Source organism: Enterococcus sp. DIV1726a (assembly GCF_051710985.1).
In the GTDB taxonomy this organism is placed as follows: Bacteria; Bacillota; Bacilli; order Lactobacillales; family Enterococcaceae; genus Enterococcus_B; species Enterococcus_B hirae.
The window spans coordinates 115,344-230,686 of record NZ_JBIOLS010000001.1 but is presented as its reverse complement, the minus strand read 5'-3'; the positions used below and the strand labels follow the sequence as shown (position 1 = coordinate 230,686).

Genomic DNA, 115,343 nt, shown 5'->3' with positions numbered 1-115,343 from the left:
ATCTGCACCGGTTTGTTTGATTTCATCTTCTGTAGAATAAATAGGAGTACCTGAAGGATCGACAACCGAAACGCCATCTCGATAAAAAGTCACTCTCAGATTTAAAATTTCTCCAATTTTTAAGACAATCGTTTTTAATTGCTCAATCACTGGACGTGGTAAAGCTTTGATCAGATTTTTTAGTGAATGGATCGAACGAACATCGACATTTTGTGAATTATCTAAGATCAATTGACGTGCTTCTCTTAAGTAATTTGCTACCTTTAACGCATTTTCATCTGACACCTGATGGACCTTCAGATAATTTTCTGCTTTTGTGATATCTGTAATATCAAAATCATATTTTTTCCCTTTCACCGTTACACCGGTATAAAGCTCATTTAAAATATCTCTTTCTGCGTTGGTGATTGCCCCTTGTGTTTCAGCATGAACTGCTGTCGGCAACAATAAACAGATAACTGACACCAATGTAAACAATATCCCTTTAAAATTTTTCATGATCTCTCCGCCTTTCATTAATAAATCCTGTAAATTTAGGATTAACTATGTCTTTTATTCTACTGAGAACCCTCACTTGATTTTTTTTGTTTTTTTAGCCTTCAAACAAATTACTTAAAAAAATAAAAAATGATTTGTATACATAAAAAGAGTTTGAGACAAAAAATTTTTGTCTCAAACTCTTTCATAATTATAAAAGGAAATAAATGAGAGACCTCAGTGTCAGCCTCTTACGACAAATGATTTTTTTCAAAACTTAGGGTCTTCTTTGAAAAAGTTCTTTTGTTTTGTCATTCGTGTACTTTGATGCTTTTCTCTTTAGCAAAGAGTTTCATTTGGAACATGATAGCAGGTCACGATCCATAGTAGTAATAGCCTTGATTTTCATCCTCTTTAGAAGCATTGTAAACTACTCCTAAAATATTGGCATTTACTAATTCCAGTAGATGTTTAGCTATTCGAAAATTCGCTTTTTTTGTTAACTTTTCACTGACTACCATAATCGTTCCATCCACTTTTGAAGACAATATTTGTGCATCTGTCACGGCAGTCAAGGGAGGGGTATCGAATATGATCATGTCATAGGTTGCTTCCAACTCCTCAATCACTTCTTCTAAGCGAGAAGAACCTAACAATTCAGCCGGATTAGGAGGTTTCGGTCCACTTGTCATAACAGAAAGATTTTTTTCAAAGCTTTCTTGTATACACTCTTTAGCCTTGATGTTTGTACCTAATAATGTGCTAAGACCTACATGTTTCTCTAAAGAAAAAATTTTGTCTAGGGTTGGCTTCCGCATATCTGCATCTATGATCAATACTTTTTGCCCTAGATTTGCGTAAACCACTGCTAAATTAGCTGCTGTAGTTGATTTACCTTCACCTACACCTGGCGAAGTAACCACTAATGTTTGCACTTTTTTACCATAAGGAAAACTATATTGGATATTGGTCCGAATCGTTCGATAGCGTTCTGTAATCGGTGAAGTTTTATCCATGATTGTAATTAAATTTTTTCTGACTGTGGCATTTCTTCCTCTTCTTGTCTTTCTCATTGATTACACCCTTACTTCTTTTTTCGATTTTTTTTCTCATTGTCATCCATATAAGGGATACTTCCCAGTACCACCATATTAAATTCATTTTGAATCGTCTCACTATCACTGATTGTTCGATCCATGAATTCTAATATCATAATGATCATCAAACCAATAAATAAACCAATAAGCAATCCTTTGGCCAAAACTATTTTTTTATGTGGCTCTGTTGGTGTTGCACTAAGCGTAGCTTTTGAAATAATCGAAATGCGATCTACATTGAGTAATTTTTTTGCATTCTTCTGAAATTTTTCGGCTGTAACGTTAGCAATGTATTGGGCAAGTTTTGGATCAGGATCCGTTGCGACAATCGAAAACATTTGAGAATTTTCCTTTTGTTTGATACTTATAAGGTTTCGTAATTGCTCAATTGTTAAATGGACACCAAAATTTTTCGCTAAGTCTTGAGACACCTCATCCATTATCAAGTCTCCAGTAATAATGTCTTTATAGGTGGTAATCATTTGCAAGTTGCTGTTGACATCATTAATGTCTGCCGTTTCGTTTTTAGGTAAAGTAACGATTAATTGGGCTTGTGATTCATACTTTGGGACTAAGACAAATGCAATCAAAAGCATGGACATAATTAAACCTAATAAAGCAGAAATCACAATCGCAAATTTTCTTTTTTTTATGATACGCCAAAATTTCTCTATGTTTACTGTTTGCTCCATCCTTATCTCTGATTCTCCTAAATAAAATTATTTATAAACTATTTTTGCTCGTTAATTGACGATGTTCACTTTGAAAGAAAATAATACTTTTTTTATCTTTCTTAGTTGCTATCAATTATCTAAGGGATACTACAGTCAACTATTGACTTAATCAATCTTACTGAAATTAGTTTTTTCATTATCCGTTACATATTTGATGACTGTATATTGCTTGAATGAATCTGGTTTTTCAAATGAAATCACTAGATCAAAATCAGATTCTTTACCTTCATAACTATATTTCCCATAAATTTCTTTGACATTTTTATATTCTTGGCCTTTTCCTTTAACTGTCTTTAAATCAGCTGTTGATAATGTTTCTTTAATAAACTTCAATTTTTTTGGGTCCAATTTATTATTTTGGGTAATCGTTTTTTCAGCAATTTTTGTTAATTGCTTTACTTCTATATCTTGCTTATCGGCCCATGTCATTTCACTACTTGTCTGCGTTGGTTGACTGGAAGAAGCTGTACTATCAGTGCTAGTTGTATTAGTAGTTTTAGTTGATTTACCTGCCGAGCAGCCTGCCAATGCGAAGACAACCATACTTGCTAAAATTATTTTTTTCATTTGTTCATCTCTCCTTAAAATCATTTATCTCATTCTTCCTAAATTAGTACAAAAAAATTTAGTTGCTATATTAGTATAGTATTTTCGTTCATAATACTTTCCTAATTTTTTTATAGAACCCCACAAAAAAATTAATAATAAAAAAAATCCCTTTTAAAATTGCTTATAGAATAACTATAGTTACCTTTATTTATATTGGTTCCCCCAAAATTTAACGAACAAAAAATGGATATTTTGCGTTATAAAGTGATATTTACCAAGCGAAGGAAACTTCAAATGGAAGAGAATCAAATCTGTTTAGGAGAATTTAAAATGATTGAAGATTATATAGAAAAAGACATTATTAGAAAAGTAAAGTTAGTTGAATTTTTATTTGAATTAAAAGAACTGAACGTAAGCGAAACTGCAGAAAGATTGGGTGTGACATTCAACACAATCAAAGCGGATTTCCAAAAATTAGTCATTCGACTCGAAGATGATATCGACTATTATAAAATGACTAGTAGTCATCTACTGATATTTTTCAAACCATCTATTAGGCGCTATGATCTCATCAAACAAATTTACCAAGATTCTAATTTTTTAAGAGTTTGTTCCCGATATATCATGGGAGAAAATGATTATTTAACACTTGTGGATGAAGAGTTTTTATCTGTGACAAAAGTATTCAAAATAAAAAAAGATGTAGAGAACTATTTTGCAGAAGCACTCACCCCACTTACGAAGGAACCCGAAGAATCGCATGAGTTACAGTATCGCTTTTTGATCCTTTCAGTTTGGATGCGGTGTGACTATTTAGATACACAAATTGATCCCATAACAATGGAAAAAGCTGAAAAATATGCAGACAAACTACTTCATATCCTGTCTAATCGTTTAAATAAAACTCAATATACTTTCTTCAAATCCGCCATCTATCTTTCATTGGAACGGCGAAAAAGCAATCCAATTGTCTTTCCAAACGACACTATGAACATTTTTAAAGATGGTATCATTTTCAATATGTTTAGAGAGATTTTCATACAAATCGAGGAACCTTTAACAGATGAAGAGATAGCCTATCTAGCCCTTATTTACCGTACACTTCCTTACAATTCACCAAATTATTTCATGATCGAGATCGATTATCATTATGTAAGAAATCGCTTGATCACCAAGTTTAAAGAAATCGATTTATTGATCGAAATGTTTGAAAAAGAATTTGGTGTGAATTTATTTGGCAATATTTTGTTTGAAGTCCCCCTCTTTAACCTGCTATACACGTGTGCTTTGAACGTTGGTAATTTCTTAGTTACCAAACATATTTTCTTAAGTGCAGAGCAACTAGATTTATTAAATAAAGTCAAGTTTATTTTAAATAAATGGATTGAAGAACTTGATACTCCTATTCATCATATTCCTTATTTTCATCTGCAAGAATTTTGTCAGTTGACCTTTTTCATCTTGACCCATGGGAACCAATCAAAAATAGGTGTGGTCATCGTAGCAGAAAGTGAAACTTCGCATATCGTATTTCGGAATTCATTAGAAAAGAAAATGTCTACAAGTGATTTATTGATTGACACTACCCTTTATTATTCCATGGACGATGTGCCTAAATATATCAAAAAAACCGGTCATCTAATTATTTGTGAGCGAACGCTTTTGAATAAGGAAACCTTTAACACCGAGAATATTTTCCCAATCTCATTGAATTCCATCTCTAAGGATATCAATAAGATTGCGACACGTATCATGAACTTTGATTGATCTTCACTTGATACTGAAAAGAATTAGCAAGCAAGATCCAATTTGCTTGCTAATTCTTTTTTCTTTTCTATCACTAATAAAAAAGCTAGTTCAGTACCAATGATTTCACTCTGTTTGTTCGAATAAGCAATATTTCTTTTTTCCACTCAGTAAACTAGTTTGAACAAACTAAGAGCAAGGATGGGACAAAGATTATTTCTCTTCAAATCGCTACTATATAATCTTTATAATCTTTTGCTAATTCTTCTTCTGGCTCTTCGATGATATATCCTTGTTCCTTCAGCACTTTCTTAGTAACAACATAGTGTTTGACACCTGCTTCTACAATAACGACATTCGTTAAAATATTACTAATCTTCCCTGTAGCTAATTCCCCAGAGACAGCACAGGCCGAAACAGTGATTCCACGTTCTAATTTCATGATCATTTCTCCTAACTTCCTAAAATTACTTACTGTTATCATTATAAAAATTTACTTCTGCTCATTTTACAATTATTTTGGTAAAAATTTCTTCTAAGTTACTAAAAATGAAAAACATTCGTTCAAAGACCTTAAAGAATACTTTTTGCAATGAACTAGCAGAAAAAGAGAGCCGCTTTCCTCTTTTCTTAATTTATATTTTAGCAAAACATACAGATAACATTTTTTTATCTATTTCACCTCAGCCTATTTTTTTATCAATAAAATTAACTATCCATTTTTTTTCATTTTTAAACATACTGCTATATTCATACTAAAAACTTAAATGAATCTAGTTGAAAGATAGGATAGAAATAATACATTTCTTTAGCTTCCTTCGGTCAATGACTCTATTTAGTTGCACAAAGTATTAATTTTAACTATTTCTTCCTTTTTTTTAGAACAGCCTCAATAATTGAAAAAAAATCAAAGTCAGTTGGAATTTTTTACTTTTATATCAAAAAGACGAACTTTAACAAAAAAACGCTCAAAGCGTTCTCTATGCTTTGAGCGTCTTTCATACCTTTTATTTAACAGGTACATTTACAGAAACAAGTTGTTTTCCATCGAAACTTAGACTTTCAATTGTAAAACTATTTGCTGAAGCTGGAATCTTATTACCAATATAAACTTCAAATTGGTTGCCTTCTTTTAATTTAAAGCCTGGTTTGTATTCCTTATTATCAACAGTTAATTTGATAGAACGGATATCTCCTTTGTAAGTCCCTGTTAGATACTCTGAATTACGTGTATATTCATTTGGAACTAATTCTGGTTGGGAAACTGAAACTTCTTGACTTACTAAGACATTTCCAGATTTATCTAGACCTTCTAATTTTATAGATTTTGAATCAGCCGTGATTTTATTACCAATATAAACTTCAAATTGGTTTTCACCAGTGATTTTAAAACCAGGATTGCTTTCTTGTCCATCTACTACTAATTTGAATTTCTTAATGCCGTCACCGTTGAATGTACCTCTCATATATTCATCGCCACGGACATATTCATTGATACTTAAAGTTGGGGATTGCACAGTGATTTCTTTTGAAGCCAATTGTTGTCCTGATTTATCTAATCCAATCAGCGTAAATGTCGTTGTTCCTACTGGTACTTTGTTACCAATATATACTTCAAATTTATTACCTTCAGTGATTTTAAATCCTGGGTAATTTTCTTGTCCATTAACTACTAATTTGAATTTTTTAATTGCTTGACCTGTGAACGTCCCTGTTACATACTCATTGCCAGCTAGGTATTCATTTGGTTGTAACTCAGGATTTTGTACATTCACATCTTGAGAAACAATTTCTTGACCTGTTTTATCTATTCCCACTACTTTAATAGAATTAACATTTGCTGGTACTTTATTACCAACGTAAATCTCAAATTTACCGTCAGTTAATTTGAATCCTGGGAAGCTTTCTTGTCCATTAATAATCAATTTGAATTTTTTAACGCCTTCCCCTGCAACAGTACCTGTTAAGTATTCATTACCACGAATGTACTCATTAATTGTCAATTGCGGTGCTTCTACTGTTACATTTTGTTCGACAATTGTTTTACCGGCTTTATCTAATGCTTCAAGCTTAATAACTTTTGAACTTCCAGTAATTTTACTTCCGATATAAACTTCAAATTTACCATTTTCTAATTTAAAGCCTGGTTCATATACTTTACCATCAACAGTTAGTCGGAATTTATTAATGCTGTTGCCTTGGTAAGAGCCTGTCATGTATTCACTACCTAAAACAAATTTATCGACAGACAATGATGGTGCTTGAACTTGTACTGTTTGAGAAGCAACTTGTGTGCCTGCTGGGTTAAATGCTTTTAATGTAAACTCAGTTGTTCCTTCTGGGACACGATTTCCTACATATACTTCAAGTTTTCCATTTTTTAATTTAAAACCAGGTTCATAGGTTTGTCCATTGACAATCAATTGGAATTTTTTGATGTTCCCAGTAATTGTACCCGTTACATATTGATCTCCTAATGTATATGGATTAAGTGTTAATGTTTGTTTCGATTTTTCTTCAAGTGCTTCTTGTGCTTTTTGGATTTTGGCTAATAATTCTGTTTTTGTTTCGCTTGCTTTTAAAGCATCCACTTTTGCTTTGGCTGCATTGATTTGCTCTTGCGTATTTTCTGGTTTTGGTGTATCTCCATTGAATAACGCATTTACTGCTTCTGTGGCTGCTTGTACTTTCGCAGCTTCTTCAGTTGCTTCATCCAATGCTTGTTGTGCAGCAGTGATTTTTGCTAGTAAAGCTGTTTTTACTGTCTCATTTGTTAATGCATCTACTTTTGCTTTGGCTGCGTTAATTTGTTCTTGTGTATTTTCTGGTTTTGGTGTATCACCATTAAATAACGCATTTACTGCTTCTGTGGCTGCATTTTCTTTTTCTACTTCTGCATTTAAAGCATTTTGAGCTGTCGTAATTTTTGCTAATAAAGCTGTTTTTGCATCACTATTTGCTAATGCATCCACTTTAGCTTTAGCTGCATCAATTTGTTCTTGTGTATTTTCTGGTTTTGGTGTATCTCCATTGAATAACGCATTTACTGCTTCTGTGGCTGCATTTACTTGTATTTCGTCTAAAGCATTCTGAGCTTTTGCAACCTTTGCAAGCAAGTCTTCTTTTGCTTGACTATATGGCAGAGCATTTACTAATGCTTTGGCAGCGTTAACCTGTTCACTTGTATTATTAGGTTTAGGTACTTGATTATCATTGAATAAGTTATTCACTGCTACCGTAGCTTTATTTATTTGATCTACTTCAGCGGATGCTTTATCTAGAAACGGTGTAAGGAAATTAGCCCAGTATGCTGAGATATAGCTACTACTAATATCTCTTGGAATATAATTATTCATTTCTTGACGAACATTATCAATTCTACTTTGAGTAACACCTGGAGCTAAGACACCACTCGTTGAATAAATTGAGTCAAGCAATGTACTGATTCTGTTTCTACTTGTGATTGCACTTTGTGGGACATCGGTGAATTTACGATAGTTACTTGTATTCCAACGAGCAATATCTCCCTTACCAGTAGCCACATTAATAGAAAAATTAGTTGATGTTCCTTCAGCTTGGAATGTCACTTGAACATTTATTGTATTTGAATATTGCGAAGTAGAAAACTTCACATTTTTCCCTTGAACATTAACCTTTATGTCATTCGCTGTTAATGTGGAACTAGGTTGTTTGAAGATTGAAAAAGTAATTTGAAAAGTAGCTCCTCGCACAGTATTTGGTAGTGTCCCAGAATAATTATTCGTCGGTGTTGATGGTAATACTTCTCCAATATTCCAATCAAAATTGGAAGGATTCACTGTTTTTCTTTCTGTAGCTGTTAGATTTTGTTTTTGAGTCAACGTGTTCTCGTTTGAAATAGCCTCCGAATTTTTTGTATTTTTTTCAGCAGTAGTTGCTGTTTGATTTTTTTCTGCTGCATAAACCAATGAGGTTCCTGCACTAGCTGCACTTGAAACAAGCACTAAGCCTGCAGCTGACGCAGCAAGTAGTTGTTTTCTAAGTTTTTTGCTTTTTGATAGATTTTTCTTTCCCATTTTACATTAAAACCTCCTATTAAATTGTCAATAAATTTTTATTGATAGACAAATTATAGGCGACCTCCAAAAAAAAATTTTTCACGTTTTTTCAATTTCAAGAATACTTATGTTAAAAAATAAAAATCTCCAATCGAATAAACGTCTATCCTTTTTCCAATAAAAAATGATTGCTCTCCTAAAGTTATCCACATCAAATATTGTTATATCAATGTCTTAACCTATTTCTAGCAAAATAAATTTCTTCTATCTTTTTTGAAATATAAAAAAAAATTATCTGAGCCACTAATAATATGCTTAGGTCCTAAACAGAAATCTTTATTTGGATAGGAGAAAGGATGAAATACAATGAAAAAGAAAATAATTGTTACTTCAGCTACTGGTATCATGCTATTTTCAAATTTACTTTTACCAAGTGCCCAAGTACTAGCTACCCAAGAAAATCTCTCATCAACTAATACTCAAGTTATTCCTAAAGCCTCAACGCAAAGTTTTACATTAAAAGGCTACGATAATACAACTTTTGCTCAAATCAGTGTTGCTAACAGTAACCTTCACTTGCAAACCTTCGCTGTTCAACCACATTGGGGCTTCTATGGAGATACTTACGCAAGTTTACAAATTAAGCGTGGAACACAAGACGTCTACAAAAAAAGCTTTGTCGGCAACCAAAAATTGACAGCTGAACAAAAAGATATTCCTTTGCAGGATGGAGATATCGTAACAATCACTCATCGTGAAGCGAATGATACTCGTTTTGCTGTCAATGACCCATCATTAAAAGGTAATACTTCTGGCGATTACACTTATGTCGTTAAAAATGGCAAATTAAGCAATATTACTTTACAACTAGCAGAAGCGACAAAAGCAGTCAATGATTTATTCAATGGCGACACACCTAAACTGGGCATCACCCAAGAACAAGCAGATGCAGCAGCGGCTAAACTTAACGCACTACCAAATTACCTGCCCCAACTTGGTCAATTATGGAATAAGCTAGAAAAAGCTTACAATGCTATCAGTGTCCATGCTGAGACACAAGGTTTCACCCTAAAAGGTTACTATGATCGAACATTTGCTCAAATTAGTGTAGTGAATAGTACTCTTCACTTACAAACAATGGCCGTTGAACCACACTCAAGATTTTATAGTGATATTTACGCAAGTTTACAAGTTAAACGTAGAACACAAGTGGTTTATCAAAAGGACTTTGTCGGCAATCAAAAATTGACAGCTGAACAAAAAGATATTCCTTTGCAGGATGGAGATATCGTAACGATCACTCATCGTGAAGCGAATGATACTCGTTTTGTTGCTACAGATCCTTCTTTAAAGGGCAATACTGCCGGCAATTACACCTATTTTGTTAAAAATGGCAAATTAGAAAACATCACTTTGCAACTGGCAGAAGCAACGAAAGCTGTCAACGAGTTGTTCAATGGCGACACACCTAAACTGGGCATTACCCAAGAGCAAGCAGATGCAGCAGCAGCTAAACTTAATGCACTACCGGATTATCTAACTCAACGCGATCAGTTATGGAATAAGCTGGAAAAGGCCTACAATGCCATCAGTGTTCAAGCTGAAACACAAGGATTTACCTTAAAAGGTTATGATAATACAACCTTTGCTCAAATCAGTGTTGCTAGAAGTAACCTCCACTTACAAACCCTCGCTGTCCAACCACATTGGGGCTTCTATGGAGATACTTACGCAAGTTTACAAATTAAACGTGGGACACAAGTGGTTTATCAAAAAAACTTTGTCGGCAACCAAAAATTGACAGCCGAACAAAAAGATATTCCTTTACAAAATGGGGATATCGTAACGATCACACATCGTGAAGCGAATGATACTCGTTTTGTTGCTACAGATCCTTCTTTAAAGGGCAATACTGCCGGCAATTACACCTATCTTGTTAAAAATGGCAAATTAGAAAACCTCACTTCGCAACTGGCAGAAGCGACGAAAGCCGTCAATGATTTATTCGATGGCGAAACACCTAAAGCTGAAAATACACAAGAACAATTAAACACAGCTTTAGAAAAAATCAATGCTTTACCTAACGGATTAGCTGAACGAACAGCTTTACAAAAAAAATATGACCAAGCTTATCTTGCATTAAAAACCTATAAAAAAACGATGTTCACCACAGCATATCCAGGAAATACTGCTGCTGCAGGAATTTTAATGGGGAAAGATCATGATCGTCAAGATTTAGGTATCCAATTAACAAAAGGTGCAAAAATTACCATTAGACAAACGAATCCAAAATTCACTTCAAAAATGACGTTGCGTTTATTAACCAATAATTCAAGTACTGAATCTGCTATTGATTTCACAACAAACAATGTCACACTAACTGCTAAAGCTTTAGCAGTACCATTTGTTTATACGCCATATAATCAAGAAAATGGGGAAAAACCACAATTAGAATTTACTGTAGAAGGACAAAAAATCCTATTACCAGTCTTTAGTAAAAATGGGGATATCGAAGCATTTAAAGATACTTGGAATCAAACAAAAGGTTATGGATTGATCAAAGGAAAGAGATTTCAAACTTTCTTACCTGAACAAAATCGCAATCAAGCTTTAAAAGTGGACCTCAACCGTCTAATTGATAAATATGATAATGATATTATCGGATCCTATAATGAATTATTAGGTTTATCTGACAATGACCCAAATCCATTGAACCGTTCTTCAGAACGTAGATATTTCTATAAAGCAGATGCTTCAGGTGCGGGTGCTCTTTATTATGGTGGCCTTTGGGCAGCACAAACTAGTACGTCTGGCGACGCTTGGTTAGGCGATGGTTGGGGAGTGCTTCATGAAACTGGTCACGGCTATCAAGGAAGCTTTATGAACAAAGGAATGGATGTCGGTGAAGTTTGGAATAATCTATATGGTGTAATTTATAATTACAAACACATGGGTAAAACTGCTGCCGATAAAAATTCTTGGCTTTATGATTATGGACACAAACAATCCATTGAAAATGCATTAAAGAATACAATCAATAGTGCTGATCCAAAATTCAATAGTCAAGATTTACGTAAAAAATTAGTCATTCTTTCAAACATCGTTGATAAAGCAGGAAATGAAGGCTTTACAAATTTCTATACAAACTACCGAAAATTTGCTAGTCAGTCAGGATTCAATGCCAATAACTATCCATTACCAGATTTGATCACAACTGAAATGGGTGCACCGAAGAAAGTGGACTTTTCTGCTGTCTTAAACGCTTGGGGCTTATCAGTATCAGAAAAAGCGAAAAAAGCAGCCGCAGATAATGGCTACCAACAAGTGGCTCATTTGGCACAAGTGGTTCCTGATAATCGATTAGATGCAGCGATTCAACAATTGACACAAAATAATCGTCTAAGTTCCGTTTTATCTTTAGTTACAAATGAAGAATTAAAACCATTGAATCTAACAAGCAACGTTACATTGAAGTTTAAAGATGGCAACTTGTTCGAAGGTATGAAATTGCGTATTTTAGATGGAAATAAACTTTATAAAGAAATTACTTTAGGTAGCGATCCAGTTACGATCAACAACATGCCAAATGGTGTATACTCTCTTGAATTGGGAACAGACACTGGTTATATCCAAAAACCATATCTTTTTGTGAAAGACAATGGTACAGTAACTATTTCATTAAATAACTATCTCAAAGAAGCCACAGAAGCTGTTGACCACTTATTCCAAGACAATGATCATTCGAAAATCAAGACAAATCTGATGCAAAAAGATATTGATCAAGCCAAGAAAAAAGTAACGGCTTTACCAAACAGTAGCCAAAAAGATAACTTATTGACACGATTAAATAATGCTTTTGATCAATTGCAAGAGTTTACTTTCAAAGGATTAGGAAACTTCCATTTTGCTTCCTTTGACGTAGCAAATGGCGTAGCAACCGTACGTACAATAGCTGGTACTCCGCATAGTTACTTCAATGATCGCTATGCAAGTATCACTATTTCACGTAATAATGAAACGCTCTATCAAAAAGAATACATTGGAGATCGTCATTATGATGCTAAAACGGATACGATCAATTTGAAGGAAGGCGACACAGTTACTGTGACACACCGAGAAGCAAATGCAACTCGTTTAGCCATCAATCATGAGAACTTGAAACACAATACAAGAGGAACATACCATTACGATGTACGTAACGGACAATTAGTTCTAAGAAAGTAAAAAATGTTATTAAAAATTCTATACTAACTATTTAACTGAAGCTGGAGCAACGATTGCGGCTCTTTGTCAATCATGAAGAGACTGGGACAAAACTTGTCTCAGTCTCTTCTAGTATTTCTAAATACGAATAAACGGTGAGATAAAACTAGTATCTTCGGAAAATTTGAGGAGCACCAAGCAGGTAACAATCAACATCAAAAACTAGTGTTTGTATTTCTTGTCAATTTTCGGAAATTCTTTCTTATTTCTTGATACTGAACAATTTTGTCTCAATCTCAAATTATAGAGTCACTATTGCCCCAGCCACTTTATTAAGGATGATTATTTTATGAAACGATCACGCAATCAAAAAATTGATCACTTGAGAGCATTAGCAATTTTGTGTATCATTCTTGCTCATACTGGATTACAAGGAATCCTGTTCAATTTGCGTTGTTTTGATGTGCCATTAATGGCCTTTTGTTTAGCTATTTCTTATTACTATAGCAGCAAGAATCTCTCCTATATTTCCTATGTCAAAAAAAGATTCACTCGTTTAATGGTTCCAACTTATATATTTCTGGCGTTATTATTTACATCACTTTTTTTCATTGCTCAGATTACCGATACTCCTTATCAATTTAATATTTTTTATATTTTGCACGCTTTTTTCATGGATACAGGTTATGGTTATGCTTGGATTATGCGAACGTTTTTTCTTGTATCTTTACTCATGCCCTTCCTGTATAAATTGAGCAAAAAATATCAGCACTTTGTGGAAATACTTGGTATTTTCACTTTATTATTAATCCTCCAAATCTTTTTAGTTTATTTGATTCCTTATGTTCCAAGCTCATGGCAAATCCTTTATACTCAACTCGTTCCTTTAGCTTTTGGCTATTGTCCGATTGCTTTACTAGGATTACTTGTTTTTCAATTAGACCGAAAAAAACTATTACACTTATCAATTGTTATCTTATGTTACTTAAGCATTAGTTTCTATCTCTACGGACTCCATGGATTAACTTACTTTAAATACCCACCACAGTTGCCTTTTATTTTATATGGCTGTTTCTGTGGCTGTTTCTTATGGTATATGTTAGCTAAATATGAAGGGAATTTCTTCGCCCCTATCAGTAATTATCTTTCTCTTCATTCACAAGAACTTTATTTTATTCATATTTTCTATATTTATATTTATGAGTTTTATTTACCAAAGGAAGGAAGTCTGTTAAACAATTGGTTCTTTAATTTTATCTATTTACTTTCTATGTCATTACTTACGTTGTTTTTGATCAATCAAGGCAAAAAGAAAGTAAAACAAATTAAGAACAAAACACGCCAAGTAGAATGTGACGAGTAACCGCAGAAGCAGGAAAGAGAAATCTCTCGCATCAACTTTCCCTACTGAAAGTCAGCTGTTTAAACGTCTTTTAGCCATTTTTTACATGCGAAAGAGCTTGGGCTGTTCGTTTTTGTCCCAAGCTCTTTTGATTTATTCTTCTTCTGCTTCAGGCAATTGATGAAATTTGATCAACTCATTCACAGCCACAGGTACGACTGATAAAAAGCCTACTAACAACCAATGGTTTAAGCTAACATGCACTAAGCCAAAGAGTTCTTGGGTAAACGGTAAAAGTGCAATGACAGTAGTGATGACCAATGAAAGTACCGCCATTTCCAATAACGATTTATTCGTTGCTAAGTTCACTTTGAAAATTGACTGACTGCTACGCACATTGAATACATGGAGGATTGACGAGTATGCTAACACTAAAAAGGCAACTGTCTGTCCAACTTCTTGTCCTGCATCGACCCAAGGGCTAATGGTATCGACATAGCTTCCCAAATAATAACCAAACAAAGTCACGATCGTAAATATAGTCGCATTGATCGCAATTTTTTGTAGTAATCCTCGAGCAAAAATCCCTTCATTCTTAGGAATCGGTGCTTCGTCCATGATCCCTTTTTCTGCTGGTTCACGCCCCAAAGCAAATCCAGGCAACCCATCAGCAACCACGTTGACAAACAACAATTGAACTGCTGTAAACGGTGCTCCCCAGCCCACTAGCATCGCAATCAACACAATAAAAATTTCTGAGACATTACAACTCAACAAAAAGTTGATCGCTTTACGAATGTTTTGATAGACGGAACGTCCTTGACTAACCGCATCGACGATCGTTGCAAAGTTGTCATCGGTCAAGATCATATCTGATGCACTCTGTGCCACGTCAGTTCCAGTGATTCCCATTGCACACCCCACGTCACTTGCCTTCAAAGCGGGTGCATCGTTGACACCATCTCCAGTCATAGCAACTACTGCACCAGTTCGTTGCCATGATTTAACGATCCGGATCTTGTCTTCCGGCGTAACACGAGCATAGACAGAAAGGTCTTTGACACGTTCGTCTAATTCATCATCAGATAGTGCTTGTAGTTCTGAGCCCGACAGTGCTTCGGCTGGATTCGTTAAAATACCTAATTCTTTGGCTATGGCACTAGCCGTAACAACATGATCTCCGGTGATCATCACTGTTTTGATTCCTGCTTTTTTCGCTCGTTTGATTGCTCCTTTACTTTCAGGACGAGGCGGATCAATCATACCGATCAAACCAATCAAACGTAAATCTTTTTCTAATGCTTCTGAAGTGATTTCTTGCGGTTCTTCTTCATAGGTAGCATAACCTACCGCAATGACCCTTAAAGCTTTTTTCCCAAAGCTATCATTGACGATCGTGGCCTGTTCAATGTCTCCTGAAGTAAAACGCGAAGCTAGGACGTCAAAAGCGCCTTTCGTAATTGAAATATATTTTTCACCCATTTGATGAACCGTTGTCATCATCTTACGGTCTGAATCAAAGGGTAGTTCTGCCACTCTCGGGTACTTTTCTTCTAATTCCTCTTTTGTGTGATAATTTTCTTCAACCGCTCTTACGATCGCGGCTTCTGTAGGGTTTCCTTTGACAATCAATTCATCATTTTCTTTTTCGACCGTCACATCGGTACAAAGAGCAGCCATCTTCAAGATTTCCATCGCACTGTTGGTCATTGAGTCCTCTACATCAGTCACTTCATCTTCTTTGCTCCAAACTCGGCGGACACGCATTTTATTTTGTGTCAGCGTTCCCGTTTTATCTGAACAAATCACATTGGCTGTTCCTAAAGTCTCAACTGCGGGGAGCTGACGAATAATGGCATGTTTCTTCGCCATTTTTTGGACACCATATGCTAAAGTCAATGTAACGATAACTGTCAATGTTTCTGGCACCGCAGCGACGGCTAAAGAAATGGATGTCATAAACATTTCCAGTAAGGGTTCTCCTTGGAGTTCACCAATAATAAACACTAACGCTGCAGCAGCTAATGCGATAAAACTGATGCGTTTACCTAGTTGATTCAATCGAATTTGTAATGGTGTTTTTTGAGCAGTGTTGTCATTTAATAGTCCAGCGATCTTACCCATCTCGGTTTTCATCCCGATAGCGGTCACAATCGCTTTCCCACGACCAGCTGCGACTGTACACCCTTTAAACACCATATTGATTTGATCACCTAAGGCATCATCTTCTTGACTCACATAATCTGCATCTTTTTCGACCGCTTCACTTTCACCAGTCAGTGCCGATTCCTCTACTCTTAATTGCGAGGTTTCAACTAATCGAGCATCCGCCGCAATGGCTGAGCCAGATTCCAAGACCAGAACATCTCCCACAACTAGGTGTTCAGCATCCACTTTTTCAACTTTGCCATCTCGGATGACTGTGGCAGTTTGCTTGTTCATATCCTGAAGAGATTCCAACGCTTTTTCGGCATTTCCTTCTTGTACGATAGCTAATACTGAATTAATGATTACGATCGCAATGATCAACAGTCCTTCAAATAAATCCCCATGTTCGGTGGCAAAGGCAGTATAAAAAGAAATGACTGCTGCTACAAGTAAAATAATCGTAGTAAAATCAGATAAACTTCGTAAAAACTTTTTTGCCAATGACTCTTTAGGCGCTTCCTCAAATTTGTTTTTCCCTTGTTCTTGACTTCTTTTTTCTGCTTCTTGGGTCGTTAACCCCTGTTCAATTGTTGTTTTTGTTTCACTCTCCACTTCTTTCACTGTTTTCTTAAAATCATCCATCCTATTCCTCCTTTATTTTAAGCACACAAAAAAGGTACTTATTTTACTATACCATTGTTAAATTGCCTTATTCAACTATACCGCTTGTTGCTTCTCTAAAATAAGCATATCTCGTGAGCTTCTTTTTTGCAACCGCTAACAAAGTGTGCTATATTATAAGTGTAAGGAAGGAGGATACCATCAAATAAACAAAAGAATTTCTCGATAGATTAGTATAAGCAAACAAAGTTGTTAAAAGGTACAGGTTTCACCAATGAGGTCATATGAAGTATAATCTTTTACAAATAGTGAATGCGTATGAGGCGTTAGATCATGCAGTATCTAAACCAGAAGTAACATGATACGTAAAAAAGAAGAACATGAATATCTGAAAACTGAATAGAATCAAGAGATGTTTCAACTGTTGAAGATGTAACAAAAACAAGATTTTTTGTTTATCAAGAAGAAATTCAACACGGTACTTTGCATGGGTCATGGAAAGTTACACTTATTTTGTTTATTTGATTCCTTCCGCATACGAAGAGCTGGGCTTATCGAGAGCCCAGCTTTTTTTGTCGCCTGAGTTTATTTATCTTCTGCAATAAACGAATCCATGTCTCCTACACTTTTTAATTCCAACTAAAACAAAGAATAGAAAAAAATCAGTCAAAGAACCCATTTTTCTAGTTGAGGATTCTTTGACTGATAATTTATAATGGGCAATTACTGCCATTTTGTTTAATTGTATTGAAACAGCTTTTTTATCTTTATTTGACAAACATTGCATCGCCGAAACTAAAGAAGCGATAACGTTCATCAATAGCATGTTGGTAAGCTGCTAATGTTAATTCTCGTCCAGCAAAGGCACTCACTAACATGACTAACGTTGATTTTGGTAAATGGAAGTTTGTTGAAAAGGCCTCTACTACTTTAAACTGATAACCTGGTGTGATAAAAATATCTGTCCAACCACTATCTGCTTTGATTTCACCATCAAATTTGGTTCCAATCGTTTCAAGTGTACGGATCGAAGTCGTTCCTACGGCGATGATCTTGCCACCATTTTGACGGACTTGATTTAAGCGACTTGCTGCTTCTTCTGTTAGACGATAAAATTCACTGTGCATATGGTGTTCTTCAATCTTGTCCACACTGACCGGCCGGAATGTTCCTAACCCTACGTGAAGTGTCAAATAAACGAGTTCTACCCCTTTTGCTTCGATTTCTGCTAACAATTCTTTGGTAAAATGTAATCCAGCTGTAGGAGCTGCTGCTGACCCGTTTTCTTTTGCATAAACAGTTTGGTAACGATCTGGATCCTCTAAACGTTCTTTGATATAAGGAGGTAAAGGCATTTCGCCCAATGATTCCAACGTTTCAAGAAAAATACCTTCGTATTCAAATTCAATGATTCTTCCGCCATGTTCTAATTCTTCTTTGACAACTGCTTGTAAGCGACCATCACCAAAGGTAATCCGCGTGCCTACTTTTGCTCGTTTTGCCGGTTTGATCAACGTTTCCCAAGTATCTCCTTCTGTATTTGTCAAAAGTAATACTTCGAGGTGTGCACCTGTTTCAATTTTTTCACCATATAAACGAGCTGGCAACACACGTGTATTATTCATCACTAGCGCATCTCCTGGATGCAATTCTTCTAAGATGTCATGGAAATGTTTATCCGACATTTCCCCAGTTGTACGATCTAAAACTAGTAACCGAGAATGGTCACGGTCTTTTAGGGGTGTTTGAGCGATCAACTCTTCTGGTAAATCAAAGTCAAAATCTTCTGTTGTTAACATATCGTCACTCACTTTCTATCTTCTGCCTTGTCATTCTAACATTTTTACTGTTGCCTTGGCAAAACCCGCACTCGAAAAAAGAAGAAAGAGAAACGAACGAACAAACCGATTTCTTGCAAGTGATCGTTTTATTTTTTTATAGATTTGATTGCCTCATTGATATGATTGAGTTCAAAACGTTTAATTGTGCCTCCAAACTCCACAGTGATTAAGTCATTCAATTTCTTTGCATCCATTTCTTTGACAATCGCTAAGACCCCTTCTTGTCCTTCTGGGATACAGTTAGCAATATAATGAAAAACATTTTTAGATTTTTTCTCTGCATGATGCGCTTGCCCAAAACCAATGACATCGCCAATTGCCCAGCCAAAAATCGCCCCTAATGGACCACCGATAAAGCCAATGATAATACCTAAAATACTATCACGCCACTCATTCTTTTCGCCTGAAAGATTCTCAAAATCCATCACTGTGAATCCTCTTTCGTCAAACGCGCGTTGAGCTAACATCACTTGTTGAACCTCAACATCTGGTTTTAGATCATTTCTTTTAAGTTTATTGAACACTTCTAAGCAGTGAACATCTTCCGCCATGTTGATCACTATTAGTGTATTTTCCGGCTCTACTTCGATGTTTGGATCCAGAGCTAGATCTTCCATTTCATAAAAAGAAGAATAATCATTTAGATCACCTGAAGCAATTTTAGCCATCAACATTTCTGACTTATTGAGTTGATCGTCAGATACTTTTTGAAAGTTGCCCATTTGATCCTTGATTTCTTTATATTGATCTTCCGTCAAGACTTTTCCATTTTCAGTATTTCTATAATATTGTGCCATTGTCTTTTCAGCTCCTTCAAATAAATTGGATAAACATGTTCTACTAAAAAAATACATCAATTGAGTGACACTTTTTTATTTATTTTTTTTGTAATTAGAAAATAAATAAATAAAAAAATGCCTGAGTTTCTCACTCAAGCATTTTCTGGTCTTTAACATTTATTTCTTCAAATGATAACTATACGTACTTATCACGATATTTTCTCGCCAAGATAAACGAAGTCTTAATCGTAAACTTGTTTGATTGTGTAAGATATTTTGCCAACGACGGTTTGGTACAAACTGTGGAATCAATACTGTCGTCGTATAGTTTTGTTTTGCGGCATTTTTACTTACCAGATCAACGTAGCGGATAATTGGATTTTCAATGGAACGATAAGAAGAATGGACAACTGAAAAACGGACATCAGGAAAATGTTTCTTAAAGTCTGCTTCAATTTCTTTTTCTTTTGCTATATCTTCATCCAATGACACGTGCATGGCCACCACATAATCCCCGATCGAACGAGCATAATTGATCGCACCGATATTAACACGTGTGACATTTCCTACTAAAACCAGCACGGTATTTCCATCATAGTCATGTAACTTGGCGTCCGTTTCCAGTCTCAGCTGTTCTGCTACCTTTTTGTAGTGATCATGAATGCGATAGAAAATATACATCACAATTGGCATGATGATAAAGAATGGCCAAATATCACCTAAGCGGTAAACGAACAAAATCGCAATGATCGCATAAGAGATAAACGCACCTGTGATATTTGCAATAGATTTTCCTAACCAGTTCTTTCCTTCTTTTTTCCATTTAACGACCATTCCTGTTTGCGATAGCGCAAAAGGAATAAATACACCGATCGAGTATAACGGAATCAAGCGTTCCGTTGAACCATGGAAAATAAATAAGAGAATGATCGAACCAAAAGCTAATGTCATGATCCCATTTGAGTACCCTAAACGATCGCCACGATCTTGATACATATGTGGCATGAACTTATCTTTTGCCAAATTGTATGCTAATACTGGGAATGCAGAGAATCCAGTATTGGCAGCAACCGCCAAGATCAAAGCGGTAGCAAATTGTAATACATAATACAATACGCCATGGCCAAAGACAGCTTTCCCGATCTGAGACAATACAGTAACTTCTTTTTCAGGTACGATCCCATACCAATAGTTGATGAACGTGATACCGACAAAGAAGAAGCCTAAGATCAAAGCCATCATTGTTAAAGTTGCTGCTGCATTTTTTGCTCGAGGTTTCTTGAAAAATGGTACGGCATTACTAATTGCTTCAACCCCTGTTAAAGAAGAAGAACCTGAAGAGAATGCTCGCAAAATCAATGCGATCGACACCCCTGGGATTGCAGCTCCAGGTAAGGCTGTTGCATGTAATGGTACGGCACCAGTAATGATATTAAACAGTCCGACCGCAATTAGCAACGTAATCACAATGATGAACGTGTAAACAGGGAATAGCAAGAAAGAAGCCGATTCCCTTAACCCGCGTAAATTCAGCATCATCAAGAGCAATACGATTGCAACTGAGATTGCTACTTGGTGACCATACAATGCGGGAATTGCCGAGGTAATCGCTTCGGCACCAGCTGACACGGAAACAGCTACCGTCAACATATAGTCGATCAACAAGGAACCTCCAGCGATCAACCCGGCATTTTTCCCAAGGTTTTCACTGCTGACGACGTAAGCTCCTCCGCCTTGAGGATACGCGTGAATGATTTGACGGTAAGAGAGAGTTAATGAAATCAATAGAATAATAACAAATGCTGCAATTGGCAGCGAATACCAAATGGCTGCAGTTGACAAGGCAACTAAAACAACCACAATCTGCTCTGTACCGTAAGCAATGGATGATAGGGCATCCGATGACAGCAATGCTAACGCGGCAAAACGAGTTAATTTATGCTCGTCGTTTTCAGCAGATTTCAACGGCTTACCTACTAACAACCTTTTTAAGTAGTCCAATTTTTTTACTCCTTTACACACATATTTACTTCAAAATTATTATTGTCAAAATTAAAAAAAATTTATCTTAAACAAGATGTTATAGTACGCTCCCATAATATAAAAGTCAATAAACTTTCATAAAATTAATTGAAAAAAATTAGAAAAAAAACAGTATTTTTTTCAATCGTACGTTAAATTAGCAAATGCCTTACATTTCAACGACTTTTTTCCTTTTCTGTCAAAAAATGTAACATCTCACTCATCGAGATTTTTCTTTCCTATTCAATAAAAACTTTTACTTTTCGTAGAACTTGAACAACCAGCACTTTCCAAAAAATAAGTAAACGGACTGTGATTTTTTCTAGCAATCATCAATCATTGTGGAATCAGCCATAACACACTTTACTTTTCTATTTTCAATTTTTTCAATTAAACTCGTTGTTTCTACAAAAAGAAAAAAATAGCTCCTCTGATCACCTAAGCTCTGTTAATAAAATAAAGGCCTTGTCAGACGAAAATACATGACTATTTCTGTCTAACAAGGTCTTCTTTTTTCAAACTGGTTATTGCTTTAACTACTAGTGGAAAATATGACTCTGATGTGCTGCTTCTTTGAATTTGACCATTTTTTCTTGGACATAAGGCGCAACTGCCGTTCCAATAACACCAAAGCTAACGAATAGACCAATCATGATCCAAATCGCATTTGCAGCATTTGGCCAATAGATTCCTCCTGCTGATTCTCGTAATAGATTAACCGCATGAGTGAATGGCAAGAATGGATTGATCATTTGGAAGAACTTCCCTGATACTTGGATAGGATAGTTCCCACCTCCACCAGAAATCGATAGCACGAGGATAATGATCGCAAGTCCCTTTCCAACATTATCAAATAGCGCCGCTAAAACATACACGATCATCATAAAGGCTAGCGAGATCAAAACGGCAAAGGACACGCTGTAAACTGGATTATGGACATCTACACCTAATAAAAAGATATTTCCTAAAGTAACGATCAAACTTTGTGCGATAGCCATCGTTAAGAACGTGAGCATTCGAGCAACAAATTGTTCTCGTTTTGTAAAATTGTTTCTTTCTTTTTTACCGAGATAATAATCGGTTGTCGCTACACTTGAGAGTAAGACAGCTCCCACCCACAAGCAAAGTGCTGTATAAAATGGCGTACTTGCCGATCCGTTGTTTGCAATTGGATACATCGTATTGGTTTTTAATTCTACTGGTTGCGTAAAGAAGTCACTCTCTTTCGTGGCATCTAGTTTCAATAATTTGATCACTTCTCCTAGATCAACTTCTTTTTCTCCTTTACGAATAGCATCTGCTGCTTTTTGGATACCTGTCTTGATGTTTGGCCAATCATTATTGATCAAATCAGCTGCTGCATTTACTGCCGTTTCAACTTGTGGCATTTTTTCATTCGCTGTTGTCATCGTACTTGTGATTTCATTTTTGATCGTTGGCCAGTCATTTTGGATAAAGTTAGCAGCTGTACTCAATTTGTTGGCTAACACTGGCAAATCATTATTATACAGATCGGCTCCTTTATTGATCCCATTGACGATCGTTTCCATATTACCATTCAACATGGTGTTTGCATCATGGATCTCTTGTCCGATCGCTGGCATTTCTTTTTGGTACTTCTCTAATATCGCCACTGCATTGGTCACTGTTGCTTTTGTTGAATTTAACAGCGAATCAAAATCGATTTGGTCAGCCTTGCTTAACGCACCTTGAGCTGTTTCAATCGTACTGATGACTTGATTTAATAGTGAATCCACAGTTGAACTGACTTGGTTCACATCGATTCCAGCAATCAAGTTATTGACATTTTTAGCAGCAGTTTGAATTTGCCCTAAGATATTTCTTACGTTATCGATATTGCCTTCTTGAATGGCTTGTTTCAACGCAGGCAGACGATTTTGTAAGCCGCTTAGAACTGGCTTGATACTATTCAATGTATCGATTAGTTTTTGGAGCTTGGTATTACCCGTTTGATTCTGTAACTGTGTCAAAAAGGTAATCAACTGATCAATCGCTTGTTGCTGTGCTGGTAAACTATTGTAGAGATTATCCAATAATTTGAGTAAGTTTCCCTTCTCTTCTTCCGTCAATTGATTATCTGCAATTGCCTGATCGACACTCGCTGTGAATGAATCAATAGACGTTGCTACCTGACTAATCGATTGTATCGTTGTATTCACACTTGTTGTGATACCTGGTAATGCGTCTTTTAATTGCTCTGCACCTGATTTTGTTTGAGTAGCTAGGTCGTTTGCTTGTGTTTCTAATTTCTTCACGTCAGGTAAGATTTCTTGGACTTGTTGAATGATCGACAACCCTTGTTTCGCTTCAGTGATTCCTTGATCCATCGTTTCTTGGATCGATGAAAAATCCTGATCGATCTCAGCAATTTGTCGACCTGCATTTTGGATTTCCGGTATTTTTTGTTGTAAATCTAAAATGATTTTCGCTTGCTCTTGGAGCTGTGGCATTTTATCATTCAGTGCAACCACTTTTTGTCCCATTTCATCGACTTGTGGGAGATAGTCCACAAATTCATTGGCTTTGTTTAACTTTTCTTTAATAGAAGGTAGTTGTTTTTGTAAATCGAGTACTTGTTGCGTATAACCGTCGATCGTATCAAGGTTCTCATCCGTTGAAAGTATCATTGATTTGACCTTATTGATACTTACTAGATTCGAATCAATGTCATAACCGATCTCGTTAAAGACCTTCAATAACGTTGAACTAGCTGTCTTGATAAATTCATCTGTAATTTGGGTTTGGATCGCAGAAGCTCCTTTATCGGTGATCTTAGGAGCAATCGCATTGATTTTCTCATTCACCGTGTATTCGATTTTTGGCTTTCTGATCTCTCCACTCGTAAAACTTAACAAGTCTTCTGAGAAATCCTTCGGTAAGTAGATTCCTGCATAATATTTCCCAGAACGAACCCCTTGTTCCAGTTCTGCTTTTGAGTCAACGAATTGCCATCCGAGTTGTTTATTGTCATGAAGTGATTTGATCACTTCTTTCCCAATTGCGACTTCTTTCCCTCGAAATTCTGCCGGTTGATCTGCACTGTAAACCGCAATAGGCAATTCACCGGTATTTCCGTAAGGATCCCATAACGCTTTGATGTTGAACCACGCATATAATGAAGGGATAATCATAATTGCAATGATCAAAAGTGTAGCAATTGGATTTTTAAAAATTCTTTTCCAGTCAAGTAGATATAATTTTAATGTGTTTTTGATTGACCGCATAAATATCCCCTTCTTCTTTTTTCAGCTGCATTACTTTACCATGTAAATCATGTAATTTTCAATTCCCTTTTTTCAAAAAGCTCGATAATTTAGACATAATAGTCAAACTGTCCGATTGTCTGACCATAGAATTGAAGAAATAGTTAAATTTTACATGTACCACTTTACCATTAAATAAAGCAGAAAGAAATTTTCATGCTAAAAATCAGAAGAAGAAAACGCATCCAGAAAAAGTTTGCTCCTTTTACCAGCCCAGCTCTAATCATAAGTTAATACGATTTTACCTGCAGAGGGGTGTCCTTCAAGTTGATGGTGCGCCCAGATTAAATGATCAAGAGTTGCAGCTAATTCTTCTGCTACAAAAATATGGTAATTTCCTGTTTTATATGCAGCAATTAAATGAGTCAAAGCTTCTTGATCTGAGTATTCTTTTCTAGGAACAAAAGTCTCATAAAACCCATTTTTTTTCTGACGAGATGCAAGGGAAGGCAATTCGTTCAACGCAACATAATGACCTTCTTCTTTCATAATTTTGATAGCCATGTCTCCCGCGATGCTTCCTTTCGTCGCATCGATCACAATATCTGCTTGATTACTGAATACTTCTCCAGGATTTTCTTGATCATAAGAAGAAAAATGAGTAACGCCTAAACTTCGGACTAATTCTTCATTTGTCTTTGATGCACTAGCTAACGTCCGAATCCCTTTTTGATGAAGTAATTGGATCAAACTAGTTCCTACGCCTCCTGAAGCTCCGGTCACCATTACCGTATCAGTTGGTTGGATCGTTAGCAGATGATTAATCACATTGTAAGCAGTGATCCCCGTCGTTACCATTGCAGCTGCTTCTCCCCAACTCATTTCATCTGGTATTTTAGCCACTTTACTTGCTGGTAAGACGATTTCTTCACCGTAAGCACCTGACACAGGATGAACGACTACACGGTCCCCCACAGCAAATGAATCGACGTCACTTGCTACTTCCGTCACGATTCCAGCACCATCATTCCCTAATACGTAAGGGAATGTTAAGGTTCGGACTTCCTTCATCTTTCCTGAACGCAAAGCGACATCATAAGGATTGATACTAAACGCTTTCAATTCCACACGAAGATGATTTGGCGTGACCTTCCTTGGTGTGTCTACTATTTCTTTAAACACCTTTTCAGCTGGCCCATAACCACTAATAGCAAACCTACGCATCTCTACCCCCTCCTTTTCTTCTAGTTTACGTGTAACACCACTATTTGACAAAAAAACTGTTTTAATCGCATCGGTGGCCTTTCTCTTTCATAGAGAACAAGAGAAGGACTAAACATTTTTAGAAACAAAATAATTGTTTTATTTCTCACACTATGTTAAGGTATCTACACTAAACCGTAATTTTTACGATTTGAAAAATTAAAGAGATTATTGGAGGAAAATATGGCAAAAAAATCAAAAATTGCAAAAGCTAGAAAACAACAAGAAATGATTGCCCGCTATGCTGATTTACGACAAGAGTTAAAAGCGAATAAAGATTATGAAGCCTTACGTCAATTACCTTTAGATGCACGCCCTGAGCGTTTGAAAAACCGTGACTTGATCGATGGACGTCCTCGCGGATATATGCGAAAATTCGGCATGTCTCGTGTGAAATTTCGCGAACTAGCTCATCAAGGACTGATCCCTGGTGTCAAAAAAGCTAGTTGGTAATTAGTATTAGACAGACGAAAGATATTCTGGCAAAATAGCAGTCACTCTCTGAATAAGATAAACTAATCAAACACATATAAAAAAAGCCGTAAGGACTAAAGATAGGAAAACTATTTTTGGTCCTTACGGCTTTTTTATAAGTTGAACAATGCTGACTCAACTTTTTTCTTATCATTATCCAGCATTTTTTATTAAGAGTCAGAAATGACCGTATAGCGATTGACATCATTAACGCTCAGATCCAACGATTTCTCTTATAACCTTTGTTGATTGACATTCAAGATAATTAGCTTGTTCCTTTTATATGTAAAGGCATAATGTGCTTATTTAGCGACAGGGGTCAATGCTTCGATACCTACACTGATTTTAAGTGCATGATCGACTTCTGACATAATTCCTCGATCTAAATGACAAACTTTTTCTTTTAATCTTGATTTATCAATTGTTCTGATCTGTTCAAGTAAAATGACAGAGTCACGTTCGATTCCAGTACCAGTTGCTTTTATTCCAATATGCGTAGGCAATTTAGGTTTGGCCATTTTGGCAGTAATGGCCGCCACAATAATCGTTGGACTAAAATGATTCCCTAAATTATTTTGAATAACTAAGACAGGTCGTGTCCCGCCTTGTTCTGAACCCACGACTGGAGAAAGGTCAGCAAAATAAATGTCTCCTCTTTTTACCATAGGATTCTCCTTACTCTTCATATTCTCTAGGAATGCGCGTTCCTAGTACACAGGCTACCTCATAGTGGATCGTACCTAATTGATCCGCTACTGCTTGCATCGATATCTCTTTTTCCTGATTTTTACCAATCAAAGTAACCTTTGTTCCCAGTGGAACTTCCTGAGGTAAACGGATCATAATTTGATCCATACACACACGTCCGACAATTTCACATAAATTTCCATCCACTAGGACGGAAAAGCCTTGCATGTTTCGTAACCAGCCATCCGCATAGCCAATCGGGATCGTCCCGATCCACTCTGGTTGATCGGTAATATAGGTTTCCCCGTAGCCGATGCCTTCACCTTTAGCCAAACGTTTCACTTGGATCAACTCGGAAACTAACTCTAGTGCGGGTTCCAATGGATACGGTTCTGGCAGTGCATGCCCTGAAGGATTTAGCCCATACATTGCTACACCAAAACGAATCATGTTACCAATTTTTTCATCATGCCATAAAGCAGTAGCACTATTACTTACATGAACATACTTAGGTAAAGCAGGCAATGCATCGATTGTCTCTATAAAACGTTGATGTTGCTGTTGCCAATACGTTTCATCCGCTTGATCAGCCGTTGAGAAATGGGTGAAGATCCCTTCCCATTCCAATACAGCACTTTCTTGAATAAATGAAACTGCCTCTACAACTTCTTCAGGTGTCAAAAAACCAATCCGTCCCATGCCGGTATCAACTTTCAAATGAAGTGCTAACGCATGTTTCAGCTTTCTTTCTTGCAGATATTCAACAGCCTGTTCTAACCATTCTTTGTTTCCTACAGTGATCGATAAATCATGGACAACCGCTAAAGTCAATGCGTCAATGGGAATCATATTCAACACTAAAATAGGTTGTGTGAATCCCGCTTCCCGCAATTCAATCCCTTCGTCTAGATTAGACACACAAAATCCAGTAGCACCTCCAGCCAGTGCAGCTTCTGCTGTCTGGACTGCTCCGTGCCCGTAACCATTTGCTTTGACTACAGCAAATAGCTCTTTTCCTTTTGGTAATCTAGCTAATTCTTTTTTGACATTTTCAGTAATAGCTTTTGTATGTATAATGACTCTTGTAGGTCGGTGCCAAGCGACAACCATGATTTTTCCTTCTTTCTAATCTTCTAAAATAATTTGTGCAAACGCTAATTCATCCGTATGCGTGATACTAACAAAACAAGTACCTGAATGAGGTGATTTTGTGACTACAGGTTGTCCTGCATCATTTTTTAAAATTTCAATTTCTTGAAACGTCACCTTACCAATACCAGTTCCCCACGCTTTTGAAAAAGCTTCTTTGCAAGCGTAACGCCCTCCGAGAAATTCTACTTGTCGGTGAAAAGGCAGGATTTGAAATTGCTCGATTTCATTTGGCGTCAACACTCGGTCGATAAAATTTTGTTTTTCTTTGATGATCTTTGCAATCCTTGGTAACTCAACTGCATCAATCCCAATTCCTTTAATCATAGACTCTACTCTTTTCAAAAATTTTAGAACACTCTCATTCTACCAAATTCTCGGTATTTTACCACCAATATGTCCATAAATAACTAAAAAGAAAGCTCCTCTTAAAAAAGAGAAGCTTATCATTTATTATTAATCGTTATTTGTACGGATCACAAATCCACGTTTTTTATCGTTTTGACGCTTACCGCCATCTTTTTGATGGTTATTATTTTTACTGTAGCCACCTTTTGATTTGTTGCCACGGTAGTTGTTATTATCGCGTCGATTACGGTTATTTCCGCCGCCACGTTTGCCATTTTTATTATAGCCTTTTTTCTGCATTGGCAATGGACGTTCTGGAGTGATTTTAACTGGTATTGCATCAGAAGGATCCTTCGCAGTCGTTTTTAGTAACAAAGCTACTAAATCTTGTGCAGAATACTCTTCAAGCAATTTATCTGCTGTTTGCAAATACTTGTCTAAGCCGTTTTCTTCAAGCTTAGCTTCAATTTGTTCCACTGCAGCACCTAGTTGTCCCTTGAATGCTTCTTTTTCAGTTGGTGGACGTAGAGTAGCCATCCGTTTTTTCGTTAAGTTCTCAATAACATGTAGGTAGCTCATTTCGTTTGGCGTAACGAATGTCACTGACATCCCGCCTTTACCCGCACGACCTGTACGTCCGATACGGTGAACATAACTTTCTGGATCTTGTGGAATGTCATAGTTGTAGACGTGAGTCACGCCTGAAATATCCAAACCACGTGCAGCTACATCCGTAGCAACTAAAATATCTAAATGACCATTTTTAAATGAACGTAAAACACTCATTCGTTTTTGTTGTGAAAGGTCCCCATGGATTCCTTCTGCACGATAACCGCGAGCTTCTAATCCACGTGCCAATTCATCAACACGTCGTTTTGTACGACCAAAAACAATCGTAAGTTCTGGTGTTTGGACATCGAACAAACGTGTCATGATATCGAATTTTTCATATTCTTTTGCTCGAACATAATACTGATCGATTAAGTCAGCTGTCATTTCTTTCGCTTTGATCTTCACGTGTGTTGGTGATTTCATGAATTTCACGCCGATATTTTTGATTGCAGGTGGCATTGTTGCTGAGAATAATAATGTTTGGCGTTCTTCAGGTACTTTTGAAATAATACTTTCAATATCTTCCAAAAAGCCCATGTTCAACATTTCATCTGCTTCATCTAGAACTAATGTTTCCACTGTTCCTAATTTCAATGTGTGGCGGTTGATGTGATCCAGCATACGTCCAGGTGTTCCTACGACAATATGTGGACGATCTTTCAATCCACGGATTTGGCGACCGATATCAGCGCCTCCGTAAACAGCTTGTACACGTACTCTTTTATCACGACCAAGACGATAAAGCTCTTCTTGTGTTTGGATCGCTAATTCACGTGTCGGTGCAATGACTAACCCTTGCAATTCGTGGCGATTAGTGTCGATTTTTTCTAACATCGGCAAACCAAAAGCAGCCGTCTTACCAGTCCCTGTTTGTGCTTGTCCAATCACATCTTTTCCAGACAATGCTAAAGGGATTGTTTCTGACTGGATCGGTGTTGCTTCTTCAAAACCAGCACGCTCTACTGATTTCAATAATTCTGGTGATAATTCTAATTCTTTAAATTTCAAATGAATCCTCCTATATGGTTGTTAACTGAGGATGTAGCTTAATTTTTGCTACCCCGTCGATTGTTCGGTCAAAGTGTTTGGTTCTTTTTGACAGTGGCCACGTACGTTTTTACTCATTCTTAGCCCCTGTGGCACCACCGAAAAATCACTTTGCGAAGTTTAGGCATTAGAAAAGCCAAACGGGTCGCGTTCAGCTTTATCATTGTTATGACATCTGGCTCTAGCAATTTACATAAACGAAAGAACCAGTCCAATTTCTCTTCATCTTTCGGCAATAGGTTATTCTAGCATAATTTCTTATTTTCTGCAAGTTTGCAGTTTATTATTTCATTCCTTGCAATTGTTTAACGACATCAATCAATCCCATTCCATTGCTTCCTTTTAAAACGATGCTATCTTCCGGACGTATTTCTTCTTTCACCGTTGCAATGAGTTGTTCTTTATCTGTTTCAAAATATTGTACGTATAAATCTGGATACTTTTCGTTCAACTTTTCATATAATGCTTTCATTTGGGGCCCATATAAATAGACTCCCGCAAAATCAGCTGGATCAAGATGTTCAGCCATACTTGCGTGCATCTTCAAAGCATCTGGTCCTAATTCCAGCATGTCCGCAAGTACAGCAAGTCTTCTCCCTTTTGTTGGTAAGTTGGCAAAAGTATCTAAGACCAATCCCATTGCTGTAGGATTCGCATTATAGACATCACTTAGAATCCCCGCACCATTTCCAGCACTTAGCCACTCCGTACGATTTTGCGTCACTGTGACACTTGCTAAACCTAGACGGATGGCTTCCGTTGGCAGACCAAAAAATTGCCCAACAGCATAAGCAATCAACGCATTGGTGACATTATAACTTCCAGGAAGAGGAATCATGAACGATTCATCATTGACGATAAAATGTGTGGCTGTTTTCTCTTCACTCGTTACCTCCGCCTGTAGCTGCCCTGTATTTAATCCAAACGTTTCAATTTTTTGAGTCAAACTTTCAGTCAAAGGTTTCAATAATGGTTCTTCTTCTGGGATAATCAACAGCCCATCTTCTCTCAAACCATCAACAATTTCCATTTTTGCTTGCGCGATTCCTGCTCGTGAGCCAAGGTTTTCAATATGTGCTTCACCAATCATCGTAATAGCCGCTACTTTAGGTCGGGCAATCAAAGAAAGCTCAGTGATCTCTCTGGCATGATCCATCCCCATTTCTAAAACGATTTTTTCGGTATCCATCGGCATGTGCAAAATCGTATAAGGCAATCCAATATTATTGTTGTAATTTCCTTGTGTTTTATAGGTTTTGTACTTTTGAGCTAAAACTGAAGCAGTCAAATCTTTTGTCGTTGTTTTCCCATTACTTCCCGTAATTGCCACCACTTCAGCCCCAACTTTCGCTAGGTAGTACTTCGCCAGATCTTGCATTGCTTTTAGTGGATCATCCACAAGAATCACTCGAATCCCGCTAGGTGCTTTGGACGCTTCCAGACTCCAAAAAGTAGCAACCGCTCCATTATCCATGGCTTGTTGAATAAATTCGTGTCCATCTCTTGCTCCTTTTAGCGGCACGAACAACCCACCTTTTTCAATCTTGCGACTATCGAACTCCACACCTGTGATTTCCGTTAAATCATTCATTACGCTTCCTACAGCTTGAGCGATTTCTTGTACTGTTAGTTTCATAAAAAACCCGCCTTTTCGCATTTAGAAGCCGGAACAAATGTGAATGACATTCGCTCCAGCTTCTATTTTTAATTGTCTATTCGTTTGCTTCAAAAAAACCTTGTCGTTGATTAAAACGATTGATTCCTAATTGAATCAATTCTTCGATCAAATCGCCATACTTCAAGCCCATGTTTTCCCACAATAATGGATACATGCTAAATTGCGTGAATCCAGGCATTGTATTTAACTCATTTAGGAATAGTTCATTTTTATTCGTCAAGAAGAAATCACAACGGCTCAAGCCACTCCCACCTAGCATTGTATACGCAATTTTTGCATATTCCTGCGCTTTTTGATAGACCTCTTCCGGTACTTCAGCTGGGATTTGCATTTCAATCTTATTGTTGATGTATTTCGCATCATAATCATAGAATGCAACATCTTTGACTACTTCACCAGGTAACGTGGTACGCACGTCTTCATTCCCTAAAACAGCTACTTCAATTTCACGTGCTTCGATCCCTTGCTCAACGATCGCACGAGAATCATATTGATAAGCTAATGCAAGCGCATTTTGCAGTTCTTCACGGTTCTCCGCTTTAGAGATCCCTACACTTGAACCCATATTTGCTGGTTTGACAAACATTGGGTAAAGCAAAGACCCTTCACATTGATCAAAGATTTTTTTAGGATTTTCTTTCCATTGATTTTTCAAAACAGGGACATAAGGAACTTGTGGCACCCCTGCCGCTTGCAAAATGTATTTGGTCATGATCTTATCCATTGCACAAGCACTTGTTAAAACGCCAGCGCCGACATATGGCAAGTTCAATGTTTCCAAAAATCCTTGAATCGTTCCATCTTCACCATTAGGTCCGTGTAAGACAGGGAAAACAATCGTTCCTTCTTCTTTGATTTCTCCAGGATTGATCACTCTTCCCGTAAAGCCATCTGTCACTTTTCCGCTTGGGTCCCATGTCAAATGTAAGTCTTCTTTGCTCGCTGGTTTCTCTGTTAACAAAGGGCCTTTCACCCATTGACCTTCTTTGCTGATAAATATCAGTTGAACTTGATAGTACGTATAATAAATAGCATTTAAGACTGAAAACGCTGAAAGAACTGAAACATCATGTTCTGCACTGCGTCCACCATATAGTAAAGTAATCTTCAAAAGATTGTCCTCCCGTATCCAATATCTTTCACTTTTACTTCATATTTTAGCACAAAATCAAAAGAATCAAACAGCTTATTTTTCAAAAAGTCGATAAACTTATTTGTTAAATCAAGAAAAAAGGCACGGCATCGCTGCCTGCGCCTCTTTTTCGATTGTTGTTTTTCATCTATTCCATCTTTCGTTCATCAGGGACAATCCCTTGATTTAACAACCATTTATGGAAGAACCATTCTCCTATGCCAATTAATAAAGCAGGAATCAAAACTTTCATCCAGATGTTCGTCGTATCATTCATAAAATAAAGATATACCCACAAAATGACTGCGGAAGAACCGGCATCTGCGATCGTCGCCGCAATATTCCCCACCTTTCGCAAAATGAGTAAATCACCTAATACATAAATCATCACAACGACAATGACCCCAACAATTGTCGAATCCATGAAGCTAACTCCGTATAATCCTGTTAATACGATCCATAAAATCGCCCAAATCATGATTGCTTTTACAATTAATGCTTTTACATGTTTCATTTTCCACTCTCTCCCCTCAGATTAGAAAAAAATTAGATAATAAAATATCTTTAATTATTTTATCATTTTAAAGACAATACAAGCAAAGATATCGTACTAATTGAGGGGAAAACAAACCTATTGTCGCTACTCATTGTTTGAAGATAACTTGACTTGTTCAAGTGCTTGAATTAATGCCTGTCTAAAGTTTTGATGATCTTGAGTGGTAAAAGGTTTAGGTCCTCTAGTCCGCAGACCTGCTTTGCGCAACCTTCCACTTTGGTAACGTTGTTCTAACAAGGAGTCAATCGTTGTTGCACTAAATTCTTTACCCGTTTGATGAAACACTCGTACCCTCTTTGGTAAAACTAAAGAAGCTAACCCATAATCTTGTGTGATTAGAATATCTCCTTTGCGAATCAATCCTACAATGCGGTAATCTGCGCTATCTGCGCCTTGATCAACGTACACAAAATGAACATACGCTGGATATTCTTTATGGGTGTAATGAGCCACGCTCGTCACGATCATGACTTCCACTTGATACAAACCAGCAATTTCAATTACATCTTCCTTAACCGGCGAACCATCTCCATCAATCAGTATTCGCATGATGCCGCACCTCTCGTTTCCATAATAGATAAACACCCAGCACACCAAGGAGTAACCAGCTGATGTTCCCCCACTTAGCGTATTCCATTAATTGCACACTGATCGTAGGAACTCTTAACTTGTCAGTCAACTGCAACAGCACTGCAACGGGTAGCTCTAGCCAACGGGTAAGAACTAATAATAGCCCCATCAAGAGAAATTGATGGACCACACTCCCTTTGTTTTGTGTCGTAAATTTAATGATGACTCGTTGATCCATGGGAATATCCGTATCAGTGTCATAACACACACGATTTAACCAACCGCTGATCACAGCATGACAAAAACTTAAGAAAAACAATCCAATCACAAACGCAGTCGGGATCAATAAAATCAATAAAGAGAGAGATAGCCCGATCAACTGGACGATCACTGGAGGATAGGGGAAACTACGTAAGATACGATTACCAATCAGCTTAGCGACGACCATTCCAGCTATATAAGGTAGATACATATAAGTGGCTAAATGATCAAATCCATACAAAACTCCTACATAAAATGTACTAAACAAAAAGAGAAAGTTCCCCACCATTCCACTCAAAAAATTCATGAGATTGAGCCAACTTGGAAACTGCCAATTTTTTTTGCCTCGCCCTAAATAAAAAGCGGCTAAAACAAATAAAAAGAGAAAAACATAAATTGTAAGATCAAACAGTTCTGGCTCAACGAGCAAGCGTGCATTTCGAAGCAAAAACAATAAGACAAAAAACACAATAAACAGCACAAATTCTTTCGTGACAAAAATCGTTGTTTTCATCTCTTTAAAATCCAATTCATACCTAGGATAATGGCTGATGGTGTGATAAGCCATGCTATAAAACAATGTATACAGCCCTAACGTCACAACGATTTGGGTCGTACCTGACAACTCGATCGAGCGAAAAAGCAAAACCAATAATAGTAGCGCAAAGATATATTTTTTGCCTGTCATATTCGTAAAACCCTGTCGCTTTTCATGGTAATTAACAGTCACATTTGCTGGAAGTAGCCAAGCTGCACTAAATCCCAATAAAATACTAGACAAATAAAACAAAGGGAAATAGAGCACGCCAAAGATCCCTAATAACGAACCCGCACCTCCCATCAAAAGAGCAATCATCAGTAATGTATAACTATCTAGACCTAAACGAATACTGCGGATCAAAAACAATCCCGTCATACGGAAAGTATAAAATAAGGTAAACGGTAAAATCGAAGCCCAGTTAGCCCCATCGCTCAAATTCAGAAATAAAAGATAAGGAATAAATATAACCGTATTAGCTAAAATAAAAGGTGTTGATTGCGTAAAATTACGACCAAATTGTTTGATTTTCTCGAACATAAAAAAACTCCTTAGCGAGTAATTACAAAACTTATTTTTCATTCATTCTAGCATTAATCATAAGTAGAAACCAATTTTAGCCGATACTATCAACTAAGAATTCCGACTTATAACGAGCGATAACCTATTGCGACACGTCTTCTTGTCAGTAATAGTAACGCTCAAGCCAAAACAAACCACGAAAGATTGCCCATAAAAAATAGGACATTACCCAGAATCTCTTCTGACTAATGTCCTATCTTACTGGTACTTGAGTTTTTGTGAACTCAAGCAGACAAGCCCTTCTCCACAAAAGTCTTGCCCGACACCCTTGCATTCCGGCAAGTGATCACATCATGATCTTGTGTCTCCAAAATCAATTAGGCGCATCTGTAAACCAGAGGCCTTCTCGACCCGTCGCATGTCGTTACTTTAACACATATCCCAAAGTTATGCGAGTCTTTTTTTCATTTGATAATCGACCATTTGAAATCCTTGACCAATATCCGAGATCAGTTCACCAGCCATTTCAAAACCTTGATGAAGGTAAACGGCGATGGCTTGAGCATTGCCTTGATTGACACGTAGAAAAATCTCTTTGATTCCTTGTTCTCTAGCGATAGTTTCGTACCACTGAAAAAGAGCCGACGTCAATCCCTTCCCTCTGAATTGATTCATTAAGTATAACTTACTCAAATATATTTTGGATGCTATTACCTCATAGGCGGTATATCCGACCGTTTGCCCTTGCTCTTTTAAGAGAAAATACTGCACACCTTCCGCCACTTCTTTTTCAATCTGTTGTTTTGATTGATAGGTAGCCAGCATATAGTCCACTTGTGCTTGCCCAATGATCGGAACAAATGCTTCTGGCCAAACTTCCTTGATCACTGATACCAACTCGTCAATTTCAGTTGAGGTTACCTTGACTTTTTCTAACATTCTTTTTCTTTCCTCTCTTACTGCTAAAAATTTCCTTGTGCTTTCTGGAACAGATACAACATAATCAAACTATACGCACCGACAGACCAAGGTTTCAATAATAGGACAATTTGGATATATTCCTTAAAAGATATTTTAGTTAACCCTGCGACCAGACAAACCAAGTCATCAGGCGCAAAAGGAATCAACATGGTCAAACACAGTACTTTTTTGATATCCTTCGTTTTCTGTGTCAGTAATTGGTCGAATTTTTGGTACTTTTTGGGCGATAAAATAAGTTGTACAAAACTAACGCCATAATAACGAACCAATAAAAAACCAATGGCTTCACCGATAATCAATCCAATACAGCTATAAAGTAATCCCCAGCCATTCCCAAACATCAACAAGCCTGCCACTGAAGAAATTCCTCCAGGTAGTATTGGGATGATCACTTGAATGATCTGCAGGAGAATAAAAATCACTACTGCATACTCCCCAAATTGTTGGATAAAGCGTTGCAAAGAAGTGGTTGATCGAAAGATCCCATGTTGATAAGCATAAATGATTAACACCAAAAAGAACAATAAGCCAATAATCGGGATTATTCGGATATATTTATGTAAATGATTGTGATCGTTCATTTTCAGTCTCTCCACCTTTTAGCGCTACTTTTCATTAAGAATCGTTGCAAAAGTAAACGTTTCACTTGATAAATAAGTCGAAGAATCGAAAATAGCTTCTCCTATTTTCATGATTCTTCGACTTATCCTATTGGTTTCTTTGTTTTATTTATGATCCAAAAAACTAGCAACTTTCGTCGTAATCAAATCGATCGCTACGTGATTTTCGCCACCTTCTGGCACGATGATATCGGCGTAACGCTTAGTTGGTTCGATGAATTGATGATACATCGGTTTAACCACAGTCAAATATTGTTCGATCACGGAATCCAACGTTCTGCCACGTTCTTCCATATCTCGTTTGATTCTGCGGATGATACGGATATCATCGTCTGTATCTACATATACTTTGATATCCATCAAGTCACGTAGATTTTCATCTTCTAGAATCAAAATGCCTTCTAATATAATTACTTCTTTAGGCTCTTGGATGATTGTTGCTTGACTTCTTGTATGTGCAACATAATCATAAACTGGTTTTTCAATGGCGTTATAGTTCAGTAGTTCTTTCACGTGCTGAATCAGCAGATCATTATCAAAGGCAAAGGGATGATCATAATTCGTATTCAATCGTTCTTCAAAGCTCAAATGGCTTTGATCTTTATAATAAGAATCTTGTTCAAGCATCATGATGGAATGGTCTGGGAAATTATTGAAAATGGCACGACTTACGCTTGTTTTACCGCTTCCTGATCCACCCGTCACACCAATGATAATTGGCTTGCTTTTTGTCATTGACTAAAACCTCTTTCATATCCGTTTTTACATTCTTATCTATTATAGCGAAAATACACGAAAATGCTATATTTTTCTGAAAATTAATGCTTCTCGATTTCCAAAAGAGGATAAAGTTCTGCTAACGAATCAATCCGATAAGTCGGTACGATTTCTGGAATTTCCGGCAACCGATTTTTGTTAAACCAAATCGTATCAATTCCTGCCAAGTTCCCTCCTTTAATATCTGAGGTCAATGAATCGCCAATAATAACTGTTTTTTCTTTTTCAAATTGAGGAATCTGTGAAAAGACATGATCAAAAAATTCTTTCATTGGTTTTTGGGCGCCCACATCTTCTGAAACAAAAATTTTTTTGAAATAGCCCAACATTTTCGCATCAGTCAAACGTTGATATTGCGTTTTCGATACCCCGTTTGTCACAATATAAAGATCCGCTTGTGAAGATAACGTCTGAAGCAGTTCATGACTTCCCTCAATCAAATCATGCCCCTGATTCAAGTAATGTCTGTATCTTTTCTCCATAGCTAAACTATCAACTGTTTTACCAAATTGTTGAAATAGTAGTCCAAAACGACTCCCGGTAACCTCTTCTCTCGTCATATTCCCTTTTTCAAATTCACGCCATAAGTGATGATTTAATGCCTTATAACTTGTTTTCACTTCTGGTGTCAATTCAATTCCTTGCTCTGCAAATAATTCATTTAATGCTTTTGCTTCTGTCATCTGAAAATCAAGTAACGTATCGTCTACATCGAATAATAAAGTATGATAATTCATTTTTTTCTCTCCTATTTAAAATATATTTTCAATTGCTTTAATTCGGTTAATGTCAGTGAACGATAGGCACCTTCAGCAAGTTGCTCATCTAACTGCAAAGGTCCCATCATTAGTCGCTTTAGCTTTGTCACTTTTTTACCACGTGCAAGGAACATCTTTTTTACCTGATGAAATTTTCCTTCTTGTATCGTTACTCGTACTCGACTGCTGTTTTTGGATGTTTCCATGATTGTTAATTGTGCAGGTAAACAACGATAGCCACCCTCAAAAACAATTCCTGCTTGAAAAGCTTCGATATCTGAAGCTGTCACTTGTTCATTGATCTGCGCCTCATAAGTTTTGAAGACTTTTTTATCAGGCAGCAACATTTCATATCCCAACTGACCATTTGATGTCAGTAATAGTAGTCCTGTGGTATCACGATCCAAGCGTCCGACAGGATAGAGCGGCTTCGTTCGATCCGCTGAAGCAATCAAGTCTAACACGGTCATTTTTGTTTGGTCTTTAACTGCAGTCACAGCACCACTCGGTTTATTCAATAAGTAATAGACTTCGTTTGTCGTTAAACGCTTACCTGAGACTTCGATCTCATGGATCAAACTATCCACATTTCGGTTTTGGCAAAATTCGACACAACCATCAATTTTCACTTGTTTTGATGCAAATAAACGCTTCATCTCTTTTCGAGTCGTTTGTAAAGTTTCTTCAATTAATTTATCTAAACGCATGGTGCTTTCCTTTCTTAGCCTAACAAGCATTATAACCCGAAAGAGAGTAGATGCAAATAAGAAAGCCATTGTTATTCCTTGACTTAAATTCAGATTCGCGCTACGGTTAAAGAGTAAAGTGAATTGGATTTCTCATACACAGCGTAATGACCTGGTGGAGAAAAGTTGAATCCTGACTTTCTAAAGGTAGATGCGCGCATCTACCTTTTTGCGTTTTTTAAGCGCCCTAGCCAATAATGTGCACGAGAATAGCCGTCGAAAGTTCACTTAAATAAAATCTGTTGGTCTACGTTGCCGACAGTCACATTTTAAGGAGGAATTTTGGTTATGTCAGTATCATTAGAAGTAAGTAAGAGAGAAGTACGTCCCCGTTCATTGAGAAATAAATTGCGTCATGAAGGTAAAGTTCCAGCTATTGTTTATGGGTACAATGTTGAAAGTACTCCGATTGCTATTGATGGACAAATATTCAGTAAATTATTACGTGAAAATGGCGCAAATACAGTAATCACAATGACGATTGATGGAAAAAAAGTCAACACGTTGGTTCATAAAGTCCAAACGAATACCTTTACCAACCATTTTGAACATGTGGAATTTCTATCTGTGAACATGTCAGAAGAAACTGAAGTCGAAACTGAAATCGTTCTTGTTGGCGAAGCTGCAGGTGTGAAAGCTGGTGGTGTCTTAGCACAAAACCTTTACACTGTGATCGTCTCTGCTACACCAAGCAACTTACCAGAACGTATCGAAGTTGATGTAACAAACCTAAATCTAGGCGATGCAATCACAGTAGCCGATCTACCTGAAAACAACGATTATAAAGTCGTTTCTGATGGTGAAGAACAAATTGCTGCAGTAGCAGCTCCAACTGAGGAAGCTGAAACTACTGATGAAGAAAGCGAACCAGAAGTTATTGGTTCAACGGAAGAATAACAAGTGACTTGTTCGTGTCAAAAGCGTTGGCAACCTTCGCTTTTGGCACGTTTTTTTCTCTCCTTAAAAAAAACTTATACTTTGAAAAAAAGTACACGATTTTTGTTGCATTTTTAAAAAAAGTCTATTAGAATGAACCATCGTTACAGTAAATCGTTTATCCTAAATGAAGAAATAAAACATGTCTATTCGATAAAACGAAGGAGGTTAAACAGATGTTTGAAAGTTTTGACAGTAGTCGTAACCGGTATGCCTCTGTAGGTGTTGTATCAAGTATACCAGATGAACTGATTGATAGTATCTGGTTTATTATTGACCTAGACCTTAAGGGAGTCATCCCCTTAGATAATATGTTAGCCTTTGATTTAATCGACAATAATGGAAAAGTAACTATGCATTTTTCGCAAGCTGGTAGTGATGTTGAGATGGGAATCGATTTACCGTTTCACTATTCATCAAGTTTTCCAAGCCAAGTATATGCTTATGATGATGGTACTAGAGAAACCATTCTTTTACCCAGCGAGATAAGACAGTATTAAGGTTCACAACCATTCGTTGTCCCTTTTGATTTGTACGCCCAGGCCAAGTAGTTGATCCTTTGAATTTATTCTTTGCGTTTCATTCTTTGAATTTATTCAGCGATTCAATTCTTGGCTTGTTTTATGATGCACATCATTGAAAATATCTTTGAAAATGAATCTGCAATACATTGAAAGTTATCAAAATTATTTCATTTTTACCTAGTAATCTCAGGATAAACACTATATACTACTAACTAAATTTTATAGACAATAAGGAGTTTAAAAAATGCGCGATTTAACAAAAGGAAGTCCAGCTAAACTAATCTTAATGTTCACCGTTCCTTTACTTATTGGTAATGTCTTTCAGCAATTTTACAACATGGTCGACATGATCATCGTTGGTCAAACATTAGGGAAAAATGCGCTGGCTGCTGTTGGTGCAACCGGAAGCTTGACCTTTTTAATCCTTGGCTTCGCTCAAGGTCTTACTGCTGGATTAGCGATCATTACAGCTCAGCGTTATGGTGCAAAAGATTATCGTGGTCTTAAGAAAAGTTTTGCTGCAAGTGTTGTTATCAGTTTGGTTGTCACTATTGCATTAACCGTCCTTAGTTTAGTATTTATTCGTCCGATGCTGCAATTGATGCAAACGCCCGTTGAGATTATTGACCAAGCACAAACGTTCATTTCAATCATCTTACTAGGGATTTTCGCATCTATGAGTTTTAACTTGCTTTCAAATGTTATTCGCGCGCTTGGAGATAGCCGGACACCACTTTTCTTTTTGATTATTGCAGTGGTTGTCAACGTTGTGCTTGATTTGATTTTCATCATTTCTTTTGGAATGGGTGTCGAAGGCGCAGCAATTGCAACGGTTATTGCCCAAGTTTGCTCAAGCCTACTATGTTTAGTTTATATCAAGAAAAAAATTCCTTTGTTGCAATTACGTAAAAAAGATTTTCACTTTGATAAAGAAGAGATTCGTGTTCATTTAAACGCTGCTCTTCCAATGGCTTTTCAATCATCCATCATCGCCATTGGCGCCATCGTCCTTCAAGCTGCGTTGAACAGTTTAGGAACAGATGTCGTAGCCGCTCAAGCAGCAGCCAGCAGAATTGACCAATTTGCTAACCAACCAATGATGTCCTTCGGGATTGCTATTGCAACATTTACTGCTCAAAATTATGGTGCAAAAGAATATGGTCGAATTTTAAAAGGTGTTAAGCAAACACTTATGATGAGTATTGGCTTTAGTGTTGTTGCAGGTGCGATCGTGATTTTCTTCGGTCATTCACTTATGCAGTTGTTTGTTTCACCGACAGAGACTCGTGTCTTTGAATTAGCTCAAACTTACTTCAATATCAATGGTTCCTTATATTGGATCTTAGCGATTTTATTTATCTTACGTTACACACTACAAGGACTTGGTCAAAGTAAGATTCCAACACTCGCAGGAATGATGGAATTAGTCATGCGTTCATTTGCAGCAATCATTTTAACTGGTTTACTTGGTTATACGGGTGCTGCAGCTGCTTCACCACTTGCTTGGGCAGGATCTGTCGCTGTTCTACTATACTCTTACTTGCGTTCAATGAAACAACTTAAATCTTTCGAGAATGAACAACAATACGCTATGGATGATCCTGAGATCCAATACAATAGTATCCAATAAAAGAAAAAAGACATTTCTCTCATCGATCAGATAAGCAGAAATGTCTTTTTTATTAGCAATTTACATGATGTTCCGTTCAAAAAACGAAGGAGTCTGGTTAGATGATTTTAGCGATCAATTATTATATATGATCATTTTTACGAGTATTTTCATCCGTATCTTCTACTCGAACGTCTCCTTTTGTATCAATATCCAACTCTTCACGACTTACTTCTTCCGTCACTTGTTTCATATCTTCATGCTCTTTTTTGTGAATACCTACCTCTTCACGTACTACTGTATGTTTATTGACATCAATTTGTTCCTCTTTAAGAGGAATTGTAATCGTTTCGTCTTCCAAAGAATCATCTGAAATATTATCGCTTGCTTCAGCATTTACTGGTTTTCTTTCGATAACGATTTCTTCACGCTTCACAGGGACTTCCACTGTTTTAGTATCATTAACAACGTGTTTATGGATATCAACTTCCCCAGTTGTCACATCATGGGTATTGACATCTAACTGTTCTTCTTTGAGTTGAATATTTTCATTATCTGTATTTAATGTATCCGTTGGATCGGGCATACTTTGAGTCCGATCGTTTTCAACAACTGCTTCATTTGGCGCTTTGTAATCTTTAACCGTAATCACTATTTTCCCAGCGGCAATATCCTCTTTGTATGAATACAATGGATCATCGTTAACAGAATCATCCGCTTTTTCTGTATACGAATCTTCCTCATAGGTGTTAGAAGTGAACGTATCTTTGATCCGTTCCCATAGCGAGCGTTCTTCATGCGTGCCTTCAACCTCATCCACATTCGTTTCTACATCAATTCCTGATAAACCAGAAAAACCAAAATTTTGAGCAGCATCTTTTGTCGTATAGATAATGATATCGTCTCGATCGTATCCTTCATCACGCAATTGTTCGATCACTGATAAAGCTTCTTCCCTCGTACTGTAACTACCAATAACTGTTAGATTTCTTTCATTCATGTGAATCCCTCCTGTTAATAGTATGTCTGTATTTAGTGATTCCGCTTACAGATCTATTCTATCGGATATTTTTTTTTAGAACAAATATATGGTTTACAAAGTAAAAAAGATGCCAATCCATTCAGCTAAGTCGAATGGATTGGCATCAGTTCTATCGTTTAAAATCTTATGATCAAGAGATCCGTCCACCAAAATGAGTAGGAAGCTTCCGACTAAGGGACAAAAAGAAAGTATAAACATCGGTTTATTCGTTTTTGGTAGTGGTTAGAATGTTTTGTCTTACTTCTCTCATTTTTTTTGATCGTGAAATGTAGGATTTTGTTTATCCCAGATTCTTCATTCTGTTTTATTCGAATCGATACTGTTTTCTGCTATTTCTTGTTTTTTGATTTTAAAATAGTCCACATGTGTATGGTTATATTCTAACACCGTAAATTGAAAAGAATCAATTTGGATCACTGTACCTGTCTTGATGTTTTTTTCATGGTTCGACATAAATCCAGATAGTGTGATAAAAGTAGACTCTTCAAATTCAGGGATCGTAACGTGGAAATAACGACCAAAATCATCTAACGTCAATTTTCCTGAAACAATATAGCTCCCATCTGCTTGTTTCGCTATCAATGCTTCATCCAAATCCGTTTCATCCCGAATTTCCCCCACGATTTCTTCTAAAATATCTTCAATCGTCACTAAACCACTCGTTCCTCCGTACTCATCTTTTAAAATAGCAATATGCTTTCCTTTTTTACGCATGATCGTCAATAATTTTTTGATGGGGATCGTTTCTGAAGTAACGATTGGTTCTTCCACCAACTCATCCACTGTTAATTGATCGTCTTTAAACGACTGCTTAATCAAATCTGGTAAAGTAACATAACCAAGGACGTGATCCTTTGACCCAGAAATAACGGGGTAGCGGGTATGACCTCTTTGAATAGAAGCTTGAATCGCATCTTTCACTGTCTCACCAGCTTCAAAAACCTGCATAGAGGTTCGATCCACTTGGATATCTTTTGCCAACGTATCATCAAATTCAAAGACATTTTCTAAATAATAGTACTCTTCTTTCGTCAACTCTCCTTTTTCATAAGAATTCATAGCCACTAACGTCAATTCTTCTTGAGATAATGTCTCTTCTCCTTCTGAAACTAATTTCACACCTAATACTTTTCCTAAAGCCGCAGCAGAATGATTCAATACCCAAATAAAAGGAAACATTGCTTTATAAAAATAATGCAACGGACGTACAACAAATAAGACCACTTGCTCTGTATTCACGATACTATAACTTTTAGGTAAAAGTTCTCCGATCACCACATCGATATATGTCACTAAGATAAACCCTAACGCGACAGAAATCGTTCCGCTCAATGCTGAGCTAAACGGCAATCGACCGATCCAAGGCTCTAGTAACGCCGCCACTGAGCCTTCGCCAACCCAACCAATGATCAACCCAGTCAAGGTAATTCCTAATTGACTAGCCGACAAGTAGTTATCTAAATGATGCGTGACATGTAATGCTAATTTGGCATTCTTTACATTTTCTCTTTCTAATTGTTCTAAACGTGAACGTCTGATTTTAACTAATGCAAATTCACTAGCTACAAAAAAAGAAGTCACCGCAATCATCAAAAATAATATGGCAAAATTAAGTACCATAACTTCCCACCTCTCTTCTCTCCCCTATTGTACCTCTTTTCGAAAAATAATTTAAATCAACGATCCACGATTGCATTGAGTTTCTTTAGAAAGTATCTTGACCCACAAAACTCTTTTAACTTAGCAAGCTTTGTCAAGCTTTTATCCAAAACTAAAATTTCATATAGCCGAAAAAAGAAGACTCTTTGTCTGATCGATTCCTTTACAATAGTTCTAGTAAAAAAATCAAAAGGAGATTATCTTATGCCCCTTAGTCAAGTTCTGAAAGAACACAAGTTAATGAAAGTATCAGAAAATAGTATTCACTTGTGGAATCGAATGTTGAAAATTCACGGCTTAAGCCAAACCTTAGCCTATTTAACTACATTTAATTATGAAACTGAAAGTATCAAAAATATTATAAACAACCTTCATTTGCCAGCAGGAACAGATAAAGAACAGATTGAAACCTTGTTAAATGTTCTGGGCAAAACGGTGGTGGAATCAGGTTTTTCATCTGATCAGGAGTTACTAACCACAATTGACCAGTGGAACGCAATGCTTAAACTAAACGGTGCTGATGAAACCTTCGCTTTTCTAGCTACCTGTAACTATAATGATTCAATGATCAAATTTATCATAGCGAATCTTTACTTACCAGAAACGATAAATCCAGTCATTGAATCAGATAAAATCATTACGGCAGAGCGATCAACTATCACTTCAGATTTTCAATCCAACCAAGAACTACTAAATACGATTGACCAGTGGAACACGAGGTGTAAAGAACGTGGCCCAAACGAATGCTTAGCATCTTTGTCTAAATTAAACTATAAAGCCAGAAGTATTAAATTTATTATGGCTAACCTCCAGTTACCAAAAACAATGGACCGATTAGCCAACACACAAAAAATAGTTGAAGCAAACAAAATGAATATAATATCGGATTTCAATCAAAAAATAAAAATAATCGCAAAAAAAAAAAAAACGTTACACAGCCTAAACCACATCATTAATAACCTTGAATTACCAAAGTTGGATGCTGAAATACTAAGAAAAAAAATCATTCTAAAAACTCAAAAAGTAATCGAAATTGGTGTTAAAAAACACCTCGCTAAGATGAATTTCGCATATAAAAAGACGCAAACCCAAGTTTACATAAAGCAAATGCAACAAGAACCAAATGAAATTGGCATCTACCTAGGAAAATCTCACCTAAAAGATTTAAAAAGAAAAGCAATCAATAGTATTTCAAATAAACATCTAAGCGAGCCTAAAAAAGCTAAACTCTCTTTGCAACGCTAAATAGCCCAAAAACAATGGGAGAAACATTCCAAGAAATGTCTCTCCCATTGAATACTTTATTCGCTAAAGTTTAATTTTTCCGTTCTTTTAACCACGTTTTTCTTGTTACACCAATTAGTAACGGTACTGTTTCATGCTTTACTTCACTATACTCTAAACCAAACCAAGTTTCTGGCGTGGTCGCAATTTTTTTAATTGCAAGTTTTGCTTGCATGATTTGTCGTTCCCATTTGCTGAGAGTCGTCACATTTGAGATCACTTCATCAATCAAGATAAATTGGAAATCACCGACTTCTCTTCCCGGAGTTAACGAGTAAGTCTGCGGTTGTTTTGGTAATCTTCCTTGTTTCATCAAATCGTGAATGATTTGACGAACATAGACATTGATTTCTTGCTGTACTCTGAATCCTAAGAAGAGATTCACTTGTACGACAAAATCAGTATCCATCATATCGATTTGGTATTCTTTCGTATAAGGTTCATCCGTCACTTCCACATGTACGAACCAATATACACGTGCTCTTTTTGGTCGTTTGTCCAGAATCGAGTAGACAAATTGTCTACCAACTTTTCCTTCGGCCATATCTGGTACTAAGAACACCACATTAGTTTGATAAAGTGGCAATGAGTGATCATCTCTTAATTCCGCTAATTGTGGAATGTAATCTTTTAATGCCACATCTTCCGCAGCAGACTCACGGATGATATTTCCTTGTTCCCAAATAAACATAACAGCTAAAATAATGATCGCCATCAAGACCGCAACAAACCCTCCGTGGAAAAACTTCACGATACTTGAGATGAAAAAGATGATCTCGATCGCACCAAAAAAGAAAGACACAATCCAGGCGAACCATTTGGAATAGTTGCTTTGGATCAAATAGAAATAAAGAAGTACCGTCGTCATCAACATCGTGACAGTAATTGAAAGTCCATAGGCTGCTTCCATATGATGTGATGTTCGGAAAGTAACCACGATCAACGAACAAGCCAACCATAAAATCAAATTAACCGCGGGAATATACATCTGACCGATACTGTTTCCTGGGTACATGATTTTCAAGCGTGGTAAGAGTTTTAACTTAATCGCCTCTGATACCAATGTAAATGATCCAGTAATCAAAGCCTGTGAAGCAATGACCGCAGCGATCGTAGCAAACCCAACGCCAATAATCAACCAACCTTTAGGTAACATTTGGAAAAATGGATTGAGATTATTGATTTGTTGCACCTCTTGATTTTGATAAATATTCAGTAACCAAGCCGCTTGTCCGAAGTAATTCAATACTAAGCAAAGTTTAACGTAAGGCCAACTTAAACGGATATTTAATTTCCCTACATGCCCCAAGTCAGAATACAATGCTTCCGCCCCTGTCGTAGCCAGAAAGATGTTTCCTAAAATAAAGAGACCTAATCGATTGTCTGGACTAAAAAGTAGGCGAATCGCGTAGTAGGGGTTCAACGCTCGGATCACCGTCCAGTCTTGGCTGAAATTTATTAAACCCATCACACCTAAAAAAGTAAACCATAAAAACATGATCGGACCAAACGCTTTTCCTACTATTTCGGTACCGAATCGTTGAACCATAAATAATACGAAAATGATGACTAATGTAATAATGACAATAATATTTTGATTGTTACCGAATCGATCAAAAAATTGTGGGATACCTCTTAACCCCTCGATTGCTGTCGTGACAGTCACGGCTGGGGTCAATACTCCATCAGCAAGTAGAGCAGCTCCACCGATCATTGCTGGTACGATCAAGTATTTACTCCCTTTCCTGACTAGTGTATATAAAGAAAAAATCCCACCCTCACCGTGGTTATCGGCATTTAACGCAATCACCACATACTTGATTGTGGTAAGTAATGTTAGTGTCCAAAAAATCAATGACACCGAACCAAGGACAAATTCAGGATTGATACCTCGTAGTCCTCCGTTATCTTCTACGATGGCCTTCATTACATATAGTGGACTCGTTCCAATATCTCCGTAAACTACGCCCATCGCAACTAATAGACCAGCCATTGAAATTTTTTTAGTGTTGTGTTTTGTTGTCAATTGTCCCCCTCTTTTCTACTTTCGTTCACTATCGTATTTTCTTCACAAATCATTGATCTTTTATTTCATGTGATTTACTTAACTAGAGACCCCTATGAAGTGTCAAATCATTATACAAGATTTCATTTAGTAATGTCGACGGATATAGTCTGCTAAAAATGAATACACACCGAGACAAAAAAGAGCTCCTAGCAATGAAGGGATGAGGTAGAATCCTTTGATCGAGGGACCTAATTCACCAAGAACAAATTCTCCTAACCAACTTCCTAAAAAGCCGATCACTACATTTCCAGTGACACCGCCAGGTACATCCTCATTTAAGATCAATCCAGCGAACAGACCTAAAACGCCACCAACGATCAAAGTCAGAAAAAAATAAAGCATCTCGTTCCCTCCTTAAAAAATACATCTTTATTTTACGTTATTTTGAAAATTAGACCAAAGATTATGAATAGCTTTTATCCAAGTAAACTTTCCATAGGGATTTTAGCTATAAAAAGAAGGAGTAAGACATTGTCTCACTCCTTCTTTTTCAATGTAGCAAAAACAAGTATTTTTCACTGGCGTAGGCATTTCACCCTTCAGATTACTCTTTTTGCTATTTTATCGCTTAAACGATTATTTTGTTTCTTTTTCAGAACCATCTTCTGTTAACATCGCTTTTCTAGAAAGATTTACGCGACCTTGTTTGTCAATCTCAGTTACTTTGACAAGGACTTCATCACCCAATTTGACTACATCTTCTACTTTATTGACACGGTCATTTGAAAGTTGAGAGATGTGAACCAATCCGTCTTTTCCTTTGATCAAGTTAACGAAAGCACCAAATTTTTCAATACGAACTACTTTTCCTAGATAAACCTCACCGACTTTTACTTCTTTAGTTAAGTCTTCAATGATCTTGATTGCTTTTTGGATCATTTCTTTATCAGATGAAGCAATACTTACTTTACCATCTTGATCGATATCGATTTTCACACCAGTTTCTTCAATGATACCATTGATTGTGTCGCCACCTTTACCGATCACATCTTTGATCTTCGCAGGGTCGATTTGGATCATTTCGATTTTCGGTGCATATGGGCTTAATTCTTCACGAGGTGCTGCAATCGTTGAAGTCAATTCTTCTAAGATTTCCATACGTGCTTGTTTTGCTTGGGCTAGCGCTTCTTTTAGGATTTGTTCCGTAATCCCTTGGATCTTAATATCCATTTGTAGAGCAGTTATCCCGTCTTTAGTTCCAGCCACTTTAAAGTCCATATCTCCCAGATGATCTTCTAATCCTTGGATATCTGTTAAAATCGTATAGTTTTCGCCATCTGAAACAAGTCCCATTGCAATCCCTGCAACTGGTGCTTTGATTGGTACACCGGCATCCATCAATGCTAATGTCCCCGCACAGATACTTGCTTGTGAAGAAGAACCATTTGATTCTAAAACTTCTGCCACTAAACGGATTGTATAAGGGAAATCTTCTTCTGAAGGAATCACTTGTGCTAGCGCACGTTCGCCTAAAGCACCATGTCCGATTTCACGACGACCAGGTGATCCCGCACGCCCTGTTGAACCAACAGAAAATTGTGGGAAGTTGTAATGGTGGATGAATCGTTTGCTAACTTCTACTCCCAGTCCATCAATAATTTGGTGTTCACCTAGTGGCGCAAGCGTACAAGCAGATAATGCTTGAGTTTGTCCTCGAGTAAACAAACCTGAACCATGCACCCGTGGCAACAAGCTTACTTCTGAAGCTAGTGGACGGATTTCGTCCAATTTACGCCCATCAGGACGAATCTTGTCGATCGTGATCAATTCACGAACTACATCTTTTTCTAAGTCCTCAGTAATTTGTTTTACTTCTTTTAGTAATTGATCTTCCTCTTCATGCCCGATAAATTTTTCGGCATAAGCTTCACGAATATCGATTTTTACTTGTTCGATATTGTCTTCACGAGCTAGTTTTTCTTCTGTCATAACAGCCGTTTTCATCGTTGCATAAGAAGCATCAAAGATTTCTTTTTTCAAATCTGCATCTACTTGTAACAAAGAAACTTCCATTTTCTCTTTGCCGACAGCTTGGACGATTTCTTCTTGGAAAGCAACTAATTCTTTGATTGCATCAAAACCAAATAGTAATGCTCCAAGCATATCTTCTTCAGAAACTTCTTTCGCACCACTTTCAACCATGTTGATTGCTTGTTTTGTACCTGCAACACTTAGTTCAATATCTGTTTGTTCCGCTTGTTCAACTGTTGGATTCAAGACATATTCGCCATTCACACGGCCGACTTCGACACCAGCAATTGGTCCATCAAATGGAATATCTGAAATTGATAATGCTAAAGAAGAACCTAGCATTGCAGCCATCGCAGGTGAACAATCTGTTTCAACACTCATCACGATGTTGGTTACTTGAACTTCGTTACGGAAGCCATCCGCAAACATTGGGCGGATCGGACGGTCGATCAAGCGAGCCGTTAAAGTTGCTTCTGTACTTGGACGACCTTCACGCTTGATAAATCCTCCAGGAATTTTACCGGCAGCATACATCTTTTCTTCATAGTTGATCGTCAACGGGAAGAAGTCAGTATCTTTTGCTTCTTTTGAAGCAACTGCCGCACTTAAAACTACAGTATCTCCATAGCGAACTAAAACTGCTCCGTTCGCTTGTTTTGCTAATTGACCGACTTCGATTTGTAAGGGACGGCCTCCCCATGTCGTTTTGAATATTTGTTTTTCTGACATAATTACTCCTTTTCTTTCTCGTGAAAGCAAGACGCTACTAAACAAATGAAAACCGCCAAACGTCGCTTATCCAGCTTTCATTTGGTTAGTAGGAGTCTATCATGCTTTTTTCGAGAATGGTTGTATTAGGTATTACAGTAAAAAAAGTGAGATTCATTTGAACCCCACTCTTTTTGTCAAAATTAACGGCGTAGACCTAAGCGTTTGATCAATTCGCGGTAACGTTGTACATCGGTCTTACGTAGGTAAGCTAACAAGTTACGACGGTGACCAACTTTTTTCATTAGGCCACGGTATGAATGATGATCTTTTTTATGCATACGTGCATGTTCATTCAAGTGGTTGATTTCTTCCGTTAATACAGCGATTTGTACTTCTGGAGAACCAGTATCCCCTTCATGGCGTGCATAGTCTTTGATGATTTCATTTTTACGTTCTTTTGAAATTGCCATTTCTTTCACCTCTTTCGATTATTCCCCTGTGACTGAGTAAAACGTTGGTGATTCGCTTAACCAAGTAACAGGCGATATGCCTTACGCATACAGCTATACTTTACCTGAATCTACGGGAGAAATCAAGTGAAGAATCATTAAGAAAATTTAGTTTTTAAACAAACTTTCTCCTACTTTTTAAATTTTATGTTAAACTATAATGCGAAAATAGACGTATAACTGTCTAAAAAGAAAGGGGTACATATTCCATGATCACAATGGATAATATCATCCGTGAAGGAAATCCTACTTTGCGGGAAGTAGCTGAAGAAGTTGCTCTCCCATTAAGCAAAGAAAATATCGACCTAGGAAAAGAAATGCTCGAATTCCTGAAAAATAGCCAAGATCCAATCAAAGCGGAAGAATTAAACTTACGTGGAGGGGTTGGTTTAGCTGCTCCTCAATTAGATATTTCTAAACGCATCATTGCTGTACACGTGCCAAGCCCTGATCCAGAAGTAACAGAACCCACGCTAAGTACGGTAATGTATAATCCAAAAATCCTTAGTCACTCAGTTCAAGATGCTTGCCTTGGCGAAGGAGAAGGCTGTTTATCTGTTGACCGAGAAGTACCTGGCTACGTAGTCCGCCACGCTAAGATCACGGTTTCTTATACAGATATGAATGGCGAGAAACATAAAATCCGCTTGAAAAATTATGAGGCAATCGTTGTCCAACACGAAATTGATCATATCAACGGCGTGATGTTCTACGACCATATCAACGAAAAGAATCCATTTGCCCTTAAAGAAGGCGTATTGGTGATTGAATAAAAATGATTGAAAGTTGTATTTCAATCTAAATGATTCGTAAGAAATTGAACTAAAAAGCAACATCTTCGGAAATCGCTACTCATTTTTTCGAAGATGTTGCTTTTTGATGTGGGGAGCCCCACTCCTTTTTTATATTACTAAGAATCAGCGATGTGTTCGTTGTCCATTAAACTGGTTTCTGTCTTTACTATGTCTATTTTCTCCCAACTTTTCTTCTTGTCGTTCAAGTTTACCTCCCGCTCTAGTTGTGCCTTCTACTATCTTTTTCTGCCCTAGATTCTCTGGAGATGGGCTTAACGTCAGATTCTTTTCCAACTCCAATAGGTCTATCTTGTTTGTTTTTGCCCAACGTTTTATTTCACCAATCATTTCCATCCATTTGTCTAACTGTTGTTCTCCGTTCTGTTGCGCATAGCATTGATTCTCTCGCTGAGCACGAAGTTGCTGAGTCAAGATTTTTAATTGATCTTTGCGTTCTCCTATTAGCTCATCTTTTTGCATTAATTGATTTTTAGTAATTTCTGTCTCTAATTCAGAATTTGATACTTTTAATTTATTGATCCCAACTTTAATTTTTTCAATTTGACCTTCTATTTTTTTTAATATATGTACTATTTCTGGAGTATTTTTGCATTTTATATTTTCAATTATTGTTTCTGCTTCAGATCGTAACGCAAGATCTTTCTCGCATCTTTTTCTAGCCATCAAATTAAAGAGCGTGGCATTATTACTCGGCAATTGTTTTATTTTATCCTCAACTGTATTTTTATCATATAGATAAGGTTGTATCAGAACAGCCTGCGACTTGTATATTTCCACCACGAAACCTTTCCACTTCTCTAATTCTTTTTTTGCAGAATCTAGGTCCCGCCAGTCAAATTCAGAAGAGTTTAATTCGATTTCTTGTAGTTTTGTTTGTATTTTAACTATTCGTTCTGCCACTGCTCTTAAAAATGCATTTATTTCTGAAACAGGTCGCTTATTCACCTCATCTTGTAATTTATCTGCTTGTGCTCTAAATTCTAGATCCTCTTGACAAATGGTAAGATTCTTTTTTAAGAGAGCCTTTGTGCGCCCACTTCTATCGAAATCCGATCCCCAGTTTTCATCGAACCAACTGATCGTTTGTTCAACGGTGCTTTGTTCGTATAAAAAGGGGAATTCTATTATATTTCTTTTCCGCTTTTCCAACATTTCAATACTCTTTAATTCAGATAGCAACTTTATTGTACCCCTTCCAAAAACTAGCTTGTTGTTCCAGTACTTTATCTCCAGAATTCTTTGTCTTTCATTCGATGATTCGCTGTTCTGCTATATTTGCATATTCAGCAAGCTTTTCTTTCGATAGATAACTAATATCTTTCTGTGCATAATTTTTCATAGACAAGCGTTGAGATTGTTCTTTTATTAGCTTAGATTGAGCATCCTCCCCTTTATTTAGGAGGCTTATTTCAGTCTGATTTTTATTTGAACATGCATTGAATGTTGCTATTCGTAAGTTAGCTTGCTTTAAATTTACGCTAATTTCATCATCCAAAAAGCGAATCACATCTTCAAACTGACAGATCCATCCTATCATGCGCTTCAACTCCTATATTTTATTTATGTCACGAATACTTCTGTAAAAAAGCAGAATCAAAAAATAAATTCAGCTGCAAAACTTCCTATTGTCCCATTTTACTTAAAAAATGAAACTAGTTTCTTCCTTCTTTTTCCCAAAAATAAAATAACTGGTACGATTCGTAAATGGATAAATCATACCAGTTATTTATTATTTAATGTTCTTATATATTCAGCCCAGGCAACTCTTTTCCTCGCTAAGCCGTTCTTTGTTTCATTAGTTTCAAGTACGTAAACTCTTGTACTACAATATTATTCTCTTAGTGTAACGATCTTACCTTAACCATTTCAGATATCATGACCGACTTTGATCCGGTTGGCCTACTTGTTGCATTATCTTGGACTTCTTTGGATCTGGTTCTGCTTTTTGTGGTGAAGAGTTTGCCCTTTTAGATAAAGGATTTTGTCTTGTATTTTTTACCTGTTGTACCTCTTCCATGCTTTTTAATGTCTGTTGTGGTTGTTTTTTTAATTCGTTGATTTTTCCAATAGTTTCCTCAATAGCATACTTCTTATTTTTTAATAACTTAATCGATAGTACCATTGCGGAAGTATGTGTGCTTACATCTTTTTCGTATTTTTGAACGAATTGATTCGCCTCAAAATTTTCTTCTAATTTTTGATTGATTAAAGACGAAACGGGGTTTTCGATTCCACTTGCCTTGTCTGATTCATTGAATTCTTTGCTCATTTCCTCAATAAGCTGATTCTTCTGATTTTTTACGTACTCATTCACTTTTTTTCCTGATTCTGTCAGTTCCTTTCCTTGAGTTTCTCGAATCACTTCGTCAAATATGAAAATTTCTCCTATCTTTTGTTTGAGTAAAGACGTATTTTCAATTCCACTTGGTTCTATTGGATTATTTGGGGAATTTACTTCTTTTTTGTCCTTATTTTTTGACCTTCTCATTAGTTTATTGAACATTACCTTTAGCAATGAAGGCTTTTTATTTGTATTTCTTACCTTTTTCATTTCTTTCATGTTACTTGATGCCTGTTGTGTTTGTTCTTTTTTTGATTCGTTGAGGTTTCTGCTATTTTCCTTAATATACTGTTCCTTTCGATTTATTAAGATCGCAATCAGTGATTCTCCTGATCTTATCAGTTCCTTTGTTCTTACCATTTCTTGAGTTTCTCGAATCACTTCGTCAAATATAAAAATTCCTTCTATGTTTTCTTGGATGTTTGCTGTGACTTTAGCCTTTTCACTATCTCCTTGAACTGTTTCGCTAGTTGATTTATCCATTTGTTTTAGCTCCTTTACTTTAGTATGTAGAAAAATAGTACCTGAATAATTCATATTCAATGTTATTGCAACTTATATTACTATCTTGACTTCTTTTGATCTGGTTCTGCTTTTTGTGGTGAAGAGTTTGCCCTTTTAGATAAAGGATTTTGACTTGTGTTTTTTACCTTTTGTATTTCTTTCATGCTTCTTAATGTCTGTTTTGATTGTTCTTTTGTTAATTTGTTGAATTCTTCGCTAACTTCCTTAATTAATTGATCCATAAGCTTATCCTTCGAATTTTCTAAGTTCTCAATCATTGATTTCTTTGACTTACTATCTATTTCTGTTGTGTCATGTATTTCCAGAATACGCTTGTTCAATAGGAAAGTTTCTTCTAACTTTTGATTGATGAAAGTCGGAATTGGATTGACTATTCCACTTGTTTTGTTTAACTCGTTGAATTTGTTACTAATTTCCTCAATATTCTGATTCTGATTTTTTTTACAGAGGCTAATGAAGCTTTGTTTTGCTGCTAATTCTTGTTCTAATTCTTGTTCTAATTTTTGTTCTACTTCTTGAATTCCCCATTGTAAAGTGAAAATTTCTTCTATTTTTTGCTGGATAAAAGGCATATTGGAATTTACTTCTTTTTGGTCTTTCACTTCTGCGTTTTCTTGGATGTTTGCTGTGACTTTAGCCTTTTCCCCATTTCCTTGTACTGTTTTGCTAGTGAATTTATCCATTTGGTTTAACTCCTTTACTTTAATATGTATTAAAAATATCTATTGCTAAACTTGGTTCCCACTATTTTTTTATTATGTAGAAGAATAGTGCTTGAATTATTCATATTCCGTATTATTGTAATTTATAAATAAAATAGTCGAACGCTTATTTTTTCAAAAAAATAAAATAACTGGTACGATTCATAAATGGACAAATCATACCAGTTATTCACTATTTAATGTTCTTATATATTCATCCCAGACTACTCTGCTCTTCATTAGCCTTCATAGAGAATTCCTGCTTTTATCAACTGTTGCTTAATCGTTCTCAACACATTAGTATCTGGATAACGGATGGTATGCAGATGAATCCCATCGGTCAGCTCAGATAACAACGTAGCATTACTTTTTTTATAGCGTTTCATAAACAATTCAATTTCTTGAGTTGTTTGGATATGAAGCATGCCTGTCAACTCACCATATAAGGGATGTTCTACAATGACATCTAAAACTTCGCCACCAGCTTCAACGATCAAGCGCAACTCTTCTTCTGTTTGCTCACGACCATGTTGGACAGCAATCTTGCTCACTAAGCCGTTCTGTGTTTCATTGGTTTCAAGAACGTAACCTCTTGCCGTTGCAATAATAGTCGCACCTGATGCCCTCAACAACGCAATATCTCCGACAATGATTTGACGGCTCACTTGAAAACGTGAAGCGAATTTGCTGGCACTGACCGGTTTTTCTTCATTTGCCAGGGTATGCAGAATCTCTTTGCGCCGTGCTTCTCCATCAATCATCCACTTTCTCCCCATTCAATTCATTTTGATAATCACGAGAATGTTTCATAAGATCGATATATGTCGCTGTGATCGTTTCTTTATATTTCGTATTTTCTAACCGACTAGCGATTTTTTCTAATACTTCTTGCTCCCTTTTTTCGTCATAGACTGCTTTTTTCGATGCTTGTTTGGTTTCGCCAATTTTCGTTACCGTGTCCATACGTTTTTCTAGTAATTTGACGATTTGTTGATCAATCTGATCGATTGTTTGACGTAAGTCTTCAAGTTTTTCTGGTTGTTGATCTTCTAATATTTTTTTGATTACTCGAGCAGGATTACCTGCAATCACTACATTATCAGGAAAAGATTTAGTTACAACAGAACCCGCTCCAACTACGACATTGTTTCCTAACGTAACACCTGGCGTAACAATCACACCACCACCAAGCCAGACATTATGACCAATTTTGATTGGTTTCGCATATTCTAAGCCACTATTTCTTTTCACTGGATGAAGTGGATGAGTGGCTGTATAAAGTTGAACATTTGGAGCAAACATGCAATTGTCGCCGATTTCGATCGTACTTACATCTAAAAATGTACAGTTGTAGTTCGCATAGAAGTTTTCACCTACACGAATATTGTAACCATAATCAAAATTGATCGTTGGCTCCATGTAGATTTTTTCTCCCGTTTTTCCAAAGGTTTCTTTTAGTAATTGAGAACGTAGCTCTGCTGTTTCTGCTTGGTTGATGATCGTACTTTGGCTTCTTGCGTATTGACGATCCGCTACTAATTCCGGATCATTAGCAAAATATAATTCGCCAGCAATCATTTTTTCTTTTTCTGTTCTAATGGTCATAATTTGCTCCTTTTGATAATTTTTCAAATACTATAGCACCGTCCGTTTGCAGAAAATCATATTCTTGGTCTAACTGGATTGGCTCTTGGTTGATTACTAAGATTTGAGACTTCGTATTACGAAATTGGATTAAGTCACAAAACGGGTGTACTTGAAAACTCGTTCCGACGATGACGATCAACTCTGCTTGTTGAACAGCCGATGTTGCTCGCTCTATGACTTCATCATTAAATCCCTCCCCATACAACACGATATCTGGTCGAATTTGTCCCCCACATGTTGCATGTTGATCTGTTTGTAAATAGGTTTCCCAAGAAACGGTGTTCCCACATTTCCTACAATAGCAATGATAAAGATTTCCGTGAAAATTCACAAGTTTTGGACTTCCCGCTTTTTCATGTAATCCATCGATATTTTGGGAAACTACCCAAACTTGCTTTTTTGAGGCTAACTTTGCCATTTCTAAGTGAATAATATTTGGTCTTGCTGTTGGATGATAGATTTTTTTCACAAATGAATAAAATTTTTGTGGCTCATTGTTCATTGCTTCATGACTTAGAAGGTATTCGGGTTGTTCCAATCCATGATAGATTCCTTTTAACGATCGATAGTCGGGAATACCAGAAGGCGTTGATACCCCAGCGCCAGTTAGGAAAGTGATTTTTGAACTAGTGGCTATTGTTGCTACCGCTTCTTCAACGGTTACTTTTTTCATTTCCTTTCACCTCTCTCTTATTATACATCTATCTTTCGTTTATTGATTGATCGTACTTTTTATTCAAACGATTTCATTTTTTGAGAAACATCTCACAATATAGACTGACAAACCAATGAAAACGTGCTACAATACTGCTAGATTCTTCGGTATGATCATCACTATTGCTATCTAATAGTACGATAAACCAAGCATATAGAACAAAAGTGAGGTGAGTTGGTATGGTACCATCCATTATTTACTGGGGCGTGATTTTAGCTTGTATCGCCTGGTTAGCATTAAGTATTTATTTTTCAATTTTTTACCTTGCTCGTAAAGAAAATGGAAATCTTTGGGCATTTGCATTTTTCAATGTACTTGTTGCGATCGTTTTAGCGATTACCTTAGTTATTTTCCGAACATGGGGTTGGGGAATCACTCAATATTCAAGTCTGATTTATTTAATATTGGCTATTTATGGCGTAACGATTATTCTTCAAGCAATCTTAGGTCGTGAAAAAAAAGTAGTTAGTAAAACAGCATAATAAACAGAAAGCCAGGATCGAAAATGATTGATTGGATCAGCTATTGCTAAGCAGCTCATCTTTTCGACTGCTTTACTTTATATTTATATAATAAGTAGGAATTAGGACACTTAAATAGATTCGTGTCCTAATTTTTATTTATTTAATGAATAATTATTCTTTTACAACTTTCGCTCTTTTTGAATATCATTTTTCTTATTTTTTGTATAATTATAGAAATTTTCTATAGCTATCAATACTTCACAAGAAAACTTCTGTTATAGATTGACAAAGTGCTTTGTCTATCGTAAACTATTTTTTGTATAAATAACTGAATACGAGATACCTCAATCAATGAGGTAGAGGTCGCGAGAATCATTAACCCTGTGGAGTGAAGCAAACACCGTGAAGCAGGACTAGGGAAGATCGCCGAAATGTACTCTTCTTTGCTTGAAGTTTACGTTGGGACACAAGTTAAGAGCTTGTGGACTGTCTTAGCAGTGATGCTAAGTTGCGCTATGTTTTGTGAGAGGTTTATCACTTTTGTGAAATGTTAGCGACCCTTTTATATTCTTGAAGCGGTCGTTTTTTATTTCTCCTGATAAGCTACTGCAACGCATTTGTTTAACCGCTCGTAAAAAAATTATGCGTAAACAGTTAATTTGATAAGTACGTCTATCTGACAGTAAAATTAAGTTAGCTGAAGCGGAACTTCGCCCGTTTCATTCCTGATGAAATCGTCGAGCCGTATGTGTAAAAAGAAAAGGAGAAAGATTATGAAAAAAAGTTCAGTTACACTTACCCTATTGATGGCATTTATTTTTTCATTCTTCCCTGTAGGAAGTTTCGTGAATGCCGATGAGAAAACACCAACAGATGAGTTCCGTGTAGGTATGGAAGCGGGGTATGCCCCTTTCAACTGGTCACAGCAAACAGATGCCAACAACGCTGTACCGATCCAAGGTCAAAAAAGCTATGCTGGTGGTTATGATGTCCAAATTGCCAAAAAAGTTGCGGATGGATTAGGGAAAAAATTAGTCATCATGCAAACCAAATGGGATGGATTAGCCCCTGCGTTACAATCTGGCAAAATCGATGCGATCATTGCTGGGATGAGCCCCACAGCAGAACGTAAAAAAGAAATTGATTTTACCGATCCTTATTATGAATCACAACTTGTTGTAGTCGTCAAAAAAGATAGTAAATATGCCAATGCAAAAAGTTTGGCGGATCTATCAAATGCTAAGATTACTGCTCAATTAAATACTTTCCATTATAATGTCATCGATCAAATTCCTGATGTGCAAAAGCAACAAGCAATGGATAACTTCTCTGCGATGCGTACCGCTCTTGCTTCAGGTATGATTGATGGTTATGTCAGCGAACGACCTGAAGGGGTAACAGCAACTAGCGTCAATAAAGATTTAAAAATGTTAGAATTTACTGGTCAGAATGGTTTTCAAACAAATCCTGAAGATGTCCAAATCGCTATTGGAATGCGTAAAGGTGACCCAGATATCCAAAAAGTTAACCAAATTCTTAGCGGTATCTCTCAAAAAGAACGTACAGAAATCATGGATCAAGCAATCAAAGATCAACCCGCTTCAACAAATACAGAGGGAGAAAAAGCTGGTTTGTTCACTGATTTCAAAACGATTTGGGATCAATATGGGAATATGTTCCTTCGTGGTGCAGGACTTACGTTATTTATTGCATTGATTGGGACAGTTATTGGAACTACCTTAGGCTTGTTGATCGGTGTTTTCCGTTCTATTCCTGAGTCTGACAATGCCGTGACACGTTTCTTCCAAAAGTTAGCAAATTTACTACTATCGATTTATATTGAAATATTCCGTGGAACACCAATGATGGTTCAAGCTATGGTCGTCTTTTACGGATTAGCATTAGCCTTTGGAATCTCCCTTGATCGTACAATTGCTGCCTTATTCATTGTATCGATCAATACCGGTGCTTATATGACTGAAATCGTCCGTGGTGGTATTTTCGCTGTCGATGAAGGACAATTTGAAGCAGCGCAAGCAATTGGTATGACACATGGACAAACAATGCGAAAAGTAGTTGTTCCTCAGGTCTTACGTAACATCTTACCTGCGACCGGGAATGAATTTGTTATCAATATCAAAGATACAGCAGTCTTAAGTGTTATTGGTGTAGCTGATCTATTCTTCCAAGGGAACTCTGCTGCAGGAGCAAACTTCCAATTCTTCCAAACATTTACAATCGTAGGTATCATCTACTTGGTTATGACCTTTACGATTACCAGAATCTTGCGTGTAGTGGAGAAAAAAATCGATGGTCCTTCAGCCTATACAAAAATTGAAGAAGTTGACAACGCCAACTTGCAGGAATAAGGAGGAAGAATCATGAGTGAAGAAATCATTAAAATCAATCATTTAAGAAAAAGCTTTGGTGAAAATGAAGTATTAAAAGACATCAGCATGGATATCCATAAAGGTGAAGTTGTAACCATCATTGGTTCTTCTGGCTCTGGTAAATCAACTTTCTTACGCTGCATCAACCTTTTAGAAAAACCTACTGGTGGCGAAATTATGTATAATGGCGAAAATATTCTTGCGCCAAAATATAACTTGCCTAAATATCGAACAAATGTCGGAATGGTATTCCAATCGTTCAATCTTTTCAATAACATGAATGTCTTAGAAAACTGTATGTCTGGTCAGACGACTGTCTTAAAAAGAAACAAAGACGAAGCTCGTAAAGTCGCTCTTGAAAATCTAGAAAAAGTTGGAATGGAACGTTATATTGAAGCCAAACCTTCTCAATTATCAGGTGGTCAAAAACAACGTGTGGCAATCGCTAGAGCCCTCTCAATGGACCCAGATGTAATGTTATTTGATGAACCAACCTCAGCACTTGATCCTGAGATGGTCGGAGAAGTATTGAATACCATTCAAGACCTAGCTCACACTGGTTTAACGATGATTATCGTGACACATGAAATGGAATTTGCAAAAGATGTTTCTGATCGTGTCATCTTCATGGATAAAGGTGTTGTTGCTGAAGAAGGAACCTCTGATGATATTTTTGTTCATCCAAAAGAAGAACGTACCAAAGAGTTTTTATCACGTATCTTAAAAAAATAGAAGAAAGCCTTTATCCGAAACGACAGGTTCGTTTTGATAAAGGCTTTTCCTTTTTTGGGAAATGATTCACTATTTTCTCATGTTTATCTGCAATCTATTTGAACACCATTCATTAATTCATCAGTCGATCAGTCCTCTCTTCTTAGATTGATTGGTCTGATTGCATTTGTTTGAAAATGAATTTTTGAATATTTTCTGAATTAAGTTGTAATTTTTAGAAAATTCTATTAATATAGAAATTATCAAATTTTTTAGTTAGGATGATTAAACAATGGTTGAAGAGCAACAAGAACTACAGCGTGGACTTAAGAATAGACACGTTCAATTGATTTCGATTGGTGGTGCGATCGGAACAGGTCTTTTCTTAGGAGCAGGAAAAACGATTCAATTAGCTGGTCCCTCTATTTTACTGGCTTATCTTATTACCGGGTGCGTTTGCTTCTTTATTATGCGTGCCTTAGGTGAACTTTTATTATCTAATACAAATAATCATTCATTTCTTGATTTTGTTGCAGAATATCTTGGAAAAAAAGTTGCTTTCGTAACAGGTTGGACTTATTGGTTTTGTTGGGTTGCGATCGCCATGGCGGATTTGACAGCGATCGGGATGTATGTCCGTTACTGGGTTCCAGGAGTCCCACAATGGCTTCCTGAATTGATCGCTCTGATTTTACTGCTTGGTTTAAACATGGTGGCTGTTTCATTATTTGGTGAATTAGAATTTTGGTTTGCTTTGATCAAAGTCGTTTCCATTATTGCATTTATTATCGTTGGTATTTACATGATTCTTACCCATTACAAAACAAGTGCTGGACCTGCTAGTATCACCAATCTCTGGTCACATGGCGGCTTTTTCCCAACTGGTACGAAAGGATTCATTCTTTCCTTTCAGATGGTCACATTTGCCTTTACAGGAATCGAATTAGTCGGTTTGGTTGCTGGTGAGACCAAAAACCCTGAGAAAGTCTTACCCGAAGCTATCAATAATATTCCTATTCGAATCATTCTTTTTTACCTTGGTTCTTTGTTCGTTATCATGTCTATCTATCCTTGGAATAGCTTAGATGCGAACAACAGCCCATTTGTCGAAGTGTTTTCAGAAATTGGGATCACCGTAGCCGCTTCTTTGATTAATTTAGTCGTATTGAGTGCTGCGGCTTCTGCTTGTAACAGCGCGATCTACAGTACAGGACGTATGTTACGCTCTCTTTCACAAGAAGGTAGCGCGCCTAAAAAATTCCGTCAGTTGACTTCTCACCGTGTACCAGGAAATGCGTTAGTTTTTTCAACTATTGTGATTTTTATTTCCGTTATCCTAAATTATGTGATGCCTAGTGAAGTATTTACACTCGTCAGCAGTATTGCGACTACTTGCTTTTTATTTATCTGGGGAATACTCGTTTACACTCACTTAAAATATCGTAAAAGTATGTTAGGTAAAAAAGAGCATACGTTCAAAATGCCTTTTTATCCTTATAGTAATTTTCTTGTTTTTGCCTACATGATTTTCATTTGTCTAGTTTTATTTCTTGGCAAAGACACACGTATTGCCTTACTCTTAACTCCTGTTTGGTTTATTGGGTTATTGATCATTTATCGAATGAAATACGAAAAACAATCACTTTGAAATACTGACAACAATCCATACTAAAAAAAAATAGATTGATAAAAGTATGTTAGGACTCTCTTTTTTATAAGCCGCAAAAAATCTTTAGAATATGAGATTGAGACAAAAGTGTTTCGCATCAAGAATAAGAAGGAATTTCCGAAGATGCCACTTTTGTCTCACCATTTATTCGGTTTTAGAGCTTCTAGAAGCGACTGAGGCAAGTTTTGGCTCAGCCTCCAGATTTTTTGGTCAATTACTTATAGAACATCTCCCCTTCAATTACTCTCTCACAGAACCACTCAGGATATAATGATTATTTCAACTCAAGATCAATACTTTATACTCATTATTTGATTAGAAAAACATTGCTAAACTACGTTATTTTTGTTACTTTAAAAAAAGTATAAATAAGTAAAGGAGAAATCTATGACAAAAAAATTGACGTTCAAAGAAAGTATGTTTATCGGTTCAATGTTATTCGGTTTATTTTTTGGTGCTGGTAATTTGATTTTTCCCGTTCACATGGGACAAGAATCTGGCTCTGCCGTTTTCTGGGCCAATCTTGGCTTCTTAGTAACTGGGATCGGACTACCTTTTTTAGGTGTAATTGCCATCGGTGTTTCAAAAACATCAGGGGTTTATGAATTAGCAGAACGGATTGGCAAAAAATATGCTTTGGTTTTTACTGTTTTGCTTTACCTCGTCATCGGACCGTTTTTCGCCTTACCAAGATTAGCAACTACCTCTTTTGAAATTGGTTTAGCTCCATTTATCCAAGCCAAGCAACAACATGTATTTTTAGTTATTTTTAGTATTTTATTTTTCTTCACTGCTTGGTGGTTATCCAGACGGCCTACTAAAATCCTTGATTATGTAGGAAAATTCCTTAATCCTGCCTTTTTGATTTTACTAGGAATCTTGTTGGTACTTGCTTTTATTCATCCATTGGGTGCAATCGATCAAGCTACTGTCCAACCTAGTTATCAAGAACATGCTTTCTTTACTGGTTTTACTCAAGGATATAATACGTTAGATGCACTTGCTGCCTTAGCATTTGGTATCCTTATCGTTACTACGATTCGCAATATGGGCGTAACAAAGCCTTCTGAGATTGCTAAGGATACGATCAAATCTGGTGCAATCAGTATCGTTTTGATGGGAATCATCTACACATTACTTGCTTATGTGGGGACAATGAGTCTCGGTGGATTTGCTTTAAGTTCAAATGGCGGGATCGCACTAGCGCAAATCGCAGATCATTATTTAGGAACTTATGGCAGTATCTTGCTCGCTCTTATTGTGATCCTTGCTTGCTTAAAAACAGGGATTGGACTAATCACTGCTTTTGCAGAAACCTTTACTGATCTTTTTCCTAAAAGAAATTACATTGTATTTGTGACACTAGCTAGTGCACTTGCTTGTTTGGTCGCTACTGTGGGATTGACAAATATCATCCAAATTTCACTACCTGTCTTGATGTTTATTTATCCTTTAGCAATGACCTTGATCTTACTCGTTCTTGTGGGTCCATTGTTTAAACAACGTCCTGCTGTTTACCGCATGACCACTTATTTTACACTAATTGCTTCAATTTTAGACGGTTTAAATGCTTGCCCAGACGGAATCAAGCAAACCAGCTTTGTCAAAACGTTGTTAGACTTCGCAACGAATTATCTGCCATTCTTTAAATTAGGAATGGGTTGGATCGTCCCAGCATTGATTGGTTTAGTAATTGGCTTGATTTGGAGTATGGTTAAAAAAGAAACACCTGTTGTAGAGTAACGGCATCTAGGACGATCATTCTTCTAAAAGAAGGAACGGTGTGCTATCATCACTTCTGTGAAATGAACAGAGCATATTTGAAGTAACTTTCCATTATTAGATTGCATCTAACAGTGGAAAAGTGCTTCAAATATGCTCTTTTTATATATACAAGAAGGAACCTGTGTATTTTACTTCTATTTTCGGCTCTGGTTTTTTTACTAAGTCATTAGAATCAACAGATAACTGACAAAATTACTTTTTGAATGAATCCATTGGATGTACTTAACTATTTAGTCAAATGGCTAGCAGAAATATATTTTCCTAAAAAAATTACCAACTTCCAAAAACTTTCGTCACAAAAAATTCACAACTCCTGAGTAATATATAAGCATACCAACAAACAACCCTAACAACACTTTTTCATTTTTAACTCCTTATCCTGCTAGCTCCCCGGCTAGCAGGACTTTTTTATTGAACTAGAAATGGCTGAGACAAGCCTGAAAAATAGTTTTGTCTCAACCATTTTGTGTTTTAGTTTATCTATCACCAACTAGCCAGCTTTTGTCATTCCTAATAGTCTTACCAATTTTTCAAAGTATCATTCTTGGTTTTCGTTTTATCGTATCAAAAAAAATGCCAATTCATCCAAGTAGGATTATGAAAACCTGTAAAGTAATAGAGGCAGAAATAAATTACCCAAACACTGCCAACTAAGACATCGATTCGTTTTCCAACTTTAGATTTTACTGATTCTCCCAAGCCAACAAACACCATCATCAGACCAATCAAAAATAAATTTAATGCGTTTGTATAATAGTTATCCAAATCTGGAAATAGGACGAACACTATATTTAAAGAAACAACGATTGCAGCTGCAGAAAGGAATAAAGAATCAAATATATTCCATCCGGCTATCTTCCAATTTTTGGTCATATAATTAATCAAACGATTCTTTGGCACCCATAACACCTCTCTATTGATTGATAAAATCCATCTATCCTCATGACTTAATTATGTACTGCTCTAGTATTGATTTTAAGTTTTCTCTTCGCCAACATCATATGAAAAAAAGCAAAAAGCGACGGAAAATGAAGAATCTATTCCATCGCTTTTTTTGCTTCTATTTAGATAACCGCTCTTGATCTCCTGCTGGAGAAAGACTGGTGATTTTTTCGATTTGATCAATTGGAACCATTCGTATTTGTTGTTCCTTGTTTTGTAGGCGAATCATGACTACTTCTTTTTCAACATTTTTTGTAGCTACCCAGCCTGAAATCGTTTCGTACTTATTACTTTTTCGATTGGCTCTTACTTGTAAAATCACTAAACTATGTTGAGTAGCTGCTTTTTGCAACTCTAAAACAAACTTTCCTTGCAAACGTACATTCTCTGCTATTTTTTCAGTGTCATTTACAAAAGAATCAAAAAGCTGATACGACGTATGCGTGACTAACTTGGTCAATTTCTTCATTGGTGATACTGTTTCTTCGTTCATTGAATGCACTCCTCCTTTAGCTAAGAAAGTGTTACTTAATTAACTATATTCTACCTAAGATTTAACGAAATAACAAGAATATTATCTATACTGAGCAACAAAAAGAAAGCGTTACCTATATAGATATATCGTTATTTTATTTATCTTTTTTCCATTCTTGCATCCAATACTTGAGCCCTTCAGTCAATAATTGGTAAGTTTCGTCAAAGTTATCGGTATAGTATGGATCAGGAACATTTTGTGTTTCTTTTCCAGGAACCCGACTTAAAAATAAATGGATCTTATGTTGTGCGTCGGTCGGTGCCATCCGTTGTAAATCCTCTACGTTAGATTGATCCATGCCAATGATCCAATCAAATCGTTGAAAATCTTCTTCTGTGATTTGGCGTGCAATCATTTGACTCGTATCCACGTTCTCATTTTCTAAAATTTTCTTTGTTCCTTTATGAGGTGAACGCCCCACTTCATAAGTGCTTGTCGCTGCAGAATCAATCAAAAATCGATCAGATTGTCCGTCTTCAGCTACCATTTTCTTCAACAAACCTTCTGCCATTGGTGAACGGCAAATATTTCCTAGACATACAAATAAAACTTTCGTCATGTTTGCTCTCCTTCTAATCATTTGTTTCCAGCTCTTCTTTTGCATACAACCGATAGGAATATAATTCTGTATCTTTGGCTAAGCGGAACAATTGGACGGCGATTTCTAGAGGCGTCTCTTCGTAATCATGTGTAATCCAATTGATTAGAACCCCACTACATCCATAAGAAAAAAAACGAGCATAAAACAATTTGTCCGCTTTTGATAACTGCTTTTCTTCATCCATTTGATCAAAAATCTTAATAAATGATTGCTGGATAACAGCAGTAAACTCTTTTTGTAGTATTTCTTGGTCAGATGTAACAGTGTTCGCATAAAATTCTTTTTGTGCAGCAATTGCCTTCAACATTTTTAATGCTTGCTCTTCCCAATTGTCTAAAGAAAGGGAATGAGGATCTAAATAGCATAAACAATCTTCGTAATACACCCATCGCAACAAATCGTATTTATCTGTAAAATGGTAGTAAAATGTTTGGCGATTGATACCTGCCTCATGAGCGATTTTCTGTACACTGATCTTTTGAAAAGACTGCTTTTGACATAAATCAATCAATACGTTTTTAATCAATTGCTTAGTATGCGGTGTATCGCCCATCTCATCATCTCCTATCTTCTTTACAAAAACTTCTCATTCTACGATTTTCTTGAAAAAGTATTTATATGGACAGTCGATTCAAGTATCCTTTTTTATACTTGATAATCATATCCAAAATGTTCATAGGCATATGGTGTGGCGATCCTTCCACGAGGTGTCCGTTTCAAGAAACCTTTTTGGATCAAAAAAGGTTCATACATATCTTCAACAGTTTCTCTTTCTTCACCAATATTGACAGATAACGTACTCAATCCAACCGGTCCGCCACCATATAATTCGATCATCGTACGTAATAGTTTCTGATCGACATAATCCAAACCTGCCTGATCGACTTGTAACAACGTTAATGCTTGATCGGCAATGGTTTGATTGATCTTGCCATCTCCCTGTACTTGTGCAAAATCACGTACCCTTTTTAATAAGCGGTTAGCGATCCGTGGTGTTCCTCTTGAACGTCTAGCAATTTCCAGTGCACCTTCTTCAATGATCTCTGTTTGAAAAATATCAGCAGAACGAATCACGATTTCTCTTAAATCAGCTTCTTCATAATATTCCATATGAGAAATGATCCCAAATCGATCACGAAGTGGCGCTGAAAGCATACCTGCACGAGTTGTTGCGCCAATTAATGTAAAAGGTGGTAAAGGAAAATGAACAGGATGAGCAGTTGGTCCTTGTCCAACCATTATATCAACGTAAAAATCTTCCATGGCAGAATAAAGCATCTCTTCTGCTACACGAGGTAATCGATGAATTTCGTCAATAAATAAAACATCGCCAGCTTCTAACTCATTTAAAATAGCAACCAGATCTCCTGGTCGCTCGATTGCGGGACCACTAGTTGTTCGTATATTGACTGCCATTTCATTCGCAATCACCATTGCCATTGTCGTTTTCCCTAATCCCGGCGGACCATATAACAAAACGTGATCCAATGGTTCTTCCCTGTGACGGGCAGCTTCAATATATATTTTGAGTTCCTGTTTCACTTTCTTTTGACCAATATATTGGGAAAGTAACCGTGGACGGAGGGTCTTTTCTAAACTTAATTCATTCTCGCCCGTTTCAGGGGATAATAACTGTTCATCGGTCATCGTTTTCCCTCCTTATTTTTTCATCATTAATTTTAAAGCTTGGCGTAAATATTCATCTGTTGTGAGATTTTCTACTTCTTTTAGTTGTTTTTCGACCCGTTTGACCTCTTTATCACTATATCCAAGTGCCGATAAAGCTTCCATTGCTTCTGATAATGCCGTCGCGTCTTGTGCTGTACTTTCATCAAATAAATTGAAGGGCGTATCGATACTTAATTCGCCAAATTTTCCTTTTAAATCTAAAATCATTTGTTGAGCTGTTTTTTTACCCACACCAGGGAATTTGGTCAGATAAGTCACATCCCCTGTTTCAACCGCTTGAATCAATCCTGAATGATCATCACTAGCCATAATCGCTAAGGCACTTTTTGGTCCAATTCCTGAAACACTAACTAACCTTAAAAATAATTGTTTTTCTTCTAAAGAATCAAATCCGTACAGAAGATGTGCATCTTCTCGAATGACCTGATGGACGTAAAGTTTGATTTCTTTGTTTAGCTTACTACTATAACGATAGGGATTGCCTAATGCAATTTGATAACCGATCCCATTTGTTTCGATTACTAAATAATAAGGATTGATAAAGGTTACTACACCTGTAAGATATTCATACATCTGTTATCCTCTTTCTTTCACACACATATGTTCGCATATTTTCTTCCATTGTAGCATACTTTTTCTTTTGAAAAAAGAGAACAGAAGATCGAGCTACGCTTCTCCTTTTTAACGTAAGTTTATCAAGGTTTTTAGGATAAACATTTTTTGCAAGAGATTTTAATTTGAATGATCAGAGTTTCAGCACTTTCCTCAAAACAAAGGATCAATATTCAGGAAACAACGCTTCAATAAAGATAAATAAGAAAAAAACTTGAAACAATCAAAAATTGTCTCAAGATTTTTTACCCAAAAATAAAGCTCTTCCTTATTCAACTTGTGATAGATATTCTCCATATCCTTGTTCTTCCATTTCTTCATATGGAATAAACTTTAAAGCCGCAGAATTGATGCAATAACGTAGTCCGCCTTTTTCAGCAGGACCATCATTGAATACATGCCCTAAATGAGAATCTGCTTGACTGCTTCGCACTTCCACTCGGTGCATACCATGAGAAAAGTCGGCCTTTTCTTTAATATCTTTTCTAGTGATTGGTTTACTGAACGCCGGCCAGCCACATCCCGCATCGTATTTTTCGACTGAGCTAAACAATGGCTCCCCACTGACAATATCGACATAGATCCCTTTTTCATAGAAATCATCATATTTCCCACTAAATGGTCTTTCTGTTGCGTTTTCTTGCGTCACAGCATATGAAATTGGAGATAATTCCTCTTTTAAATCACGCTCATTTTTCTTGAAATCGCCCACTAAAAACGCCTCCTTTTTCTTTTAATCATAACGACAAAAGTATCAGAAGCAAACATTCTGCTCATAGTAATAATTGCTTAGACTTTACGACGTCTAGCAAACTCGACGAAACGAAATTTATCTAAACGGTGAATTGATTCTGTATACTCGAAACACCTTGTATCTTCGAGGTGAACCAGTCCTCTTACTACCACGACATAGCGATCTCCATGTAGATCCATCATCTCTTCGATTTCAGGAGTTACTTCTTCAACGGTAATTTCTTTCTGGGCGTAAGCAATCGTTAGTTGCAATTCATTTTCAAAGTATTCGTAGATCGAGCCAGCAGCTTGTGTTGCTGTTAAAGTTGGTACCACATTTTTTAATAAATAATCACGATCTAATATGACCACTTCTCCATTGATTTTCCTTTGACGAATCAAATGCCAAACCGGCGTTTTTTTCTTCCAGCCTGTTATTTCACTCAATGATTGGTCCACTTCTGTTTCTTCGATTAATTGAACGATGGTTTCACTTGGGATTCGTTGTGTTTCCTGTAATTCTTTGTAGCTTGTTAATCCTGCAATTGGAAAATCAAATCGATTGCGGTCTAAAACAATCGAACCCTTTCCTTGTTTCTTTTGGATATAACCTTCAGTCGTTAACAGGTTAAGCGCTTTTCGAATTGTTTCTCGTGAAACACCATAAATTTGAATCAGCTGATTTTCACTAGGGAGCAAAGTATGCGGAGGGTATTGTTGATCCAAAATTTTTTGCTCTAAATCTAAAAAAATTTCATTAAATTTATTCATTACATTTCCTCCACTTAATATTCAATTTCTTTTATTCGCATATAAACTATACTACAGCTTTTTTGTTATTTCAATCGCCCCCTCTTTTCACATATCCCTACACTAAGCCAAGTGTAACGATTACATTTTTTCATTTTTCGCTTGTAAAACGCTTGCAATAGTAGGAAGAAACAAGTATAGTATGGATAAGATAACTTGTGTATACAAGTTTAAAAAGAAAGGGGTTTATTCCTATGGCAAAGTACCAAGCAGATGCTGAGAAACTGTTAAAGGAAATTGGTGGAAAGGAAAATATTGCTGCAGTTAGTCATTGTGCCACTCGGATGCGCTTTGTCTTAAATGATCCAAAAAAAGCCAATGAAGAAGCAATCGAAGATATTCCTAGTGTGAAAGGGATGTTTACCAATGCTGGGCAATTCCAAGTCATTATTGGTAACGATGTTTCAACCTTTTACAACGACTTCGTTGCTGTATCAGGTGTTGAAGGCGTATCCAAGGAGCAAAGTAAAGTTGCTGCTAAACAAAATCTCCACCCTGTCCAACGAGCAATCGCTGTTTTGGCAGAAATTTTTACACCATTGATTCCAGCCATTATCGTAGGGGGACTGATTTTAGGTTTCCGGAACGTATTAGAAGGAATCCAATTTGAAAGTCTTGGTGGAACAATTGTTGAACACTCTCAATTTTGGAACGGCGTAAACGGCTTTTTATGGCTACCTGGCGAAGCAATTTTCCATTTCTTACCAGTTGGTATCACTTGGAGTATCGCGAAAAAAATGGGCACTACACAAATATTAGGAATTGTTTTAGGGATTACGTTAGTTTCACCGCAATTATTAAATGCCTATAGTGTCGCATCAACAGCTGCGGCTGATATTCCATTTTGGGATTTTGGTTTTGCTCAAGTTGATATGATTGGTTATCAGGCACAAGTCATTCCAGCAATGCTTGCTGGATTTATGTTAGCTTATCTTGAAATTTTCTTCCGTAAATATATTCCACAGTCGATTTCTATGATATTTGTTCCATTGTTCTCTCTACTCCCAACAGTCTTAGCTGCCCATGTCATCTTAGGACCTGTGGGTTGGACAATCGGTAGTTGGATCTCAAATATTGTTAATACTGGCTTGACTTCTTCAATCAGTTGGTTATTTAGTGCCGTCTTTGGTTTCTTATATGCACCTTTAGTAATCACCGGCTTACACCATATGACGAATGCCATTGATATGCAATTGATTGCCGATTTCGGCTCTACGAATCTTTGGCCAATGATTGCTTTATCAAATATCGCACAAGGTTCGGCAGTTCTTGCGATCATCTTCTTACATCGCGGAAATAAAAAAGAAGAACAAATCTCGATTCCAGCAATGATTTCTTGTTATCTAGGGGTAACTGAACCTGCAATGTTTGGGATCAATCTAAAATATGTTTACCCATTTGTTGCCGCAATGGTTGGTTCAGGTTTAGCTGGAATGTTTGCCAACTTGATGAATGTACGTGCTAATGCAATTGGTGTTGGTGGACTACCTGGTATTCTAGCCATCCAAGCAGAAACTTGGGTTCCGTTCATCATTTCTATGATCATTGCAGTTATTGTTCCATTTGGTTTAACCGTAATCTTCAGACGTCAAGGGATCTTAAATAAAATCGATCCTGCTGTACCCGTAGAAGACACAACTGGCTTACAACTACAAACAGCTGATGGAAACAACGTTTCACCACAAAAATTTGAAGCTGCCAATGCAACAGCAGTTTCTGCTCCGACAGAAGAGTTATTCGCTGTAGCAGATGGACAAATCAAGGAAATCACCGAAGTAGCAGATCCTGTTTTTGCTCAAAAAATGATGGGTGAAGGTTATGCTGTACTACCTTCCAACGAAAAAGTTTATGCTCCAGTCGCTGGTAAAGTAACAAATATTTTTGATACACAACATGCGATTGGCCTTTTAACTAATGAAGGTCTGGAAGTTCTCGTTCATATGGGTCTAGATACTGTCGAATTGAATGGGCTACCTTTTACGATCCATGTAAAAGAAGGCGATTCAGTCACGCCAAAAACACAACTAGCCGACATGGACCTCACAGCAATTGAGCAGGCTGGGAAGAAAACGGACATCTTAGTTGTATTAACAAATAATGAAAAAGTTGCTGCCTTAACATTAGATCAAACAGGTCTCGTTCGTCATAGCGAACAAATTGGAAAAGCGCAACTAAAATAAAAAATACTACTGTATAAAAATAACCTGAAAAAATTCTTCTAGTGAATTTTTTCAGGTTATTTTTCACTCTTTAAGCGTTGGTACTTTCATCAACGCTTTAGTCAGTTTGATCGTCACTATGCTTAAAAACGACAAAAAGAAATAGCCGTCACTTTAGCAGAGTATGGCTATTTCTAAACCAAAATAAAACTGTGCCACCGTCTTTCGCGGTGCTGTCTAGAGGAGTTGTTAGCGCAACTCCTCTTTCATTTTCATTATACCAATTCCTTCAGGTATCTACAACTTTCGCAAAGATAGAATTCCTCTTAAAAACCTTAACTAAAAATAACACGTTTATGTTTTAAAAAACACGTTTCTCGTGGCGCCAATATGCTACAATAAATTCGACAGTAAAGTGGATCGACGGTGGCAACTTCTCACAAAGGTGGTGGTGCTTATGGGAATAAGTACTAAAATCTATGAAAGGAGTTCACTTTTTGTCCGCATATGAGATCGTTCAAACCATACTTGGCTTTGGTACGTTCACCATCGCTTTAGTCAGTTTGATCGTCACTATGCTTAAAAACGACAAAAAGAAATAGCCGTCACTTTAACCGAAGTCTGGCTATTTCTCTTTGAAATATCTGATTAAACGGTCACCGTCTTTCGCGGTGCTGTCCAGGGGAGTTGTTGGTCGCAACTCCTCTTTCGTTTTTATTATACCAGTTACTTTAGGTATTTACAACGTTCTTAAAGATAGAATTCCTCTTAAAAAACCCTAAATAAAAATAACGTTTTTATGTTTTAAAAAACACATTTCTCGTGGCGATAATATGCTACAATAAACTCGACAGTAAAGTGGATCGACGGTGGCAACTTCTCACAAAGGTGGTGGTGCTTATGGGAATAAGTACTAAAATCTATGAAAGGAGTTCGCTTTTTGTCCGCATATGAGATCGTTCAAACCATGCTTGGCTTTGGTACTTTCACCATCGCTTTAGTCAGTTTGATCGTTACTATGCTTAAAAACGACAAAAAATAGCCGTCACTTTAGCAGGAGACTGGCTATTTTTTGTAAAATAAAAATTCGCCACCGCCTTTTGCGGTGCTGTCCAGGGGAGTTGTTGGACGCAACTCCTCTTTCGTTTTTATTATACCAATTACTTCAGGTATTTACAACTTTCGTAAAGATAGAATCCCTCTTAAAAACCCTAAATAAAAATAACGTTTTTATGTTTTAAAAAGTACGTTTTTCGTGGCGACAATGTGCTACAATAAACTCGACAGTAAAGTGGATCGACGGTGGCAACTTCTCACAAAGGTGGTGGTGCTTATGGGAATAAGTACTAAATCTATGAAAGGAGTTTGCTTTTTGTCCGCATACGAGATCGTTCAAACCATGCTTGGCTTTGGTACTTTCACCATCGCTTTAGTCAGTTTGATCGTTACTATGCTTAAAAACGACAAAAAGAAATAGCCGTCACTTTAGCGAGTATAGCTATTTCTTTTTGAACTATTAAACTAATTCGCCACCGTCTTTCGCGGTGCTGTCTAGAGGAGTTGTTGGACGCAACTCCTCTTTCGTTTTCATTATACCAATTCCTTCAGGTATTTACAACTTTCGTAAAGATAGAATTCCTCTAAAAAAACCTAAATAAAAATAACGTTTTTATGTTTTATAAAACACGTTTCTCGTGGCGATAATATGCTACAATAAACTCGACAGTAAAGTGGATCGACGGTGGCAACTTCTCACAAAGGTGGTGGTGCTTATGGGAATAAGTACTAAAATCTATGAAAGGAGTTCGCTTTTTGTCCGCATATGAGATCGTTCAAACCATACTTGGCTTTGGTACGTTCACCATCGCTTTAGTCAGTTTGATCGTCACTATGCTTAAAAACGACAAAGAATAGCCGTCACTTTAGCGGGAGACTGGCTATTCTTATTCTTTGTCGAATATTTAAATTCAACCGCCACCGTCTTTCGCGGTGCTGTCTAGAGGAGTTGTTGGTCGCAACTCCTCTTTCGTTTTGATTATACCAATCACTCATACACTTTGCAATTCTAAATATGACTGAAAGTAGTGGACACAAACTTGAACGTTCCTATCTCAATTTCTGATTTCCGTCAACTGCAGCTACATAAATTTTTTCAAACCTTGGTAAACTGCACCGATTGGAAATCCAACAATACTGTAATAGTCGCCTTGGATCTCTTTAACAAATGCACCTGCAAAGCTTTGAATACCATACGCACCTGCTTTATCCATATAATCACCGGTTGCTAAATAGGCTTCGATATCCTTAGTTGTCAAAGGATAAAAGGTCACCTTAGCTTGTGCTAAGATTTTTTCTTCTTGGTCACCTTTCGTCAGCACCACGGCTGTATATACTTCATGCGTTTTCCCACTAAGTTTTTGAAGGATAGCTTTTGCCTCTTGTTCATCCGCTGGTTTACCGATGATCTCATCATTGAAAACAACTGTCGTGTCACTTGCAATCACCAATACATCATTATCGTATTGATGTTTGACTACTTTTGCCTTTTCAGTTGCCATTCGCTCAACATAATTTTTAGGTTTTTCTTGAACAAAAGGTGTTTCATCGATATCAGCCGGATGAACATCAAATGCACTAACCAATCGCCCTAATAATTCTTTTCTTCTAGGGGACTGCGAAGCTAACACAATTTTCATCTGTTTCTTCTCCTTTTCATGAGACTCATTAATGTGGATCTTGGATGCGTTTAAACATTCTTTCCATATCTGAATTAGTAAAATGGATCAACACAGGGCGTCCATGGGGACAATTAAAAGGATTTTCACATTGGGCTAAGTCCTTCAATAAAACCCTCGCCTGAGCTTCATTCAAATAATGATTTGCCTTGATTGAACGTTTACAGCTCATCATGATTGCTGTGGCTTCTCTAAATTTCTTCACGCTAACACTACCCGTTGTTAATAACATATCGATCATTTCTCGAATAATCGCTTCTTCCTCTCCAGATGGATACCAAGTAGGATGTGCTCTGACGATAAAACTATTTTGACCGAATTCTTCTAGATAAATACCTGCTTCTTCAAGCAATTGTTTTTTCTCTTTCAGTTTCAAAGCATCACTATTGGGATAATCTAATACAAACGGCACAAGTAGTTCTTGTAGATCGTTAGAAACTTCGCCAATTTTTTCTCGAAAATATTCATACTTGATTCGTTCTTGCGCTGCATGTTGATCAATAATGTATAAGCCATCCTGACTTTGAGCAAACAAGTACGTTCCATGCATTTGTCCAAAATATTCTAATTGTGGAAAGCGTTGTGTTACCTGCTCATTTTCTAATTTCTGAATTGCTTGATCTAATGAGCGCCCATTTTGACTTAAATCAAACTCTGGATGTAGCGCTAAATCCTCACGATAAACTGTTTCTGAAGAAGTTTCTTCTTCAGCTGTTGTTTCATGCTCGTTGGAAAAGTTTTCAACAGTGGATAACTCATTTTCACTCTTATCCACTGGTTTTTCTACATAGTTATCAACAATATCACCAGAGTTATCCACTGTTTTTCTTTTGCTTTCTGGATAACTAGTAGTTTCTTCAGAAAATACAGGAGAGTTTTCAACATTATCCACAGACTTATCAACAGATTCATGCACAAACTCGCTTTGTTCTTCCGCTACAAAAAATGTTCCGGTTGTTTGATCAAAATTCAAGCTTTGCGGTTTCTTAGGTTTCGCTTCTTCAAAAGCGTAAGATAAATCAATTTCGATTTGTTCCGCTTTTGGTTGATCAGCAACCTTTTTCTTGAATCGCAAATTGTCAGCTGCACTGGGAATTAAGTTCTCCTGTACCAATGCTTTTTGAATCGCTTGAGTAATTAGCTCAGTTAATTCCTGTTCCTTCGATAAACGAACTTCTTGCTTTGTTGGATGGACGTTCACATCCACTAACAATGGATCCATTTTGATTTCCAGTACAGCGATTGGAAATCGCCCTACCATTAGTTTTGAACCATAGCCGGCTACAATTGCTTTATTCAAGGAAAAATTTTTAATAAAACGTCCATTAATGATTGTTGAAAGATAATTACGACTAGCACGAGTCACTTCAGGTAAAGAAATATAACCGAAGATTTCAAAATCTAAATCTTTCGCTTCAATCTTCAACAATTTCTTTGCTGTATTCAACCCATAGATTCCGGCAATCGTTTGTTTCAATTCGCCTTTTCCTGAAGTTGCTAACATCTTATTCCCATCATGGACTAATCGAAAAGCAATTGCCGGGTGACTTAAGGCTAAGCGATTCACAATATCACCGATATTCGCTAATTCAGTATGCAACGTTTTAACATATTTTAAGCGTGCTGGTGTATTAAAGAAAAGATTGCTGACTGTGATTTTCGTTCCTTGCCTTAAAGGAGCTGGGCGGTGTTCCATTACCGCACCTCCCTTAAGCTCTAAATAGGTTCCTTGCGTTTCTTCTTGATTGGCTGTTTCTACCGTCATCTCTGAAACAGAAGCAATACTAGGCAATGCTTCTCCTCGAAACCCAAGCGTACGAATTCGGAAAAGGTCGTCACGATTGTGGATTTTACTTGTTGCATGACGTTTAAAGGCGTTCTCAACATCTTCTGTCAAAATACCTTCTCCATTATCAATCACTTGGATCGTTTTTAATCCTGCTTCTTCAACTAAAATATCGATTTGACTACTTCCTGCATCTATGGCATTTTCCACAAGTTCTTTGACTACCGAGGCTGGACGTTCGACAACTTCACCGGCTGCGATTTGATTGGCTAAGCGTTCTGATAATTCTTGGATTTTCGCCATCATTCTACGCCTTCTTCCTATATAGTATTTATAGTTAGCTTACTCTTCTTATTTATCGTTGATTTACAGCTGTTTTTTCAATTCATAGAGTTGATTCAATGCATCCATTGGTGTCATTTCTAACAGATTCATTTGTTTCAATTTAGAAATAACTGCTGTTTCGGCATCGCTTAATTCACTGAACAAGGACAGTTGTTGCGTTTCTTCTTGTTCTATCGATACAGTATCAGTTACTGGTTGTGCTATTGCTTCAAGCGGTTCACTTGGAACAGCCACGGAATGATGGCTCACTTCTCCTGATTCTAATGTATGCAAAATATCTGCAGCTCTTGCTAATAAATTAGAAGGTAGCCCTGCAATTTTCGCTACATGGATCCCATAGCTTTTATCAGCTGGGCCATCCATCATCTTATGCAAAAATACTACTTCGCCGTCTTTTTCAACAGCTCCTACATGTACATTTTTTAATTGAGGTAATTCTTCCTCTAGTACTGTTAACTCATGGTAATGTGTAGAAAAGAGCGTTTTTGCTTGTACATGTTGATGGATATATTCAATGATCGCTTGAGCTAATGCCATTCCATCATAAGTCGCAGTTCCTCTACCTAATTCATCAAAAAGAATTAAGCTGTTTGGTGTCGCATGCCGCAACGCTTGATTGGCTTCCATCATTTCCACCATGAACGTACTTTGTCCAGCAATCAAGTCATCACTTGCACCAATCCGGGTAAAAATCCGATCAAAAATTGGTAAGATCGCTTTTTGCGCAGGGACGAAGCACCCCATTTGAGCCATTAAAACAGTTAATGCTAACTGACGCATATACGTACTTTTCCCTGACATGTTTGGTCCAGTTATCAATAAGATCATTTCATCTTCAGCCATATCCACACTATTGGGAATATATTCTTGATGTCCTAATACTTTTTCAACGACTGGGTGCCGACCTTCTTGAATCAGTAATTGGTGTCGATCCGAGACCATCTCAGGACGAACATATTGGTATCGCTCACTGATCGTAGCAAAACTTTGCAGAACATCGGCTGTACTGATTGATTTTGCTAAAATTTGTAATGGTTTGATCGCTTTTTTGACTTCTTCTCTCACTGCTAAAAACAGCTGATATTCCAAATCAACAGACTTTTCTTCTGCTTCTAAAATTTGCGTCTCTAACTCTTTTAATTCTGGTGTGATAAAACGCTCTGCATTGGCCAATGTTTGTTTACGTTCGTATTTTTCCAGTTCAACATTTGCCAGATTCGCTTTGGTGATTTCGATATAATAACCAAATACACGATTAAAGCCAACTTTTAAATTTTTAATCCCAGTCTGCTGACGTTCTCTTGCTTCTAACTCTGCTAGCCACTGCTTCCCATTAGTCATCGCAGAACGGTACGTATCTAACTGATCATTAAAACCATCTTTAATGATATTCCCCTCAGTAATTTGTAGGGGCGGGTCTTCTTGAATTGCTTGATCAATCAAATGAACCAGATCATCCATCGGTTGCATTTCCTTCAATAAGTCAGTCCACTGACCTTGATCGATCCCTTCGATCAGTTGACGAATCAGCGGTACTTGTTCTAAAGAAGTCTTTAATTGAATCAAGTCACGCCCATTGACATTTCCAAAAGCCACTCTTCCTGCTAGGCGTTCTAAATCATAAACCTTCGTCAATGCACTTTGTAGATCAAGTCGTTCAAAATAGCTATTCAAAAGAGAAGCTACCATTTCTTGTCGTGCCTTGATTTGATTGAGTTGAATCAGCGGACGGTCAAGCCATTGTTTCAGTAAACGCCCGCCCATAGCTGTTTTCGTTTCATCTAGCAACCATAAAAGCGTGCCGTGTTTTTTTCCTGTACGTATGGACTGGCTTAGTTCGAGGTTAAACTTAGAATAGTAATCCATTTTCAAATAGTGATCCGGTTGATACTCGATCGCTTTTTGGATATGCGCAAGACTTCTTTTTTGTGTCACTGCTAAATAAGTAAGTAATTTTCCGGTCACTTCTTTTTCAAGTGGATCGGATAGCTCACTGGTTAAGAAATTAAACTCTGCATTTTCTTCACTTGTTTCTTGTTTTGAGAAAACTAATCCTAATCGATTCTTTAATTGCTCAGCAAGTTTTTCACTAATTTCATTTCCTAAAACAAGTTCTTTTGTTTGCAAAGCCGTCGTTTCGTTCAGTACAGCTTCTTCATCAAACAAATGAGCAGTTTTTAACTCCCCTGTGCTTAAATCAGCGTAGGCAAATCCAAATTCGTTGCCTTGGCTAACAATTGCTGTCAAAAAATTATTGTCTTTAGCAGATAGTCCCTTACTATCCATGACTGTTCCAGGTGTTACTAATTGAATCACTTCACGTTTAACCATCCCTTTGGTGGTCTTAGGATCTTCTACTTGTTCACAAATAGCCACTTTATAGCCTTTTTCAATTAAAATATCAATATAGCCTTGTGCTGCATGATGGGGTACCCCACACATTGGGATTGGTTCGTCTGCATTACGATTCCTGCTGGTTAATGTTAACTCTAAAATTTGAGACGCATTGATGGCATCTTCATAAAATAATTCATAAAAATCACCTAAACGATAGAACAAAAAAGCATCTTGGTATTGGGCCTTGATGCTTAAATATTGTTCCATCATTGGAGTATTCTTAGTTTTTTGAGGCATTGTCTTCCTCCTCTATCCAATTATTGATTTCATCTTGCAGCATTTTCGTCAAATGATGCAATAAATCATTTGCTTCAAGCAATTGTTTCCGATAAGCTACTACGATCGGATGTTGATCAAATTGTTTCGTCAATTGTTCAACCCGACCATTCGCTTCTTTTTCTGCTATTCTTTTCCCATAATAAGCATAGTTTGCTGCTTCTTTTTGTGCAGATTTGATATCTTCCGTTAACTTTTCTAAATAGGAACTAGTTTGTACTTTTCGCTCTAGTTCGTGGTAGCGGATGATTGTTTCATGTTCACTTAAAAGTTGAGCTAATTTATCCGCTTCTCGTTGAATATTCGGCTCTTTATGCAAAAGATGTCTCACTTTCTATTCTAAAAATGGACGGTCCTCGTTGATCTGGATTAATTGGATGGTTTTCGCTTTACCAGTTGCATCGTCAAATTCCAGTAAACAGCCACTCAAAATACCTCGTCCTCGTTCAACGACTTCAAAACGTTTCGGCAAAGCTGTTAAAAATTTTTCGATAACTGGTTCTCGGCGCATACCTAAAATTCCGTCATAAGGACCTGTCATACCTACATCAGTTAAATAGGCAGTTCCCTGCGGTAGAATCCGTGCATCATTGGTTTGTACATGCGTATGGGTCCCAATGACCGCTGAGACTTTTCCATCTAAGAACCATCCCATGGCTTGTTTCTCACTTGTCGTTTCTCCATGAAAATCAACGAAAATGATTGGCGTTCTTTTTTTTGCTTCGGCGATCAAGCGATCCATCTTGCGGAATGGATCATCTAAGTCGACCATAAAAGAACGTGCTTGCATGTTGATTACAGCTAGTTCTACTTGATTGACTTTCACGAATACCATTCCTTGACCTGGCGTTCCTTCAGGAAAGTTTGCTGGACGAACGATTTTTTTTGCTTGATCGATAAATTCAAAAATATCTCGGTTGTCCCAAGTATGATTGCCCATCGTGACAACATCTACACCGTCTTGTAAAAACTTTTTATAAATTTTTTCAGTTATTCCTCTTCCAGAAGCTGCATTTTCTCCATTTACAATTGTGACCTGTGGTTGATATTTCTTTTTTAAACGAGGAAGATAGGTTGTAATCATATCTCTTCCCATTGAACCTACTACATCACCAATAAATAAAACCCGCACACGTTTTCCTCTTCTCTTTTAACATCATTCTATATTATAGTTGTTTTTTTGTAGAAAGAAAAGGGCAGAAAAATCCTCTGCGTAACCCTCATCTGAAACTACTAAAAAACTAGCTGAAGTCAGTCTCCAACTAGTTCTTTTTACTATCCTAGATTATACTTGTTTATTTAAATCATGGAAAGTTGCTTCAATGCTTTCCAAATTCCATCTTCATCATTTGTATCAGTAACCAACTTCGCTTCTGCTTGTACCTCTGGAACTGCATTTCCCATTGCAACACCAATGCCTGACATACGCAGCATCTCCCGGTCATTTTGGCCATCACCAAAACTAATGATATCTTCTTGCGCAATTCCGACTTGTTCTGCTAGGTGTAAAATCGTGGCTGCTTTTGAACCGTCATGTGGAACAACATCCACACTTTTTTCATGCCAACGAACAAATCGAATCTTATCGTAACTAGAAAAATGATGATCGTAATTCTGATCAAAAAATGCTAAAGCTTGATAGATATCTTGTTCTTCCACAAAGTACTGATCAAGTTCAGGTAAAACAGCACCAAAAGAATGCATTGCCTCTTCCATCATTCCCACATGATTGGAAGAATAACGTTTGATATTATCTAGACTCACAAAAGCAGTATCGATATTTTTATCTTGTGCTTCTTTGACAAAATTGTCTAATTGTTCACGGTCAAGCAAATTTTTATAAACTTGTTCATGATCTAAAAATCCAGCAGCGCCATTACATAAGATATAATTTGTAAATGCTAGATCTCGGATAACCTCTTGCGCATGGAAACGACTACGCCCAGTAGCAATCGTTACCAAATGTCCTGCTTTACGTAACTTATCCAAGGCTTCTCTTGTGCTGTCTAATGCTTGTTTATTTGTGTCCAGTAGCGTCCCATCAATATCAAAAGCAAATAATTTACGTTTCATTTTTTTAGTCGACTCACTTTCTTATAAATACTTGCTTGCTTCTCTTCTTGTCAAAGCAGACCATTCTTTTGTCAATTGTTCTTTTACCCAAGAAACATTTGTCTTGCTGTAATCGCGCAATGCCCACCCAATCGCCTTTTGAATAAAAAATTCCTTTGAGAAGCGATCTTCAGTAATCACTCGATCCAACAACAGCTGATTGGTAGCTTCTTTAAATCCTAACTGTAACGTAATTGCTATTCGCCGAAGCCAAAAATCTTCTTTTTTTTCAAACAAAAGAGAAACCGTCTCTAATTGTTCCATATGAAGTTTACACCATGTAGCATAAACTTTCCGCCAAGCATCAATCGTATCCCACCATGCTTTTTCCGGTACCAATACAGACAATTCGACCAACTCATCCAATGATAAACGTCTGATGTTTTGTTGAATCAAATCAATCGCCAGGTACTGATACTCCCGTTCTTTTTTTTCATAATAATAGAAAACAAGGAAAAAAAGGTCTGGAACATCAAGCACTTTGCTTTCACGCAAAAGTGTTTGTTGCAATTTCCAACGTTCTGGTTTGGGCACACCTGCAAATGAGAACTGATTTCTCATATACATTTCCATTGGATGTGCTTTTTCTTCATTTTTTTGAAAAACTAAAAGTTCCAAGACAGTCCTCCTTGAAAAATCAAGCCCGTATCTTAGGTGACAGCTGAAAAATCACTGTCACTACCTTTTAGTGGCTCTGTAGGTTGAAAATAGGCTGTGCTTACACAAGCATGATCCTTCATTTATTTCTTTTTAAGATTGGTACGTTTATTTTTCATGCTTTTAAAAGATACCCTCTTATTTTATAGAGTGAAACAAGGTTTGTAAAGCGTTTTTAAAGAGAAACGTACTTGACAGTTTCACCTTGTTTCCCTTATACTGGACTTTGTGTAAAATAATGCAGCGGAAAAATAATAATTTCGTCCCTAGTTCATTGCCCCGATTCGGGTTCAATTGCGTAACCGCGGCTGCAAAGGTGAAGATTGAAGAATGGACTACACGATTATGAATTTTTTATCGGATTATTTTACTCCAAAAACTAAATTTATTTTATTGGAGGAAATTTTAATGTCTCGTTATACAGGACCATCATGGAAAATTTCTCGTCGTCTAGGTATTTCATTATCAGGCACAGGAAAAGAATTAGCACGTCGCCCTTACGCTCCAGGTCAACATGGACCAAACAGCCGTGGCAAACAATCAGAATACGGTATGCAATTAACTGAAAAACAAAAACTACGTCACATGTACGGAATGAACGAACGTCAATTCCGTAACTTGTTCGTTAAAGCTAGCAAAATCAAAGAAGGTAAACACGGGGTTAACTTCATGATCTTACTAGAACAACGTTTAGACAATGTTGTTTATCGTCTAGGTCTTGCAACTACTCGTCGTCAAGCTCGCCAATTAGTTAACCATGGTCATGTGATGGTTGATGGCAAACGCGTTGATATCCCTTCATACCACGTTGAAGTTGGTCAAGTGATCTCAGTTCGTGAAAAATCACAAAACATGACAACAATCAAAGAAGCTGTTGAAGCAACTGTTGGTCGTCCAGCATTCGTAAGCTTCGATGCTGAAAAATTGGAAGGTTCATTAACTCGTTTACCAGAACGTGACGAACTATATCCAGAAATCGACGAAGCTCTTGTCGTTGAATACTACAACCAAAGCCTATAATTTTCAAAGCTTTGGCTTACAAGCCCACTATCTATTCGATAGTTGGGCTTTTTTTATGTAGATTTCCCTCTCTCTTTTCTAGCTCTCTTCTTTATTTGAATTTGATTCGCCCGTGTAACTCTCCTAGAATCATATGTTGAGACTTGCCAAAAAGTTCAAAATGAAACAATGTTTAACTGAACATATAACCTATCCTCAAAGGAAGATAGACTAATATTTTGAAGGAATACTTCGTTTATTTAAAAAATATACTTTACAAAAAATAATTTTTCTTATACAATTTCGTTAACTTAGAAAATAAAAATGGTTAACAAAGGAGAACTTATGACAAAATCACTCAAAGAACTCATTCTTGCTGCAGAATTTGCAGCGATCATTGCCGTTCTTTCACAATTCACTTTCCCTCTAGGTCTAATTCCTTTGACTGGACAGACTTTTGCCATTGGTTTAACTGCTACTTTCCTTGGTAAGAGAACAGGAACTGTCTCCGTCTTGATCTATCTTTTATTAGGTCTTATTGGGTTACCTGTTTTCTCGGGGATGTCTGGAGGGATTGGTGTATTATTCGGTCCTACCGGTGGCTATCTAGTTGGTTTTATCCTCCAGTCTTGGCTAATTGGATTTATCATGGAGAAAGTCGGTTCTCGCTATCCTCTGACAATATCCGCAAACTTAGTTGGTTCAGCAGCCGCATTATGCTGTGGCATGCTTTGGTTAATGATCAGTAGCAGTCTTTCTCTTCACACTGCATTTTTAAGTGGATTTCTTCCTTTTATAATCCCTGAAGCAATCAAATCGATTGCTGCCGCTTCGGTAGGTCTGTTTCTAAAAAAACGTTTGTCTCGACTTCAGTTGTTTAGTATGGATAAATAACTAGACAAAACAACTACTACGTTGTATTCCTTTACGAAAAATTTTTTAAAATAAAATCGTCACTGATTCAAACTGATTGTGGCATTACCTAAATTCCTTGAATTGTTGATAAATAAAAAAAGCTTACAATCGTAAGCTTTCAGACTATAGACAAAGTACTTATTTATAGTGCTTTGTCTTTTTTATACGTTAAAACAGAACGATAAATTGGAGCTGTACCTGATGCTTTCAAAACAAAGTAAGTTTAAAGAGCTCTATAAAAAAAGAGAAGAAACGATTGAACGAATATTCAGCACCACAAAAGAAACTCATGGGTTACGTTATACCAATCAAATAGGAATTGTAAAAATGCACATGAAAATCGGGCTTACTTTTGCTTGTCTAAATATGAAAAAGCTAAATCAAAAAATATCAAGCGAAAAAAGAGTATTTTTCTAAAGAAAAGAAGACAAACCTTATTTTTACATAAGGATTGTCTTCAATCTGATATAAATTATATTTTGTAAAAATTTCTGATTCTTAATTCTTAATACGTTGCTATACAGTTGATTCGTGAACACCATGTACATTAGGATACTATCAGTAGCATTGAACTAACAGATCACTACTTTAAATTTTGGAAGGATCTATCGCCAGAAAAAAACGCCTCCAACATAAAATTAGAGACGTTTAAGCATTCTTTGTAGTAACTAAATAATTGTTGCCCCTTACCAAGCGGCAACTATATTTCCAAATCAACGTATTTATTTCTATATCATGAAAGAAAGCTCATCAATAGCAGTACACCTATTGTTATTACTAACTCCATAATATTTTCAATCCATACTGGAAAGAATAATCCTTTGTAAGGTGACCGAAAAAGGGATCGATATTTTTGGGGGATAGTGAAACTCAGTACACTAGATAGTGCCCATAGAAACGAAGCGAATGATGCATGGTGTTTCATAGCTAAAAAAAGACTTAGAGCTAAGAGAATAAATTGACAAATTCTTAGAAAACCCAGGGATTTCATCTCCCACCTCCTCATGTACTAAATACAATCTCTATACTCATTTATTATATCAATAAATTTAACAGAGATTGTATTTTAGTTTAAATGATCAATTTACCAACGGTTATCATATTTAGAAGACCATCTTGATTCAGTAAGTGTAATCCGAGCAGTACCGGTATTTCCATGGTTGTCAATTTTATCTCTGCAATCTTTTGAGTAAAGGGTAAGCTTACCCATTGCTATACCTGCTAAAAGAGCTGCAGCTCCAATAACTACTGATCCAGCAGAAGTACTAAATTTAGCTAAAGCCGTAGCAAGGCTACCGGTTCCTGCAGCAGCAACATACATACCATTATAAGCGGTACGAGCAGTTTGTTTGCCCGAAGCTGTATTATAATATACATTCCAGCCACCATTTTGTATACGTTGACCTAACCCAGCAGCGAAGGCTTCTGCTCCCTCATATTTGTTAAGTATATATTGTGCCGTGCTTTCAGGATTGGCCTTCGAAGCTACTTGATATTGAGGTGTACCTAGTTCCTGTTCTAATGCGACCCATTTCGCATTTTTCACCACTTCTATTGAAGTTGCTTCTGGCACAGCAATTTCATCAGCTGCTACTACTATTGATGCCGTGGGAGAAAATATACCTAAACATAAAAGAATTGCGAAAAATAAAGCATAAATACTTTTAGAGGACCTACCAATTTCTTTTTTCATTTGGTCTTCTCCATTCATTTATTTTATTGCAAACGTTTACAATACAATGATAACCCCTAATGGAAATTCATACATTATATTATCCAAAAAGAATGATGATAAAACGGTGTCGTTATAATAACGTTTTTTTAAATAATAAAATATTTTTTAAACACCAAAAAGCTGAAAAAACAGCATTCATACAAATTATATATTTATAAAAAAACAAATATTATTTAAACTATTTGTTTTATAGCTTGATAATCTTCTGGATATAACCCATATTTAGCATACTTGTGTGATTCCTACAGCAGTCCTCATATACAACTATTTTAGTTTTCTTTTTTATAAAAAGCTTGCAGTGTCCATCAAAACAATACTCTTGATCTTGAAATTCGATCTAAGCGTTATAAACTTCGTTTTGCTGAAATTGTCCGATACAATAAATTACTTCCTTATAATCAAGTGCAAATTTTATACCTTCTTCAAAACAACTATTAGGTTGCAGCCATTTTTTGATTTTTTTCTGATATACTTCAGGAATAGGTCTTTCAATTTTTTTCAAACGTTCCTTCTTTTTTTAACAAGCTATACCGATTTTTATAAGAAATTTTAAGTATCTCTGCTTCTAATCTTTTGTATTCAAGTTATTCATACTTGCTTCAGCCGCAGTCATCAAAACTTCATCTTGTAAATCATATTTTTTATTTGACATAGCCTTCCCCTTCTGAACACTATATAAGATATAAATAATTAATTATATTTTGTCATTTTTCTTTTTAATCGACACAAATCTCAATACGATAAATGGCAATAAGAAAAAGAAAGGCTCTGTTTATAACCCATCTCAGACTATAGACAAAGTACTTATTTATAGTGCTTTGTCTTTTTTATACGTTAAAACAGAACGATAAATTGGAGCTGTACCCGATGCTTTCAAAACAAAGTAAGTTTAAAGATCTCTATAAAAAAGAGAAGAAACGATTGAGCAAATATTCAGCACCACAAAAGAATTTCATGGGTTACGTTATACCAATCAAATAGGAATTGTAAAAATGCACATGAAAATCGGGCTTACTTTTGCTTGTCTAAATATGAAAAAGCTAAATCAAAAAATATCAAGCGAAAAAAGAGTATTTTTCTAAAGAAAAGAAGACAAATTTTTCTTTTGTTTTTGAAAATAGACATATAAAAAAGAGGTTGAGACAAAAGTGTTCAGCATCAAGAAATAAGAAGGAATTTCCGAAAATTGCTTCTCAAATTTTTGGTAAATTTCGGCTTATTTCCGAAGATGCTACTTTTGTCTCACCGTTTATTCGTTTTTAGAGATACTAGAAGAGACTGAGACAACTTTTGTCCCAGTCCCTTCAATCTGAAAGCTTTCAATTTTAAGTTTTTTTATCTTCTATTTTTAGCCTTAGCTAAATCGTCGTTTATTTTTTTAGATCTACTTTTTGTCCGACCCAATAAATGATGACTCCTCCCACTAGCATGGAAGCTAGCTCACCCAAAGCAACAGTTCCCCAAGTGAAGAAAAAGGGTAATTGATAGAATAGCTTCAATTGTCCAGCAACTGTAAACATAGAAAATGCAAAGACCAAAGCTGTAATCACCATTTTTATTTTCATGTTTCTTACTCGTTTTGTTATCTCATAGTTAATCAATAAGACGAGTAAGGTGCTGATACTACCAACTACTACATCAATCCATCCCAATGGAGAGGAAAGATTGGCTAAAGCAACACCTAGCGTGATAGCCAAAATATACTTTTTATTATAGAGCGACAAATAATTGAACATTTCGGAAAGACGTATTTGAATGGCACCAAAACTGATAACTGACAACACGAATGTAACTGCCACATATAAGCCTGTTACAAGTGCCATTCGAGCAATTTCTGCTGTGGCAAAACGATTAGTAGAACGAATTTTCTTTTGATCCATATTCTTTCTCCTTTACAAGGTCGTGATACAATCGATCATCCTTGTGGTCAAAAATGCCACAAAAGATCTCGTCTCTCTCAACTCTTGGTAATAACTACGACCAAAGGATGGGAATTGACTTCCAACTGAAGTGCCGTAGTGCGAATAAATTCGCTAATCATAGCTTATCTGAAAACAATAAAAAAGACAAAATCATTTTAATAACCAACCACCGTCGATTGGAATGATCGTCCCTTGGATATAGCTTGCTTGAGGGGTCGCCAAGAACAACGTTAATTCAGCAACTTCCTCTGGTTGCGCCCACCGTTTAACAGGTGTTTCATTCGCCACCCATTCTGCCATCTCACCATTTCCTGCAAAATCAGCTGCATTCATAGGTGTTTGAATTGCTCCTGGCGCAATCCCTTTGATACGAATACCTTGAGAAGCATAATCTAATGCTAATTGTTTCGTAAAACCAACGATCGCATGCTTTGCGCTGGTATAGGCAATCCCGCCACCACCACCGACAAAGCCAGCAATTGATGCCATATTGATGATTGTCCCTGTTTCTTCCTCAAGCATGTCTGGAAGGATCAAGTGCGTCAGCTGAAACATACTCTTGACATTAACAGCAAACACTCGATCCCATAAAGCTTCATCTGTTTCCAACAATGGCTGGTACTCATCTAAAATTCCTGCTGTATTCAGCAAGATCGCAACTTTTCCAAACGTTTCATGACACTGTTCAATCGCCTTTTTTAATAATGAGTAATCCGTGATATCACCTAAAAAATAAGCAAAGGTTTCAGAAAATTGCTGGGATAGATCGTCCATTCGGCCTAATTGCTGATCAAAACCAAACACCCGCGAACCTTGTTCTAAAAAGGCTTTAGCTTGTGCCTGTCCGATACCTGAAGCTGCTCCAGTGACAAAAACAACTTTCTCTGTTAGATCACTGTATCTATTTTTCATTCCACAATGATCCAATCTTCAGCTAAAATGTCACAGACTGTAGGCGCAAAACTGGAAAATCCTTCGTCACTTGTTTTGATTAAAAAGTAAGGGGTAACGGGACAACCGTCAAATTCTTCTCCTGAAACAAGAACGACATACAATTCAAAACCACTCCAACCTTTTCGAATTACTTTATTCCCTTTTTTTAATGCTGGTAAAATTTCTTCAAATGTCATTTATTTCGTTCCTTTCTTTGTCTTTTCGGTCTTGGATCAACACAAATTTTTGGTACAATTGGATATAATCGTTTAACTGTAACTCTCCAGTCACGATAAAGTATTCTAAATCAGACCATGGCTTACGATGCACTTTGCTCGTTGAAAGTAATAAATCAACTTCTCGTCCCCGATAATCTGTTGGTAAAAATTTCAAACAATAAACATTTCGAAAAAAACGATGTAAGTCTTCTATTAACAACTGCTCTTCAAACAGAGGGAAATCTGTCATCAAAAGAATCGTGATCTGCGGTAACTTTGGTGTAAATGCACCCATTGTCTTTAAAACCGTTAAATACCGCCCCATCAAAAAAGACGTATTTTGAAATGCTAGCTGATCCACTTTTTGCTCGGTCTCAAAAAACAAATCGAGCCACTGGACAATTTCACTATTTTCGATCATCAAATGATTTATAAAGTCACTGTCGTTCCCATCAATGGTTTCCTTAGCTTCTGGAAAAAGATAGGCAAATAAATGACTACTAAAAAGATAGGTTTCAGCTTCTTTTGTTAAGGGTTCTTCTGACAATCCTTGTTCCACTTGATAGAGAGCTAATGCTTCTTTTGCTTCATAAAGTGCATGGTAGGGTGGTGTTTGTCTCCTTCGATGGAAAGCAAACATTTCTTCTCGGATGTCTTCATCCGTATAGTACTCTTCTCGTGTCATCAAAACTAAAAATAACGCACCTAATTCTTCTTCATTTTGAAAATAGTTAGGAAACACTGGTTGCATCCAATGACAAAATTTTTGAAACATAGGATTATCAGTAATCAGTTGTCGCTTTCGTTCGTTTAACGATACGTAATGCTTCTGAGATTTACGCAAGAAGAAAGCTCCTAACATATACTCTAGTCTTCTTTTTTTGATCTCATTAAGGCGAACATTGAAAAAAGCCATGATTTGTTCAGCAATTTTTTTCACATCTAATTGTGAAATCGTTACAAAAGGCCAAATTTTCCCACGAAACAACTGCCAAAACGTCATGTGAAGGTAAAGCCGGATGATTTCTTCTTCTCCTTGCACCACATAAGTTCCACGTTGTAAATAAATCCCGTAATTTTTTAATTGTTCTCTCCACTCGTTGATCTTTCGACGCGCAGTTGATTCGCTGATATATTGTTTTTGAGCAAATTGATAGATCGTATGAAACTCTTCAAAAAAAATATCGTGCAATAGCTGGTATTTCAGCGTACTTTGCACGAGAAAAATCAAAAAACGCTCATGTTCGATAGAATCAAGCGTATCATAAAAGGAATAGCCAGAACGAGGGGTTTTCATAAACAATGTTTGAGAGCTCTCGTTGAACTGATGGTAATTTTTTGTTAATTCGTTTAAGTACTTAGCGACACTTCTTGCATCTAATTGGACTGTTTGTGCCAGTTCAGCAATCGTGTGCCACTGATGATCCTCGAAATTTTCCAGCAGGAGAATTTTATAATAAAGGTCTTTATCAAATCGTTTTAAATATTCAGATGACAAATACAACTTTTACCACTCCTTTATGCTAGAACGTTTTTTTCATTGTAGCATAAATCCTGGGAAACAACATCAAAACAGGTTAGTAAAAAACTGAAATAATAATGGTAATAAAAAGACGGTCAGCATGCCATTGACGCCAATGGCTAAGCCTGAAATGATCCCTTCGATCTCACCCAATTCGATTGCCTTTGCTGTACCAATCGCATGAGAGGTACTTCCTAACGCAACCCCCTTAGCAATCGGACTGCTGATCTTAAAAAGACGAAAGATATGAGTAGCGATCAACGACCCAAAGATACCAGTAGAAACAACAATTGCAAGCGTGACCGCATTGATTCCTCCCATCGTATGAGAAAGATCAACAGATATCGCTGTTGTCACTGATTTAGGTAGCAGAGAAATGACCATCGCTTTTTTTAATGTAAATAAATAGCCAATACCCACACTGACTAAGCAATTAGCTACGATCCCCGCTAAAATTGCCGCAATGACTGGGAAAAAATTTTCTTTTAACAAATGAAAATTTTTATATAAAGGAATAGCTAATGCAACTGTTGCTGGCGTGATCATCATGGTCAAAAAATTCCCACCCACATTATAATCCTGGTAACTGATTCCAGAAAAATGAAGAAAAAGAATGATCACTAAAATAGACAATACTAACGGATTGATAATCGGCAATTTATACTTGCGTAAAAATTTATCTGATAATACGTAGACACCTAACGTTAAGCTTAATCCAAATAATGGGTTACGAATAAATTCAGTCAATTTGTTGCTCCTTCCTTTTGATTTTCTGCAACTTTTGGCTACTTGTTTGTTTCAATTGAACAGATTGTAACATTTTTTCTACTACTTCTGCCGTTTTGCCTGCTACGACCATCGTTACGATCGAACAGATCACTACCGCACCTAATAAAATAGGCCAAATTGTCGCAATATCACCAAAATAGTCAAGTAAACCTACCCCTGCCGGGACGAATAAAATCGTTAAATTATTTAATAAAAAATCACCTGTTCCTCCTAAATGCTCAGGCTTTACTAGTCGCATCTCAAAAGCTAGGAACAAAAATAAGATACCTAGGATACTTCCAGGAATTGGTAAATGGAACAATACACGAGTTCCTTCACCTAAAACTGAGAAAAAGAGGATAATAAAAAATTCTTGAAAAAATTTCATCTATGAAACACTCCTTATTGTTAGCTTTCATTTTACTAACAATATTTTTCTGAAATTTTCAAATTGTGCTGTTTCTAAAGTACAATATTTGAAAAATATAATCGTTTTTTTTTGGTATATTTATAATTAAGGTTGGTGTTTTGTGGGAAAGTTCCATACGTTGTTTTGGAAGTTGGTCAGATTTCTTTTATACATAGAAATCATTTTTTTATCTGCACTTATTTATGACCAATAAAAACGTCGGATGCGAAGCACTACACCTATTGTGTTGTTGTTTCTTTTTTTTTGCATTTTTATAAATTTTGGAGGTATATATGGATTATTCACTTATGACCCGTCTTGTGGCGGAAATGATCGGTACAGCTTTATTAATCATTCTTGGGAATGGTGCTGTAGCAAACGTAGATTTAAAAGGAACAAAAGGTTATGGAAGTGACTGGATGTTGATCGCTGTAGGTTATGGCTGTGGTGTAATGATGCCAGCAATGATTTTTGGTGGTATCAGTGGAAATCATATTAACCCAGCGTTCACAATTGCTCTTGCCTCAAATGGTTTATTCCCATGGGCTGAAGTATTACCTTATATTGCTGCTCAATTGATTGGTGCCGCAATTGGACAATTGATCGTTGTAGCTTGCTACAAACCTTATTATGATCAAACAGACGATGTAAACCATGTATTAGGTACTTTCTCAACAATCAACAGTGTTGGTTCTAAATTCAATGGTTTTGTTAATGAATTCTTTGGATCATTTGTTTTATTCTTTGGTGCACTAGGAATTACTAAAGCACCTTTCTTCCAAGACAATCTTGGTACAGCACACTTAGCTCTTGGTTTCTTAGTATGGACGTTAGTTGCTTCTCTCGGCGGACCTACTGGACCTGGTTTGAACCCAGCACGTGACTTCGCACCACGTTTAGTCCACGCATTGTTACCATTAAAACATAAAGGTTCATCACAATGGGGTTATGCATGGGTACCTGTTGTTGCACCGATTTGTGCTGGTATCGTTGCTGTCTTCTTATACAAATTCTTATTTATGGCTTAATTTATCAAAAAAACTTGGAATCACTTCGATTCCAAGTTTTTTTATTTGGAGAAAAAATTGATTTCTGTCCTCTTTTAACCTATGTCATACTATGCAAAGAACGCAAAATAAATTGCAGACTTTACTATTTATTTTATAAATGGAGGAACTCCTATGCCTTACGAAACAGAGCTTCAACGACATCTTGATATATTTGCTCTTTCTTTATCATTAAAGAAAAATAATAGATGGTCTCCGGAAGATGATAAAGTGAATTACCCACTTTTATTTTCTATTTATATTAAAATGATCCAACAAGATGAACAAGAATTTTTTGTACGTAAGCAAGACAAATTAAAAATGATTCAGTCACTCAACCGAAGCAAGGATTTCTATTCTTTTACTCGTCACACACAACTTTTTCATACTTTAAAGCGGATGATTTCAAATGATCCTCGAGATTTTATTCTTTTGCCCTTATCTTATAGTATAAAGAAAAATAAAAAAAGTGGTCATGTTTCCGGAGCACTCATCTACAAAGAAACGAAAAACTATAGAATTATTCTAGTGGATAAAAGGAAGCACCTGTCAAACTCATCTGTAAATATGGTTAAAATTCCTTCGGAGAAAATGGCTCCCCTTTGTAAAGAATTGTTTGCACAGAGAGATCATCCTAAACTCGAAACTTGTTATGATATTCTGTACAGAATTATTGACCATTCCTCTTCCAACAGCTTTTCGTCACTAGACTATACGATGCATGAACAAAAAGAAGGAAATTGTGTGGTCAAAGAAATAGAAGCTACTGCAAAAACTGCGCTCTTACATTGCCGCCATGACCTTCTTGCTTCACAAGGTAAAAAAAAATTAAAATGGAGTGATGTTCCCGAGTCCACTTTGGAGATGCAAAAACGTTTTTTAACTGTGATCAAATCAAAATACATAAAATCTCCTCTTCCTGATTATTTCTTTGAAATTTACAAATTGAGAAAACGAGCGAATGATGAACATTCGCCTTTAACAACGACAGAAAAAAAAAGAATACATGAAATATACAAAAAAATATTTGCCGATCATCCAGAAATTCAAGAAATCTTCAAAGAAACGCCTTCTAGTAACCTTTCAAAAGTAGAGAAACCAATACAGTTAAACAAAGCAATTATAGCAGATCCGAAAATGGGTAAGTATCCAAAAGCTGGCAATACCAAAAATATGATCAATATTTTTGAAAAAATAACTGACGAAAAAAATAGGATAGCTAACGGACTAAGAACCGAAAAAAGGACGCCAAAAGATGAGTTCATTCGCTAAAGGGGATAATGTGAATCAATAATCCGATTGTGCTCAACAAGAAAAAATAAACGAGTGCCTAGCTCCGCAATAAATAGTTAGACCGTGACCGTTCTAACCCTATTTTCAAAAAATGATATTACTCGTTGACAATGGAATAAAAAGCCATGACAACCCTTCTAATAAGAAATGGTCGTCATGGCTTTTGCAAACTCTTCGTACAAATGTTCATTGCGGTAGCGATTAAACTCTGGGTCGTGTTTTCGTAATAGCGTGCGTAACTTCATGGGATGATAACTATCGATCAAGTGATTTTTTCGTACAAACTCCCTCGTCAATTGCCATTCATAATAATAGCCAAAAGGACGGCAACTATAGCGGGTACCATGAATGATTTTATCTTCAAAACGACGATGGGTATGTCCAAAAACAACCTGTTTGATATTATCGTATTGATCTAATAGTTGTCCAAAAGAAGCTGAACCTAAAAAAGCATTTAAGTTGTTCCAGCGTTCGTATGGAGCGTTTTGATAGACAATAAAGTCTTTTTTAGGAACAAAATGTGTCGCTAAAATAACGTCCAGTTTTTTTGCTTCTAACTGGTCTAGTAACTTTTTCATTGCTATCAGAACTCGAGCGTTGACTTCAATGTCACTTCCCTCTCGTTTAATAAAACGATCATACCAGTAAAGGTTCTTCATGCGCAGAATTTGTTTATTTTCTTTTAACTCTGAGAATTGATAATCATACCAACCATTCATCCCAAGTAGGACTGTCTGCTCATTCAACGCCAGATATCGTTCATTTAAAAAGTGAGAATCCGGGAAATGATTCATCATTTCTTCTCCCTCAACATCTGCCAATTCATGGTTCCCAAAGTTGAACGTTGTAGGAATTCCTTTTTTGGCAAAAAATTCAACAACTGCTTGGCAAAGATCGACTTTATTCGCCACATCTCCTGCTAAGTGAAGCCGTGTGATCCCTTTGTCTGTGAGAACCTTCCACAAAATCAGCCATTCTTGTTCACTAAACTGATTGATATCTACATGTAAATCGCTGATAATTGCCAAGTTTCCCATACGCTTACCTTCTGTCTCCTATTTTCTACTCGTGATGTATGATTTGAAGATTACCTTTTAGTAATCCACTGGGGCCTTTTAACTGTAAACTCTTATAAGTCGGTTCAACTGCAATTGTCGTCGGATCATCTAGATACATCAATGCACTTTTTTTGATGTAGATTGGTCCAACAGCTGTTTCTACTTTGACAGAGTATAAACTCAAATCTTTTGTTGTCTCTTTCTTTACGAGAATCAAACGAAAGGATGTATCAATCTGACAAGTTACTCGACTGTCGGCAAAAGGACCATCTCCGTCTTCAATATCAAGTAATAACTGTTCATCTTCATTTTGTTGTGCTAATAATTTTTCTTTTGCTTCATCTGTTAGTAATAATTCCATTCTTATCACCTCAAACTTAGCTTAATGATTTTACAACTCAGATGCAACTAACTTGTTTATGCTACACCTTTATCAACTTCTACCTGCTTGCCATTCTTGTCGTGTCAATCCTCGCAAGACAACTGAAACGATTTTTCCTTTGAAACGCCTTGCATCAGGGATGATTCCTTCTTTTTTCATCCCAAGTTTTTCCATTACACGCCCCGACTTAGGGTTTTCTGCATCGTGATAAGCAAAGATTCGGACCAAGTTTAACTCTTCAAATCCTAATTTTATCAATGCTTGACTCGCTTCTGGAACAAATCCTCTTCCCCAATAGTTCTTATTCAGTGCATATCCGATCTCTGCGTTATCTTCATTTTCTTGTACTCTTAAATCAATTGTCCCGATGAATTGTTGATTTTCTTTTAATTCAATACCGTACTTCCCTAAAGGTGCTGACATAAAATAATTAGCGATGCTGTTTTTCGTATCTTCAACGGATTGATGTGTTGGAAATACAAACCGTGTCGTTTCTTCATCATGAGCATAGTCATACATGTCTTTTGCGTCATTTAATGTAACGGGGCGTAAAATCAAGCGCTCTGTTTCAATACGTTGATGTTGCGCAAAAACCAAATTTCGATTGATCAATTGTTTCATCGCTATCCTCACCTTTTGCTTTTTCGTTTTCTTAACTGTAGCGAAATTTGTTATAACTTTCAACTACTTCCGTCGAAAGAATTCTTAAACCTGCCTAAAATAAAGGACTGGAAAGTTCAAAATAAAAAATCCTTAATCATTGCTTGAAAAAGAATAATTTTTTGTTCACGTTTTATTAACATCTTTTCGTTATCGTTGAAATAACCAATAAATACAATGGATATCGGAGGAGTTCCTATGAGAGAATATACGAAAAAAATCTATTTTATTGAAGAAACCCAAAATATTGAAGGATCTTATATTGAAGTAAAAACCTTATTTGTCAACGAGGATAAAGAACAAGCCCTCACGACATTTAAACAATTATCAAAAAAACTAATGCCTTCTTTTGGCTTAGTACTCGGTGAGTATAAAATCAAAGCCGGAAAAAGTTATTTTTCCCAATTGTTAAAACGGTGGGCACATTTACCGGCTGAATTTTATCGTACGATGACAATTTTAAATTACCAAACATTAGCTGAAACAAAAGGATAAAAATTTAAGTTTTATTTATGTTTCGTTTAGTATCCTTATCAACACCATAGGAGGCGAACGAGATGATAAAAAAATTTTTCACACGATTATTTACCCAGCATCAACCTAGAATTAATCCTTATGAAGTCGAAAATGAATTTATGTTGAAGACAGACTTCCCTAAATGCTACTAATAGCTTGCTTTATAACCAAAAGAGAGACTGACAGATTATTTTCTGACAGTCTCATTTTTTCTCCTATTTAAATCTTCTAAATATATATCTATATACAAATCCATAACCATTAATCTTCCTTAAAAAAAAATGTACTTTTATTAAACAAGCTTATGTTCTAGAAAAGTATTTCTCTTGCTTTACAACATATGATTGTAACGAAGGCTCAGTTCTTTGTTGTCTAGGTAAGGTAAGAATATCTCCCATTTTTTTTAATTGAGGTATAGAAGGTGGCATTTGTTCATTGTTGATTCCTACAATACGAGAATCTTTTTTAAATTCTTCAACAATTTTATTCCGTTTATAAAGCCTCCAATTTCTTTTATAAATATTGTTATATCTTCTTTTTAAAACTATGTATTTTATTTTTTTATATATATTATTTTTTCTTTGACTTCGTATTTTTTCTAATTTCATCATCTTCTGTTGTAATTTTACATTTTTTGGATGATTTTTTCGCTTCAGATAATAATTGTTAAAAATATAGTCAAAAGACTTATTTTGTTCATGTTTATTAGTTTTCAAAGCCTTAAGAAATCGTTTTCTCATCTCTAAAGTTGAATTAGGGCAAGAGTTCCATTTAGGTCTCAATGTTGGTTTAGAATGAGAATATGACAGAATACTTTTTTGACAGTTAAAAAGAGCTACTTTAAGTGTAGATTCTACCTCGTTAACAACGCAGTTTCCAACATTTTGAGGTGACATATCAACGTTAAGCCTAGAAATACACTTTTTTGTTGATATGTGAACTAATTTCTTTAATTCTTCGAAAGGTTGTATCGTTGATAGAGCAAACTTATTACTTAAATAAAGTACATGATTAAGCTGATCTATTCTTTCAGCATAGATGGTTACAAGTCCAACAGGAAATTGATGATTAAATAGTTTCGCTTTATCAACCATTACTACGTCATAACAATTTCCCTGTTTATATATTATTAATCCAGAACAATGTCCTTTACCAGAATAAAGAGGATAGGCAAGTGGTACAATCAAAAATGACGTAGGATCATTTGTTTTAAGACTTTCCAGTATTTGTAACGATGCAGTAGTACTTGGTGCATTACAAAAATCTAGTGTTTTTGTTAATGACGAAAGAATGTGTTCTTTCCTATTTTCATCAATAAAGAACCCATCAGTATCCTGTTCAATCATTTTTTTGTAGGTAGAAAGTAGCATCACTTCGTCCTCTGTGCCAGTATCACCGTCTCTCTTGTGCTCTTTGACAGCATCTTCCATTCTATAGTATAAGTTGGTATTATGTTTTAACCCTAAGGTCAGGGCTAAAAGCTCATAACGACGTTGATAATCATCCATATAATTCAATTCCTTTCATATGTAGAGATTAAGATGAATAATTTAAAAAACTTTATTCGATTCATTAGTGGGAGTTGCTAACAAATATAGCATAGTTGAAGATATAATATTCATTGATTTTTTCCTCAAGAAAGAAATAGTTGTTCTAAGCTTACATAAATATGAGCACATCCCGTTATGACTATAAAAAAGATTACTCCACCATCTATAGAATCTAATATTTTTTTATATATAAAGAAAATGAGACCGATAACAATCGTCCCATCTCGTTTTTACTTTATTTCAAGGCTTGAGCAACATCTTCAATCATTAATTTCATGGATTCTAAGCCTCCACCACTTAGATACCAAACGTCTGGCTGTAGCGAAATCACTTTATGATGTTTACCTGCATCCGTTTGTGCAATCAACTCATTCGCAGCGACATTATCCTTACTGTCATCGCCACCGATCGCTTTCGTACGATCTACCACAAAAAGAATACCAGGATTTTTGTCTAATACATATTCATAAGAGACGCTTTGTCCATGAGTAGAAGCTTCAATATGTTCATCTGCTTGTTTAAAACCAAAGACATCATGAACAAGTCCGAAGCGTGATCCTGAACCATAGGCGGATAATTGTCCTTCATTGACTAACGTCACTAACGCAGTTTGATCAAGATTACTTGTTTTTTCTTTTATCTCATTGATTTTTTTAGTTAAATCGGTAAGTCCTGCCTCGGCTTGATCTTCTCGATCAAAAATCTTTCCTAAGGTTTGAACATTTTGTTGTATCGATTCCCATGGCTTGCTTGAATCAACAGCTAAATATAAAGTAGGCGCAATTTTGTTTAATTCCTCTTGATAATCGCTTTGTCTCCCTGAGATAATGATCAAATCAGGTTGCATTTGGTTGATTTTTTCTAAATCAGGTTCTTTAAGTCCGCCTGCGGAATCCACTTCGTTATATTTTGCCAAATAGTCTGGTAAATTCTTCGTGGCCGCACCAACGACTTTATCCCCCACTCCTAATGCATCCAAAGTATCTAAAGAACCATTATCAAAGACGACGACTTTTTGAGGTTTTTGTTTAACTTCAATTTTCTCACCATTACTGTCTTTTACGGTCAAAGAAGATTGAACTTCTCCGCCACTGGTTTTCGTATTTGTCGTAGTATTTCCCGCATTGCTACCACATGCTGCTAACGCTACTGTTGCTACTAATAAAAAACTGACAACTAATTTTTTCATTCCGATTCTCCTTCTGCTATTTTAAAAATAAAGACAGAATCTGCGTCCTTCAATCTCGCAAACTCGAATGTCCATTTCATATAATTCATCTAAGATGTTCTTTTGGATAATTTCATTGGTGGCTCCTTGAATAAACAGTTCCCCATTTTTCATGGCAATGATCTCATCCGCATAGCTTGCTGCAAAATTGATATCATGAAGCACAATAATGATCGTTTTCCCTAAATCTCGAACTAAGTGTTGTAAAATTTGCATGATCTGAACAGCAAAATTCATATCCAAATTATTTAACGGTTCATCAAGTAAGATATAATCGGTATCTTGGGCTAACACCATCGCTATATAAGCTCGTTGTAATTGCCCACCCGAAAGCGTATGGATCATCTGGTTTTTTAAGGAGGTTAAACCTAAGTGCTGCAAAGATTCCGCCACGATTTGTTGATCCTTTGTAGTTAGCTTGCCTTTTGTATAAGGAAAGCGCCCAAATTCTACCAATTCTTCCACTGTGATTTGCATACTGATGCCATTTGATTGGCGTAAAATGGCTAATTTTTGAGCTAATTCTTTTGATCGCCAGGCTTTCACTTCATTATGATCAAGATAGATTTCCCCAGTATCTTTCGCAATCAAACGACTAATCATGGATAAAACCGTTGATTTACCAGCACCATTGGGACCAATAAAAGCCGTTAATCTTTGTTCATGGATTAATACATCGACGTCTTTGACTACCCGTTTGTCATGGTAACTTTTATTGACCTTTTTTAAATCGATCATCCAATTGTCTTCCTTTCTCGAATCAATTTGATCATAAAGTACAGTCCTCCTGAAAATTCTACGATGACACTGACAGTGGTATTCCATTTAAAAATTTGTTCAACCAGCAGTTGTCCCCCCACCAAAAACAGTAACGCAACCAAAAAACTACCTAAAAACAACTCTCGATGCCGATAAGTCGCAAATAATCGATAACTAACATTCGCTACAATAAAACCTAAAAAAGTTAATGGTCCTACTAATGCCGTTGCTGTTCCTGTTAAAAGACTGACACAACACAGGATTAAAAATTGAAATCGCTCTGTATCGATTCCTAAATTGATTGCCTGCTCTTGCCCTAGATGAAAAACATCTAAATAACGACTTTTATAAAACAAAAAGAGCCATGTACCACTAATCAATATAGTTGCTGGTACTAGATAATGACTAGGGATGTTCCCAAAACTAGCAAATAATTTTCCTTGTAATAAATCATATTCGTTTGGGTCCATCACCACTTGTAGAAATGTACTCACACTACTGAACAAAGTCCCTAAGATGACACCAGTCATCAAAAGCAAAAACAAGTTCGTTTGTCCTTTCTTTAGTAAAAAGAAAAAGAGTAATTGACTCAAGCCAACCATTAACGCAATATTTGTCAAAAAAAAGCCAGTCCCTGTTTGCTGAAGCATGGTCACACCCCCAACGACAAAGAAAAGGACCGTTTGAACTAAGACATAGAGAGAATCTAGTCCTAATGCTGAGGGTGTCAGAAACTGATTTTGGGTAATTGTCTGAAAACTGATCGTGGCACTACTGGTGGCTAACGCAACAAGTAAAAAAGCAACGATTTTTTTACTCCGTAAGGCCCAAGCAAATTGCCAATTTCCATAAGTGTTGATCGTTAAATAGCTCATAATCACTAAGAGGACAAGAAGCAACAGTCCAATGAATACGCCCCTTTTTTTAAGCATATTTTTTCCTCCTAACCAACAGATAGAGAAAAATAATTGCCCCGAAGATCCCCACGATCACACTTACTGGGATTTCGTAAGGGTAGATCACCAAGCGAGCAACGATATCACAAAAAAGTAAGAAAACACTTCCCAACAATGCAGTAATACCAATTGTTTTATGTACTTGATCTCCATATAAACGGGCTGTGATATTTGGAATGATTACCCCTAAAAATGGAATACTTCCCACCATGATCAAAACAATCGCACTAGCCAAAGAAACGAGACCGATCCCTAGTAACTGCATTTTTTTATAGTCAATCCCTAAATTGACCGCAAATGACTCCCCCAATCCAACAATCGTAAATCGATAAGCAAAGAAAGAAATAACGATTAATAATGGAACGGTTACATAAAGCAATTCATAATTTCCACGTATAATCGTGGCAAAATTCCCCTGTAACCAAGAAGACATATTTTGGATCAATTGAAATTGATAAGCAAAAAAAGTGGCAATGGAGCCGATGATATTACCTAACATGACACCAATCAATGGTAACATCAGTTGATTCTTTTGAGGTAACGTTTGTGCCAAAAAAAGAAATAAAAGTGTCCCACCAAAAGCAAACAAAAAAGCGGTAAATGAACGTAAAAGCAACGGTGCATTTGGTAAAAAAAGCATCACCACTAAAATACCCAATCTTGCACTATCCATCGTTCCAGCTGTGGTAGGCGAAACAAATTTATTTTGCGTCAAATGTTGCATGATCAAGCCACAAATACTGCTAGTTGCTCCTGCAAGGATCAGGCAAACCGTTCGTGGCAGACGAGTGGCAAGAAACAATTGCGTGCTTTGTCCTTTGAATTGAAGCAAATCAATTACTTGAATCGTTGAGACACCAATAAATAATGAGCTGATAGTCAGTAAACCTAACAACCCTATGAGCCAACCGTAGCGCATCAAACCCCTCCTGTAATTGATAATGATTCTCATTCTTATTCTAAGTGAACAGATGAACAAAAGCAACCGCTTTTTTTCCTTTCAAACTTCAATTGTTTGTATGTTATACTTTTATTAGCTATACAATGAAAAGGAGGATATTTTGATGTCAAAAGATGATGTACAAAGCCACTTAGATAAGGGGATGTATGGTACACCATTAGTTAATCCGGAGGAACAACATAAATATATGGGGACATTCCGTGAACGTTGCTATTTAAGTATGACTGTAGCTGAGATGAAAGATCCTATAAACAAAGAAAACTTTCTCAAAGAAATCGAAAAACAACCCGATGTTACGGTTCTTCTGAATGGCTCGCTACCTTTAACGATCCAGAATCAATATATCCAACTTGCTACCAAACAAAATGTACGCTTTACGATCGTTAATGATTATGTATCTGATGATCCCAATAGCTTTGGTTTATTAGTCGCTGCTAAAGAAGCAGTCAACGAGCCAGTCATTGATGTAGAAAAGAAATATCCCAAACAAGAGTCTCTTTCTCCAAAAGAACAGCCGAAGAAAAAAAGTTTTTGGGAACGACTATTTTAAGCTTATGCTGACTGTCATATTTCCCATAAAAGGCATGATACTCAAAACAATCTCTAAAAAAGAGAAGATACTAAAATTGACAAGCAATTTAAGTATCTTCTCTTTTTTTGGCGTTGAACACTATTTTCAATCTACAACATACCTCATTCAGTAAAAAATCTTTCACCTATGTTATCCCATAGCTAATTTCTTTTGATCTTCATAACTATTCAATCAATTTTAAGGGGCATTAACTAAATTCCATTCAACGTGCCCCGTATAATTTCCGGGTTGCGCTACCTTTGCATCAGTGATTTTGAGCGAGACATTTCCTAAATCATAATTATAGACAGAGGTATGAATTGCTTGAGTAGCTTTCATTATAACGGTTGGGCTATCCGTTTTTATTTCTGGTGAAATAGTACCTTGGACTTCACTACCACAATCAACCAAGTCCGTACTAGGATTAAATGGCGCATTTCCATCATTGATATTTTTCTTCACGATACCTTGGTTAGTTAGGACGATCGAGCTTGTTGGAATCTCCTGAGCGCTATCCCAAACAAGTTGCGCTTGTAGTGACCAACTATTATTAGTTTGACTCTCATCACATACACCGACATCAAAAGAAGTTTGTTTAATAAATGGAATATATTGCTCTCCTGATTCTTTTAATGGTGTTTCAAGAAAGCTAAATTTCTTAGGGATATAAGAAAGTCCAAATGAACTTGTTGTTCCCGGTCTCATATTGTCTGAAGGAGATGGCATTTCTGGTAATGGTGACCAGATGGCTTGATAAGTCGTATTGAGTAAGTCTGTCACCTGATTTCCACTGCCCCCTTCTTTTATGTTCCAGCCGATAAAAATGCTATTTGGTTTCTCAGCGACTAGAGTAGCTTTGAATTGATCAAGTGTTGCCATTTGTAGTTTAGGATCGGTAGGAGAAACCGCAACAGATTGGAAATAGTGTTTTGTTATACTATTATCTTCAAACGTCCCCCCGTTGGCATCAAAAGTAGGACCAGCGATTATCCGATTATTTGAAAGATAATTATAATTCAATAGTTTATTATCTTTGGCAATAACTAATAGTGGAGTCTTGTTGTCTGTAGTAAAGATATTAGTAGTATCAGTGACATTCGTCAGATCAAATTGTCTTAAATCTAATAAGTTTAACTCATTCATGCCAAGAAACATGCTGTTCATAATCTTTACTTTTTCGGTTTGAAAAGAGCTCAAATCTAATTTTTTTACACTAGATAAATAAGAAAACATATGATCCATATTTACTACTTGACGAACATCCCAATTTGCTAGTTCTAATTCTTGTAATTTTCGATCTGCATTGAACATATAATTCATATCTATAATATGGGAAGTATCCCAACCACTCAGATTTGCTTTAGTTAAAAGGGGATCATTAGCAAACATCGCTCCTGTGTTTGTCACTGTACTAACATCCAATCCCGTCAAATCTACTTCCTTTAAATTCGACCAAAATTGAAAAGCATATCTTAAATCTGTCGTTTGAATTGGTACTTTATTCCCCGAAGCAATTTTAAAACTGGTAATCGATTTATAATTAGGGAAAACTGCAGTGTTGATATTGTTCAAAATAGTCGGCTTTCCATTGATTACTGTAGGCACAACGATTTCTTGGCTCTTTCCAATGTATTTCGTTAAAAGATAACGATCCTTTTGTGGCGTCAACTGATATTGCCATTCCGATACAGTACCGGTTGCTGCTGTAACAGAGGAAGTTATTTGATCTACAGGCGATGTCGCTACATAACTTCCCTCAATAGAATGTTCATTCATTAGGTCTTTTAAAATGACACTGTTTGCTAGTTGTTCTTGCAATTGATTCTGCAATGAAACTGGCCAATGACTTAAATCTAAATTTTTTAATGCGTGACAATTAGTGACGAATCCTTTGACACTTTTAATCATGGTTGTCTTCCAATTGTTGATTCCCTCAATTTTTGTTAACTGTGGACAATCATTAAACATATCACTCAAATCTTCTGGCATTTCATTTTCTAAGATTGTCACTTGTGTTAAATTCGGACAATTCATAAACATACCTGATAGATTAGTCGCATCAAGTTTGTTGATCTTTACAGATTGTAATTGCGCACAGTTTTTAAACATTTCACTTGTATTAGTCACTTGACTAAAATCAGTCTGCCCAAAATCAACATTTCTAAGTGTTTGATTTCTAAAAAATACTTGTGACAAGTTGACACTATTTCCCTGATCACTAGCAATACAAGGGGCGAAAGGAAGATCAGCAGATACCGTCAAAGAATGCACTTCATTTTTGTTGATATCTCTCAAAAATTGTGGAGATAAGATTAGTTTTTTTATATTTGGTTGAATAGCATCTAAAAATGAAGAATTAATCACGATGGCTGGGACTTGGGTATTGTCTGACAATCCTGACAGCGTTAGTTCTGAATCATTCAATAGATAGTTGATGTGTTGATAGACTCCCTGATGAATTCCTCCCGTTGGCGATTCTACTACTTGCTTCAAGTCGTTGTTTTCAACGGCAGTCGCTGTTTGCTCTGTTTGGCTATCTGCAAAGCCTGATTGTCCATAATAAACCATATTTCCTAACAAAATCATCATGATCGAAACATATTTTATTTTTCTCAAATCAGTCAGCTCCTCTTCACTTATAATTGTTTCGCCACAACGAAAAAGTAACCAATACCTAATAAGATGAAACAAATTGAAGTAATAAGAATTAGTGTATTAAGATAAAGAATCGTTTTATTTTCTTCTCCTATAATCACTCTTTTATAATTCATTAAAAATAGGTAAATGGCTAAGCCCATGAAGAGAATACCCGTTGAAATAATAAAAATCGGTATCGTATACATAATTGTTCACTCCTTCCAATCAAATAAATATAAGACTTATACTTATTTGATTCCTCCTTTGAAAGTATGTTATTTCTGTTCATAAAGTAAATCATTCATACTCCTATTTTTTCTAAAAATGGATATAAACGAAAAATAGAATGAGTACTCATTAATTTTTCTTATATCTTATAATGAGATAACTGATGCCAGCTACATTGACTAAAAAGAGAATGATCCAACTAATTTGGAGCCATTGAGGAACAACAACGTGATAAAGCGACTGTTCATTGATATCATTAGCCGTTGTTGGATTGATCGTAAATTCTTTGCTAAATAACCATTCCTTGCCACCTGCCTTAACTGAACCAGTAAAAACATATGTCCCTGCTTTTAGTTCATCCTTTTTCCAATCAAATTGAAAAGGATAGACTGAATAAGGTGCAATATTTACATTTGTTTTTTGTTGCTCTTTGATGACTTTATCTGTATTTTTTTCAAGAATTTTACCTGCAACAGTTGCTTGATCAAATATATAAGGGTTAGGATTTAAAATATCTGCTTGAATGATTTTTCTTCCATTTGATAAAATCGGAGCGACTTTTTCTAAAGTAACAGAAATAGGTTGATTCATTTTGGTTTTTGCATTGTTGGTTAAAACTACTCCTAATGTGTAGTTATACGTATTTTCGATTGATACTTCTTTTTTCTGGTCTTTTGGTGTTTTTTCAGCTTTCTCAGAAACCACGATTCCTCCGACGACCACACCGGGAAATTTTTCTTTGGGTAATGTAACCGTAAGAGAGGTCTTTACTTCACTCTTTGCTGGTACTTTGACTTCTGACTGTGTCGCTTTGACGATCGAAGTCAATGGTAATTTCAAGTCTTTGTTGTCTTTTATCGTACCTGTATAATCTAACAAACCATTCGCATTGGTATTTGCGTTTGTAACTTTAAGCGTTAATCGTTTCTCCTGATTTGAACTATTGATCAATTTAACACCCAATTGATCTTGTGTACCTGGTTGCTCACATAGATAAAAATAGCCTAAATTAGTATCAATTTGATGTATATTGGGAATACGTTCGATCGTATAGCCTCCCATTATTTCTTCTGCTTGAACATCCAACGTACCAATAAACATAAACATAAGAAATAAGATGATTGATTGCACTTTTTTTAACAATACCGTTCTTCCTTCCTTTTTTTGATTATCAGCAGCTCTTTGATCAAAAGCTTGGTCTGCCAATAATCAAAAAAAGGAAAAGAGTAAGTCCTTTCCCTTCTTAAGGTAATTATGGAGCAACCGATAGATTCCATTCGACATGTCCTGTATGTGTCCCTGCTGGCGTAGTTTTTGTATTTGCTATTTTAAGAGACACTTGTCCTAATCCATAATCATAGGTGTCATTATGCACAAATCCCTGTGTTCCTGACATCAATAAAACTTGAGCATCTGATGTAATCTCAACATTTGGCACAGCAGTAACTGAACCAGCTGGAGCGTCTACTAACTGACCATTTCCAGTATTGACCTTCGCATTAGTTCCAGTATGGGCAGTTTGAATCGACATTCCTTTTTCTCCATTATCCCAAACAACTTGTGCTTTTAAAGACCATCCCATAGTTTCCCGAGTTTTGTCTTTGACCCCGACATCAAATGTGCCAGAATTTTGTGGCATGGTCACAGGGATCGTCTGAGAGCCAGTTTCCAATAATTTTGTTGACGGGATTGTAAAAGTACCTGGTTCATAAGCAATCCCAAAGGCAACCGTAGGATTATTTGATTTATTCCCTGGATCAGATGAGCTGGCAGGATCTTTCGTATTACTTGGTGGCGTTGGATTAGTCCCACCATTTGTTGGTAATTCTAGTGGCGCACTGATCGGTGTTTCAGCTGTTGCTGGACTCGGGGTCGTAGTTGTGCTTGCTGCGTATACCCTTGGATTATTAATTAATAAAAAAGAAGCCAACAAGCCAGTGCTGATTAAAAAAGTACTTTTTTTCATTTATTTCACTCACTTTCTTTTTTCACACATTGGGTATTTTTATACTGTCCTGATTGAACAAAAAAAGCGTATCATTAAACTAGATTCAGTTTTTTTTGTTTTTTTTTTGATTTCACACTTATTCTTAAAAAAATTAAAAAATAAATCACTAAGAAAAACAGATGACACTAACTTTTTACATATGACTTTTAAAAATAAATCGTGTACTTAGCAACCCGATGCATAAAAAAACCCATAAAATCCGAAAATAACACCCTTATTTTCTGGATTCTATAGGTTATTTTTTAGCTAGTGAGTTTTGCCATAATGTGATTAATTTTGAGTCAGGATATTAAGTTCAGGATACAATAAATTCAATACATCTAAAGTCAATCTTCTCCCTTTACCTGCAAATGGGTACACGTGCATATGCATTGCTGGATTAAAGTTAGCTTCGATAATCCCATAAGCAGTAGCGCTGTTTTCCGGTGCTACCTCTTTGTCCGGAATAATCAAATCGATTCCACTAATTTTTGCGCCTAAAGCTTCAACTGCAGAAACAGCTATCTGCTTATAACTTTCAGAAAATTCGTCTGTGACATCAATCGAATCGCCACCTGTACTAATATTAGAATTTTCTCGTAGATAAACAACCTGATCTTTCTGGGGAACAGAAGAAACGGTAAGCCCTTGTTCTTTTAACATCAGTTGCTCTAATTCTCCTAATTGAATTAGCTCTAAAGGTGCTCGATGATTTGTGCCTCTTAAAGGATCAAGATTCTTTTCAGCGACCAATTCAGCAACTGTACGTTGTCCATCTCCAACGACATTAGCAGGTTTACGAAGCATGATTGCTTTGACTTTGCCATCAATCACAAAGAAGCGATATTCCGTGCCTGGCATAAATTCTTCTACTAAAATTGAACGATCTTTGCTAAAGGCAATCGCAAGTCCTGCTTGATAGTCCTCTAAATCAGCACCATCTTTAAAAATCGTGATGCCTAGTCCATAGTTCGTTGATTTAGGTTTAATGACAAATGCTTTGTTTGCGAATCTTGGATAGGCTTTGACTGCTTCCTCCATTGTCGTAAACTCGGCTCCGTTTGGCACACGATAGCCGGCTTCTCTCAAGACTTTTTTAGTGACCGTTTTATTTTCCATGATCAAGGGAACGATATAGCTATCTTTACTTGTCATATTTGCATTTTTCACGTACTCAATATGATCGTGATGCTGTAACCGCAAAAATTGATCAGATTCGTCAATCACTTTCACTTCAATACCTTTTTGGATCGCATCAAATAACAAGATTTGCGTAGACAACTCCATCTCTCTAAATCCTGCGAGTTGATACGGACGTTCATGCGCTTTTTGATAGTAAGAAAGACCCAAAGAGGTAGCAAACTGATGTTGACTACTTTCTTTTGCTGCTTGATAGATTGTTCCTGCTAGTGTTTCACTTGGACGTTCCAGTTCTTCTAACATTTTTTCAATCAATGGTAGTGCCTCTAGTTGCTCAAGTTCGAGCGCCATTTTCTTCATATCAGTTAAAAGATAACGGCCTTCCTCGATAAACTCGGTTTGATTTAGAGGATGTTCAAGAGAGACGATTTCATTTTTTCTAGTTCCTTCTTCTACCCATTGATCAGCTGCTTCTTTTTCTTCCGTCCATAACATATAAGTTAAAAATAACTGTAAGAAACGAACTTGTTCTTGATCAATTCCTAAACGTGCATTGGGATTTAAATCGATATTTCTTAATTCGATATAACGCACACCCGTTTTAGCTAAATCTGCTACCCGTTTACCACCACGAAAACGAAGTGGCGTATAAAATTCTTTTTCTTCTGATAGTTTTCCTTCTTCAACCATCTTTTCAATGTCGAACAAATATTGCTCCATTGAAGCATACGAAACTTTGACATTTGGATGATTCGTATAACCATACGAACTATTCCGAATACTTCGAACTGGCTCATTAGGAGCTGGTTTATCAATGAAATAGTTTGCTTCACTTAATGGTGATGCCCCATAAAAATAGGTAATCAACCACCGATAGCGCAGAAAATTGCGCGCAGTTTTCAAATATAGCTCTGTTTTAAAAGCAGCAAACTCCGAAAACTCTGTTTGTTGCACAAACAACGATCGAAGCAAATCATCTCCAAATTCAAAATTAAAATGGATGCCACTAACCATTTGCTTTCTTTTACCATATTCTTTAGCTAAATAGCGGCGATATAACACATCTTCAAAATTTGCTAATTTTGCAATCATGATGTCTTCATCTTTTGCTGGCAATGCTGGTGGCATACTTAAAGGCCAGATCATTTCATTTTCAGGAATTGAGCGAGCAGCAACATCATAAATGGCTGACATATATTGGAAAAGCTCATGGATCGAATCGGTGACTGGTGTAATTAATTCAATTTGTGTTTCACTAAAGTCTGTCTGTATATATGGATGAAACGTACGATCGCCAAAAACACTTGGATGATCAGTACGTGTTAGATCTCCTGTAAGGTTCACTCGCTGTCCTTCTCGTTCCACACCAAAACGTGCTTGATCGATAAATGGACGTGAACTAGGATGTTTTAGTAATTGTTTAAAATTCATGTTGATTATCCTCCAGTTCGTATGCCTCTAATTATAGTAAAAAATAGCCAGAAAAAGAATGAAATTGTTTCAAAATATAAAAAAAGCCTATCCAATTTTATGTACGCTTACTTCGTCGGTTGGGTTGGTTCACTCCCATACCTTACTAATACCATCATTATATGTAGAATTACCGTTACCTTTCTATAAGAAAAAGCATCTAGCTAAAAAGATTCAATTTTTTAGCTAAATGCTCTTCTTGCTGATAAAAAGAATAACTGCTTACTCTTCTTTCAACAATCCTTTAAATAAACCAATAACAAAATCATTAGGTTCAAATGGTTCAAGATCATCGATTCCTTCGCCAAGCCCTACCAATTTCACTGGTAAGTGAAGTTCATTACGGATGGCTAACACGATCCCACCTTTGGCTGTACCATCTAGTTTGGTTAAAACGAGCCCAGTGACATCAGTTGTTTCTTTAAATTGTTTTGCTTGTACCATTGCATTTTGACCAGTAGTCGCATCTAGTACAAGTAATGTTTCGTGAGGTGCATCTGGTAATTCTCGTTGAATGACACGTTTGATTTTTTCCAACTCATTCATCAAGTTGACTTTGTTTTGTAAACGTCCAGCTGTATCTACTAACAACACATCTGCCTGTTCACTTTTAGCACGTTCCATCGCATCATACACAACTGCTGCTGGGTCGCCACCAGCATTTCCCCGAACCACTTCGACACCAGCACGTTCGCCCCAAACCACTAATTGGTCAATCGCACCTGCTCGGAAAGTATCGGCTGCTGCCAGCAGCACTTTTTTTCCTTCATTTTTGTATTGGTGGGCTAGTTTTCCGATACTGGTTGTTTTTCCAACACCGTTTACCCCGACAAACAAAATAACTGTTAATCCTTCTTCTTGTAGATTTAATTCATTAACTTCATTGATTCCTTCTTGTTCATATAAATCCACTAATTTTTCAATGATTGCATTTTGGATCTCAGCTGGTTTCTTTGCGTTTCTCAGTTTTACTTCTTGACGCAACGCTTCAGAAATCTGAATAGCCGTATCAAATCCAACATCCGCACCAATCAGTGTTTCTTCTAATTCTTCAAAAAAGTCTTCGTCTACTGTCCGAAAATTAGCAAACAATTCATTCATTCGTTCGCCAAATGTTTTTCTGGTTTTTTCTAACCCTTTATCATATTTCTCTTGTACTTCGACTTCTTCTGGTTCTTGTTGTTCACCAGTAAAAGCACGCTTGATTTTATCAAAAAAGCCCATATGATCCCCCCTAATCTAAAACAAATTTTTCGATAACTTTGGCTACACCATGTTCTAAGTTACTTGACGTAACATAATTCGCTGCTTCTTTAACAAATGGGACGGCATTTGCCATGGCAACACCCATTCCAGCGTATTCAATCATCGGCAAATCGTTTTCTTCATCCCCAATTGCCATGATCTCAGCTGGTTCTAAACCTAAATCTTTTGCTAGTAAAGAAATACCATAAGCTTTTGTCACACCTTTTGGCATAAATTCTAAAAGCATACTGCGGGTCTTGATGATTTCATAACGTTCATGAAATTCGGCTGGTATTTCTTTGATCTTAGGATCTAATTCCGCTTGCGGATAGGCAATAACTGCTTTATTCAACACAAACTCGTCTGTCAGATCTGCTAAATTTGCCGGTTGAAACTGCAATAATTTATTTAATGTGTTGTATAAAGATTTCTTCCCTGGTGCAGTCGGTAATTGTAAAACCACATGATCTGATAATACATCTAGGGGCAATGCCAATTTTTGCGCAAGATCATATAAACGATGGATATCAGCAACTTCCATCACTTTTTTCTCAATGATTTCTCCTGTATCATTTTTTTGAACAAGACCACCATTGAAGGTGATGCTATAATCCCCTTCGTCCACTAATCCCAACTCTTGCAAATAATGAGCCATTGCTGCTAAGGGACGACCAGTACATAAAACGATCTTAACACCTTTTTCTTTTGCTTTCGCTAAAGCTTGCTTATTCTCATCTGAAATTTGTTTTTCTTCATTCAATAATGTACCGTCTAAGTCGATCGCAATTAATTTAATCATTTATTTCCTTACACCTTCGTTTCCATTTTTCCTTCTTCATTGATATCTTCCATGCGGACAGACACAATTTTTGAAACACCTGATTCTTGCATGGTTACTCCATATAAAACATCGGCAGCTACCATGGTACCTTTTCGGTGTGTGACCACGATGAATTGAGTGTCATCTTGGAAATCACTTAAATAACGTCCGAATCTTTTCACATTTGCTTCATCTAACGCAGCTTCTACTTCGTCTAAAATACAAAATGGAACAGGACAAACTCGGATGATTGAAAACAGCAAGGCGATAGCAGTTAATGCTCTTTCCCCGCCAGAAAGCAAGCTCAGACTTTGTAATTTCTTGCCCGGTGGTTGCACTTCGATTTCGATCCCTGTTTTTAATAGATCCGATGGGTCAGTCAATACCAATTCTGCGCGACCGCCACCAAACATATTAGGAAAGACTACTTTAAACTCTTGCCTGATTGCTTCAAAGACTTCTTTAAAGCGAGCCCGTACTTCAGCATCCATTTCTTCCATTGTTTCAAACAATTGGTTCTTTGCAGATAACAAATCATCACGTTGTGTGGCTAAAAACGTATGTCGTTCATTCACTTGCTCAAATTGCTCAATCGAACGGATATTCACTGGTCCAAGGTCTGCGATCTGCTCTTTTAAGACTGCTACTTTCGTGCGACTACTTACAATATCGGAAGTTGGCTGGTAATCAGTGACAGCTTTTTCAAAGCTGATTTGGTATTCCGTTTGCAAATAGCTCAGCTGATGATCCAACAACATTTCTGCACGGTCTTTTTGCACTTCCAGTTTCGATTGTTCTGTTAGTTGTTGCTTTTGTTGTTGGTTTTTTTCAGCAAGTACTGTTTCAAGCTGATCGATTTCTTTTTGCGTACGTTCTCGTTGTTCCTTCACTGCCACTAGTTCTGCTTGCAGTTCTTCACGCTGTTGCGCAAGTTCCGTGATTTGGCTCGCTAAACTTTCTTCAGTGATTTCATGATCAGAAAAATCTGCAGTCAATGTTGCTAATTGTTGCTCTAAACTTGTCTGACGTTCAAGTGCTTCATTTTTTTGAACACGTGCTCCACGTAATTGGATCTGTAAATGATTGAATTGCTCTTTCAAGACAGCTAAATCTGCTTGTTCCTGTGCTTTTCGTGCTTGGACTTGTGATCGTTTTTCTTCCATTTGATCACTTTCTTGGTTCAGTGATTTGATCTCTTCATCGATTTGTTGTCGTTGTTGTTCGATTTCCTTTTGTCTTGCCGTTAACTCTGCTTGTTGTTTTTGATATGTTTCGATGAATTGTTGCAATTCTCTCGTTTCAAAGTTTGAGAGTTGCTTTTCTTTTTCAAAGCGTGCTAAGTCATTCGTGATATTTTGCAGTTGATTCGCTATTTCCTGCTCTTCAAACCGCAATTGTTCATTTTGCGTACG

Annotated in this window: 101 protein-coding genes, 4 pseudogenes and 1 riboswitch (2 of these 106 cut by a window edge); of the genes and pseudogenes, 27 read left to right on the top strand and 78 right to left on the bottom strand. The window is 36.6% G+C overall.

Annotated elements, in window-relative coordinates; all coding sequences use genetic code 11:
- From IGJ27_RS01095 to IGJ27_RS01080, 4 genes are all read right to left on the bottom strand, one after another.
- Positions 1-498, bottom strand: partial view of an LPXTG cell wall anchor domain-containing protein gene (locus IGJ27_RS01095; RefSeq protein ID WP_223603460.1) — the 5' portion only. 81 nt of this gene lie to the left of the window's left edge; the window shows 498 of its 579 coding nt (coding positions 1-498); its start codon is at positions 496-498; its stop codon lies beyond the left edge, outside the window.
- A gap of 353 nt (positions 499-851) precedes the next feature.
- Positions 852-1,550, bottom strand: a complete 699-nt coding sequence (locus tag IGJ27_RS01090) for a CpsD/CapB family tyrosine-protein kinase (protein ID WP_010720313.1) — start codon at positions 1,548-1,550, stop codon at positions 852-854.
- Between the two features lie 11 nt (positions 1,551-1,561).
- Positions 1,562-2,266, bottom strand: coding sequence for a YveK family protein (locus tag IGJ27_RS01085; protein WP_010720314.1), 705 nt, complete (start codon positions 2,264-2,266; stop codon positions 1,562-1,564).
- A gap of 147 nt (positions 2,267-2,413) precedes the next feature.
- Positions 2,414-2,875 carry a hypothetical protein gene (locus tag IGJ27_RS01080; RefSeq protein ID WP_010720315.1) on the bottom strand — a complete coding sequence of 154 codons (462 nt, stop codon included), beginning with the start codon at positions 2,873-2,875 and terminating at the stop codon, positions 2,414-2,416.
- Between the two features lie 276 nt (positions 2,876-3,151).
- Between IGJ27_RS01080 and IGJ27_RS01075 the strand changes: the two genes are divergently transcribed.
- Positions 3,152-4,624, top strand: a complete 1,473-nt coding sequence (locus IGJ27_RS01075) for a helix-turn-helix domain-containing protein (RefSeq protein ID WP_010736872.1) — start codon at positions 3,152-3,154, stop codon at positions 4,622-4,624.
- Between the two features lie 202 nt (positions 4,625-4,826).
- Here IGJ27_RS01075 and IGJ27_RS01070 read toward each other — a convergent pair whose 3' ends face one another.
- Together IGJ27_RS01070 and IGJ27_RS01065 are read right to left on the bottom strand one after the other, a co-directional pair.
- Complete coding sequence (locus IGJ27_RS01070) at positions 4,827-5,045, bottom strand: hypothetical protein (protein ID WP_010720317.1); 219 nt, start codon at positions 5,043-5,045, stop codon at positions 4,827-4,829.
- Positions 5,046-5,610: 565 nt separating this feature from the next.
- Positions 5,611-8,658, bottom strand: coding sequence for an immunoglobulin-like domain-containing protein (locus IGJ27_RS01065; protein ID WP_178306249.1), 3,048 nt, complete (start codon positions 8,656-8,658; stop codon positions 5,611-5,613).
- A 348-nt stretch (positions 8,659-9,006) separates the two neighbouring features.
- On the opposite strand from IGJ27_RS01065, the gene IGJ27_RS01060 reads away from it, so the two are divergent.
- Both IGJ27_RS01060 and IGJ27_RS01055 read left to right on the top strand, forming a co-directional pair.
- Entirely contained in the window at positions 9,007-12,864 is a 3,858-nt protein-coding gene (locus tag IGJ27_RS01060) for a putative mucin/carbohydrate-binding domain-containing protein (protein ID WP_016249923.1), read from the top strand.
- 328 nt (positions 12,865-13,192) lie between these two features.
- Positions 13,193-14,206, top strand: coding sequence for an acyltransferase family protein (locus IGJ27_RS01055; RefSeq protein WP_010736869.1), 1,014 nt, complete (start codon positions 13,193-13,195; stop codon positions 14,204-14,206).
- A 132-nt stretch (positions 14,207-14,338) separates the two neighbouring features.
- On the opposite strand, the gene IGJ27_RS01050 is transcribed toward IGJ27_RS01055, so the two are convergent.
- From IGJ27_RS01050 to IGJ27_RS01025, 6 genes are all read right to left on the bottom strand, one after another.
- The gene (locus IGJ27_RS01050; protein WP_081128304.1) at positions 14,339-16,975 is read right to left on the bottom strand and encodes a cation-translocating P-type ATPase; all 2,637 of its coding nucleotides are present in this window, start codon (positions 16,973-16,975) and stop codon (positions 14,339-14,341) included.
- A gap of 746 nt (positions 16,976-17,721) precedes the next feature.
- Positions 17,722-18,753 (bottom strand): tRNA preQ1(34) S-adenosylmethionine ribosyltransferase-isomerase QueA, encoded by a 1,032-nt coding sequence (queA, locus tag IGJ27_RS01045; protein WP_010720324.1) that lies wholly within the window; start codon positions 18,751-18,753, stop codon positions 17,722-17,724.
- Positions 18,754-18,881: 128 nt separating this feature from the next.
- Complete coding sequence (locus tag IGJ27_RS01040) at positions 18,882-19,592, bottom strand: hypothetical protein (RefSeq protein ID WP_178306250.1); 711 nt, start codon at positions 19,590-19,592, stop codon at positions 18,882-18,884.
- Between the two features lie 159 nt (positions 19,593-19,751).
- Positions 19,752-21,575, bottom strand: a complete 1,824-nt coding sequence (locus IGJ27_RS01035) for an amino acid permease (protein WP_010720326.1) — start codon at positions 21,573-21,575, stop codon at positions 19,752-19,754.
- Between the two features lie 560 nt (positions 21,576-22,135).
- The gene (locus IGJ27_RS01030) at positions 22,136-24,841 is read right to left on the bottom strand and encodes a YhgE/Pip domain-containing protein (RefSeq protein ID WP_178306251.1); all 2,706 of its coding nucleotides are present in this window, start codon (positions 24,839-24,841) and stop codon (positions 22,136-22,138) included.
- A gap of 258 nt (positions 24,842-25,099) precedes the next feature.
- Positions 25,100-26,044: an NADP-dependent oxidoreductase gene (locus IGJ27_RS01025; protein WP_178306252.1), complete on the bottom strand. Its 945-nt coding sequence runs from the start codon at positions 26,042-26,044 to the stop codon at positions 25,100-25,102.
- Between the two features lie 222 nt (positions 26,045-26,266).
- Here IGJ27_RS01025 and rpsN point away from each other — a divergent pair, with 222 nt between their 5' ends.
- Positions 26,267-26,536, top strand: coding sequence for a 30S ribosomal protein S14 (gene rpsN / locus IGJ27_RS01020; protein ID WP_010736862.1), 270 nt, complete (start codon positions 26,267-26,269; stop codon positions 26,534-26,536).
- Positions 26,537-26,859: 323 nt separating this feature from the next.
- Here the strand turns inward: rpsN and IGJ27_RS01015 are convergent, their stop codons facing one another.
- From IGJ27_RS01015 to IGJ27_RS00950, 14 genes are all read right to left on the bottom strand, one after another.
- The gene (locus IGJ27_RS01015) at positions 26,860-27,222 is read right to left on the bottom strand and encodes a type II toxin-antitoxin system PemK/MazF family toxin (protein WP_010720330.1); all 363 of its coding nucleotides are present in this window, start codon (positions 27,220-27,222) and stop codon (positions 26,860-26,862) included.
- A gap of 10 nt (positions 27,223-27,232) precedes the next feature.
- Positions 27,233-28,354, bottom strand: coding sequence for an alanine racemase (alr, locus tag IGJ27_RS01010; RefSeq protein WP_010720331.1), 1,122 nt, complete (start codon positions 28,352-28,354; stop codon positions 27,233-27,235).
- A 15-nt stretch (positions 28,355-28,369) separates the two neighbouring features.
- Positions 28,370-28,720 (bottom strand): holo-ACP synthase, encoded by a 351-nt coding sequence (acpS, locus tag IGJ27_RS01005; protein WP_010720332.1) that lies wholly within the window; start codon positions 28,718-28,720, stop codon positions 28,370-28,372.
- 129 nt (positions 28,721-28,849) lie between these two features.
- The gene (gene cshA / locus IGJ27_RS01000; protein ID WP_010720333.1) at positions 28,850-30,361 is read right to left on the bottom strand and encodes a degradosome RNA helicase CshA; all 1,512 of its coding nucleotides are present in this window, start codon (positions 30,359-30,361) and stop codon (positions 28,850-28,852) included.
- A gap of 322 nt (positions 30,362-30,683) precedes the next feature.
- Positions 30,684-32,036, bottom strand: coding sequence for a UDP-N-acetylmuramoyl-tripeptide--D-alanyl-D-alanine ligase (locus IGJ27_RS00995; RefSeq protein ID WP_094940635.1), 1,353 nt, complete (start codon positions 32,034-32,036; stop codon positions 30,684-30,686).
- A 76-nt stretch (positions 32,037-32,112) separates the two neighbouring features.
- The gene (locus IGJ27_RS00990; protein WP_010720335.1) at positions 32,113-33,189 is read right to left on the bottom strand and encodes a D-alanine--D-alanine ligase; all 1,077 of its coding nucleotides are present in this window, start codon (positions 33,187-33,189) and stop codon (positions 32,113-32,115) included.
- A 169-nt stretch (positions 33,190-33,358) separates the two neighbouring features.
- Positions 33,359-33,724, bottom strand: a complete 366-nt coding sequence (locus IGJ27_RS00985; RefSeq protein WP_178306253.1) for a DUF2512 family protein — start codon at positions 33,722-33,724, stop codon at positions 33,359-33,361.
- Positions 33,725-33,850: 126 nt separating this feature from the next.
- Positions 33,851-34,315, bottom strand: coding sequence for a YaiI/YqxD family protein (locus IGJ27_RS00980; protein WP_088745039.1), 465 nt, complete (start codon positions 34,313-34,315; stop codon positions 33,851-33,853).
- Positions 34,299-35,675: a hypothetical protein gene (locus tag IGJ27_RS00975; RefSeq protein WP_178306254.1), complete on the bottom strand. Its 1,377-nt coding sequence runs from the start codon at positions 35,673-35,675 to the stop codon at positions 34,299-34,301. Before IGJ27_RS00975 ends, IGJ27_RS00980 begins: the two co-directional genes overlap by 17 nt.
- Before the next feature lie 429 nt (positions 35,676-36,104).
- Positions 36,105-36,596 carry a GNAT family N-acetyltransferase gene (locus IGJ27_RS00970; protein WP_010736856.1) on the bottom strand — a complete coding sequence of 164 codons (492 nt, stop codon included), beginning with the start codon at positions 36,594-36,596 and terminating at the stop codon, positions 36,105-36,107.
- Between the two features lie 23 nt (positions 36,597-36,619).
- Positions 36,620-37,219 carry a TVP38/TMEM64 family protein gene (locus tag IGJ27_RS00965; protein WP_034698710.1) on the bottom strand — a complete coding sequence of 200 codons (600 nt, stop codon included), beginning with the start codon at positions 37,217-37,219 and terminating at the stop codon, positions 36,620-36,622.
- A 144-nt stretch (positions 37,220-37,363) separates the two neighbouring features.
- Positions 37,364-37,993 (bottom strand): uridine kinase, encoded by a 630-nt coding sequence (udk, locus tag IGJ27_RS00960; RefSeq protein ID WP_010720341.1) that lies wholly within the window; start codon positions 37,991-37,993, stop codon positions 37,364-37,366.
- A gap of 83 nt (positions 37,994-38,076) precedes the next feature.
- Positions 38,077-38,772, bottom strand: a complete 696-nt coding sequence (locus IGJ27_RS00955; RefSeq protein WP_010720342.1) for a YjjG family noncanonical pyrimidine nucleotidase — start codon at positions 38,770-38,772, stop codon at positions 38,077-38,079.
- 11 nt (positions 38,773-38,783) lie between these two features.
- The gene (locus IGJ27_RS00950) at positions 38,784-39,500 is read right to left on the bottom strand and encodes a 16S rRNA pseudouridine(516) synthase (RefSeq protein ID WP_088745043.1); all 717 of its coding nucleotides are present in this window, start codon (positions 39,498-39,500) and stop codon (positions 38,784-38,786) included.
- Between the two features lie 327 nt (positions 39,501-39,827).
- On the opposite strand from IGJ27_RS00950, the gene IGJ27_RS00945 reads away from it, so the two are divergent.
- The 3 genes from IGJ27_RS00945 to IGJ27_RS00935 all read left to right on the top strand — a co-directional run bounded on the left by IGJ27_RS00945 (position 39,828) and on the right by IGJ27_RS00935 (position 42,629).
- A complete protein-coding gene (locus IGJ27_RS00945; RefSeq protein ID WP_010736853.1) occupies positions 39,828-40,436 on the top strand; it encodes a 50S ribosomal protein L25/general stress protein Ctc in 609 nt (202 codons plus the stop codon).
- A gap of 215 nt (positions 40,437-40,651) precedes the next feature.
- Positions 40,652-40,975, top strand: coding sequence for a DUF960 domain-containing protein (locus IGJ27_RS00940; protein WP_178306255.1), 324 nt, complete (start codon positions 40,652-40,654; stop codon positions 40,973-40,975).
- A 268-nt stretch (positions 40,976-41,243) separates the two neighbouring features.
- A complete protein-coding gene (locus IGJ27_RS00935) occupies positions 41,244-42,629 on the top strand; it encodes an MATE family efflux transporter (protein WP_063626437.1) in 1,386 nt (461 codons plus the stop codon).
- 121 nt (positions 42,630-42,750) lie between these two features.
- On the opposite strand, the gene IGJ27_RS00930 is transcribed toward IGJ27_RS00935, so the two are convergent.
- Entirely contained in the window at positions 42,751-43,608 is an 858-nt protein-coding gene (locus IGJ27_RS00930) for a DUF2382 domain-containing protein (protein ID WP_010736851.1), read from the bottom strand.
- 336 nt (positions 43,609-43,944) lie between these two features.
- Positions 43,945-45,270 (bottom strand): hemolysin family protein, encoded by a 1,326-nt coding sequence (locus IGJ27_RS00925; RefSeq protein ID WP_010736850.1) that lies wholly within the window; start codon positions 45,268-45,270, stop codon positions 43,945-43,947.
- A 243-nt stretch (positions 45,271-45,513) separates the two neighbouring features.
- Here IGJ27_RS00925 and IGJ27_RS00920 point away from each other — a divergent pair, with 243 nt between their 5' ends.
- Positions 45,514-46,554: a hypothetical protein gene (locus IGJ27_RS00920; protein WP_178306256.1), complete on the top strand. Its 1,041-nt coding sequence runs from the start codon at positions 45,514-45,516 to the stop codon at positions 46,552-46,554.
- Positions 46,555-46,624: 70 nt separating this feature from the next.
- Here the strand turns inward: IGJ27_RS00920 and IGJ27_RS00915 are convergent, their stop codons facing one another.
- The 4 genes from IGJ27_RS00915 to rpsO form a co-directional block, all read right to left on the bottom strand.
- A complete protein-coding gene (locus IGJ27_RS00915; RefSeq protein WP_010736848.1) occupies positions 46,625-48,619 on the bottom strand; it encodes a KUP/HAK/KT family potassium transporter in 1,995 nt (664 codons plus the stop codon).
- A 126-nt stretch (positions 48,620-48,745) separates the two neighbouring features.
- Positions 48,746-49,003, bottom strand: a complete 258-nt coding sequence (locus IGJ27_RS00910; RefSeq protein WP_010720351.1) for a GlsB/YeaQ/YmgE family stress response membrane protein — start codon at positions 49,001-49,003, stop codon at positions 48,746-48,748.
- Between the two features lie 234 nt (positions 49,004-49,237).
- A complete protein-coding gene (gene pnp, locus IGJ27_RS00905; protein WP_063626433.1) occupies positions 49,238-51,361 on the bottom strand; it encodes a polyribonucleotide nucleotidyltransferase in 2,124 nt (707 codons plus the stop codon).
- A gap of 182 nt (positions 51,362-51,543) precedes the next feature.
- Positions 51,544-51,813: a 30S ribosomal protein S15 gene (gene rpsO / locus IGJ27_RS00900; RefSeq protein WP_010720353.1), complete on the bottom strand. Its 270-nt coding sequence runs from the start codon at positions 51,811-51,813 to the stop codon at positions 51,544-51,546.
- Positions 51,814-52,061: 248 nt separating this feature from the next.
- Here rpsO and def point away from each other — a divergent pair, with 248 nt between their 5' ends.
- A complete protein-coding gene (gene def / locus IGJ27_RS00895; protein ID WP_010720354.1) occupies positions 52,062-52,625 on the top strand; it encodes a peptide deformylase in 564 nt (187 codons plus the stop codon).
- A 144-nt stretch (positions 52,626-52,769) separates the two neighbouring features.
- Here def and IGJ27_RS00890 read toward each other — a convergent pair whose 3' ends face one another.
- The 7 genes from IGJ27_RS00890 to IGJ27_RS00860 all read right to left on the bottom strand — a co-directional run bounded on the left by IGJ27_RS00890 (position 52,770) and on the right by IGJ27_RS00860 (position 58,554).
- Complete coding sequence (locus tag IGJ27_RS00890) at positions 52,770-53,846, bottom strand: hypothetical protein (protein ID WP_256733883.1); 1,077 nt, start codon at positions 53,844-53,846, stop codon at positions 52,770-52,772.
- Between the two features lie 67 nt (positions 53,847-53,913).
- Positions 53,914-54,204 carry a hypothetical protein gene (locus IGJ27_RS00885; protein WP_242690506.1) on the bottom strand — a complete coding sequence of 97 codons (291 nt, stop codon included), beginning with the start codon at positions 54,202-54,204 and terminating at the stop codon, positions 53,914-53,916.
- 336 nt (positions 54,205-54,540) lie between these two features.
- Positions 54,541-55,491 (bottom strand): hypothetical protein, encoded by a 951-nt coding sequence (locus tag IGJ27_RS00880; protein ID WP_081128324.1) that lies wholly within the window; start codon positions 55,489-55,491, stop codon positions 54,541-54,543.
- Positions 55,492-55,571: 80 nt separating this feature from the next.
- Positions 55,572-56,216 carry a hypothetical protein gene (locus IGJ27_RS00875; protein WP_178306257.1) on the bottom strand — a complete coding sequence of 215 codons (645 nt, stop codon included), beginning with the start codon at positions 56,214-56,216 and terminating at the stop codon, positions 55,572-55,574.
- 257 nt (positions 56,217-56,473) lie between these two features.
- On the bottom strand, positions 56,474-56,995 hold the full coding sequence (locus tag IGJ27_RS00870) for a transcription repressor NadR (protein WP_034698694.1): 522 nt from the start codon (positions 56,993-56,995) through the stop codon (positions 56,474-56,476).
- A complete protein-coding gene (locus IGJ27_RS00865; protein WP_081204151.1) occupies positions 56,988-57,839 on the bottom strand; it encodes a chorismate mutase in 852 nt (283 codons plus the stop codon). The genes IGJ27_RS00870 and IGJ27_RS00865 overlap by 8 nt, the downstream gene beginning before the upstream one ends.
- Positions 57,829-58,554: an NAD-dependent protein deacylase gene (locus tag IGJ27_RS00860; protein ID WP_010736844.1), complete on the bottom strand. Its 726-nt coding sequence runs from the start codon at positions 58,552-58,554 to the stop codon at positions 57,829-57,831. Before IGJ27_RS00860 ends, IGJ27_RS00865 begins: the two co-directional genes overlap by 11 nt.
- A 221-nt stretch (positions 58,555-58,775) precedes the next feature.
- On the opposite strand from IGJ27_RS00860, the gene IGJ27_RS00855 reads away from it, so the two are divergent.
- From IGJ27_RS00855 to brnQ, 5 genes are all read left to right on the top strand, one after another.
- Positions 58,776-59,078 (top strand): hypothetical protein, encoded by a 303-nt coding sequence (locus IGJ27_RS00855; protein WP_178306258.1) that lies wholly within the window; start codon positions 58,776-58,778, stop codon positions 59,076-59,078.
- A 331-nt stretch (positions 59,079-59,409) separates the two neighbouring features.
- Positions 59,410-59,584: riboswitch (Lysine riboswitch) on the top strand.
- Between the two features lie 249 nt (positions 59,585-59,833).
- Entirely contained in the window at positions 59,834-61,429 is a 1,596-nt protein-coding gene (locus tag IGJ27_RS00850; protein WP_081128330.1) for an ABC transporter permease subunit, read from the top strand.
- Between the two features lie 12 nt (positions 61,430-61,441).
- Complete coding sequence (locus IGJ27_RS00845; protein WP_010720365.1) at positions 61,442-62,182, top strand: amino acid ABC transporter ATP-binding protein; 741 nt, start codon at positions 61,442-61,444, stop codon at positions 62,180-62,182.
- Positions 62,183-62,453: 271 nt separating this feature from the next.
- Positions 62,454-63,809 (top strand): amino acid permease, encoded by a 1,356-nt coding sequence (locus IGJ27_RS00840; RefSeq protein WP_010736842.1) that lies wholly within the window; start codon positions 62,454-62,456, stop codon positions 63,807-63,809.
- A gap of 408 nt (positions 63,810-64,217) precedes the next feature.
- Positions 64,218-65,573, top strand: coding sequence for a branched-chain amino acid transport system II carrier protein (gene brnQ, locus IGJ27_RS00835; protein WP_010736841.1), 1,356 nt, complete (start codon positions 64,218-64,220; stop codon positions 65,571-65,573).
- Between the two features lie 606 nt (positions 65,574-66,179).
- On the opposite strand, the gene IGJ27_RS00830 is transcribed toward brnQ, so the two are convergent.
- The 8 genes from IGJ27_RS00830 to treR form a co-directional block, all read right to left on the bottom strand.
- Positions 66,180-66,515: a hypothetical protein gene (locus IGJ27_RS00830; protein ID WP_178306259.1), complete on the bottom strand. Its 336-nt coding sequence runs from the start codon at positions 66,513-66,515 to the stop codon at positions 66,180-66,182.
- Positions 66,516-66,675: 160 nt separating this feature from the next.
- Complete coding sequence (locus IGJ27_RS00825) at positions 66,676-67,050, bottom strand: hypothetical protein (RefSeq protein WP_010720369.1); 375 nt, start codon at positions 67,048-67,050, stop codon at positions 66,676-66,678.
- Positions 67,051-67,186: 136 nt separating this feature from the next.
- Positions 67,187-67,651, bottom strand: a complete 465-nt coding sequence (locus IGJ27_RS00820) for a low molecular weight protein-tyrosine-phosphatase (protein ID WP_010720370.1) — start codon at positions 67,649-67,651, stop codon at positions 67,187-67,189.
- Between the two features lie 13 nt (positions 67,652-67,664).
- Positions 67,665-68,246: a TetR/AcrR family transcriptional regulator gene (locus IGJ27_RS00815; RefSeq protein WP_010720371.1), complete on the bottom strand. Its 582-nt coding sequence runs from the start codon at positions 68,244-68,246 to the stop codon at positions 67,665-67,667.
- Positions 68,247-68,338: 92 nt separating this feature from the next.
- Positions 68,339-69,340 (bottom strand): Holliday junction branch migration DNA helicase RuvB, encoded by a 1,002-nt coding sequence (gene ruvB, locus IGJ27_RS00810; RefSeq protein ID WP_010720372.1) that lies wholly within the window; start codon positions 69,338-69,340, stop codon positions 68,339-68,341.
- Positions 69,341-69,352: 12 nt separating this feature from the next.
- Positions 69,353-69,955, bottom strand: coding sequence for a Holliday junction branch migration protein RuvA (gene ruvA / locus IGJ27_RS00805; RefSeq protein WP_010720373.1), 603 nt, complete (start codon positions 69,953-69,955; stop codon positions 69,353-69,355).
- A 307-nt stretch (positions 69,956-70,262) separates the two neighbouring features.
- Positions 70,263-70,706 carry a peptide-methionine (R)-S-oxide reductase MsrB gene (msrB, locus tag IGJ27_RS00800; RefSeq protein WP_178306260.1) on the bottom strand — a complete coding sequence of 148 codons (444 nt, stop codon included), beginning with the start codon at positions 70,704-70,706 and terminating at the stop codon, positions 70,263-70,265.
- A gap of 77 nt (positions 70,707-70,783) precedes the next feature.
- Complete coding sequence (treR, locus tag IGJ27_RS00795) at positions 70,784-71,497, bottom strand: trehalose operon repressor (protein ID WP_010720375.1); 714 nt, start codon at positions 71,495-71,497, stop codon at positions 70,784-70,786.
- Between the two features lie 233 nt (positions 71,498-71,730).
- Between treR and treP the strand changes: the two genes are divergently transcribed.
- The 5 genes and pseudogenes from treP to IGJ27_RS00770 all read left to right on the top strand — a co-directional run bounded on the left by treP (position 71,731) and on the right by IGJ27_RS00770 (position 75,609).
- On the top strand, positions 71,731-73,716 hold the full coding sequence (treP, locus tag IGJ27_RS00790; RefSeq protein WP_034698684.1) for a PTS system trehalose-specific EIIBC component: 1,986 nt from the start codon (positions 71,731-71,733) through the stop codon (positions 73,714-73,716).
- A gap of 436 nt (positions 73,717-74,152) precedes the next feature.
- Positions 74,153-74,297, top strand: a pseudogene (pepG1, locus tag IGJ27_RS00785) (type I toxin-antitoxin system toxin PepG1).
- Positions 74,298-74,617: 320 nt separating this feature from the next.
- Complete coding sequence (locus IGJ27_RS00780; protein WP_080704594.1) at positions 74,618-74,737, top strand: putative holin-like toxin; 120 nt, start codon at positions 74,618-74,620, stop codon at positions 74,735-74,737.
- A gap of 312 nt (positions 74,738-75,049) precedes the next feature.
- On the top strand, positions 75,050-75,172 hold the full coding sequence (locus IGJ27_RS00775) for a putative holin-like toxin (protein WP_161306430.1): 123 nt from the start codon (positions 75,050-75,052) through the stop codon (positions 75,170-75,172).
- 295 nt (positions 75,173-75,467) lie between these two features.
- A pseudogene (locus IGJ27_RS00770) lies at positions 75,468-75,609 on the top strand (putative holin-like toxin).
- Positions 75,610-75,833: 224 nt separating this feature from the next.
- Here IGJ27_RS00770 and IGJ27_RS00765 read toward each other — a convergent pair.
- From IGJ27_RS00765 to IGJ27_RS00735, 7 genes are all read right to left on the bottom strand, one after another.
- Positions 75,834-76,391, bottom strand: a complete 558-nt coding sequence (locus IGJ27_RS00765; RefSeq protein WP_010736833.1) for a Maf family protein — start codon at positions 76,389-76,391, stop codon at positions 75,834-75,836.
- 28 nt (positions 76,392-76,419) lie between these two features.
- The gene (mutL, locus tag IGJ27_RS00760; protein WP_438791710.1) at positions 76,420-78,519 is read right to left on the bottom strand and encodes a DNA mismatch repair endonuclease MutL; all 2,100 of its coding nucleotides are present in this window, start codon (positions 78,517-78,519) and stop codon (positions 76,420-76,422) included.
- Positions 78,520-78,582: 63 nt separating this feature from the next.
- A complete protein-coding gene (mutS, locus tag IGJ27_RS00755) occupies positions 78,583-81,195 on the bottom strand; it encodes a DNA mismatch repair protein MutS (RefSeq protein ID WP_096708589.1) in 2,613 nt (870 codons plus the stop codon).
- Complete coding sequence (locus IGJ27_RS00750) at positions 81,179-81,553, bottom strand: YlbF family regulator (protein ID WP_010736830.1); 375 nt, start codon at positions 81,551-81,553, stop codon at positions 81,179-81,181. The genes mutS and IGJ27_RS00750 overlap by 17 nt, the downstream gene beginning before the upstream one ends.
- Positions 81,554-81,568: 15 nt before the next feature.
- Positions 81,569-82,366 (bottom strand): TIGR00282 family metallophosphoesterase, encoded by a 798-nt coding sequence (locus IGJ27_RS00745; RefSeq protein ID WP_010720381.1) that lies wholly within the window; start codon positions 82,364-82,366, stop codon positions 81,569-81,571.
- Positions 82,367-82,533: 167 nt separating this feature from the next.
- Positions 82,534-83,307, bottom strand: a complete 774-nt coding sequence (locus IGJ27_RS00740; RefSeq protein WP_010720382.1) for a Cof-type HAD-IIB family hydrolase — start codon at positions 83,305-83,307, stop codon at positions 82,534-82,536.
- A gap of 21 nt (positions 83,308-83,328) precedes the next feature.
- The gene (locus tag IGJ27_RS00735) at positions 83,329-83,964 is read right to left on the bottom strand and encodes a DNA alkylation repair protein (protein ID WP_178306261.1); all 636 of its coding nucleotides are present in this window, start codon (positions 83,962-83,964) and stop codon (positions 83,329-83,331) included.
- A gap of 447 nt (positions 83,965-84,411) precedes the next feature.
- Here IGJ27_RS00735 and rpsD point away from each other — a divergent pair, with 447 nt between their 5' ends.
- From rpsD to IGJ27_RS00720, 3 genes and pseudogenes are all read left to right on the top strand, one after another.
- Entirely contained in the window at positions 84,412-85,023 is a 612-nt protein-coding gene (gene rpsD, locus IGJ27_RS00730; RefSeq protein ID WP_010720384.1) for a 30S ribosomal protein S4, read from the top strand.
- Positions 85,024-85,347: 324 nt separating this feature from the next.
- Positions 85,348-85,896, top strand: coding sequence for a biotin transporter BioY (locus IGJ27_RS00725; RefSeq protein ID WP_010736828.1), 549 nt, complete (start codon positions 85,348-85,350; stop codon positions 85,894-85,896).
- 243 nt (positions 85,897-86,139) lie between these two features.
- Positions 86,140-86,295: pseudogene (locus IGJ27_RS00720) on the top strand (transposase); the annotation flags it as partial.
- A 706-nt stretch (positions 86,296-87,001) separates the two neighbouring features.
- Here the strand turns inward: IGJ27_RS00720 and IGJ27_RS00715 are convergent.
- Together IGJ27_RS00715 and IGJ27_RS00710 are read right to left on the bottom strand one after the other, a co-directional pair.
- Positions 87,002-87,610 carry a hypothetical protein gene (locus IGJ27_RS00715; RefSeq protein ID WP_178305707.1) on the bottom strand — a complete coding sequence of 203 codons (609 nt, stop codon included), beginning with the start codon at positions 87,608-87,610 and terminating at the stop codon, positions 87,002-87,004.
- A gap of 379 nt (positions 87,611-87,989) precedes the next feature.
- Positions 87,990-88,154 carry a hypothetical protein gene (locus tag IGJ27_RS00710; protein WP_193796983.1) on the bottom strand — a complete coding sequence of 55 codons (165 nt, stop codon included), beginning with the start codon at positions 88,152-88,154 and terminating at the stop codon, positions 87,990-87,992.
- Positions 88,155-88,557: 403 nt separating this feature from the next.
- Between IGJ27_RS00710 and IGJ27_RS00705 the strand changes: the two are divergent.
- Positions 88,558-88,695: pseudogene (locus tag IGJ27_RS00705) on the top strand (transposase); the annotation flags it as partial.
- 327 nt (positions 88,696-89,022) lie between these two features.
- On the opposite strand, the gene IGJ27_RS00700 reads toward IGJ27_RS00705, so the two are convergent.
- The 6 genes from IGJ27_RS00700 to IGJ27_RS00675 form a co-directional block, all read right to left on the bottom strand.
- Entirely contained in the window at positions 89,023-89,532 is a 510-nt protein-coding gene (locus tag IGJ27_RS00700) for a QueT transporter family protein (RefSeq protein ID WP_161652142.1), read from the bottom strand.
- Between the two features lie 192 nt (positions 89,533-89,724).
- Entirely contained in the window at positions 89,725-90,486 is a 762-nt protein-coding gene (locus tag IGJ27_RS00695; protein ID WP_161652143.1) for a 3-oxoacyl-ACP reductase, read from the bottom strand.
- Positions 90,483-90,704: a DUF2829 domain-containing protein gene (locus tag IGJ27_RS00690; RefSeq protein ID WP_010720389.1), complete on the bottom strand. Its 222-nt coding sequence runs from the start codon at positions 90,702-90,704 to the stop codon at positions 90,483-90,485. The genes IGJ27_RS00695 and IGJ27_RS00690 overlap by 4 nt, the downstream gene beginning before the upstream one ends.
- Positions 90,694-92,229 (bottom strand): helix-turn-helix domain-containing protein, encoded by a 1,536-nt coding sequence (locus tag IGJ27_RS00685; protein ID WP_178306262.1) that lies wholly within the window; start codon positions 92,227-92,229, stop codon positions 90,694-90,696. Before IGJ27_RS00685 ends, IGJ27_RS00690 begins: the two co-directional genes overlap by 11 nt.
- Before the next feature lie 63 nt (positions 92,230-92,292).
- The gene (locus tag IGJ27_RS00680; protein ID WP_010720391.1) at positions 92,293-92,994 is read right to left on the bottom strand and encodes an LrgB family protein; all 702 of its coding nucleotides are present in this window, start codon (positions 92,992-92,994) and stop codon (positions 92,293-92,295) included.
- Positions 92,987-93,403 (bottom strand): CidA/LrgA family protein, encoded by a 417-nt coding sequence (locus IGJ27_RS00675; RefSeq protein WP_010720392.1) that lies wholly within the window; start codon positions 93,401-93,403, stop codon positions 92,987-92,989. Before IGJ27_RS00675 ends, IGJ27_RS00680 begins: the two co-directional genes overlap by 8 nt.
- Before the next feature lie 314 nt (positions 93,404-93,717).
- On the opposite strand from IGJ27_RS00675, the gene IGJ27_RS00670 reads away from it, so the two are divergent.
- Together IGJ27_RS00670 and IGJ27_RS00665 are read left to right on the top strand one after the other, a co-directional pair.
- Entirely contained in the window at positions 93,718-94,452 is a 735-nt protein-coding gene (locus IGJ27_RS00670; protein WP_010720393.1) for an MIP/aquaporin family protein, read from the top strand.
- A gap of 153 nt (positions 94,453-94,605) precedes the next feature.
- Complete coding sequence (locus IGJ27_RS00665; RefSeq protein ID WP_051641763.1) at positions 94,606-95,742, top strand: hypothetical protein; 1,137 nt, start codon at positions 94,606-94,608, stop codon at positions 95,740-95,742.
- A gap of 158 nt (positions 95,743-95,900) precedes the next feature.
- Here the strand turns inward: IGJ27_RS00665 and IGJ27_RS00660 are convergent, their stop codons facing one another.
- From IGJ27_RS00660 to IGJ27_RS00650, 3 genes are all read right to left on the bottom strand, one after another.
- Positions 95,901-96,800 (bottom strand): metallophosphoesterase, encoded by a 900-nt coding sequence (locus tag IGJ27_RS00660; protein ID WP_178306263.1) that lies wholly within the window; start codon positions 96,798-96,800, stop codon positions 95,901-95,903.
- Between the two features lie 25 nt (positions 96,801-96,825).
- Complete coding sequence (locus IGJ27_RS00655) at positions 96,826-97,182, bottom strand: iron-sulfur cluster biosynthesis family protein (protein ID WP_010736822.1); 357 nt, start codon at positions 97,180-97,182, stop codon at positions 96,826-96,828.
- A gap of 72 nt (positions 97,183-97,254) precedes the next feature.
- Positions 97,255-97,824, bottom strand: coding sequence for a GNAT family N-acetyltransferase (locus IGJ27_RS00650; RefSeq protein WP_178306264.1), 570 nt, complete (start codon positions 97,822-97,824; stop codon positions 97,255-97,257).
- Between the two features lie 237 nt (positions 97,825-98,061).
- Between IGJ27_RS00650 and IGJ27_RS00645 the strand changes: the two genes are divergently transcribed.
- Positions 98,062-98,358, top strand: coding sequence for a hypothetical protein (locus IGJ27_RS00645; protein ID WP_010720399.1), 297 nt, complete (start codon positions 98,062-98,064; stop codon positions 98,356-98,358).
- A 323-nt stretch (positions 98,359-98,681) separates the two neighbouring features.
- Here the strand turns inward: IGJ27_RS00645 and IGJ27_RS00640 are convergent, their stop codons facing one another.
- The 5 genes from IGJ27_RS00640 to IGJ27_RS00620 form a co-directional block, all read right to left on the bottom strand.
- Positions 98,682-99,887, bottom strand: a complete 1,206-nt coding sequence (locus IGJ27_RS00640) for a hypothetical protein (RefSeq protein ID WP_178306265.1) — start codon at positions 99,885-99,887, stop codon at positions 98,682-98,684.
- Positions 99,888-100,164: 277 nt separating this feature from the next.
- Positions 100,165-101,118, bottom strand: coding sequence for a siderophore ABC transporter substrate-binding protein (locus IGJ27_RS00635; RefSeq protein ID WP_178306266.1), 954 nt, complete (start codon positions 101,116-101,118; stop codon positions 100,165-100,167).
- 21 nt (positions 101,119-101,139) lie between these two features.
- On the bottom strand, positions 101,140-101,895 hold the full coding sequence (locus IGJ27_RS00630; protein ID WP_178306267.1) for an iron ABC transporter ATP-binding protein: 756 nt from the start codon (positions 101,893-101,895) through the stop codon (positions 101,140-101,142).
- A complete protein-coding gene (locus tag IGJ27_RS00625) occupies positions 101,892-102,848 on the bottom strand; it encodes an iron chelate uptake ABC transporter family permease subunit (protein ID WP_178306268.1) in 957 nt (318 codons plus the stop codon). Before IGJ27_RS00625 ends, IGJ27_RS00630 begins: the two co-directional genes overlap by 4 nt.
- Complete coding sequence (locus IGJ27_RS00620) at positions 102,841-103,791, bottom strand: ABC transporter permease (RefSeq protein WP_010736816.1); 951 nt, start codon at positions 103,789-103,791, stop codon at positions 102,841-102,843. The genes IGJ27_RS00625 and IGJ27_RS00620 overlap by 8 nt, the downstream gene beginning before the upstream one ends.
- Before the next feature lie 145 nt (positions 103,792-103,936).
- On the opposite strand from IGJ27_RS00620, the gene IGJ27_RS00615 reads away from it, so the two are divergent.
- Positions 103,937-104,383: a YueI family protein gene (locus IGJ27_RS00615; protein ID WP_010720405.1), complete on the top strand. Its 447-nt coding sequence runs from the start codon at positions 103,937-103,939 to the stop codon at positions 104,381-104,383.
- 219 nt (positions 104,384-104,602) lie between these two features.
- Here IGJ27_RS00615 and IGJ27_RS00610 read toward each other — a convergent pair whose 3' ends face one another.
- The 8 genes from IGJ27_RS00610 to smc form a co-directional block, all read right to left on the bottom strand.
- A complete protein-coding gene (locus tag IGJ27_RS00610; protein ID WP_178306269.1) occupies positions 104,603-107,020 on the bottom strand; it encodes a BspA family leucine-rich repeat surface protein in 2,418 nt (805 codons plus the stop codon).
- A gap of 20 nt (positions 107,021-107,040) precedes the next feature.
- Positions 107,041-107,247: a hypothetical protein gene (locus IGJ27_RS00605; protein ID WP_034698647.1), complete on the bottom strand. Its 207-nt coding sequence runs from the start codon at positions 107,245-107,247 to the stop codon at positions 107,041-107,043.
- A gap of 151 nt (positions 107,248-107,398) precedes the next feature.
- Entirely contained in the window at positions 107,399-108,412 is a 1,014-nt protein-coding gene (locus IGJ27_RS00600) for a DUF3324 domain-containing protein (protein ID WP_178306270.1), read from the bottom strand.
- 109 nt (positions 108,413-108,521) lie between these two features.
- On the bottom strand, positions 108,522-109,235 hold the full coding sequence (locus IGJ27_RS00595) for a hypothetical protein (protein ID WP_010720409.1): 714 nt from the start codon (positions 109,233-109,235) through the stop codon (positions 108,522-108,524).
- Between the two features lie 312 nt (positions 109,236-109,547).
- The gene (gene gshAB, locus IGJ27_RS00590) at positions 109,548-111,827 is read right to left on the bottom strand and encodes a bifunctional glutamate--cysteine ligase GshA/glutathione synthetase GshB (RefSeq protein ID WP_178306271.1); all 2,280 of its coding nucleotides are present in this window, start codon (positions 111,825-111,827) and stop codon (positions 109,548-109,550) included.
- Positions 111,828-112,088: 261 nt separating this feature from the next.
- Positions 112,089-113,090 (bottom strand): signal recognition particle-docking protein FtsY, encoded by a 1,002-nt coding sequence (gene ftsY, locus IGJ27_RS00585; RefSeq protein WP_010720411.1) that lies wholly within the window; start codon positions 113,088-113,090, stop codon positions 112,089-112,091.
- Positions 113,091-113,100: 10 nt separating this feature from the next.
- Positions 113,101-113,910 carry a Cof-type HAD-IIB family hydrolase gene (locus tag IGJ27_RS00580; protein WP_063626406.1) on the bottom strand — a complete coding sequence of 270 codons (810 nt, stop codon included), beginning with the start codon at positions 113,908-113,910 and terminating at the stop codon, positions 113,101-113,103.
- An 8-nt stretch (positions 113,911-113,918) separates the two neighbouring features.
- Positions 113,919-115,343, bottom strand: the end of a protein-coding gene (gene smc, locus IGJ27_RS00575) for a chromosome segregation protein SMC (protein WP_096709756.1). Its footprint extends 2,154 nt past the window's final position; the window shows 1,425 of its 3,579 coding nt (coding positions 2,155-3,579); the start codon falls outside the window, past its right edge; the stop codon is at positions 113,919-113,921.

What these genes read in the sequence shown, in the direction of transcription:
- treR (WP_010720375.1), bottom strand. Translation starts at nt 71,497, where the DNA reads ATGAATAAATTTAATGAAATTTTTTTAGATTTAGAGCAAAAAATTTTG.
- IGJ27_RS00965 (WP_034698710.1), bottom strand. Translation starts at nt 37,219, where the DNA reads ATGAACGATCACAATCATTTACATAAATATATCCGAATAATCCCGATT.
- IGJ27_RS00615 (WP_010720405.1), top strand. Translation starts at nt 103,937, where the DNA reads ATGTCAAAAGATGATGTACAAAGCCACTTAGATAAGGGGATGTATGGT.
- ruvB (WP_010720372.1), bottom strand. Translation starts at nt 69,340, where the DNA reads ATGACCGATGAACAGTTATTATCCCCTGAAACGGGCGAGAATGAATTA.
- IGJ27_RS00625 (WP_178306268.1), bottom strand. Translation starts at nt 102,848, where the DNA reads ATGCTTAAAAAAAGGGGCGTATTCATTGGACTGTTGCTTCTTGTCCTC.
- IGJ27_RS00980 (WP_088745039.1), bottom strand. Translation starts at nt 34,315, where the DNA reads ATGCGAATACTGATTGATGGAGATGGTTCGCCGGTTAAGGAAGATGTA.
- IGJ27_RS00975 (WP_178306254.1), bottom strand. Translation starts at nt 35,675, where the DNA reads ATGTTCGAGAAAATCAAACAATTTGGTCGTAATTTTACGCAATCAACA.
- IGJ27_RS00715 (WP_178305707.1), bottom strand. Translation starts at nt 87,610, where the DNA reads ATGAAAAAAGAAATTGGTAGGTCCTCTAAAAGTATTTATGCTTTATTT.
- IGJ27_RS00780 (WP_080704594.1), top strand. Translation starts at nt 74,618, where the DNA reads ATGAAAGGAGTTCGCTTTTTGTCCGCATATGAGATCGTTCAAACCATG.
- IGJ27_RS00630 (WP_178306267.1), bottom strand. Translation starts at nt 101,895, where the DNA reads ATGATCGATTTAAAAAAGGTCAATAAAAGTTACCATGACAAACGGGTA.
- IGJ27_RS00840 (WP_010736842.1), top strand. Translation starts at nt 62,454, where the DNA reads ATGGTTGAAGAGCAACAAGAACTACAGCGTGGACTTAAGAATAGACAC.
- def (WP_010720354.1), top strand. Translation starts at nt 52,062, where the DNA reads ATGATCACAATGGATAATATCATCCGTGAAGGAAATCCTACTTTGCGG.
- IGJ27_RS01055 (WP_010736869.1), top strand. Translation starts at nt 13,193, where the DNA reads ATGAAACGATCACGCAATCAAAAAATTGATCACTTGAGAGCATTAGCA.
- IGJ27_RS00985 (WP_178306253.1), bottom strand. Translation starts at nt 33,724, where the DNA reads ATGAAACATGTAAAAGCATTAATTGTAAAAGCAATCATGATTTGGGCG.
- IGJ27_RS00845 (WP_010720365.1), top strand. Translation starts at nt 61,442, where the DNA reads ATGAGTGAAGAAATCATTAAAATCAATCATTTAAGAAAAAGCTTTGGT.
- IGJ27_RS00655 (WP_010736822.1), bottom strand. Translation starts at nt 97,182, where the DNA reads ATGGAATTATTACTAACAGATGAAGCAAAAGAAAAATTATTAGCACAA.
- IGJ27_RS00690 (WP_010720389.1), bottom strand. Translation starts at nt 90,704, where the DNA reads ATGACATTTGAAGAAATTTTACCAGCATTAAAAAAAGGGAATAAAGTA.
- rpsD (WP_010720384.1), top strand. Translation starts at nt 84,412, where the DNA reads ATGTCTCGTTATACAGGACCATCATGGAAAATTTCTCGTCGTCTAGGT.
- IGJ27_RS00955 (WP_010720342.1), bottom strand. Translation starts at nt 38,772, where the DNA reads ATGAATTATCATACTTTATTATTCGATGTAGACGATACGTTACTTGAT.
- IGJ27_RS00765 (WP_010736833.1), bottom strand. Translation starts at nt 76,391, where the DNA reads ATGAAAATTGTGTTAGCTTCGCAGTCCCCTAGAAGAAAAGAATTATTA.
- IGJ27_RS00700 (WP_161652142.1), bottom strand. Translation starts at nt 89,532, where the DNA reads ATGGATCAAAAGAAAATTCGTTCTACTAATCGTTTTGCCACAGCAGAA.
- IGJ27_RS00950 (WP_088745043.1), bottom strand. Translation starts at nt 39,500, where the DNA reads ATGCGTTTAGATAAATTAATTGAAGAAACTTTACAAACGACTCGAAAA.
- IGJ27_RS01025 (WP_178306252.1), bottom strand. Translation starts at nt 26,044, where the DNA reads ATGCGTAGGTTTGCTATTAGTGGTTATGGGCCAGCTGAAAAGGTGTTT.
- IGJ27_RS00740 (WP_010720382.1), bottom strand. Translation starts at nt 83,307, where the DNA reads ATGAAACGTAAATTATTTGCTTTTGATATTGATGGGACGCTACTGGAC.
- IGJ27_RS00875 (WP_178306257.1), bottom strand. Translation starts at nt 56,216, where the DNA reads ATGGATAAATTCACTAGCAAAACAGTACAAGGAAATGGGGAAAAGGCT.
- IGJ27_RS00815 (WP_010720371.1), bottom strand. Translation starts at nt 68,246, where the DNA reads ATGGGCGATACACCGCATACTAAGCAATTGATTAAAAACGTATTGATT.
- IGJ27_RS00925 (WP_010736850.1), bottom strand. Translation starts at nt 45,270, where the DNA reads ATGGTACTTAATTTTGCCATATTATTTTTGATGATTGCGGTGACTTCT.
- IGJ27_RS01085 (WP_010720314.1), bottom strand. Translation starts at nt 2,266, where the DNA reads ATGGAGCAAACAGTAAACATAGAGAAATTTTGGCGTATCATAAAAAAA.
- IGJ27_RS00695 (WP_161652143.1), bottom strand. Translation starts at nt 90,486, where the DNA reads ATGAAAAATAGATACAGTGATCTAACAGAGAAAGTTGTTTTTGTCACT.
- IGJ27_RS00580 (WP_063626406.1), bottom strand. Translation starts at nt 113,910, where the DNA reads ATGATTAAATTAATTGCGATCGACTTAGACGGTACATTATTGAATGAA.
- IGJ27_RS00670 (WP_010720393.1), top strand. Translation starts at nt 93,718, where the DNA reads ATGGATTATTCACTTATGACCCGTCTTGTGGCGGAAATGATCGGTACA.
- IGJ27_RS00885 (WP_242690506.1), bottom strand. Translation starts at nt 54,204, where the DNA reads ATGATAGGATGGATCTGTCAGTTTGAAGATGTGATTCGCTTTTTGGAT.
- IGJ27_RS00855 (WP_178306258.1), top strand. Translation starts at nt 58,776, where the DNA reads ATGGTACCATCCATTATTTACTGGGGCGTGATTTTAGCTTGTATCGCC.
- rpsN (WP_010736862.1), top strand. Translation starts at nt 26,267, where the DNA reads ATGGCAAAAAAATCAAAAATTGCAAAAGCTAGAAAACAACAAGAAATG.
- alr (WP_010720331.1), bottom strand. Translation starts at nt 28,354, where the DNA reads ATGGTTGTCGCTTGGCACCGACCTACAAGAGTCATTATACATACAAAA.
- IGJ27_RS00725 (WP_010736828.1), top strand. Translation starts at nt 85,348, where the DNA reads ATGACAAAATCACTCAAAGAACTCATTCTTGCTGCAGAATTTGCAGCG.
- IGJ27_RS00910 (WP_010720351.1), bottom strand. Translation starts at nt 49,003, where the DNA reads ATGCTTTATTTTTTTCTGACTTTGATCGTTGGTGGCGTTTTAGGTCTG.
- IGJ27_RS00880 (WP_081128324.1), bottom strand. Translation starts at nt 55,491, where the DNA reads ATGGATAAATCAACTAGCGAAACAGTTCAAGGAGATAGTGAAAAGGCT.
- brnQ (WP_010736841.1), top strand. Translation starts at nt 64,218, where the DNA reads ATGACAAAAAAATTGACGTTCAAAGAAAGTATGTTTATCGGTTCAATG.
- IGJ27_RS00820 (WP_010720370.1), bottom strand. Translation starts at nt 67,651, where the DNA reads ATGACGAAAGTTTTATTTGTATGTCTAGGAAATATTTGCCGTTCACCA.
- IGJ27_RS01070 (WP_010720317.1), bottom strand. Translation starts at nt 5,045, where the DNA reads ATGAAATTAGAACGTGGAATCACTGTTTCGGCCTGTGCTGTCTCTGGG.
- IGJ27_RS00865 (WP_081204151.1), bottom strand. Translation starts at nt 57,839, where the DNA reads ATGACCATTAGAACAGAAAAAGAAAAAATGATTGCTGGCGAATTATAT.
- IGJ27_RS00860 (WP_010736844.1), bottom strand. Translation starts at nt 58,554, where the DNA reads ATGAAAAAAGTAACCGTTGAAGAAGCGGTAGCAACAATAGCCACTAGT.
- IGJ27_RS00930 (WP_010736851.1), bottom strand. Translation starts at nt 43,608, where the DNA reads ATGAATGAAAGAAATCTAACAGTTATTGGTAGTTACAGTACGAGGGAA.
- acpS (WP_010720332.1), bottom strand. Translation starts at nt 28,720, where the DNA reads ATGATTAAAGGAATTGGGATTGATGCAGTTGAGTTACCAAGGATTGCA.
- IGJ27_RS01090 (WP_010720313.1), bottom strand. Translation starts at nt 1,550, where the DNA reads ATGAGAAAGACAAGAAGAGGAAGAAATGCCACAGTCAGAAAAAATTTA.
- IGJ27_RS00595 (WP_010720409.1), bottom strand. Translation starts at nt 109,235, where the DNA reads ATGAAAAAAAGTACTTTTTTAATCAGCACTGGCTTGTTGGCTTCTTTT.
- IGJ27_RS00675 (WP_010720392.1), bottom strand. Translation starts at nt 93,403, where the DNA reads ATGAAATTTTTTCAAGAATTTTTTATTATCCTCTTTTTCTCAGTTTTA.
- udk (WP_010720341.1), bottom strand. Translation starts at nt 37,993, where the DNA reads ATGACAAAAAGCAAGCCAATTATCATTGGTGTGACGGGTGGATCAGGA.
- IGJ27_RS00920 (WP_178306256.1), top strand. Translation starts at nt 45,514, where the DNA reads ATGCCCCTTAGTCAAGTTCTGAAAGAACACAAGTTAATGAAAGTATCA.
- IGJ27_RS01080 (WP_010720315.1), bottom strand. Translation starts at nt 2,875, where the DNA reads ATGAAAAAAATAATTTTAGCAAGTATGGTTGTCTTCGCATTGGCAGGC.
- IGJ27_RS00850 (WP_081128330.1), top strand. Translation starts at nt 59,834, where the DNA reads ATGAAAAAAAGTTCAGTTACACTTACCCTATTGATGGCATTTATTTTT.
- IGJ27_RS00870 (WP_034698694.1), bottom strand. Translation starts at nt 56,995, where the DNA reads ATGATTGATGGAGAAGCACGGCGCAAAGAGATTCTGCATACCCTGGCA.
- IGJ27_RS00775 (WP_161306430.1), top strand. Translation starts at nt 75,050, where the DNA reads ATGAAAGGAGTTTGCTTTTTGTCCGCATACGAGATCGTTCAAACCATG.
- treP (WP_034698684.1), top strand. Translation starts at nt 71,731, where the DNA reads ATGGCAAAGTACCAAGCAGATGCTGAGAAACTGTTAAAGGAAATTGGT.
- IGJ27_RS01060 (WP_016249923.1), top strand. Translation starts at nt 9,007, where the DNA reads ATGAAAAAGAAAATAATTGTTACTTCAGCTACTGGTATCATGCTATTT.
- IGJ27_RS01030 (WP_178306251.1), bottom strand. Translation starts at nt 24,841, where the DNA reads ATGCGGTCAATCAAAAACACATTAAAATTATATCTACTTGACTGGAAA.
- gshAB (WP_178306271.1), bottom strand. Translation starts at nt 111,827, where the DNA reads ATGAATTTTAAACAATTACTAAAACATCCTAGTTCACGTCCATTTATC.
- IGJ27_RS00935 (WP_063626437.1), top strand. Translation starts at nt 41,244, where the DNA reads ATGCGCGATTTAACAAAAGGAAGTCCAGCTAAACTAATCTTAATGTTC.
- mutS (WP_096708589.1), bottom strand. Translation starts at nt 81,195, where the DNA reads ATGCCTCAAAAAACTAAGAATACTCCAATGATGGAACAATATTTAAGC.
- IGJ27_RS00940 (WP_178306255.1), top strand. Translation starts at nt 40,652, where the DNA reads ATGTTTGAAAGTTTTGACAGTAGTCGTAACCGGTATGCCTCTGTAGGT.
- IGJ27_RS01065 (WP_178306249.1), bottom strand. Translation starts at nt 8,658, where the DNA reads ATGGGAAAGAAAAATCTATCAAAAAGCAAAAAACTTAGAAAACAACTA.
- mutL (WP_438791710.1), bottom strand. Translation starts at nt 78,519, where the DNA reads ATGGCGAAAATCCAAGAATTATCAGAACGCTTAGCCAATCAAATCGCA.
- IGJ27_RS00640 (WP_178306265.1), bottom strand. Translation starts at nt 99,887, where the DNA reads ATGGATGATTATCAACGTCGTTATGAGCTTTTAGCCCTGACCTTAGGG.
- IGJ27_RS01040 (WP_178306250.1), bottom strand. Translation starts at nt 19,592, where the DNA reads ATGGCACAATATTATAGAAATACTGAAAATGGAAAAGTCTTGACGGAA.
- IGJ27_RS00645 (WP_010720399.1), top strand. Translation starts at nt 98,062, where the DNA reads ATGAGAGAATATACGAAAAAAATCTATTTTATTGAAGAAACCCAAAAT.
- IGJ27_RS00995 (WP_094940635.1), bottom strand. Translation starts at nt 32,036, where the DNA reads ATGAAACTAACAGTACAAGAAATCGCTCAAGCTGTAGGAAGCGTAATG.
- IGJ27_RS01015 (WP_010720330.1), bottom strand. Translation starts at nt 27,222, where the DNA reads ATGGTAAAAAGAGGAGACATTTATTTTGCTGACCTTTCTCCAGTCGTG.
- IGJ27_RS00665 (WP_051641763.1), top strand. Translation starts at nt 94,606, where the DNA reads ATGCCTTACGAAACAGAGCTTCAACGACATCTTGATATATTTGCTCTT.
- IGJ27_RS00635 (WP_178306266.1), bottom strand. Translation starts at nt 101,118, where the DNA reads ATGAAAAAATTAGTTGTCAGTTTTTTATTAGTAGCAACAGTAGCGTTA.
- rpsO (WP_010720353.1), bottom strand. Translation starts at nt 51,813, where the DNA reads ATGGCAATTTCAAAAGAACGTAAAAATGAAATCATCAAAGACTATGCA.
- IGJ27_RS00660 (WP_178306263.1), bottom strand. Translation starts at nt 96,800, where the DNA reads ATGGGAAACTTGGCAATTATCAGCGATTTACATGTAGATATCAATCAG.
- IGJ27_RS00970 (WP_010736856.1), bottom strand. Translation starts at nt 36,596, where the DNA reads ATGTTAGAAAAAGTCAAGGTAACCTCAACTGAAATTGACGAGTTGGTA.
- pnp (WP_063626433.1), bottom strand. Translation starts at nt 51,361, where the DNA reads ATGTCAGAAAAACAAATATTCAAAACGACATGGGGAGGCCGTCCCTTA.
- ruvA (WP_010720373.1), bottom strand. Translation starts at nt 69,955, where the DNA reads ATGTATGAATATCTTACAGGTGTAGTAACCTTTATCAATCCTTATTAT.
- IGJ27_RS00650 (WP_178306264.1), bottom strand. Translation starts at nt 97,824, where the DNA reads ATGAAACAATTGATCAATCGAAATTTGGTTTTTGCGCAACATCAACGT.
- IGJ27_RS01050 (WP_081128304.1), bottom strand. Translation starts at nt 16,975, where the DNA reads ATGGATGATTTTAAGAAAACAGTGAAAGAAGTGGAGAGTGAAACAAAA.
- IGJ27_RS00605 (WP_034698647.1), bottom strand. Translation starts at nt 107,247, where the DNA reads ATGTATACGATACCGATTTTTATTATTTCAACGGGTATTCTCTTCATG.
- IGJ27_RS01075 (WP_010736872.1), top strand. Translation starts at nt 3,152, where the DNA reads ATGGAAGAGAATCAAATCTGTTTAGGAGAATTTAAAATGATTGAAGAT.
- IGJ27_RS00825 (WP_010720369.1), bottom strand. Translation starts at nt 67,050, where the DNA reads ATGAACGAAGAAACAGTATCACCAATGAAGAAATTGACCAAGTTAGTC.
- IGJ27_RS00620 (WP_010736816.1), bottom strand. Translation starts at nt 103,791, where the DNA reads ATGCGCTACGGTTGGCTCATAGGGTTGTTAGGTTTACTGACTATCAGC.
- IGJ27_RS00945 (WP_010736853.1), top strand. Translation starts at nt 39,828, where the DNA reads ATGTCAGTATCATTAGAAGTAAGTAAGAGAGAAGTACGTCCCCGTTCA.
- queA (WP_010720324.1), bottom strand. Translation starts at nt 18,753, where the DNA reads ATGTTAACAACAGAAGATTTTGACTTTGATTTACCAGAAGAGTTGATC.
- ftsY (WP_010720411.1), bottom strand. Translation starts at nt 113,090, where the DNA reads ATGGGCTTTTTTGATAAAATCAAGCGTGCTTTTACTGGTGAACAACAA.